This window comes from Streptomyces sp. IBSNAI002, from assembly GCF_052244475.1.
Lineage (GTDB): Bacteria > Actinomycetota > Actinomycetes > Streptomycetales > Streptomycetaceae > Streptomyces.
The window spans coordinates 4,383,910-4,497,721 of sequence record NZ_JBQPXG010000002.1 but is presented as its reverse complement, the minus strand read 5'-3'; the positions used below and the strand labels follow the sequence as shown (position 1 = coordinate 4,497,721).

Below are 113,812 nucleotides of genomic sequence, written 5' to 3'. Positions count from 1 at the left end.
TGGCCGTCCGTGCGGAACGCGTCGTGGGCACGCTGCAGCTGACGATCGTGCCGGGGCTGTCCCGCAAGGGCTCCACGCGCTCCATCATCGAGGGCGTCCGCGTCCACGCCGACGAGCGCGGAAGCGGCCTGGGCACCCGCTTCGTCGAATGGGCGATCGATAAGTCCCGTGCCGAGAACTGCGACATCGTCCAGCTCACCTCGGACGCCACCCGCACCGACGCCCACCGCTTCTACGAGCGGCTCGGCTTCGCCGCCTCCCACGTGGGGTTCAAACTCCAGCTCTGACGGCCGTGACCGCAGGCCGGGCCGCCGTGTCAGCGGCCCGGCCTACGATCGGGAGGATGAGCCCCAGCCTGCCCCTCGTCACCACCGCCGAGCGCCGCCACCGGCTCGGCCGACGCCACCGCCTGGCTCCCTCGACCCGTGCCGCCACTGTTCCCGAGGCCGCCGACGCGGTCGTCGCCCTGCACGCCACCGACGCCGCGACCGTCTTCCTCTCCACCCGAGCCCGGCTCACCACGGGCGGCTCGGACACCATCGAGCGGGGGCTCTACGAGGACGTGAGCCTCGTCCGCCTGCTGAGCATGCGCAACACGCTCTTCGCCGTCTCGACCGGCCTCGCCCCGCACGTAGACTCCTCCACCGCCCGCGCCATCGCCGCCAAGGAGCGCCGCAGCCTCCTCAAGCACCTCGACGAGGACGGGCAGGGGCTGGACGCCGCCTGGCTGGCCCTGGCCGAGGCCGCGGCCCTCGACGTCCTCGACAGCCACGGGCCCTGCACCGGCAGCCAGTTGTCCGCGGCCGTGCCGGCCCTGCGCCAAAAGATCACCATCAGCAGGGGCAAGAAGTACGAGACGGAGACGGGCGTCGCGACCCGGGTCATCCGTCTGCTGGCCGCCGACGGGCGGATCCGCCGCGACCGCCCGCGCGGCTCGTGGACCTCCAGCCAGTTCCGCTGGGTCCACACCGAACCCTGACCCCCCGTGCCCGCGGCCGAGGCCCGCGCCGAGATCGCCCGCCGCTGGCTGCACGCGTACGGGCCGGCCACCGAGGCCGACCTCAAGTGGTGGACCGGCTGGACCCTCGGCGACGTCCGCAAGGCCCTCGCGGCCGTGGGCCCCGACCAGGTGCGCCTGGAGGACGGGACCACCGCCCTCGTCAGACCCGGGGACACCGCGCCCGAACCCGCCCCGGAGCCCTGGGCCGCCCTGCTCCCCGGCCTCGACCCCAGCGGCATGGGCTGGGCCGACCGCGGCTTCCACCTCGACCCGGCCCACCGGCCCGCCCTCTTCGACTACGCCGGCAACATCGGCCCCACGGTGTGGTGGAACGGCGAGATCGTGGGCGGCTGGGCCCAGCGCGGCGACGGTGAGATCGTCTGGAGGCTGCTGACGGAGCCGGGCCGAGCGGCCGAGAAGGCGATCACCGCCGAGGCCGCCCGCCTCACCGCCTGGCTGGGCGAGGCTCGCGTCACCCCGCGCTTCCGCACCCCGCTGGAGCGCGAACTCACCGCCTGAGCCGGGCCGTCAGCCGATGCCCCGCCAGCCCTGCGGGTCCACCCCGCCGGGTACCGGGGCCCCGGCGTCGTACGGCTCGCGCGTGAACACGAAGGACGCCAGGTCGAGGTGGCTCACCGAGCCGTCGGCGCGACGCACCGCCCGCAGCGTCTCCCCCGCGTAGTACCCGGACAGGCCCGTCCACGTACCGTCCGGCTCCGCCCGGAAACGCGCGGAACGCCCCGTCGCGCCCACCGGTCCCAGCTCCAGCGATCCGTCCGCCTTCAATCGCACCACTTGGGCCGAAGTCCCCCAGTACCAGGGCCCGCACACCTCCAGAGGCACCTGGTCGGCCTCCGTGAACGGCCGCCACGGCCGAGGGAAGCGCGGCTCGGCGTCCGCGACGACCGCCACCAGATCCGCGGCCACCGACGCGGCCGGCAGCCCCGAGGTGCAGTTCGCCAGCACCACCGCCGCCACGTCGTCCGCCTCGCTCAGCCACAACCCCGCGACGAACCCCGGCAGCGATCCGCTGTGCCCCGCGAGCCGGCGCCCGCCCTGGGCCATCAGCTGCATCCCCAGCCCGTAGCCGGAGTCGGCGAGGCCCGGCTCGGGCGGCGCGGCCGACGTGCGCATCTCCCGTACGGAATCGGCGGCCAGCACCCGCTCGTCACCACGCAGCAGGAAGTCCGCGAACCTCGCCAAGTCCCTTGTCGTGGACCACAGCTGACCGGCCGGAGCCATCAGCCCCAGGTCTTCCAGCGGCTCGGGCATCATCAGGTCCGCCCACGGGTGCACCGCCCAGCCGCCCGCGTGCGGGGCCTGCGGCGACCCGCTCGTCCGGTCCAGCCCCAGCGGCTCCAGCACCTCGTCCCGCAGGACCTCTTCCCACGGCTTTCCGCGCAGCGCCTCGACCAGCGAACCCAGCAGCGTGTAACCGGGGTTGGAGTAGTGGTGCCGGATTCCGGGCTCATGTCGGCGCGGCTCCTCGCCCAGCACGTCGGCCAGCTCGGGCCGCAGCGCACCGGGAGTACGCTCCCACCACTCGCCGGGCGTCTCCGCCGCCAGGCCCCCGGTGTGGGCCAGCAGTTGGGCGATGGTCACCTCGCCCACGCCGGTACCGGGCAGATGCGTCTCCAGGGGGTCCGTGAGCCCCAGCAGGCCTTCGTCCCTCAGCCGCATCACCAGAACGGCGGTGAAGGTCTTGGTGATCGACCCGATCCGGTACTGGACGTCCCCGTCCGGTCCGTGGCCCTCCACCGAGGTCCGGGAGCCCTCCCAGACCACCTCCCCGCCCCGCAGGACGGCCGCCACGACGGACGGCGCGCGGCCCTCGCTCTGCGCGACGGCGATCCGGTGGCGCAGCGCACGCCGGGTGGCGGGAAGAAGTTCCAGGTCCTCAGAGAGCTCATCCATGATCGGATGCTACGTGTTGGCCATGTCCACGAACCGCGAATAGTGGCCCTGGAAGGCGACGGTGATCGTCGCCGTGGGGCCGTTACGGTGCTTCGCCACGATCAGGTCGGCCTCACCGGCGCGGGGGGACTCCTTCTCGTAGGCGTCCTCGCGGTGCAGCAGGATCACCATGTCCGCGTCCTGCTCGATGGAGCCCGACTCACGCAGGTCGGAGACCATGGGCTTCTTGTCGGTGCGCTGCTCGGGACCACGGTTCAGCTGGGACAGCGCGATCACGGGGACCTCGAGCTCCTTCGCCAGCAGCTTGAGGTTTCGGGACATGTCCGAGACCTCCTGCTGACGGCTCTCGGGACGGCGCGAGCCACCCGACTGCATCAGCTGGAGGTAGTCGATGACCACGAGCGAGAGGTCGTTGCGCTGCTTGAGCCGACGGCACTTGGCCCGGATCTCCATCATCGACAGGTTCGGAGAGTCGTCGATGTAGAGCGGGGCGGCGGACACGTCCGGCATCCGCCGGGCGAGCCGGGTCCAGTCGTCGTCCGTCATCGTGCCCGAGCGCATGTGGTGCAGGGCCACCCGGGCCTCCGCCGAGAGCAGGCGCATCGCGATCTCGTTGCGCCCCATTTCGAGGGAGAAGATCACGCTCGGCAGGTTGCTCTTGATGGAGCAGGCGCGTGCGAAGTCCAGTGCGAGCGTGGACTTTCCCATGGCGGGGCGGGCGGCGATGACGATCATCTGGCCGGGGTGCAGGCCGTTGGTCAGCGAGTCGAGGTCGGTGAAGCCGGTCGGCACACCGGACATCTGGCCGCTGCGCGAGCCGATCGCCTCGATCTCGTCGAGGGCACCCTCCATGATGTCGCCGAGCGGCAGGTAGTCCTCGGAGGTCCGCTGCTCGGTGACCGCGTAGATCTCGGCCTGAGCGCTGTTGACGATCTCGTCGACGTCCCCGTCGGCCGCGTAGCCCATCTGCGTGATCTTCGTACCGGCCGCGACCAGGCGGCGCAGGACGGCTCGCTCGTGGACGATCTCCGCGTAGTACTCGGCGTTCGCCGCCGTCGGGACCGACTGAACGAGGGTGTGCAGGTACGAGGCCCCGCCGACCTTGCTGATCTCCCCGCGCCGGGTCAGCTCGGCGCCGACGGTGATCGGGTCGGCCGGCTCTCCCTTGGCGTACAGGTCGAGGATGGCCTGGTAGATCGTCTCGTGCGAGGGCCGGTAGAAGTCGTGGCCCTTGAGGACCTCGACGACATCGGCGATCGCGTCCTTGGACAGCAGCATGCCGCCGAGCACCGACTGCTCGGCGTCGAGGTCCTGCGGGGGGACGCGCTCGAAGCCGCCGCCGGCGCCGCCACCGTCCCAGGAGCCGCCCTCGCGGCCCCGGTCCTGCTGGTCGTCACCACGGCCGCGGCCCTCGCCGCCCCGGCGGGGACGGGGCGGCAGACGGTCACCTGGACCGCTGTCGGCCCAGGGGTCGTCCATGGGCTCGGGCATGCTCACCGGGCCGCCTCCTCCCGTCCGCAACGCGGACCTCGCCGTGCCACTCTTTTTCTACGACACGGCTCTGACATTTGGGGCACCCGAACCGGCTGTCGGCGAGTCGGGCAACGCACCACGGTAGGGCCGACGGCGGCGTCAGCCAATCTTGTTATCCACAGGCTGTGTGGATGAGGTGTGGACGACGGCGTCAATGCTGTGGGTAAGTCCCCGGAAGCTGTGCACGGACCGGGGGACGACGCTGTGGACAAAATCACCCGCCCCACCCTCCCACCCCATCTGACCTGGGATTTCCTCGCCGGATCAGACCTGTGCGGAAAAATCTTGGCCACTGTCTCAAGATCGCCTCCAACGGGTGGGGAGGAACCTGCAAGTCAGCGCGTTGGTAAGGATCCCAAGGGGCTTGTATCCATTACCTGTGGAAGATTAGATTGAGCACATGACACAGGCCCCCGCAGCACCGAAGGCTGCGCCGAGACGGCACGACCGGGAGATCTTCGCACTCGCCGTCCCCGCCTTCGGCGCCCTCGTCGCCGAGCCCCTCTTCGTGATGGCCGACAGCGCCATCGTCGGGCACCTCGGGACGCCCCAGCTGGCGGGCCTCGGTATCGCCGCGGCTCTGCTCACCACCGCCGTGAGCGTCTTCGTCTTCCTCGCCTACGCCACCACCGCGGCCGTCTCCCGCAGGGTCGGAGCGGGCGACCTGCAGGCAGCCATCCGGCAGGGCATGGACGGCATCTGGCTCGCCCTCCTGCTCGGCGCGGCAGTCATCGCCGTGGTCCTGCCCACCGCCCCCTGGCTGGTCTCCGTCTTCGGGGCCTCCGACACGGTCGCCCCGTACGCGATCACCTACCTGAGGATCTCCGCACTCGGCATCCCGGCCATGCTCGTGGTCCTGGCCGCCACCGGCGTCCTGCGCGGCCTCCAGGACACCCGTACGCCGCTCTACGTCGCCGTCGGGGGCTTCGCCCTCAACGGGGGCCTGAACGTCCTGCTCGTCTACGGTGCGGACCTCGGCATCGCCGGCTCCGCCTGGGGCACGGTGATCGCCCAGTGCGCCATGGCTGCCGCCTACCTCGTCGTGGTCGTACGCGGAGCCCGGCGGCACGAGGCCTCCCTGCGGCCCGACCTCGCGGGGATCCGGGCCTGCGCCCAGGCCGGCGCCCCCCTACTGGTCCGCACCCTGTCCCTGCGCGCCGTCCTGATGATCGCGACCGCCGTGGCCGCCCGTCTCGGCGACGCCGACATCGCCGCCCACCAGATCCTGCTGTCCCTGTGGAGCCTGCTCGCCTTCGCCCTGGACGCCATCGCGATCGCCGGTCAGGCGATCATCGGCCGCTACCTGGGCGCGGGGGACACCGACGGAGCCAAGGCCGTGTGCCGGCGCATGGTGCAGTGGGGGATCGTGTCGGGGACCGTGCTCGGACTGCTGGTCGTCCTGGCGCGCCCCGTGTTCATCCCGCTCTTCACCAGCGACCCGGCGGTCGAGGACGCCCTGCTGCCCGCGCTGCTGGTCGTCGCGCTCTCCCAGCCCGTCTCCGGCATCGTCTTCGTCCTCGACGGGGTGCTGATGGGCGCGGGCGACGGGCGCTACCTGGCCCGGGCGATGCTCGTGACGCTGGCCGTGTTCACCCCGGCGGCGCTCCTGGTACCGGCGGTGGGAGGCGGCCTGACGACGCTCTGGTGGGCCATGACGCTGATGATGCTGGTCCGGATGGTCACCCTCCAGCTGCGCGCCCGCTCGGGCCGGTGGCTGGTGGCGGGGGCGACCCGCTAGACGGTTGTTTCACGTGAAACACACCGCGGACGCCGCGCATGTTTCACGTGAAACATCGCCCGACGACGAAGGGCCGCACCCCAGCGGGGTGCGGCCCTTCGTGTACGCGGCCCTTAGGCGGCGACGACCTCGATGCCCACGTTCGCGGCCACGTCGGCGTGCAGACGCACGGAGACCTGGTACGAACCGAGGGTCTTGATCGGGGAGCCCAGCTCCACGCGGCGCTTGTCGACCTTCGGGCCGCCCGAGGACTCGATCGCCGTGGCGATGTCGGCCGGGGTAACGGAACCGAAGAGACGACCGGCGTCACCCGCGCGGGTGGCCAGACGGACCTTCACGCCCTCGAGCTTGGCCTTGACCTCATTGGCCTGCTCGATGGTCGCGATCTCGTGGATCTTGCGGGCGCGGCGGATCTGCGCCACGTCCTTCTCGCCACCCTTGGTCCAGCGGATCGCGAAACCACGCGGGACCAGGTAGTTGCGAGCGTAACCGTCCTTGACGTCGACGACATCGCCGGCGGCACCGAGGCCAGAAACCTCGTGGGTCAGGATGATCTTCATTAGTCGGTCACCCTTTCCTTATCGCGCGGTGGACGTGTAGGGCAGCAGTGCCATCTCACGGCTGTTCTTCACGGCCGTGGCGACGTCACGCTGGTGCTGCGTGCAGTTGCCGGTAACGCGGCGGGCACGGATCTTGCCGCGGTCGGAAATGAACTTCCGCAGCATGTTCGTGTCCTTGTAGTCCACGTACGCGGTCTTGTCCTTGCAGAACGCGCAGACCTTCTTCTTAGGCTTGCGCACAGGCGGCTTCGCCATTGTGTCTCTCCTGTGTGATCAAGAAGTTTGGATGCGAGCTGCCCTAGAAGGGCGGCTCGTCCGAGTAGCCACCGCCGGAGCCGCCGGAGCTTCCGCCCCAGCCGCCACCGCCGCCGCCCTGCTGCTGCTGGCCGCCGGCAGGCGCGCTGGACGCCCACGGGTCGTCGGAGGGAGCTCCGCCGCCCTGCGGGGCGCCGCCGCTGGGGGCTCCGCCCCAGCCACCGCCGCCGCCCTGCTGCTGCTGACCGCCACCGCCGCCGTATCCACCCTGGCCACCGCGACCGGTGGTCTTGGCGACCTTGGCCGTGGCGTTCTTCAGGCTGGGGCCGACTTCCTCGACGTCCAGCTCGTAGACCGTGCGCTTGACACCCTCACGGTCCTCGTACGACCGCTGCCTCAGCCGGCCCTGCACGATGACGCGCATGCCCCGCTGAAGGGACTCGGCGACGTTCTCCGCCGCCTGCCGCCACACCGAGCAGGTCAGGAACAGGCTCTCGCCGTCCTTCCACTCATTGGTCTGGCGGTCGAAGGTGCGGGGGGTGGACGCGACACGGAACTTCGCGACCGCCGCACCCGAGGGGGTGAAGCGCAGCTCGGGGTCGTCGACGAGATTGCCGACGACCGTGATGACGGTCTCGCCTGCCATGGATGAACCTCTCGGCGGGGATTGCTGCTGGGCTGCTGTGCTACTCGATCCCGATTACCGCTGAACCGAAGTTCAGTGGGTCTCGGGGCGAAGGACCTTGGTCCGGAGAACCGACTCGTTCAGGTTCATCTGTCGGTCAAGCTCCTTGACGACCGCAGGCTCGGCCTGAAGGTCGATGACCGAGTAGATGCCCTCGGGCTTCTTCTTGATCTCGTAAGCGAGACGACGACGGCCCCAGGTGTCGACCTTCTCGACCTTTCCGTTGCCCTCACGGACGACGGAGAGGAAGTTCTCGATCAGCGGGGAGACAGCGCGCTCCTCGAGATCGGGGTCGAGGATGACCATCACTTCGTAGTGACGCATGTGGAACCCACCTCCTTTGGACTCAGCGGCCACGGTCGTTCCGTGGCAGGAGGGTCGTGATGCGTGCGCACGGTGTCCGAGATCAGACACCGCGCAGCTGTACAGACTACCTCCTCGACTCCTTCCGGTTGAAATCCGGCGGGAGGGGGACACAATCTGTATCCATCGGGTGTGCTCGGTGCTATGCCCCCGGCCCCTGCCGGAGGCGGCCCCGCAGCGCCGCTCTGCTCAGCCAGGAGGTGCCTTCCGATGGCACAGGCCATGCGACCCCAGTCCTCACCCCCGCCGATCTCGCTCTTCTCGACCGACGGCAAGCCCCATCCGCTGCAGGACACCCTGATGGCGGCCACCGTGATCCTCGGCGCCGTGGCGTTCGTCACGGCGTTCTTCCACAACCTGCACCTGCTCAGCTCGTGGGCCGGGCTGATCGGGATCCTCACCGGCGCGTACGGACAGTTCATCTCCGTCACGACACGCGAGCGCTTCGCGCTGATCATCGGCCTTGGCGCATCGGCCTTCGGCTTCTTCCTCGGGATGGCGCACGGCGGCCTCTTCGGCGGCTGGCTGGGCTGACCGGGGTACCTCCGCGACAGGAGCGCCGCTCACTCCGGGCCCGGGCCCACGGCCCGTCCCCCAGATGGGTGGCGCCCCTGTCGCAGTAGGCTTCGCGCCATAGCCAGCGAAGCCGCCGGAGGAGACACCCCGCATGAGCCTGTCCCTGAGCACCATCAGCCGAGAGCAGCATCTGGCCTACCTCCAGAGCCTGCCTTCGGCTAGCCACTGCCAGGTCCCGGCATGGGCCGACGTCAAGAACGAGTGGCGTTCGGAGAACCTCGGCTGGTTCGACAAGTCCGGCGAACTCGTCGGTGTGGCTCTGGTGTTGTACCGCCAGCTGCCCAAGGTGAAGCGGTACCTCGCATACCTCCCCGAGGGCCCGGTCATCAACTGGTACGCCCCGAACCTGGAGGAGTGGATCCAGCCGATGCTGGCGCACCTCAAGAACCAGGGCGCCTTCACCGTGAAGATGGGTCCGCCCGTCGTCATCCGCCGCTGGAACTCCGCCGCCATCAAGGCCGGAATCCAGGACCCCGACGTCAAGCGCCTGCGCGACGTGGAGGCCTCGGTCATCGAGCCGCGCGCCTTCGAAGTGTCCGACAAGCTGCGCCGCATGGGCTGGCAGCAGGCCGAGGACGGCGGCGCCGGGTTCGGCGACGTCCAGCCCCGGTACGTCTTCCAGGTGCCGCTGGCCAACCGCTCGCTGGACGACGTCCTCAAGGGCTTCAACCAGCTGTGGCGCCGCAACATCAAGAAGGCCGAGAAGGCCGGCGTCGAGGTCGTCCAGGGCGGCTACGAGGACCTGCCGACCTGGCAGCACCTGTACGAGATCACGGCCGAGCGCGACAAGTTCCGCCCGCGCCCGCTCAGCTACTTCCAGCGGCAGTGGACGGCCCTCAACTCCGAGGACCCCAACCGGATGCGGCTGTACATCGCCAAGCACGAGGGGGAGCCGCTGGCCGCCGCCACGATGCTCACCGTCGGCCAGCACGTCTGGTACTCGTACGGCGCCTCCGCCAACCACAAGCGCGAGGTGCGCCCGTCCAACGCGATGCAGTGGCGCATGCTGCGCGACTCGTACGCACTGGGCGCGAGCGTCTACGACCTGCGCGGCATCTCTGACACGCTGGACGAGAACGACCACCTGTTCGGACTGATCCAGTTCAAGGTCGGCACGGGCGGCGAGGCCGTCGAGTACGTCGGCGAGTGGGACTTCCCGCTCAACAAGGTGCTGCACAAGGCGCTCGACATCTACATGTCGCGTCGCTGACCCCACCCCACCACCCACGCACCGCTGCACCCGCAGCTTTTCAGGAGAGGTTCCGGACGGGCATGGCGCTCACGCTCTACGTCGACACCGCGCGCTGGCGTGCGCACCAGAAGCAGATCCAGGACCAGTTCCCCGGGATGATCCCGGTCTGCAAGGGCAACGGGTACGGCTTCGGCCACGAGCGCCTGTGCGAGGAGGCGACCCGGATGGGCGCCGACGTACTGGCCGTCGGCACGACGTACGAGGCCGCCAGCATCAAGGACTGGTTCGGCGGCGACCTGCTCGTCCTCACCCCCTTCCGGCGGGGTGAGGACCCGGTGCCGCTGCCCGACCGGGTCATCCGCTCGGTGGCCTCGCTGGACGGGGTCCGCGGTCTGGTCGGTGCCCGGGTGGTCATCGAGTGCATGAGCTCGATGCGCCGCCACGGAATCTCCGAGCAGGACCTGGGCCAGCTGCACGCGGCGATCGAGGACGTGCGGCTGGAGGGCTTCGCCCTGCACCTGCCGCTGGACCGCCCGGACGGCTCGGACGCCGTCGAGGAGGTCATCGGCTGGATGGACCGGCTCCGCGCGGCCCGGCTGCCGCTGCACACCATGTTCGTCAGCCACCTGCGGGCGGAGGAACTGGCCCGCCTCCAGCAGCAGTTCCCGCAGACCCGCTTCCGTGCGCGGATCGGCACCCGGCTGTGGCTGGGCGACCACGACGCGACGGAGTACCGCGGCGCGGTCCTCGACGTCACGCGCGTGGCCAAGGGCGACCGCTTCGGCTACCGCCAGCAGAAGGCCGCCTCCGACGGCTGGCTGGTCGTCGTGGCCGGCGGTACGTCGCACGGAGTGGGGCTGGAGGCCCCCAAGGCCCTGCACGGCGTGATGCCGCGGGCCAAGGGTGTCGCCCGGGCGGGCCTGGCGACGGTCAACCGCAACCTGTCGCCCTTCGTGTGGGCGGGCAAGCAGCGCTGGTTCGCGGAACCGCCGCACATGCAGGTGTCGATCCTGTTCGTGCCGTCGGACTCCCCCGAGCCCAAGGTCGGCGACGAGCTCGTGGCACACCTGCGGCACACCACCACGCAGTTCGACCGGGTGCTCGACGCCTGACCCCGTCCGCCGGCCGGTCCCCGGCCGGCCGGCGCGGCCCGGTCAGACCTTGGAGTCCGTGGAGTCCGTACCCCAGTCGACCCGCTGTCCGTCCGAGGGCGTCGCGTACCGCGGCGCCCTCGCCGCGTCCGACAGTACGAACACGTCCTCGGCCTCGTCCAGGACCCCGCCCGAGGGGTCGTCCGAACCGTCCCGGCGCACGACGTCCCGCTCGGGCATCAGGATGTCGCGGACGATGACCGCGCACAGGTAGAGGGTCCCCAGCAGGTGGGCGGCGATCGCCAGCTGGTAGCCCTCCGTCGGCAGCCCCTGGTGCTTGTCCCCGCTGCTCGTGTAGGCCAGGTAGAACCAGATCCCGAAGAAGTACGCCACCTCGGTGGCCTGCCAGATCAGGAAGTCGCGCCAGCGCGGCCGGGCCAGCGCCGCGAGCGGGATGAGCCACAGGACGTACTGCGGCGAGTAGACCTTGTTGGCCAGGATGAAGGCGGCGACGACCAGGAAGGCCAGCTGGGCGAAGCGGGGCCGGCGCGGGGCGGTCAGGGTGAGCAGGCCGATGGCCCCGCAGAGCAGGAGCGTCAGGCCCGTCGCGTACGTGTTGGCGCCGTCCAGGGGGTTGCCCGAGCGCTGGGAGATCAGCAGCCACACGGAGCCGAAGTCGATGGGCCGTTCCTGGCTGAAGGTGTAGAACTTCGTCCAGCCCTGCCAGGCCCCGGCCATGACGGGCAGGTTCACCAGTAGCCAGGACCCGGCCGCGCCGAGGACCGCCGCACCGAAGGCCCGCCACTTCCCGGCCCGCCAGCAGAGCACGAACAGCACGCCGAGCAGCAGCACCGGGTAGAGCTTCGCCGCGGTGGCCAGGCCGATGAGGATGCCGAAGAGCACCGTCCGGCCCCGGGACCACATGAGCATTCCGGCTGCGGTCAGGGCGATGGCCAGCAGGTCCCAGTTGATCGTCGCGGTCAGCGCGAAGGCCGGCGCGAGGGCGAAGAGCAGGGCGTCCCAGGGGCGGCGGCGGTGGGTCCGGGCGACGCACACGGCGATGACGGCCGCGCAGGCCATCAGCATGCCCGCGTTGACCATCCAGTACATCTGTTCGCGGTGCTGCATGGAGCCGCTGCCGGGGGTCAGCCAGGAGGCGATCTCCATGAAGAGCCCGGTGAGCACCGGGTACTCCAGGTACTCCATGTCGCCGGGCAGCCGGTCGAAGTACGGGGTCAGGTTGTCGGCGAAGCCGCGTACGGCATAGAGGTGCGGGATGTCGGAATAGCAGGCGTGGGTGTACTGGGAAGTCGCTCCGCGGAACCACGCCCAGTCGTAGCAGGGCAGTTTCTGCACCATGCCCAGCGCGAACACCCCGATGGCGAGCAGGGCCACCACGCGGACGGGCCCCAGCCAGTGGCCGCCGAGCCGGGCGTGGCGGCCGATGGGGCCGCCGAGGAACTCACTGCCCGCTGCGGAGACCTCGTCCTGCTGGGTGGGCAGTACGGGGCTGTCCTCGTGCACCTTCGTCATGGGGCTCATCCTGCCGTACCGGGCCGGGCATGGGGGAAGGCCGCCGCACGGGGTGCGACGGCCTTCCCCCGATCCGCTTCGCGGGCCCGGTCAGTCCTCCCTGGTGGGCCAGCCCGTGCTGCCGCCCGGGCGGCCCGGCCTGCCGGTGGTCGTCGGCGACGGCGAACCGCTGGGACCTCCGATGATCCCGCCGTCGTTCCCGCCGTCCGTTCCTCCGTTGGTTCCGCCGTTCGTCCCGCCGTTGGTGTTCCCGCCGTTGGTGGCCGGGTCGCAGTACAGCTCCCACGGCTTGCAGGACGGCTTGCCGCCCTTCGTCGGGGTCGGGGACACCGGCGGCGGGCTGCTCGACGGCGAGGCCGAGGGCGACGTGGACGGCGACACGGGGGCCGTGGGAGTCGGGGAGGGCGCCCCCGCCGAGTCGGCCACCACACCGAGCTCCTCGGCCTCCGGGAACTTCGTGACCGGGGCGCCCTTGAGTGCCTCGCGCATGTACTCGGTCCAGATGGCGGCCGGGATGTCACCACCGTGGATGGAGTCGGTGCCGCCCACGCCCTTCATGGACTGCAGCTCCTTGTCCTTCGAATTCGGGTTGGAGCGGAAGAGGACCACCGAGGTGGACAGCTCCGGGGTGTAGCCGACGAACCAGGCCGACTTGTTCTCGTCGGTGGTACCGGTCTTGCCCGCGGCGGGCCGGCCCAGCTTCTTGGCCTTGGTGCCGGTGCCGTTCTGGACGACGTTCTCCAGGACCTTGGTGACGTTGTCGGCGACGGCGTTGTCCATGGCCCGCTGGGCCGTGGGGGCCTCGAACCCGGCCACCTTGTCGCCGTTCTTCTTGACCTCGGTCACGGAGAACGGCTCGCGGTGCATGCCGGAGGCGGCGAAGGTGGCGTACGAGTCGGCCATCCGGATGGCGCTGGGGGTCGAGGTGCCCAGTGCGAAGGAGGCGTCGTTGTTCGGGTTCATCGACTCTTCGAGGATGCCCGTGGACTTGGCCACGTTGCGCACCTTCTCGTGGCCGACGTCGAAGACGAGCTGGGCGAACGGGACGTTGATGGACTTCTCCATCGCCTCGGTGAGGGTCACGTAGCCGTAGGGGGTGGGGCTCTCGTTCTTCTGCTTGAACGGGTTGCCGGAGGCGTCGCGCAGCGGCTTGCCCTCACGGTTGTTGATCACGCTGAGGTCGTTGGCCTGGTACTTGCTGTCGACCGAGATGCCCTGGCCCTTGGAGTTCTGGGTGCCGTACTCCATCGCCGCCGCCAGCACGTACGGCTTCCAGGTCGAGCCGACCGGGACACCGCCGGTGTTGGCGTTGTTGCTGAAGTACTTCTGGTCCCAGCCCGGCCCGCCGTAGATCGCGACGATCTTCCCGGTCTTCACGTCCACGGAGGAGGCGCCGAACTGCACGAACGTGTCGAACTCCGGTCGCTTCTTCTCGTCGAGGAACTCGTTGCGGGTGTCCTCGACGGCCTTGGCCAGGGCGTCGACCCTCGGCTTCTCGAAGGTGGTCCTGATCGTGTAGCCGCCCAGGGCCATCTGGTCGGCGGTGATGCGCGCGGTCTTCATCACGTACGCCTTGGCCGTGTCGACCAGGTAGCCGATCTGGCCGGTCATGCCGCGGGCCTGCTCCGACTCGATGCGCGCGGGGAACTCGGCGTCCGTGTACTTCGCGCGCTCGGTCTTGTCCATCCGGCCGACCTCGACCTCGCGGTCGAGCACCCAGGCCCAGCGCTTCCTGGCCCGCTGCTCGTTGAGGGCGGGGGTGGCGGCCGCGCCGATGCCGCCGTCCGGGTTGTACAGGTTGGGACCCTTGAGCACGGAGGCCAGGAAGGCGCTCTCGGCGGGGTTGAGGTCCTTGCAGTCCTTGCCGAAGTAGGCCCGCGCCGCGGCCTGGATGCCGTAGGCGTCGCGGCCGTAGTAGGCGGTGTTGAGGTAGCCCGCGAGGACCGTGTCCTTCTCCTCGGAGACACCCAGCCTTATGGCGATGAAGAGCTCGGTGACCTTCCGCTTGAGCGTCTGGTCCGAGTCCAGGTAGGTGTTCTTCACGTACTGCTGGGTGATCGTCGAGCCGCCCTGGGTGGAGCCGCCGGTGGCCATGTTCCACACGGCGCGGCCGATGCCCATCGGGTCGACGCCCTTGTCGGTCTCGAAGGACTCGTTCTCCGCGGCGATCACGGCGTCCCTCATGGACCGGGGGATGTCGGAGATGGGGACGATCTGGCGGTTCATCGAACCGCCGGTCGCCACCATCTGGCTGCCGTCCGCCCATTCGAAGACGTTGTTCTGCGCCTGGGCCGCCTTGTGCGGGTCGGGCGTGCTCACCATGGCGATGCCGATGCCCGTTCCGGCGGTGATGACCGCGAAGAAGCCCAGTGCCGTGCCGGACACCAGCTTCCAGGAGGGCACGAAGCGCTTCCAGCCGTCCCGGTCGGACCGCGGGTAGTTGACGAGGCGCTTGTCCGGGCGCCCCGATCCGCCGCGCGCGGCGCGGCCTGAGCCTCTGCCGCGGCCGGCGGTCCCTCTCTGGGCGGCGCGGCGGGCCTCGGCGCGGCTGCCGTGCGCGGAGGGGTCCGCGTACGGGCCGCTGGGCGAGGCGGTGGGAACGTCACGTCCGGATCCGGCGCCCCGGCCGGGGCGCTGCTGGGCAGCCCGGCGAGCCGCGGCTCGCCCACCACCTTGGGGCTGCGACGGTTTGCGGCGGTGCTCGCTCATCGAACGACTACTCCTCGGGCAGGCGAGTGGCCTGGAAGCGGCAGGTGAATTCCGGTTCCCCCGGTGTCCTGGCGCACAGACTACGCACGCTCAAAACCCGACCAGTGCCGAAGTTCACCCCAAATCAGGCAACTTGCATCGTACGAATTGGTGATGTGACGCCGGTCACCACGTCATCGCTTGTCGCCGGACGCGCACCGTTCTATCGTCTGGATGTATCGAGTCGATACATCAGCTCGGTATAAAGACTCAGGGCCCCGAGCTCGGAGTCGGAGTCGGAGGAGAGGCAGGCGGATGAGCAGACGCTCAGGCATCCTCGAATTCGCCGTCCTTGGCCTGCTTCGCGAATCCCCCATGCACGGGTACGAGCTGCGCAAGCGGCTCAACACCTCGCTCGGGGTGTTCAGGGCCTTCAGCTACGGCACTCTCTATCCCTGCCTCAAGACGCTCGTCGCCAACGGCTGGTTGATCGAGGAACCGGGCAACGCCCCGGAAGACGCGCTCGCCGCTTCACTCGCAGGGCGGCGCGCCAAGATCGTCTACCGGTTGACGGCCGCGGGCAAGGAGCACTTCGAGGAGCTCCTCTCCCACACGGGACCCGACACCTGGGAGGACGAGTCCTTCGCCGCCCGCTTCGCCTTCTTCGGCCAGACCGAACGAGACGTACGCATGCGGGTACTGGAGGGCCGCCGCAGCCGGCTGGAGGAGCGTCTGGAGAAGATGCGCGCCTCACTGGCCCGCACGCGGGAACGCCTCGACGACTACACGCTCGAGCTGCAGCGGCACGGCATGGAGTCCGTGGAGCGCGAAGTGCGCTGGCTGAACGAGCTCATCGAGAGCGAGCGGGCGGGACGGGATCGGAGACGACCCGGTCCGTCCGACGAAACTGAAAAATGAGGCCTGCATCTCGCAGACCTCGTCCGAGAACAAACAGGGAGCAACCGGAATGGGTTCGGTTCGCGTAGCCATCGTCGGCGTGGGCAACTGCGCCGCCTCGCTGGTGCAGGGCGTCGAGTACTACAAGGACGCCGACCCGGCGGCCAAGGTCCCCGGTCTGATGCACGTCCAGTTCGGCGACTACCACGTGCGTGACATCGAGTTCGTCGCCGCGTTCGACGTCGACGCGAAGAAGGTCGGCCTCGACCTTTCGGACGCCATCGGCGCCAGCGAGAACAACACCATCAAGATCTGCGACGTCCCGAACGCCGGTGTGACGGTCCAGCGCGGCCACACCCTGGACGGTCTGGGCAAGTACTACCGCCTGACGATCGAGGAGTCCGCCGAGGCTCCGGTCGACGTGGTCCAGATCCTCAAGGACCGCCAGGTCGACGTCCTGATCTGCTACCTGCCCGTCGGCTCCGAGGACGCGGCGAAGTTCTACGCCCAGTGCGCCATCGACGCCAAGGTCGCCTTCGTCAACGCCCTCCCGGTCTTCATCGCCGGCACCAAGGAGTGGGCCGACAAGTTCACCGAGGCCGGTGTCCCGATCGTCGGCGACGACATCAAGTCGCAGGTCGGCGCCACCATCACGCACCGCGTGATGGCGAAGCTGTTCGAGGACCGCGGTGTCCGTCTCGAGCGCACCATGCAGCTCAACGTCGGCGGCAACATGGACTTCAAGAACATGCTCGAGCGCGACCGCCTCGAGTCGAAGAAGATCTCCAAGACGCAGGCCGTCACCTCGCAGATCCCCGACCGTGAGCTCGGCGAGAAGAACGTCCACATCGGCCCGTCCGACTACGTCGCGTGGCTCGACGACCGCAAGTGGGCCTACGTCCGCCTCGAAGGCCGCGCGTTCGGCGACGTCCCGCTCAACCTCGAGTACAAGCTCGAGGTGTGGGACTCCCCGAACTCCGCCGGTGTCATCATCGACGCCCTGCGCGCCGCGAAGATCGCCAAGGACCGCGGTGTCGGCGGCCCGATCCTGTCGGCGTCCAGCTACTTCATGAAGTCCCCGCCGGTGCAGTACTTCGACGACGAGGCCTACGCGAACGTCGAGAAGTTCATCAAGGGCGAGGTCGAGCGCTAGTCGAGCCCCCTGGGGTCCGTGAGGACACCTGGACTTCGGCTGTTCTTCCGCGGAGGGTCCCCGGGCAATATGCCCGGGGACCCTCCGCGTATGTGACCCTTGCCCTCATGCCTGTCGTACGTGATCTGCGCGTACTCCTGCGCCTCAGGGACTTCCGCAACCTGCTCGCCGTACGGCTGCTCTCCCAGGCGGCGGACGGTGTCTACCAGGTCGCGCTCGCCGCCTATGTCGTGTTCTCCCCGGAGAAACAGACCTCGCCGGCGGCCATCGCCTCGGCCATGGCGGTCCTCCTGCTGCCGTACTCCGCGATCGGCCCCTTCGCCGGGGTGCTGCTCGACCGCTGGCGGCGCCGTCAGGTCTTCCTCTACGGCAACCTGCTGCGGGCCTTCCTCGCCTGCGTCACCGGCATGCTGATCGTCGCCCAGGTCCCCGACTGGCTGTTCTACGCCTCGGCGCTGTCCGTGACCGCCGTCAACCGCTTCGTCCTGGCCGGGCTGTCCGCGTCCCTGCCCCGCGTCGTCGGTCCCGGCCAGCTGGTCACCGCGAACGCCCTTTCCCCGACCGCGGGCACCCTCGCGGCCACGGCGGGCGGGGGACTGGCCTTCCTCGTCCGGCTGCTCGCCGACGACGCCGACGCCCTCGTCGTCCTGCTCGGGGCCGGCCTCTACCTGACCGCGGCCCTCGCCTCCCTGCGCCTGGCCATCGGCCTCCTCGGGCCGGACCACCCCCCTGGGCTGCGCCACCCGTCGGTCGCCGAGGGCGCCGCCCTCACCGTCCGGGGCATGGCCGAGGGACTGCGCCATCTCGCCTCGCGCCGGGAAGCGGCCCGGGCGCTCACCGCGATGACCATGATGCGGTTCTGCTACGGGGCGCTGTTCGTCATGCTGCTCATGCTCTGCCGCTACTCGTGGTCGGAGAACGAGGCCGACGGACTGGCCCTCCTGGGAATCGCGGTCGGCGTCTCGGGGGCCGGGTTCTTCACCGCCGCCGTCGTCACTCCCTGGCTGGTGGGCCGGCTGGGGCCACTGGGCTGGATCACCGCCTGTTCGGCGGGCGCCGCGGTGCTGGTGCCGGCCCTGGGCCTGTTCTTCACCCCCGGGCCGATGCTGGCCGCCGCGTTCGTCCTCGGTCTCGCCACCCAGGGCGCCAAGATCTCCACCGACACGGTGGTGCAGTCCCGGGTGGACGACGACTACCGCGGCCGCGTCTTCTCCCTCTACGACGTGCTCTTCAACATCGCCTTCGTCGGCGCCGCGGCGGTGGCCTCCCTCATGCTCCCCACCGACGGGCAGTCCGTGCCGCTGATCCTCAGCGTGGCCGCGCTCTACGCCGTCACCGCGGCCCTGCTGGGCCGGCAGCGGCGATGTTTCACGTGAAACATCGCCCGCGGGAACAGCGGGAACGAGACGGGGGCCGATGTTTCACGTGAAACATCGGCCCCCGCGCTCCCCGGTCACGCCTGGGCGGCCCACCACTCCTTGAGGGCGGCGACGGCCTCGTCGTGCCCCATCGGCCCGTTCTCCAGGCGCAGCTCCAGCAGGAACGCGTACGCCTTGCCGATCACCGGACCGGGGCCGACGTCCAGCACGCGCATGATCGCGTTGCCGTCCAGGTCGGGCCGGATCGCGTCCAGCTCCTCCTGCTCCTGGAGCTGCGCGATGCGCTCCTCCAGCCCGTCATAGGTCCGGGAGAGCGCGTTGGCCTTGCGCTTGTTGCGCGTGGTGCAGTCCGAGCGGGTCAGCTTGTGCAGGCGCCCCAGCAGCGGGCCGGCGTCGCGGACGTAGCGGCGCACCGCGGAGTCGGTCCACTCGCCGTCGCCGTAGCCGTGGAAGCGCAGGTGCAGCTCCACCAGCCGGGACACGTCCTTGACGATGTCGTTGGAGTACTTCAGAGCCGTCAGACGCTTCTTGGTCATCTTCGCGCCCACCACCTCGTGGTGGTGGAAGGACACCCTGCCGTCGCTCTCGAAACGCCGGGTGCGGGGCTTGCCGATGTCGTGCAGCAGGGCGGCGAGCCGCAGCACCAGGTCCGGGCCGTCCTCCTCCAACGCGATCGCCTGCTCCAGCACGATCAGCGAGTGGTCGTAGACGTCCTTGTGGCGGTGGTGTTCGTCACTCTCCAGCCGCAGCGCGGGCAGCTCGGGCAGGACCCGGTCGGCCAGCCCGGTGTCCACGAGCAGCCCCAGGCCCGCCCGCGGGCCCGCGGACAGGATCAGCTTGTTCAGCTCGCCCTGCACCCGCTCCGCCGAGACGATCTCGATCCGGTCGGACATGGCCTTCATCGCCGCGACGACCTCGGGAGCGACCTCGAAGTCCAACTGCGCGGCGAACCGCGCCGCCCGCAGCATGCGCAGCGGGTCGTCGGAGAACGAGTCCTCAGGGGTGCCCGGGGTACGCAGCACACCCGCGGCCAGATCCTCCAGACCGCCGTGCGGGTCGATGAACTCCTGCTCCGGCAGGGCCAGCGCCATGGCGTTGACCGTGAAGTCGCGCCGGACCAGGTCTTCATCGATGGAGTCGCCGTAGGACACCTCGGGCTTGCGCGAGGTCCGGTCGTAGGCCTCCGAGCGGTACGTCGTCACCTCGATCTGGAAGTTCCGCACGGCGCCCTCGACGCGGGCGCTCTTCTGGGCCCCGACGGTGCCGAAGGCGATGCCGACGTCCCACACCGAGTCCGCCCACGGCCGGACGATCTTCAGGACGTCCTCGGGCCGGGCATCGGTGGTGAAGTCGAGATCGTTGCCGAGACGCCCGAGCAGCGCGTCGCGGACGGACCCGCCGACCAGGGCGAGCCCGAAGCCCGCCTCCTGGAAACGGCGGCCGAGCTCGTCGGCGACAGGAGCGACCCGCAGCAGTTCACTCACCGCGCGGCGCTGCACCTGACTCAGGGCACTGGGGTTGTCTTCGTTGGCGTTCGGCACAACAGAAAAGGGTACGTGTCCCGCCCGGCGTGGGCTTCCTCCTTTATCGCGACCCCGGCACTCGGCTGCACCGGGGCTGAGCCGATCATGTGGAGCAAGGGGCGGCACTCGCGCACAGCGGGTCTCGTTACCATGCGTGGACGCACAAACGACGACCACTGACACTTCGAGGGACGGGCTAGCGCGTGGCCGAGGCGGCAGACATCCTGGGGGCGTCCCCCACTCCTGTCCGGCGCCGCTGGCTGCGGCGCGCGGTGGTCCTGCTTGCCGGGACGCCCGTCCTCGCCGCTCTCGTCTACTCTCCCGCCCCCAAGGCCCAGGCCGCCCCGGCGTCCGGCGTCGACGTCCAGCTGACCTCGATGAGCCCCGCCGCCCCGGTCAAGGGCGACACCCTGACCATCACGGGCACCGTGGTCAACAACGGCTCCGAGACGATCAACGACGCACACGTGGGCCTGCGGGTCGGACCCCTGCTCGCGGACCGGGCCTCCATCGACGAGGCGGCCGAGCGCACCGGCTTCCGGGCAGGCGTCGACCCCGGGGAGATCGACCCGGCCCACGCCGTGAAGATCGCCTCGCTGCCGTCGAAGGTGAACCAGGACTTCACGCTCACGATCCCCGTGAACAAGCTGGAGCTGGACAAGGACGGCGTCTACCAGCTCGGCGTCTCCCTGTCCGGGGTGACCGAGAGCCGCCCGTCCGAGCAGGTGCTCGGCATCAAGCGCACCTTCCTGCCCTGGCAGCCGGAGGCCGCCGCCAAACGGTCCCAGCTCACGTACGTGTGGCCACTGATCTCGACCACCCACGTGACGGCGGAGACCGGCTCGGACGAGACCCAGACCCCCGTCTTCCTCGACGACTCCCTCGCGGAGGAGCTCAGGTCCGGCGGCCGGCTGGAGCGGATGGTCTCGCTCGGCAAGGACCTGCCCATCACCTGGGTCATCGATCCCGACCTGCTCTACACGGTCGACGCGATGACCAAGGGCTACCGGGTCCGCGTCCCGGGTGGAAAGCCCGTCCAGGGCAAGAACAAGGCCGTCGCGGAACAGTGGCTGAACTCCCTGGAGGCGGCCGTCCAGGGCAAGAAGGTGGTGGCCCTGCCCTTCGCGGACCCCGACCTCGCCTCCCTCGCCCATCGCGGCAAGGACGTCTCGGGGACCCTGGGCCAGCTGCGTCCCGCCACCGACAAGGCCAAGGACGCCATCGACACGGTGCTGCACGTCCCCGCGTCCACCGACTTCTCCTGGCCCGTGGACGGTGCCATCGACCCCTCGATCGTCAACGTCGCCACCTCGGCCGGCGCCCACAACATCCTGACCCGCAGCGACAGCCTCTCGGAGAGCGGGGCGCTGGGGTACACCCCCTCGGCCGCCCGCCCCATCGGCGCGGGTGCCACGGCCGTCGTCGCCGACGCGGAGCTCTCCACCGCCTTCGAGGGCGACATGCTGAACGCCGGGAACGCCACCCTCGCCGTGCAGCGGTTCCTCGCCCACTCCCTCTCCCTGAACCTGCAGAAGACCGACGAGCAGCGCAGCTTCGTCGTCGCCCCGCAGCGGATGCCCAGCGTCAGCCAGGTGGAGACGATGGCCGATGCCGTCCGCGCCCTCCAGGGCGGCCGCTGGACCCAGCCCGGCGACCTCGAGACCGCGGCCGCGGCCAAGCCCGACCCCTCGGCCGCCACCCAGGTGCCGGGCGCCGGGCAGTACCCGGAGGAGCTGCGGAAGCAAGAGCTCCCGGTGTCCGCCTTCGAGAAGATCCGGACCACCCAGAACACCCTCGACCACTTCAAGGTCATCCTCGCCGCCCCCGACCGCGTCGAGATCCCCTTCGGCAACACCACCAACCGGGAGATGTCCACCTCCTGGCGCAGCCGCCCCGCGGAGGCCGCGCTCTACCGGGACCAGGTCCAGGACTACCTGCTCGGCCTCACCGAGAAGGTCAAGGTCGTCCCGAAGTCCGACGCCACCTTGTCCGGCCACAGCGCCACCATCCCGGTGAGCGTCCAGAACAGCCTCGTCCAGGACGTCCACGACCTGGTCCTGCGGGTGAAGTCCGCCAACCCCACGCGCCTGATGTTCGGCGACAAGGGGCAGGCCGAACAGCAGGTCACCGTCCAGGGCGACCACACCCAGACGATCAAGTTCACCGCGAACGCCACCGCGAGCGGCCCCGTCGAGGTCACCGCGCAGCTCTTCACCAAGGACGGCGTCCCCTACGGCAAGGAACGAAAGTTCACCGTCGACGCCACCGAGATCACCCCCACCGTCATGCTCGTCATCGCCGGCGGTGTGCTCCTCCTCGTCCTGGCGGGCATCAAGATGTACGCCAGCCGCAAGCGCGTGGCGGCGCGCGCGGCCGCCGAGGAGAACACGCAGCAGAGTGACGAGTCCCCGGACACCGGACCGCAAAGCGCGGACGGGTCCGGCACGAGTGAGACAGTGGACCGTTGAGCGATGCCGTGGCCGGTCGGCCTGGGGACGATGAGGTGGGGTTTCGATGAACGCGCCGTACGACGGTGACCGCGCGCAGGGCACTGGTGGGCCCACGCCCTCCCAGGGCACTGCCCCGGGCACCCCGGTGCCCGGGCAGGTTCCCGCACCTGCGCCCGCGCCGGACCGCGACCCGTATGTCCAGGACGCCTACGACTACGACCCGTACCGGTCTCAGGACCTGTCCGCACAGGACCCCGTGGCCGAGGTCCTCTATGACCGGGCCGCACACCCCCCGCCACCCCCCGGCACCTACCAGGAGGCGGGCCCGCTCTACGCGGCGCCCACGGCCCCCTCCTACGCCCCGGATCCGCGCGTCTGGGCGCAGACCCCGCCGCCCGAGCCCGACGGCCCCTCCCGCCACCTGCCGTACGGCGACCACGCGAGCACGACCGAGTTCGTCGGCGTGGACTCCCTCGTCACCAAGGCGGCGGACGACCAGCCCGAACCCGATGCCTTCGCCCACCTGTACCGGGACCAGGAGGCGGCTCCCCGCACCCCCGCCGAGGAAACCCCCGTCGCCGCGCCGGCCCCTGCCAAGCCCGCCGGACGCACGTCCAGCCTGCTGAAGTCCAGCGCGCTCATGGCCGCCGGCACGATCGTCTCCCGCATCACCGGCTTCCTGCGGACCCTGGTCATCGCCGGTGCCATCGGCGTCGGCACGTTCAACGACACGTACCAGATCGCCAACACCCTGCCCACGATGATCTACGTGCTGGTCGGCGGCGGCGCCCTCAACGCCGTCTTCATCCCGCAGCTGGTCCGGGCGATGAAGAACGACAGTGACGGCGGCCAGGCGTACGCCAACCGGCTGCTGACCCTCGTCGTCGTGTTGCTGGCCGCCATCACCACCGTCTGTGTGCTGGCCGCGCCCGTGTTCATCACGATGATGTCGCCGAAGATCGCCTCCGACCCCCAGCAGATGGACGTCGCGGTCGCCTTCGCCCGCTACTGCCTGCCGACCATGTTCTTCATGGGCGTCCACGTGGTCCTCGGTCAGATCCTCAACGCCCGTGGCCGGTTCGGCGCGATGATGTGGACCCCGGTCCTCAACAACATCGTCGTCATCGCCACCTTCGGCGCCTTCATCTGGGCCTTCGGCGGCTTCACCACCTCCGGCGTCAACGCCTCCACCGTCACCGCCGACGGCGTCCGGCTGCTGGGCCTCGGCACCCTGCTGGGCCTCACCGTCCAGGCCCTCGCGATGCTGCCGTACCTGCGCGACGCCGGCTTCAAGCCGCGCCTGCGCTTCGACTGGAAGGGCCACGGCCTCGGCAAGGCCGCCCGCCTGGCCAAATGGACGTTCTTCTTCGTCCTCGCGAACCAGATCGGGCTCGTCGTCGTCACCCAGCTCGCCACCTGGGCCGGATCGGTCGCCGAGAAGCAGGGCCACGCCGGTACGGGCATCACCGCCTACAACTACGCACTGCTGCTGTGGCAGATGCCGCAGGCCATCATCACCGTCTCCGTCATGACGGCCGTCCTGCCGCGCATCTCCCGGTCCGCGCACGACGGGGACGCCGCCGCCGTGCGCGACGACATCTCCTACGGGCTGCGCACCTCCGCCGTCGCGATCGTGCCCTGCGCCTTCGCGTTCCTCGCGCTCGGCGTCCCCATGGCCACGCTGCTCTACGCCGGTTCCGGCTCCGGCGCCCAGAACATCGGCTACGTCCTGATGGCCTTCGGCCTCGGGCTCATCCCGTACTCGGTCCAGTACGTGGTCCTGCGCGGCTTCTACGCCTATGAGGACACCCGGACGCCCTTCTACAACACCGTCATCGTCGCCGCGGTCAACGCGGCCGGCTCGGCGGCCTCCTTCTTCCTCCTCCCGGCCCGGTGGGCCGTCGTCGGCATGGCCGCCTCCTACGGCCTCGGCTACGCCGTCGGTGTGGGCGTGGCCTGGCGCCGCCTCAAGACCCGCCTCGGCGGCGACCTCGACGGCGCCCACGTGATGCGCACCTACGCCCGCCTCACCGGCGCGTGCGTCCCGGCGGCCGCGGTGGCCGGCGCCGCCGCCTACGGAGTCACCCGGTGGCTGGGCAGCGGAGTCGCCGGCTCCGCCACCTCCCTCGTGGCCGGCGGCATCGCACTGGCCGCCGTGTTCCTCATCGCCGCCAAGCGGATGCGGATCGAAGAGCTCAACTCGATGGTCGGAATGGTCCGCGGACGACTGGGGCGCTGATGCGCACAACCGTCGCCCCCGTTCGTGTGTCGTGCATAGCGTCGGACTGTGGGCACAATTGGCATGGCTTCGCAGACTGGCCGACAGCGCGCAACGGATGGGGAGGCGGGAACGACGGTGGCGGAACGTAGCACGGCTGCCGTCGACGTGGCCGACAACAGTGGCGACAAGCCGCTGGCCGCGAAAGCGGACAAGGCCACGGCCGACGGGGTGGACACCCAGAACGGACGAGCCGCGGACGGACCCATGACCGAAAAGGACGGCGAACGCACGACCGCGGCCCCTGCGGCCGCACCCGAACTCCACAGCGGCCACAAGCTCGCCAGACGCTACCGGCTCGAGGAGTGCGTCACCCGTCTGGACGGATTCAGCAGCTGGCGTGCGATGGACGAGAAACTGCGCCGGGCCGTGGGCGTCCACCTGCTGCCCGCCGACCACCCGCGGGCCCGGTCCGTCCTCGCCGCCGCCCGGTCCTCCGCACTGCTCGGCGACCCCCGGTTCGTCCAGGTCCTCGACGCCGTGGAGGAGAACGACCTCGTCTACGTCGTCCACGAGTGGCTGCCCGACGCCACCGAGCTCACCGCGCTCCTCGCCGCGGGCCCCCTGGAACCCCACGAGGCCTACCAGCTCGTCAGCCAGATCTCCCAGGCCATGACCACGGCCCACCGCGAAGGCCTCGCCCACCTGCGCCTGACACCCAGCGCGATACTGCGCACCTCCACCGGCCAGTACCGCATCCGCGGCCTCGCCGTGAACGCCGCCCTGCGCGGCATCACCAGCGAGACGCCGCAGCGTGCCGACACCGAGGCCATCGGCGCACTCCTGTACGCCGCGCTCACCCAGCGCTGGCCGTACGAGAACGACGCCTACGGCCTCACCGGCCTGCCCAAGGGCGTCGGGCTGATCGCCCCCGACCAGGTCCGCGCCGGGGTGCACCGGGGCCTGGGCGAGCTCGCCATGCGCGCCCTCGCCAACGACGGGGCCACCGCCTCCCGTCAGGAGCCCGCCTGCACCAGCCCCGAGGAGCTGGCCAAGGCCGTCGCCGCGATGCCCCGCATCCGGCCCCCGGAGCCCGCCTTCACGGCCCCGCCGGAGTACCAGCACACCACCTACCAGCAGGGCAGCTACGGCCGTCCCACGCCTCCCGGGGCCAACACGGCCCAGGTACGGCCCATCGCGCCCCCGCCGCCCCCGCTGCAGAGCCGGACGGGCCGGGCCCTCAAGTGGGGTGTCGCCGCCCTGCTCATCGCCGCCCTGGGACTGGGCAGCTGGCAGCTGGCCGACACCCTGCTCGAGCGAAACAACGGCGGCACCAACGGCCCGAACCAGACGCAGACCGAGTCCGACGACGCCCCCAAGACGGTCACTCCCGGCAAGCAGCTCGGCATCGCCGATGCCTCCGTGTTCGCGCCCGACCCGGACCCGCTGAACGCCAAGGACAGCCACAAGGCCATCGACGGCAACCCGGAGACCGGCTGGTCCACCCCCCGGTACGACGGCTACGCCAACTTCGGCAACCTGCCGACCCGCAGGGGCGGCAGCGGCATCATCGTCGACCTCGGCAGCGTGCAGGACGTGGCCGGCATCGATCTGGACCTCTACGCGAGCGGCCAGAAGCTCCAGGTCCGGGCCGCCGCGCCGGAGGCCTCCTCGCCGTCGGAGCTCTCCCAGTTCTCCCAGCCGATCACCGAGCTGAAGGACGTGGAGAAGAAGCTGAAGGCCACCCTCGACAAGCCGGTCCGCACCCGCTACGTGCTGATCCACATCACCTCCCTGCCCTCCGAGGGAGCGGACAGCTACCGGGGCGGCATCAACGAGATCAAGATCCTCGGCACGACCCCTTAGAGGTCCCGACCGTCATCGAGGGCCCGCTGCGCCACCGGCACGGCGGGCCCTCGTCAATTCCCCCGACCAGGACGTAATCTCCCCCCGGGAGGCGAGGTGTGATGCACGACGCGACGACCGGCGACGCGAGCGACGCGGACCTGCTGGCCCGGCACACCGCCGGGGACCCCGAGGCCTTCGGTGAGCTCGTACGGCGCCACCGTGACCGGCTCTGGGCCGTGGCGCTTCGGACGCTCGGCGACCGCGAGGAGGCCGCCGACGCGGTGCAGGACGCCCTCGTCTCCGCCTACCGGGCCGCCCACACCTTCCGCGGGGAATCCGCCGTCACCACCTGGCTGCACCGCATCACCGTCAACGCCTGCCTCGACCGGGCCCGCAAGGCCGCCTCCCGCAAGACCTCGCCCCTCGACGACACGGAACGCCTTGAGCGCCTCCTGGAGCCCCACGAATCCGCCGAGGCCCCGGCGGAGCGCCAGGACCTCCACCGCCAGCTCCTGGCCGCCCTCAGCACCCTCCCCGCCGAACAGCGGGCGGCGCTCGTCCTCGTCGACATGCAGGGATATCCCGTCGCCGAGGCCGCCGACATCCTCGACGTCCCCACCGGCACCGTGAAGAGCCGGTGCGCGCGGGGCCGGGCGAAACTCCTCCCGATGCTCACTCATCTGCGCACGAATGCCGGGGATAACACCGCCACCGAGCGGGGAAGGAACCGGACGCCGGGTACAGCCGTCCCACCAGCGGCAGAACCCAGGCATCCCGATCCAGACGCAGTGAAGGGCGGAGGTGGACGACCGTGAGCCCCACCACCGGCACGACCGGCACGATCCGGCACCCGGACGTCTCGGAGATCTCCGACCTGACCGAAGGGCTCCTCTCCCCGGCCCGCAGCGCCGAGGTCCGCCTCCACCTCGGCGGCTGCGCGCTGTGCGCCGATGTACTCGCCTCCCTGGAGGAGATCCGGGCCGTGCTGGGCACCCTCCCGGGCCCGGCCCGGATGCCCGCCGACATCGCGGGCCGCATCGACGCGGCCCTGGCCGCCGAGGCCCTCCTCGACGCCACCACGCCCCGGGCTCCCCAGCAGAGCGGCCGGCCCGCCCAGGCCGCCCGTCCGCGCACCTCCGATCGCGATGTTTCACGTGAAACACCGGCGAGGGGTGCCCAGCCCGCCGGTCACCCGACCGGCCCAACCGGCCCTGGCCGGCGCCGCGCCCGCCGCCGGATCGCCGTACTCGCGGGACTGACCGGGGCCGCCGCCTGCGCCCTCGGGATCTTCCTGTTCGCCGACCCCTCCGGTCCGCCGCCGCTGACGGCCCGTGACGCGACGAGCTCGGCCGCCCAGCCCCGGGCCGCGGACGGCTCCTACACCGCACAAGGCCTCCAGAGCACGGTCCGGCGGCTCCTCTCCTCCGAGAAGACCTCCGGCACCGCCCCGCAGGGGGAGAACAACACGTACGGGATGGACGACACCTCTCCGGCGCCCGGAATCGCCCCCAACAGCCGCGGGGCGGCCTCCGTACCGGCGTGCGTCCAGAAGGCGACGGGCCGCCCGGACCTTCCGGTCGCCACCGAACGCGGCAGCTACCAGGGCACTCCGGTCTTCCTGCTCGTCCTGCCGCACCCGGGCGACGCCTCCCGCGTGGACGCCTACCTCGTCGACAGCGGCTGCGAGAGCGCCCCGGACACCACCGGAAAGGTGCTGCTCACGAACAGCTTTGCCCGAAGCTGACACATCGGGTCCCGCACCGGGCGGGCTGGGGAATGCATGCGCCGTAGGATCCGTTGGGTGGGGTGAGAGTCCGCACCGGCCCCCGGTAGGCAGTACGCAGTCCGCAGAGACGAGGAAGAAACCCGTGAGCGACGTCCGAAACGTGATCATCATCGGATCCGGACCGGCCGGCTACACCGCCGCCCTGTACACCGCACGTGCCTCGCTCAAGCCTCTGGTATTCGAAGGCGCCGTCACCGCCGGTGGCGCGCTGATGAACACCACCGAGGTGGAGAACTTCCCCGGTTTCCAGGACGGGATCATGGGCCCGGACCTCATGGACAACATGCGCGGCCAGGCCGAGCGCTTCGGCGCCGAGCTGGTGCCGGACGACATCGTGTCCGTGGACCTCACCGGTGACATCAAGACCGTCACCGACACCGCCGGCACCGTGCACCGCGCCAAGGCCGTCATCGTCACCACCGGCTCCCAGCACCGCAAGCTCGGCCTGCCGAACGAGGACGCCCTCTCCGGCCGCGGCGTCTCCTGGTGCGCCACCTGTGACGGGTTCTTCTTCAAGGACCACGACATCGCCGTCGTCGGCGGCGGCGACACCGCGATCGAGGAAGCGACCTTCCTCTCGCGGTTCGCCAAGTCCGTCACGATCGTCCACCGCCGCGACAGCCTGCGCGCCTCGAAGGCCATGCAGGACCGCGCCTTCGCCGACCCGAAGATCAAGTTCGCCTGGGACAGCGAGGTCGCCGAGATCCACGGCGAGCAGAAGCTCTCCGGCCTCACCCTGCGCAACACCAAGACCGGTGAGACCTCCGCGCTGCCCGTGACCGGCCTCTTCATCGCCGTCGGCCACGACCCCCGCACCGAGCTGTTCAAGGACCAGCTGGAGCTCGACGACGAGGGCTACCTCAAGGTCGACGCCCCCTCCACCCGGACCAGCGTGACCGGCGTCTTCGGCGCCGGCGACGTCGTGGACCACACCTACCGTCAGGCCATCACCGCCGCGGGCACCGGCTGCTCCGCCGCACTGGACGCCGAGCGCTTCCTCGCCGCCCTCGCGGACGCCGAGAAGGCCCACGCGACCGTCTGACCCCCGTACCAGCCCCACCCACACCCCGCAGGAAGAAGGAGGCCGCTGTGGCCGGCACCCTCAAGAACGTGACCGACGCAGACTTCGACGCCGAGGTCCTCAGGAGCGACAAGCCCGTACTGGTGGACTTCTGGGCCGCCTGGTGCGGACCGTGCCGCCAGATCGCGCCGTCCCTCGAGGCCATCGCCGCCGAGTACGGCGACCAGATCGAGATCGTCAAGCTGAACATCGACGAGAACCCGGCCACGGCCGCCAAGTACGGCGTCATGTCCATCCCGACCCTGAACGTGTACCAGGGCGGCGAGGTCGCCAAGACCATCGTGGGCGCCAAGCCGAAGGCCGCCATCCTGCGCGACCTCGCGGAATTCGTCCAGGACGCGAAGACCGTCTGACGATCCACCCGTTCCGCCGGGGGCGAACCCGGCGGCGGCCGCCGGAGAAACGGGGCCGTCCCTCACGGGGCGGCCCCGTTCCCGTGTCCGCTCACAGCGGGCGCAGCGCCGGCTCCTTGCGTGCCGCACCCAGCAGCCGGTCCAGCGCCAGCTCCACGTCTTCCTTCCACGACAGCGTGGAGCGCAGCTCCAGCCGCAGCCGCGGATGCGCCGGATGGGGCCGTACGGTCTTGAAGCCCACCGCGAGCAGGTGGTCCGCCGGGAGCAGGCACGCCGGGCCCTCCCACCGGGCGTCCCCGAACGCCTCGATGGCCCGGAACCCCCGCCGCAGCAGATCCTTCGCCACCGTCTGGACCATCACCCGGCCGAGCCCCTGGCCCTGGTATCCCGGCATGATCCACGCCGTGATCAGCTGCACGGCGTCCGGGGAGACCGGGCTCGTCGGGAACGCGGTGGACCGCGGTACGTACGCCGGCGGCGCGTACAGCACGAACCCGACCGGGACCTCGTCCACGTAGACGACCCGGCCGCACGATCCCCACTCCAGGAGGACGGCGGAGATCCAGGCTTCCTTCTCCAGTGCCGCTGTACCCGCCTTCACGGCGGCGTCACCGCTGACCGGATCGAGCTCCCAGAACACACAGGACCGGCAACGACGAGGCAGATCCTGGAGGTTGTCCAGCGTGAGCGGTACCAGCCGACGACCCATGAACGCATGGTAACCACTGGTCCCCCCTCCCGACAGGCGCGGCTCGGCAGCACGGCGAAGGGGCGGACCGCGCGGCTCTCACCGGCACGATCCGCCCCTCGGCGGCCCCGGGGTCACTCCTCGGACAGACCCTGCTCCAGCACCCGGCCCTCGCCCGGCGCCAGCGTCCCCAGAATCCGCTCCAGATCCTCCATCGACGCGAACTCGACGGTGATCTTGCCCTTCTTCTGGCCCAGGTCGACCTTCACCCGCGTCTCGAACCGGTCCGACAGCCGCGTCGCCAGCTCGCTGAGGGCCGGAGCCACCCGGGCACCCGCACGCGGGCCCTTCGGCTTCACCGCACTGGAGGGCTCCGACGCCATCAGCGTCACGATCTCCTCCACCGCACGCACCGACAGCCCCTCGGCCACGATCCGGTGCGCCAGGCGGTCCTGCTCCTCGGAATCCTCCACCGACAGCAGCGCCCGCGCGTGACCCGCCGACAGCACACCCGCGGCCACCCGGCGCTGTACCGACGGCGACAGCTTCAGCAGCCGGAGCGTGTTCGACACCTGCGGGCGCGACCGCCCGATCCGGTCCGCCAGCTGGTCGTGCGTGCAGTTGAAGTCCTGGAGCAGCTGGTCGTACGCCGCGGCCTCTTCCAGCGGGTTCAGCTGAGCCCGGTGCAGGTTCTCCAGCAGCGCGTCCAGGAGCAGCTTCTCGTCGTCCGTCGCCCGGATGATCGCCGGAATGCTCTCCAGACCGGCCTCCCGGCAGGCCCGCCAGCGCCGCTCGCCCATGATCAGCTCATAGCGGCCGGGAGCCGACTGCCGTACCACCACCGGCTGGAGCAGGCCCACCTCCTGGATGGAGGTCACCAGCTCGGACAGCGCGTCCTCGTCGAAGACCTCGCGCGGCTGGCGCGGGTTCGGCGTGATCGCGTCCATCGGAAGCTCCGCGAACGACGCCCCGGCCACCACATTGGCCTCCGGAGCCGCCGGCACCGGCTCGCTCACCGTCGGGGCCTCGAACGATGTTTCACGTGAAACATCGGCCTGCGCGAGCGAAGCGAGCTTCGCCGCCGCGACCCCGCGCTCCGAGGTCAGCACCGGCACCGCCGACGGAGACATCGACCCGCCGCCGACCACCGGCGGCGTCTTCTCCTGCGGAGCCGCCGGAATCAGCGCACCGAGCCCCCGCCCCAGACCTCTACGTCGCTCGCTCACTGGATCCCCTCCGCCACACTCTGCGTGCTGTTCACACCCGCGCCCAGATGGGCCTGCCGGGCGTCGTATTGCATTCCAACCCCACGAAACGCGATTTCCCGCGCCGCCTCCAGGTAGGAGAGCGAGCCGCTGGAACCCGGGTCATAGGTGAGCACCGTCTGCCCATAGCTCGGCGCCTCGGAGATGCGCACCGACCGCGGGATGCTCGTCCGCAGCACCTCCTTGCCGAAGTGACTGCGCACCTCGTCCGCCACCTGCGAGGCCAGTCGGGTCCGGCCGTCGTACATCGTCAGCAGGATCGTCGACACGTGCAGGGCCGGGTTCAGGTGGGCCCGCACCAGGTCGACATTGCGCAGCAGCTGGCCCAGACCCTCCAGGGCGTAGTACTCGCACTGGATCGGGATCAGCACCTCCGCACCCGCCACCAGAGCGTTGACCGTCAGCAGCCCCAGCGACGGCGGGCAGTCGATCAGGATGTAGTCGAGCGGCTGCTCGTACGCCTGGATCGCCCGCTGGAGCCGGCTCTCACGGGCCACCAGCGACACCAGCTCGATCTCCGCACCCGCGAGGTCGATCGTGGCCGGAGCACAGAAGAGCCCCTCCACGTCCACCACGGGCTGGACCACCTCCAGCAGCGGCCGGCTGTCCACCAGTACGTCGTAGATCGACGGCACATCCGCGTGGTGGTCGATGCCCAAGGCCGTGGAGGCATTGCCCTGCGGGTCGAGGTCGACCACCAGGACCCGCGCCCCGTGCAGTGCCAGCGAGGCCGCCAGATTCACGGTCGTCGTGGTCTTGCCCACGCCGCCCTTCTGGTTGGCCACCACGATGACCCGGGTCTGCTCGGGACGGGGCAAACCCTCACCGGCGCGCCCCAGCGCCTCGACCGCCAGCTGGGCGGCTCGGCCGATGGGGGTGTCGTTGTCTACAAGGGGAGGAGGCGATGTTTCACGTGAAACATCGTCCCCCGCCGATTCAGAGCGGGGACCGGGGACCGGATCGGCCATCGGCCCCGCGAGGTTGGCGTCGGACCGCACGGTGTCACTCTCCTCGACATCAGGCTCGCGATGAACAGAGCCTGCCATGTCACCGGGGTCGCGAACCAGCGGGGCCCGTACTCCTGTGGATGAATCCACCGATGTGGACAACTCCGTCCCCCTCGCGTCCTTGCGGGAGCGGGGGGACGCAGCCGCACGACCGCGGCTGATGATTCCGTGCAGCAGAGAGCGACGTTTCACGTGAAACACGATGCCCGGGCCGAGACTTCCGGCCGCTACGACACTCCGAAATCCATACCTATAGGGCCCAACGCAGGCGAAATCTGCCGCCGAACCCCGAGAACCAGACGTTCAGCGACGCCGCCGCGTGCGTCCCACCCGGGCCGCCTTAGCCCGCTTGGCCGCGAACCTCACCCCGCCGGGGCTCTCGCCGACCTCGACGCGCACCACCGTCGACAGGGGGTCCACCACGCCCTCACCGACGTGCAGCACCGAGGTCTTCACCACCCCGAGCTTCGCCAGCGCGGTCTTCGCCGACACCAGCTCCTCCTCGGCGGTGTCGCCCTTGAGCGCCAGCATCTCCCCGTACGGACGCAGCAGGGGCACGCCCCAGCCGGCCAGCCGGTCCAGCGGAGCCACCGCGCGGGCCGTCACCACGTGCACCGGCTGGACCTTCCCGAGGACTTCCTCGGCCCGTCCGCGCACCACCGTCACGTGGTCCAGGCCCAGCAGCTCCACGGCCTCCTGGAGGAAGGTCGTACGCCGCAGCAGCGGCTCGAGCAGCGTGATCTTCAGATCGCGCCGCACCAGAGCCAGCGGGATGCCGGGCAGACCCGCACCCGAGCCCACGTCGCACACGGTGACTCCCTGGGGAACCACCTCCGACAGCACAGCGCAGTTCAGCAGATGCCGCTCCCACAACCGCGGCACCTCACGCGGCCCGATCAGGCCCCGCTTCACTCCCGCATCGGCCAGCAGCTCCGCGTAGCGCACAGCTTCCGGGAAAAACTCACCGAACACCGCGCGCGCCTCTTCAGGCGCCGGGGGAAGCTCAGCTGCCTCCGTCACGGGGACCGTCCCTTCCGTACCGCATGGTTCTGAGGAACCACGTCTTCAAGATGGCGCGTCGTTCACATGCCAGGCTGACAAACTTCGGCCCCGTCTGCGACACAGACGGGGCCGAACACTCTCGCTGCCGGTCAGGCCGGGAGCACAACGACGAAGCGCTGCGGCTCCTCGCCCTCGGACTCGCTCCGCAGACCGGCCGCCGCCACCGCGTCGTGGACGACCTTGCGCTCGAACGGGGTCATCGGGGCCAGCTTCATGGGCTCGCCGGACGACTTCACGTCCGCCGCAGCCTGAGCACCCAGCGCCGCCAGCTCTTCGCGCTTCTTCGCGCGGAACCCGGCGATGTCCAGCATCAGCCGGCTGCGGTCGCCGGTCTCACGGTGCACGGCGAGGCGGGTCAGCTCCTGCAGAGCCTCCAGAACCTCACCGTCGCGGCCCACGAGCTTCTGCAGGTCGCGGCCGGCCGAGTCACTGACGATCGACACCGCGGCCCGGTCGGCCTCGACGTCCATGTCGATGTCGCCGTCCAGGTCGGCGATGTCCAGCAGACCCTCAAGGTAGTCGGCCGCGATCTCACCCTCCTGCTCGAGGCGGGTCAGGGTGTCGCCACTCTCAGCGGCGGCGGTGGTGGTGCCTTCCGTCACGGGAGGGACTCCTTCTTACTTCTTGGAGGGCTTGCTGGGGGGCGTCTGACGCTTCGACTTCGTCTGCCGCTTGGGCTGCTGCCGCTTCGTGGCGACACCACCGCTCGCCGCGTCCGAGTCGACGGTGGCTTCAGCACTCTTGGTGACCGAGCCGTCCGCCTGAGCGGCCAGGCCCTGCTTGGTCAGCGCGGAGATGAACTTGCGTTCGTTGTCGTTGCGGTCCGGGCCCTTGGCCACGATCGCGGCGACGACCTTCTTCTTGCTCCGGCCCTTGACGTCACCGTGCGAGCTGACGTGCTTCAGCAGGCGGTTCAGGTACTGGTCCTGGGCCATGCTGCCCGGCGTCGGGTTCTGGTTGATCACGTACATCTGCTGGCCCATGGTCCACACGTTCGTGGTCAGCCAGTAGACGAGGACACCGACGGGGAAGTTGATGCCCATGACCGCGAAGATCACGGGGAAGATGTACATCAGCATCTTCTGCTGCTGCATGAACGGCGTCTTGACCGAGAGGTCGACGTTCTTCTGCATCAGCTGACGCTGGGTGTAGAACTGCGACAGCGACATCAGGATGATCATGACGGCGGTGACGATGCGCACATCGGTGATCGAGGCGTCCAGGCTCGCGACCTTCGCGGCGCTGTCCGTGAACTTCGCCGCGAGCGGAGCACCGAAGATGTGGGCCTGACGTGCGCTGGCCAGCAGCGGACCGTCGATGTAGCCGATCTCTTTGCCGCTGGCGATGCTGGAGAGCACGTGGTAGAGCGCGAAGAAGAACGGGGACTGCGCCAGGATGGGAAGGCACGAGGAGAGCGGGTTGGTACCCGTCTCCTTGTACAGCTTCATCATCTCTTCGGACTGACGCTGCTTGTCGTTCTTGTAGCGCTCCTGGATCGCCTTCATCTTCGGCTGGAGCGCCTGCATGCCACGCGTCGCCTTGATCTGCTTCACGAAGAGCGGGATCAGGCAGATACGGATCAAGACCACCAGGGACACGATGGACAGGCCCCAGGCCCACCCACTGTCCGCACCGAAGACCGCCCCGTACAGCTTGTGGAACTGGACGATGATCCACGAAACGGGTGTGGTGATAAAGCTGAACAGACTGGCAATCGTGTCCACTAATCAGGCTCCTTGAGCATTGCGAGATCTACGCAACGCACTGCGCAGCTGCTCGTGCCAACGCGGGCGTTTACGAGGTGGGACATGGTCCACACCGCCCGGGGACCACGGATTGCACCGCAGGATCCGCCAGCCGGTCAGGACCGTCCCCTTCACCGCACCATGCCGGTCGATGGCCGTGTACCCGTAGTGCGAACACGAGGGGTAGTAGCGGCACACCGGGCCGAGCAGCGGACTGATCGTCCACTGGTACAGCTTGATCAAAGCGAGCAGCGGGTACTTCATCGAGCCACGCCTCCCAGGAGCCGCACCAGAGCGGCATCCAGGTCCCGGGCCAGATCGTCGGGGCCGGCATCACCCGCTCCGGGCAACGCACGTACCACCACCAGGCTACCGGCGGGCAGCTGGGACAGCCGCTCCCGGACCAGATGGCGCAGACGGCGCTTCACCCGGTTACGTATGACGGCGTTGCCGACAGCCTTGCTGACGACGAAACCCGCACGCGTCGAGGGATCGATCTCCCCCGGCTCGTGCGGGTCCGTTGCACCGCTTGTACGTAGGTGGACGACGAGGAGCGGGCGACCAGCCCGACGACCTCGACGTACCGCGCTCGCGAAGTCCTCGCGCCGCCTCAGCCGATTCTCGGGAGACAGCACGACGTCACGACCTGCGTGTTGTTACGCGGAAAGGGCGGCGCGGCCCTTGCCACGACGGTTCGCGAGGATCGCGCGACCGGCACGGGTACGCATCCGCAGGCGGAAGCCGTGGGTCTTGGCACGACGGCGGTTGTTCGGCTGGAAGGTGCGCTTGCTCACTCGGGGGCTCCAGAGAATGAAATCGTTGTGGCGGGACATCGCCTGGCTGTCACCGTGCGCCCACGAGGAAACTCGCGTGTTCGCCCGAGTGGCACCGCTAAACGATCACTATCAGTGATCTTCGCCCATCGGTAGGCAGGCGGCAGCAGCCATCGACAACTCGACCTCGTTACGGTACGCGCGGCTACGCCATCCGGTCAAACCGAGCCGATGCTGCCCCCACACTGTGCACAGGCTGTGGACAACGACTTGAACCGTACCCGCTGGCCTGACTACCGTTGCCTGATCCCGGATTTTTTGTCCCGACCGTCCCAAAGAACCACACATTCGTGGGACCCCTGTGAGAGAGCGTGCTCTGTGGCTGACGTACCTGCCGATCTTGCCGCAGTGTGGCCAAGGGTGCTCGAAAAGCTCCTCGGGGAGGGACAGCCGGGGATCGAACCCAAGGACAAGCAGTGGGTCGAGCGATGCCAGCCCCTGGCCCTCGTCGCCGACACCGCACTGCTCGCCGTCCCCAACGAGTGGGGCAAGCGCGTCCTCGAGGGCCGGCTCGCCCCGCTGATCAGCGACGCCCTGAGCCGCGAGTGCGGCCGTCCCATCCGGATCGCCATCACCGTGGACGATTCCGCCGGCGAGCCCGCGCCCTCCGCCCCGGGCGGACAGCAGCAGGGCGCGTACGAGCCGTACCCCGGCCAGCGCCCCGGCGGCCCGGGCGGCCCCTCCGACGACCAGCTCCCCACCGCCCGCCCCGCCTACCCGGACTACCAGCAGCAGCGCCCGGAGCCCGGCGCCTGGCCCCGGGGCGGCCAGCAGGACGACTACGGCTGGCAGCAGCCCCGCCTCGGCGGCTTCCCCGAGCGCGACCCGTACGCCTCGCCGCAGCCGGGCTACCTCCAGCAGCCCGAGCCCCCGGCCTACGACCAGGGCTCCTACGAGCAGCAGCAGTACGAGCAGTCCTCGTACGAGTCCCAGCAGCAGCACCAGTCCCACCCGTCGCATCAGTACGAACAGCAGCAGTACGAGCAGCCCCCGCCCCGGCAGGCCCCCGGCAGGCCCTCGGCCGCGCCGGCGCCGTCCGGCGGCTCCACGTCCGGACCGCTCGAGCCGACCGCCCGGCTGAACCCCAAGTACCTGTTCGACACCTTCGTCATCGGCGCCTCCAACCGCTTCGCGCACGCGGCCGCGGTGGCCGTCGCCGAGGCACCCGCGAAGGCGTACAACCCGCTCTTCATCTACGGGGAGTCGGGACTCGGCAAGACGCACCTGCTGCACGCCATCGGGCACTACGCGCGGAGCTTGTACCCCGGCACCCGCGTGCGGTACGTGAGCTCCGAGGAGTTCACCAACGAGTTCATCAACTCCATCCGCGACGGCAAGGGCGACGCGTTCCGCAAGCGCTACCGCGAGATGGACATCCTGCTCGTCGACGACATCCAGTTCCTCGCGAGCAAGGAGTCGACGCAGGAGGAGTTCTTCCACACCTTCAACACGCTCCACAACGCCAACAAGCAGATCGTGCTCTCCTCCGACCGGCCGCCCAAGCAGCTCGTCACCCTGGAGGACCGGCTCCGCAACCGCTTCGAGTGGGGCCTGATCACCGACGTCCAGCCGCCCGAGCTGGAGACCCGCATCGCGATCCTGCGCAAGAAGGCGGTCCAGGAGCAGCTCAACGCCCCGCCGGAGGTACTGGAGTTCATCGCCTCCCGCATCTCGCGCAACATCCGCGAGCTGGAGGGGGCGCTGATCCGGGTCACGGCCTTCGCGAGCCTGAACCGCCAGCCGGTCGACCTGGGCCTGACCGAGGACGTCCTCAAGAACCTGATCCCCGGCGGCGAGGACAGTGCGCCGGAGATCACGGCGACCGACATCATGGCGGCCACCGCCGACTACTTCGGGCTCACCGTGGACGACCTGTGCGGCTCCTCGCGCAGCCGGGTCCTGGTGACCGCGCGGCAGATCGCCATGTACCTGTGCCGGGAGCTCACCGACCTGTCCCTGCCCAAGATCGGGGCGCAGTTCGGCGGGCGGGACCACACCACGGTCATGCACGCCGACCGCAAGATCCGCGCCCTGATGGCGGAACGCCGCTCCATCTACAACCAGGTCACGGAGCTCACCAACCGCATCAAGAACGGCTGAGGCGGCCCCGAGCAGACCTCTTCCAAACGCTTCCAGAGGGCGCTCCCGGACCACACCGGGGGCGCCCTTCTTCGTCCGCGCGCCCCTGACCTGTTCGAATACGCCCCCTCGGGAGCAACTCATCCACAGATTCACGGACTTTCTGCCGTCCACACCCTGGGGACGGCTCCCTTCGCCCACAATCTGTCCACAGGGATACCGGGTGAGGATCCATCAGGCCAGGTCAGCAGCCTGTGGAATTGTGCGCAAGCGTCATCCACAGGCTGTGGACAAACTATTCGTCCACAGCCCTGTCCACGACGTTGTCCACCGCCAACCCACAGGTTCGCGGATCCTGTGCACAGGATCCGACGTCTTCTCCACACCGTTGTCCACTGTTCGGCAACATTCCACCCCCGCTCACCGCCCCGAGTGAAAGCCGTCACACGGAGGTGGACGTTTGGGTTGTGGAGTACTGGGGGAAAGCTGGGGACACACCTGTGGAGTAGTCGAGGTCGTCTGGGGACGGCCTGTGCAGAACTTTTCGTTCTCCACAGAGACACCGTGTTGTCCACCGGTGCCACCCACAGGGTGTGGGGATAAAAAACGCGGGTTGACCTGCGAAAACGAGGTTATCCACCGTTTCCACAGGCCCTACTACTACCCCCATAGAGAGTTAGCCCGGTTTCGGTTTTCAAGCAGGTCCTGTGCACAACTCGGTGGACGGGCTCGCCGACGCCTCGCTCCCGACTTGACCGCCAGCCGCACCGAGTGTCGGCGCCGTACGTCAGACTGGTCCCCGGCACTCGAGCCATCGACAAGCCGACGACGAAGGCCGGCAGACGAGCGAGCAACAGCAGGAGGCGGTTCCGGTGAAGATCCGGGTGGAGCGCGACGTACTCGCGGAGGCGGTGGCCTGGGCTGCCCGTAGCCTCCCGGCCCGGCCGCCGGTGCCCGTTCTCGCGGGCCTGCTGCTGAAGGCCGAAGAGGGCACCCTCAGCCTCTCCGGCTTCGACTACGAGGTCTCGGCCCGCGTCTCCGTCGAGGCGGACGTCGAGGAGGACGGCACGGTCCTGGTCTCCGGCCGGCTGCTGGCCGACATCTGCCGCGCCCTCCCCAACCGCCCGGTGGAGATTTCCACAGACGGTGTACGGGCGACCGTGGTCTGCGGCTCCTCGCGGTTCACACTCCACACCCTGCCTGTGGAGGAATACCCGGCGCTGCCGACGATGCCGACCGCCACCGGCACCGTGCCCGGCGAGGTCTTCGCCTCCGCCGCCGCCCAGGTCGCCATCGCCGCCGGCCGCGACGACACGCTGCCTGTGCTGACCGGTGTGCGCATCGAGATCGAGGGCGACCGCGTCACCCTCGCCTCCACCGACCGCTACCGCTTCGCGGTCCGCGAGTTCCTGTGGAAGCCGGAGAACCCGGACGCCTCCGCCGTGGCCCTGGTGCCGGCGAAGACGCTCCTGGACACCGCCAAGTCGCTCACGAGCGGTGACACCGTCACACTGGCGCTGTCCGGCTCCGGTGCCGGTGAGGGCCTGATCGGCTTCGAGGGTGCCGGCCGCCGCACCACCACCCGCCTCCTCGAGGGCGACCTGCCGAAGTACCGCACGCTGTTCCCGACGGAGTTCAACTCCATCGCCGTGATCGAGACCGCCCCGTTCGTCGAGGCCGTCAAGCGCGTCGCGCTGGTCGCCGAGCGCAACACCCCGGTCCGCCTGAGCTTCGAGCAGGGCGTGCTGATCCTCGAGGCCGGTTCCTCCGACGATGCACAGGCTGTGGAGCGCGTCGACGCCAAGCTCGACGGCGACGACATCTCGATCGCCTTCAATCCGACCTTCCTGCTCGACGGCCTGAGCGCGATCGACTCGCCCGCCGCGCAGCTCAGCTTCACCACGTCCACCAAGCCGGCGCTGCTCAGCGGCCGCCCGGCGGTCGACGCCGAAGCCGATGAGGCGTACAAGTACCTGATCATGCCGGTGCGCCTCTCCGGCTGATTCTTCGCAGGTCAGGCCCGGTCTCGCGCGCTGCGAGACCGGGCCTGACCGCGTTTTACCGTACTCCCGGGCCAGGCGCGCCCCGTGGCGCCCGGCGAGCCCGCCGGGCGTAGGCTCGGGGCCTGGGATGTCCTCCGGGTAGCAGGAGGCCCCGGCAAAGACGGCCACAACGCTTAAGGAACCACTTGATGGAGCTTGGTCTCGTCGGTCTCGGCAAGATGGGCGGCAACATGCGCGAGCGCATCCGCCGCGCAGGCCACACCGTCATCGGATACGACCGCAACCCGGACCTCGCCGATGTCCACAGCCTGCAGGAGCTTGTGGACAGTCTGCAGGCCCCCCGCGTGGTGTGGGTCATGGTCCCGGCCGGAGCGGCCACCCAGTCCACGGTCGACGAGCTCGCCGAGCTGCTGTCGCCGGGCGACATCGTGGTCGACGGCGGCAACTCGCGCTGGACGGACGACGAGAAGCACGCCGAGGAGCTGAAGGCCAAGGGCATCGGCTTCGTCGACTGCGGCGTCTCCGGCGGCGTGTGGGGCCTCGAGAACGGCTACGCCCTCATGTACGGCGGCGACAAGGAGCACGTCGCGACCGTGCAGCCGGTCTTCGACGCCCTCAAGCCCGAGGGCGAGTTCGGCGCCGTGCACGCCGGCAAGGTGGGCGCGGGCCACTTCGCGAAGATGGTCCACAACGGCATCGAGTACGCCATGATGCAGGCCTACGCCGAGGGCTGGGAGCTGCTGGAGAAGGTGGACTCGGTCACCGACGTCCGCGAGGTCTTCCGCTCCTGGCAGGAGGGCACGGTCATCCGGTCCTGGCTGCTGGACCTGGCCGTGAACGCCCTCGACGAGGACGAGCACCTCGACCAGCTGCGCGGCTTCGCCCAGGACTCGGGCGAGGGCCGCTGGACGGTGGAGGCGGCGATCGACAACGCCGTTCCGCTGCCCGCGATCACCGCCTCGCTGTTCGCGCGGTTCGCGTCGCGCCAGGACGACTCCCCGCAGATGAAGATGATCGCCGCGCTGCGCAACCAGTTCGGCGGCCACGCGGTCGAGAAGAAGTAGCCGGGAAGAAGCAGCGCAAGAGACACCGTGCGGCGCCCCGGGGCCGCACACAGCACCACACAGCACCACACAGAGCAGCAGGAAGCCGGGGGAGGTCGGCGCCGTATGCACGTTTCGCATCTCTCGCTGGCCGACTTCCGCTCGTACGCCCGGGCCGAGGTTCCCCTCGACCCGGGCGTCACCGCTTTCGTGGGCCCCAACGGCCAGGGGAAGACCAACCTCGTCGAGGCGATCGGCTACCTGTCGACGCTCGGCAGCCACCGGGTCTCCTCGGACGCGCCGCTCGTCCGGATGGGCGCGGAGCGGGCGGTCATCCGGGCGTCCGTCACCCAGGGCGAGCGCCGGCAGCTGGTCGAGCTGGAGCTGAACCCGGGCCGGGCGAACCGGGCCCGGATCAACCGGTCCTCGCAGGTGAAGCCGCGGGACGTGCTGGGGATCGTGCGGACGGTGCTGTTCGCGCCGGAGGACCTGGCGCTCGTGAAGGGCGACCCGGGCGAGCGGCGCCGGTTCCTGGACGAGATCGTCACGGCGCGCTCGCCGCGGATGGCGGCGGTCCGCTCGGACTACGAGCGGGTGCTGAAGCAGCGCAACACCCTGCTGAAGTCGGCGGCGATGGCCCGCCGGCACGGCGGCCGGTCCATGGACCTGTCGACCCTGGACGTGTGGGACCAGCACCTGGCGCGGGCGGGCGCGGAGCTGTTGGCGCAGCGCCTGGACCTGATCGCGACGCTGCTGCCGCTGGCGGACAAGGCGCACGAGCAGCTCGCGCCCGGCGGCGGCCCGCTGGGGCTCGCGTACCGGTCCTCGGCGGGCGAGCCGGTGGACAGCGGGTCGGCGCGCAGCCGCGAGGCGATCTACGAGGTGCTGCTGGCGGCCCTGGCCCAGGTGCGCAAGCAGGAGATCGAGCGGGGCGTGACGCTGGTCGGCCCGCACCGCGACGACCTGCTGCTGAGGCTCGGGGAGCTGCCGGCGAAGGGGTACGCGAGCCACGGGGAGTCGTGGTCGTACGCGCTGGCCCTGCGGCTGGCCTCGTACGAGCTGCTGCGCTCGGAGGGCGCCGAGCCGGTGCTGATCCTCGACGACGTGTTCGCGGAGCTGGACGCGCGGCGGCGGGAGCGGCTGGCCGAGCTGGTCGCGCCGGGCGAGCAGGTGCTCGTGACGGCGGCGGTGGACGATGACGTTCCGGGTGTGCTGACGGGGACGCGGTTCGGGGTGTCCGGCGGTGAGGTGACCCGGCTGTGAGCGATCAGGACAAGGAGCCGCGCAAGGAGGCCCGCAGGGCGCCGGAGCCCTCCGGGGTGGACCTGGCGCGGCAGGCGCTGGCCGCGGCGCGGGAGCAGGCGCGGGCGCGGGGGAGCGCGGCGGGCGGGAAGAAGCGGCAGCAGGGTCCGGGGCTGAGGTCGGGGGCGCGGGCGGACGGCCGGGACCCGATGCCGTTGATGGCGGCGCTGGACCGGCTGCGCACCGAGCGCGGCTGGGAGATGCCGATGGCGGTGGCGGGCGTGATGGAGCGCTGGCCGGAGATCGTCGGCCCCGACATCGCCGCGCACTGTGAACCGGAGCACTACGAGGACCGTGAACTGGTCGTCCGGTGCGATTCCTCGGCGTGGGCGGCCCAGCTGAAGCTGCTGGCCCCGCAGCTGGTGGCCCGGCTGAACGCGGACCTGGGGCAGGGAACGGTCCGGCTGATCAAGGTCCGGGGCCCCGGGGGCGGGCGTCCGAAGGGATACGGGCCGTGGCGGGCGCCGGGCAGTACGGGCCCGGGGGACACGTACGGCTAGACCGTCTCCCGAAGGGACGGTGCAGACCCCGCCGAGGGTGCCGGCGGGGCCCCCGGGCACGGCGTCGTCGGCCGCCCGGGGCCGGGGCGGCAGGTGGTGTCCCTCACGGTAGCGGGAGGTTGACAGGCCGAAGCGCTGGATGCCCGTGTGAGCCTCTTTGAGCCCCTTCCCGGATATGGGGAGTCGGAAGGTGGAGGTTCAGGGCGGCACATGCGGACTCAGGTACCGGCAAACCCCCATTCATGTCAGTGGTACCGGTAGACTGAAGGGAATCCCGCCCGATCGCGGGATCACGCAGACAACGCAGATCGACGCGGCCGCTCCTCCGGCGCACACGCTGGTCCGGAGTACGGGCTGCGCTGTGCCAGAAAGGGCGCTTCGTGGCCGATTCCGGCGACTCCAACGAGAAGAATTACGACGCCAGTGCCATCCAGGTCCTCGAGGGCCTGGATGCGGTCCGCAAGCGGCCGGGTATGTACATCGGCTCGACCGGTGAGCGTGGCCTGCACCACCTCGTGCAGGAGGTCGTGGACAACTCCGTCGACGAGGCCATGGCCGGGCATGCCGACACGATCGACGTGACGATCCTCGCCGACGGCGGTGTGCGCGTGGTGGACAACGGCCGGGGCATCCCGGTCGGCATCGTGCCGTCCGAGGGCAAGCCGGCCGTCGAGGTCGTCCTGACCGTGCTCCACGCGGGCGGCAAGTTCGGCGGCGGCGGCTACGCCGTCTCCGGCGGTCTGCACGGCGTCGGCGTGTCCGTCGTGAACGCCCTGTCGACGAAGGTCGCGGTCGAGGTCAAGACGGACGGCCACCGCTGGACCCAGGACTACAAGCTCGGCGTGCCGACGGCCCCGCTGGCCAAGAACGAGGAGACCGACGAGCACGGCACGTCGGTGACGTTCTGGGCCGACCCGGACGTCTTCGAGACGACCGACTACTCCTTCGAGACGCTCTCGCGGCGCTTCCAGGAGATGGCCTTCCTGAACAAGGGCCTGACCCTGACGCTGACGGACGAGCGCGAGTCGGCGAAGGCGACCGTGGGGGCGGACTCCGTCGAGGAGGCCGACGACGCCCAGGCGCGCACGGTGAAGTACCACTACGAGGGCGGCATCGTCGACTTCGTGAAGTACCTCAACTCGCGCAAGGGCGAGCTGATCCACCCGACCGTCATCGACGTCGAGGCCGAGGACAAGGAGCGGATGCTCTCGGTCGAGATCGCGATGCAGTGGAACTCGCAGTACACGGAGGGTGTCTACTCCTTCGCGAACACGATCCACACGCACGAGGGCGGTACGCACGAGGAGGGCTTCCGTGCGGCGCTGACGGGTCTGGTCAACCGGTACGCGCGGGACAAGAAGCTGCTGCGCGAAAAGGACGACAACCTCGCCGGCGAGGACATCCGCGAGGGTCTGACGGCGATCATCTCGGTGAAGCTGGGCGAGCCGCAGTTCGAGGGCCAGACGAAGACCAAGCTGGGCAACACGGAGGCGAAGACCTTCGTGCAGAAGGTCGTCCACGAGCACCTGAACGACTGGTTCGACCGGAACCCGGTCGAGGCCGCGGACATCATCCGCAAGTCGATCCAGGCCGCCACGGCCCGCGTCGCGGCCCGCAAGGCCCGTGACCTGACCCGGCGCAAGGGTCTGCTGGAGAGCGCCTCGCTGCCGGGCAAGCTGTCCGACTGCCAGTCGAACGACCCGACGAAGTGCGAGATCTTCATCGTCGAGGGTGACTCCGCCGGCGGCTCGGCGAAGTCCGGCCGCAACCCGATGTACCAGGCCATCCTGCCGATCCGCGGCAAGATCCTGAACGTCGAGAAGGCCCGGATCGACAAGATCCTCCAGAACACCGAGGTCCAGGCGCTGATCAGCGCGTTCGGCACGGGTGTGCACGAGGACTTCGACATCGAGAAGCTCCGTTATCACAAGATCATCCTGATGGCGGACGCCGACGTCGACGGCCAGCACATCAACACCCTGCTGCTGACCTTCCTGTTCCGCTTCATGCGGCCGCTGGTCGAGGCGGGTCACGTGTACCTGTCCCGCCCGCCGCTGTACAAGATCAAGTGGGGCCGCGACGACTTCGAGTACGCGTACTCGGACCGTGAGCGCGACGCCCTGGTCGAGCTCGGCAAGCAGAACGGCAAGCGGATCAGGGAAGACTCGATCCAGCGCTTCAAGGGTCTGGGCGAGATGAACGCCGAGGAGCTGCGCGTCACCACCATGGACGTGGACCACCGCGTGCTCGGCCAGGTCACCCTGGACGACGCGGCGCAGGCCGACGACCTGTTCTCGGTGCTGATGGGTGAGGACGTCGAGGCCCGGCGCTCCTTCATCCAGCGCAACGCCAAGGACGTTCGCTTCCTCGACATCTGAGTCGGCTCAGCTGACCGCCTGAAAGGACTTCTGACCAGCAATGGCCGACGAAACCACCCCCACTGCCGAGAACACCGGGGAAGAGCAGCCGATCCTGCGCATCGAGCCCGTCGGGCTCGAGACGGAGATGCAGCGCTCCTACCTCGACTACGCGATGTCCGTCATCGTCTCGCGCGCCCTGCCGGACGTGCGCGACGGCCTCAAGCCGGTCCACCGCCGTGTGCTGTACGCGATGTACGACGGCGGCTACCGGCCCGAGAAGGGCTTCTACAAGTGCGCCCGCGTCGTCGGCGACGTCATGGGTACGTACCACCCGCACGGTGACTCCTCGATCTACGACGCCCTGGTCCGCCTGGCCCAGCCGTGGTCGATGCGGATGCCGCTGGTGGACAGCAACGGCAACTTCGGCTCGCCGGGCAACGACCCGGCGGCCGCGATGCGCTACACCGAGTGCAAGCTGATGCCGCTGGCCATGGAGATGCTCCGGGACATCGACGAGGAGACCGTCGACTTCACGGACAACTACGACGGCCGCAACCAGGAGCCGACGGTCCTGCCGGCGCGCTTCCCGAACCTGCTGGTCAACGGCAGCGCCGGTATCGCGGTCGGCATGGCGACGAACATCCCGCCGCACAACCTGCGCGAGGTCGCGGCGGGCGCGCAGTGGGCGCTGGAACACCCGGAGGCAACGCACGAGGAGCTGCTCGAGGCGCTCCTGGAGCGGATCAAGGGACCTGACTTCCCGTCGGGCGCCCTGGTCGTGGGCCGCAAGGGCATCGAGGAGGCGTACCGGACCGGTCGCGGCTCCATCACGATGCGCGCGGTGGTCGAGGTCGAGGAGATCCAGAACCGCCAGTGCCTGGTGGTCACGGAGCTTCCGTACCAGACCAACCCCGACAACCTCGCGCAGAAGATCGCCGACCTGGTCAAGGACGGGAAGATCGGCGGCATCGCCGACGTCCGCGACGAGACCTCGTCGCGGACCGGGCAGCGCCTGGTGATCGTCCTGAAGCGCGACGCCGTCGCCAAGGTCGTGCTGAACAACCTGTACAAGCACACCGACCTCCAGACGAACTTCGGCGCGAACATGCTGGCGCTGGTGGACGGCGTGCCGCGCACGCTGTCGGTCGACGCCTTCATCCGCCACTGGGTGCAGCACCAGATCGAGGTCATCGTCCGGCGCACGCGCTTCCGCCTGCGCAAGGCGGAGGAGCGCGCCCACATCCTGCGCGGCCTGCTCAAGGCGCTGGACGCGATCGACGAGGTCATCGCGCTGATCCGGCGCAGCAACACCGTCGAGATCGCGCGCGAGGGCCTGATGGGCCTCCTGGAGATCGACGAGATCCAGGCGAACGCGATCCTCGAGATGCAGCTGCGCCGCCTGGCGGCCCTGGAGCGGCAGAAGATCGTCGCCGAGCACGACGAGCTCCAGGCCAAGATCAACGAGTACAACGCGATCCTGGCCTCGCCGGAGAAGCAGCGCTCGATCGTCAGCGAGGAACTGGCGGCGATCGTCGAGAAGTACGGCGACGACCGGCGTTCCAAGCTGGTGCCCTTCGACGGTGACATGTCCATCGAGGACCTGATCGCCGAAGAGGACATCGTCGTCACGATCACGCACGGCGGCTACGTCAAGCGCACCAAGACCGAGGACTACCGCTCGCAGAAGCGCGGCGGCAAGGGCGTGCGCGGCACGAAGCTGAAGCAGGACGACCTGGTCGACCACTTCTTCGTCTCCACCACGCACCACTGGCTGCTGTTCTTCACGAACAAGGGCCGGGTCTACCGGTCCAAGGCGTACGAGCTTCCGGACGCCGGCCGGGACGCGCGCGGGCAGCACGTGGCGAACCTGATGGCCTTCCAGCCGGACGAGAAGATCGCCCAGGTGCTGGCCATCCGCGACTACGAGGCGGCGCCCTACCTGATCCTGGCCACCAAGGGTGGCCTGGTGAAGAAGACGGCGCTGAAGGACTACGACTCGCCCCGTTCGGGTGGCGTGATCGCGATCAACCTCAGGGAGACGGGCGCCGACGGCGGCGACGGCACCGCCGACGAGCTGATCGGCGCCGAGCTGGTGTCCGCCGAGGACGACCTGCTGCTGATCAGCAAGAAGGCGCAGTCGATCCGTTTCACGGCGACCGACGACGCGCTGCGCCCGATGGGCCGCGCCACCTCGGGCGTGAAGGGCATGAGTTTCCGTGAAGGTGACGAACTGCTGTCGATGAGCGTGGTGAGGCCGGGTACGTTCGTCTTCACCGCGACCGACGGCGGCTACGCCAAGCGGACGCCGGTCGACGAGTACCGCGTCCAGGGTCGTGGTGGTCTGGGCATCAAGGCCGCGAAGATCGTGGAGGACCGCGGGTCGCTCGTCGGGGCGCTCGTGGTGGACGAAACGGACGAGATTCTCGCCATCACGCTCGGCGGTGGTGTGATTCGTACGCGCGTCAACGAAGTCAGGGAGACCGGCCGTGACACCATGGGCGTCCAGCTGATCAACCTGGGCAAGCGCGATGCCGTGGTGGGCATCGCCCGCAACGCCGAGGCCGGTCAGGAAGCTGACGAGGTCGACGGTGACGAGACCGAGACCGAGACCGAGGCGGCCGACGGACAGGCCGCCGAGGCCGCCGAGGGCACGCAGCCCTCGGCCGGGGAGCACGAGGAGTAAGTCGTGAGTGGAGCCACGGGCGCCGGACCGGCCAAGACTGGAGAGAACGGTGCCCGTGGCCCTGCCGCGGACTCCCAGGGGGGGACTGTGACGGATACCCGAGAACCGCAGCCGCAGGCGCAGGCCGGCGCGGCCCCCGCGCAGCCGCACCAGCCGCCGCAGGCCTACTCGGCGCCCTCGGGCCCGGGTGCGCCGCGGGGCGGCGGCACCGGCACCGCGCAGCGCAAGCCGCGTACGGGGGCCCGTATGGCGCCCAGGACGCGCAAGGCGCGACTGCGGGTGGCCAAGGCCGACCCGTGGTCGGTGATGAAGGTCAGCTTCCTGCTGTCGATCGCGCTGGGCATCTGCACGATCGTGGCGGCGGCGGTGCTGTGGATGGTCATGGACGCGATGGGCGTCTTCTCGACCGTCGGCGGCACGATCAGCGAGGCGACCGGGTCGAACGAGAGCAACGGTTTCGACCTCCAGTCGTTCCTGTCGCTGCCGCGCGTTCTGATCTTCACGTCGGTCATCGCCGTGATCGACGTGGTGCTGGCGACGGCTCTGGCGACGCTGGGCGCGTTCATCTACAACCTGTCGGCGGGCTTCGTCGGCGGTGTGGAGCTCACGCTCGCCGAAGACGAGTGACCTGCGCAGACGCCTCTCGGGAACCGATTTTGGAGCTCCCGGGTCTGTGCGCTAACCTTCAGGAGTCAGCGCGCAGCGCGGATGGGGCTATAGCTCAGTTGGTTAGAGCGCATCCCTGATAAGGATGAGGCCACAGGTTCAAATCCTGTTAGCCCCACAGTGTCGAAGACCCCCAGGCCCAAGGCCTGGGGGTCTTCGTCGTAAGGGCAGTTGGCCGGATCCCAGATAACCGATCGGTATCGGTCGGTGTGTATTGTTGGCTGCCAGAAGTCCCCTACGTCAACGAAAGACGAGGTCGCGCGGTGAAGAAGCTGCTCCTGGTCGCACTGGCCGCCATCGGCGGGCTCCTCGTGTACCGCCAGATCCAGGCGGACCGCGCCGAGCAGGACCTGTGGACGGAGGCAACCGACTCCGTGCCCTCTGGTTCCGGTGTGTGAGACCCAAGGCTGATCTCATGAAGCCCCGGCTGCCGCTGCGGCCGGGGCTTTGTGCTGTTCTGTGACGATAAGTTACATTATGCAAAGATTTGGCTTGCGCTAGCAAACTCGGGGTGGGCGTGATGGGTCGGGTACGGACGAGAGTGCGCACGGGGGCCGTGGCGGGGGCGGCGGCCCTGGCCGTGGCGGGGGGCCTGTCCGGGACCGGCCATGCGGCGGGGACCGCTCCGCAGCCGGTACCGGCCTACCGTGCGGCGGAGGGCGCGAAGGCGGTGGCGGGCACTCCCTCCACGGCGGACGCCCCGCTCCTGGAGGCGGGCAGCGTCTACAAGGACGAGATCTCCCCCGGAGAGCGCGTGTACCGGCTGGTCCTGGAGAAGGACCAGTCGAACGTCTACGTCTCCGCCGTCGTCCGCCCCGGCCCGGGCGCCAAGGTCACGGGCAGCGACGGCATCGAGGTGGAGATCATGACCACCGCCGGCCGCTCCTGCCCGGGCAGCACCGGCCGGGCGAGCTTCGGCTACGACCCGGTGCCCATCAGCGCCGTGGGCGTCCGCTGGGGCGCCGAGGACGCGGACTGCGCGCCGGGCGGCGTCTACTACGCCAAGGTCACCCGGACCTCCGCCAAGGGCTCCGACCAGAGCCCCTGGCCGGTGGAGCTCAAGGTGCAGCGCGAACCCGGCCGGGGTGCGGGGGTGCCGACCACGGCCCCCAGCAGCTGGGCCTCGGGCGCCCCGACGCTGCCGGGCACCGAGGCGGTGGCCCGCACCGGCGGGACCGGCTTCAACGACGCCCGCGCCCTGGGCGCCGGGGTGTGGCGCGACGAACTGCGGCCCGGACAGACCCGCTTCTACCGGGTGCCGCTGGACTGGGGGCAGCAGCTGGGCTTCAGCGCCGAACTGGCCGCCGCCAAGCTGACCAAGCAGTACGGCGGCTCGGTCTCCAACGGGCTGGCCGTCTCGCTCTACAGCCCCTACCGGGGCCAGGTCTCGGAGGAGAACACCTCCTACGACGGCAAGCAGGCCGCGGTCACGCTGGAGAAGACCCCGCCGGTCGCCTACGAGAACCGCTTCTCGAGCGACAAGGACGTCCAGTCCGCGGGGATCGCCGGCTGGTACTACATCGCCGTGACCATGGGCGGGAAGGTCGCCGACTTCACCGAGGACGCGACCCCCGTACCGCTGACCCTGCGCACGGACGTGAGCGGCACCCCGGCCAAGGCGCCGGCCTACGCGCAGGGCCTGGCCGCGGGCGGGTTCGGGATCGGCCCCGAGGACCGGGCCGCCGCCGCGGACGGGCTGACGGCGCCCGAGGCCGCCGAGGCCGCCAGGAACGGCTCGGTGATGCGCGTGGTGGCCGGAGCCGGGTTCGGCACCGGCACCCTGCTGCTGCTCGTCCTGGGCGGCTGGATCCTGCTCGCCCGGCGGGGCCGGGGAGCCGCTACAGCCGGGTGAGGGCCCACACCCCGACGGCGAAGCAGAGCAGCGCGGCCGCGAGGAGCCCGGCCTTCACCCCGGCCGCGGGCGGGGTGATCCCGCCACCGGTCCGCGCGGGCGGCTCGGGCAGTGCCCGGGGCGCCGGCGGCGCGAGGTGGAAGCTCCCGGTCTCCGCGGGCCCGTACGCGGCCGTCGGGGCGGCGGCCGGCGCGGTCATCGGGGAGGTCTGGCCGGTGCCGCGCGGATCGGGACGGGCGGCCTCCGCCACCGTCGCCGCCGGGGACGCGTACGAGGGGGACGCGTACGGGGAGGTCTGCGGGGGCCCGTACGGGGACGGCGTCGGAGACGGGGGCGTGTCCAGGGGCGGGTGCGGGGCCGTGTGCGGCGTCGCGGTTCCGGCCGGGGCGGTGGAACCGGCCGGGGCCGTGGCGGCCGTGGGAGGCTCCGCGCCCGTCGGCCCCTGAGCACCGAAACCGGCCGGGAGGGGGCCGAGTTGGTCGAAGACCTCGACCCCGGCCGAATCGGCCTGGTCCGGCGTGGGCGGGGCGAGCAGCTCGACGGCCTCGGCAAGGGCCTTGCGCGCCCCCGTGGCGGTCTTGAACCGGCTGTGCGGGTCCGGTTGCAGCAGGCCGGCGATGACGTCCCACAGCGGCGCGGGAACGCCTTCCGGCGCGCCGGGGGTGCCGTGCGCCAGGAAGTGCTCCACCAGGGCCTGGGAGTCGGGCTTGCGCCCCTGGAGCAGGTACAGGGCGACCAGCCCGACGGCGAAGAGGTCGGCGGGGAAGTCCGGCTCGGCACCCAGCAGTTGCTCGGGGGCGAAATAACCCGGTGTGCCGACCACGTAGTTGGTCTCGGTCAGCCGGGGCTCGCCCTTGCGCATGGAGATGCCGAAGTCGGACAGCCGCAGGTGCGGCCGCCCGGTTCCGGTGGCCTCCATCAGGATGTTGGCCGGTTTGATGTCGCGGTGGACGACGCCTTCCGCGTGCACCGCGGCCAGCCCCGACAGGAGCTGGTCGAGCAGCGTGCACACGAACCGGGGCGGGAGGGGACCGTAGTCCCCGATCACGTGGGCGAGGGAGCCGCCGCCGACCAGGTCCATGGTGAACAGGACCTTGTCGTCGTCGGCCGCCCAGCTGGCGGGGGCCAGTACGTGCGGGTGATCGATGCGAAGGGCCTGCTCCCGCACGAACCTCAGGAGCGTGTGGGCATCGCTCTGGAGGAGCACCTTCGCCGCGACGTACCGGCGGCGCCGGTGGTCCCAGGCGCGCCACACGGCGCCGGCGCCACCGCGCCCGATCGGATCGATCAACTCGTACCGACCGGCGAAGACCTCACCCATCGCTGTGCCCGTCCCCCGTCACCCGTAGTCGTCCTGGCCCGCCTTCGTGCGCGTCAGTTCTGGTGGGCCTCGTAATGGGCCACCGCGTCCGCGGTCCGGCCCGCGCCGTACACCCGGAGGAACTCTGCCAGTTCCGGGTGGCTGGCGGCGAGCGTGTCCGCCGCGTCGATGATGTCCCCCGCCGCGGAGACCGAGCGCAGCAGCGACTGGATCTCGCGGACGACGCGCTTGACGGTGGGCGCGCCCGAACTGATCTGGGTCTGCCCGCTGTTGCTGAGGACGGAGCCTCCCTGGGTCTTCTTGATCTCGTCCATCCGGTCGGTGGCCTCCGCCGCGCTGACGCTCCCGTCCGCCACCTGGCCGGCGAGGTCCTGGAGGGCCTGGACGCGCTGCACCACGGCAGGGTTACCGATCTTGGCGCGCTGGCCGCTCATCAGCTGGGACAGCATGGGCGCCGACAGTCCGAGGACGGCAGCGAGGCGAGCCTGGTTGAGGCCGAGGTCATCTATGAGCCGGCGGAAGAGCGCTCCCAGGGGCTCCCCGTACCAACTGCGCTGAAGCTCTCTGGCTCTGGCCGTGGCCTCTTGCTGTACTGCGTCCACTCTTCCTACTCCCCTTCGCTGGTGCGAACCTCGCGAGCATCTTACGGAGCGTGGTCGCAGGGCGGGAGTCCCTATCATTTTGCGGGATGAGGGGGTACACCCGGTACTCTGTTCTGCGGAACACCCGCTCCCCGCAAGGGGACAGGCACGTCCGTACGTATGGGGCCTTAGCTCAGTTGGTAGAGCGCTGCCTTTGCAAGGCAGATGTCAGGAGTTCGAATCTCCTAGGCTCCACCTGTGAGACCCCTCTTGACCAGCGGAAACGCGGGTCAAGAGGGGTCTTTTTCGCGTTCCGGGGGCGTTCCGGGGCGGCCCGGGGCGGCGGGCCGGCGGCTTGCGGAGGGGTCGGTCAGAGGTCGATCCAGTAGCGGCGCTTGGGGCCGATGAGGGTCTCGCGGACGTCTTCGAGGACACCGCCGCCCCGCTCGATCGTGCGCAGCGAGGCGGTGTTGCCCGGGTCGCAGGTCAGCAGGACCCGGTCCATGCCCATCACCCGCGCCTCGTGGAGCACCGATTCCAGTGCCCGTCCGGCCAGCCCGCGCCCCCGCGCCGAGGGTCGCACGCTGTAGCCGATGTGGCCGCCGGCGTCGAGGAGGAACGCGTTCAGGTGGTGGCGCAGGTCTATCGCGCCCAGGTACGTGTCGCCGTCGGCGATCCACCAGTGCGTCGCGTGCACCCGGCCCTGTTCGACCGGCAGCGTACGGTCCGCGCGGCGGTGCAGCCCGTCCACCCACGCGGCGAAGCCCTCGGGGCTGTCCACGTCGTCGTCCGAGTCGAGGCCGGCCCCGTCCATATGGGCCTCGTCGCCCCACTCCTCGCGGGCGGCGAGCCAGGAGGAGTGCAGTCGGGGGGTGGGCGGGATCAGCTCGGACATGCTCGGACGCTATCAGCCGGGCCTGGGCCGGCCGGCGGGCCGGAGATCACCGGGCGGACGGTGTTTCACGTGAAACACCGGTCCGCAGGGCCATGCCGATCTGCGCGGTGACTCCCTCCGACGGCCCCCGCCCGGCCCGCCGTGCCCGCCGGGGGCGGTGTCCCCCGGATGGCCCAGTCACAGGGCCGCCCGGGACACCGTGTCCGACAGTGGGGGGAAGGAGGGGCGCTCCGAGGCGCCGCCCAGGGGGAAACACCACGCCGGAGGCGTACGCACATGGGACTCTTCGATTTCCTGAAGTCCGACAAGCAGAAGGCACACGAGGCCGCCGAGAAGGCGAAGGAGCAGGTCCAGCAGCAGGCCTCGGCCGCGACGCCCGCGACGAGCCAGGCCGCCGACGCCGCCTCGGCCACCCGGGCCGCCGCCGAGCGGATGGCGGCGGCCGCGCCGCCCAAGGCCAAGCCCGCCCCCGCGACCCCCGCGACCCCCGCCCCCGCGACCCCCACTCCCGCCTCGGCCGCCCACAAGGCCGTGCCCGCGCCCCCCAAGCCCGCCCCGATGCCCAAGCCCGGAGCGGCGGCCCCGCCGGCGCGCGGCGCCGCGCACACCCCGACGCCGGGCTCCGCCGCGCACAAGGCCGTCCCGGCCGCGCCCAAGCCGGCGCCCGCCGCCAAGAAGCGCACCTACACGGTCAGGCCCGGCGACTCGCTCTCCGCGATCGCCCGCCGCGAGCTCGGCAACGAGGCCCGCTGGCGCGAGCTCTACGCCATGAACCGCGGTGTCGTCGGCTCCAACCCCGACCTCATCCGCCCGGGCATGGTGCTCATGCTCCCCAACTGACCCGGACGAACCGCGAGGGCCCGGATCCATCAGGATCCGGGCCCTCGCGGCACTCTCACGCCCTGCCGGTCAGAGCTGCTTGTCGTCGGCCGCCGAGCCCGCCTCGCGCTCCTTGGCCGCCAGCTCGTCGTCGAAGCTCGCCGGCTCCGCGTCGCGCGCCGGCACCTCCGTGGCCGCCGGCGGCTCGACCAGCCAGTCCGGGTTCGACTGCTGGTCCCACCACTTCCAGGCGGCGAAGGCGGCGCCGGCCAGGACACCGACCACGGCCACCCCGCGCAGCGCCCGGCCGCAGCGCGCCCGCCGCTCGTGGCGCCGGGTGAGCCGCTGGATCTCCTGCGGGGTCACCTGGCCGCGCAGCGCCGCGAAGGCCGCCACCGACCGCGAGGCGGCCTCCTCGGCCACCGGCGTGGCGGCCGCGATCGCGCTCTCGATCCGGGGCTGCGTGTAGTCGGCCGCCTGCCGGGCGGCCTTGCGCGTCTGCTTCACCGCCTGCGTCGCGGCCCGGTCCACATTCGGCGGCACGTGAGCACGCGCCGCCCGCATCCGCGGATGCAGGTGGGTGTCGTACGTGGTCCGTGCCTGCCGCGCGGCCTCGTTGGCCGCGTGCGAAACCATCGGTGCGAGGATCTGATTGGCCTCATGGGCGTAGTGCGCCATGGTGTCTTTGGCGGTCCCTGCGTACGGTGCCACCACTTCCGACGCGTGCCGCACGGTCTCCCTGGCGCTTTCCGCTGCCGCGAGCACGCTGTCCTTGCGGGTCACAGGATTCCTCCTTCTCGGTGGCGGACACAGTTCACCTTTCCACCCTTTGTCGGATCATGCCTGGCATGACACCGCCGGGCATGCGTGACAGGGCATACGGGTGGAGCATTTCCGTCCCCTGCTTCCCTCCGTGGGAGGATCTCAACCGACAGTGATGACTAAGGAAGGCAGATCTGTGGCCGAGAAGCCCTACGCCACCCTGAAGACCAGCCACGGCGACATCAAGATCGAGCTGCTGCCGAACTTCGCTCCGAAGACCGTCCGGAACTTCACGGAGCTCGCCACCGGCGCCCGTGAGTGGACCCGTCCCACCGACGGCCAGAAGACCACGGACCCGCTGTACGACGGCACCGTCTTCCACCGCGTCATCAGCGGCTTCATGATCCAGGGCGGCGACCCGCTGGGCAACGGCACCGGCGGCCCGGGCTACCAGTTCGCCGACGAGTTCCACCCCGACCTGGCCTTCACCAAGCCCTACCTGCTCGCCATGGCCAACGCCGGCCCGGGCACCAACGGCTCGCAGTTCTTCATCACCGTCGCGCCCACCGCCTGGCTGACCCGCAAGCACACGATCTTCGGCGAGGTCACCGACAAGGCCAGCCAGACGGTTGTGGACACGATCGCCTCGCTCCCCACCAACGCGCGCACCGAGCGGCCGCTGGACGACGTGATCATCAAGTCCGTCGTCATCGAGAAGCACTGACGCCGCGTCCCGGCGCCGCGCGCCGGGAACCTTTCCGCCCCGCCCGTCCGTCCTGGATACATACCGGACCGGCGGGGCGTTCCCCTGCCCCGCCGCCGATCGAGGGGACCGATGGACACCGAACGTCTGCCGGGCTGCTACCGCCACCCGGACCGCGACACGGGGATCACCTGCACCCGTTGTGAGCGCCCCATCTGCCCCGAGTGCATGGTCAGTGCCTCGGTCGGCTTCCAGTGCCCCGAATGCGTCCGCGCGGGCTCCGGCACCGGCCACCGGCCGGCCGCGAACGCGCCGCGCACCGTCGCGGGCGGGGTGGTCGCCGCCGACCCCCAGCTGGTCACCAAGATCCTGATCGGCATCAACGCCGCCGTGTTCCTCGTGACGCTGGCGGCACCGGCGGTCGTGGTGCGCCTCGAGCTGCTCGGCCAGTACGTGGAATACCTCGGCGGCCCCGTCGAGGGAGTCTCCACCGGCGAGTACTACCGCCTGCTGACCTCGGTGTTCCTGCACGTCGAGTGGTGGCACATCATCGGCAACATGATCGGCCTGTGGGTGATCGGCGGCCCGCTGGAAGTGGCGCTGGGCCGCGCCCGCTATCTCGCCGTCTACCTGCTCTCGGGGCTCGGCGGCAGCGCCCTCGTCTATCTGCTGACCGCGCCGAACACCCCGACCCTCGGCGCGTCCGGCGCCGTCTTCGGCCTGCTCGGCGCCACCGTCGTCCTCGCACGCCGGCTGCGCTACGAGATGCGGCCGGTGATCGTGATGGTCGTGCTGATGCTGTTCCTGACCTTCGTGCCGCTCGGCGGCAGCCTCAACGTGTCCTGGCAGGCACACGTGGGCGGTCTGGTGACCGGCGCGCTGGTGGGCATGGGCATGCTCCAGCCCGCCGCCGGCAGGAACCGCACACTCGTCCAAGCGGGTACCTGTGTGGTGGTGTTCCTGCTGGTGGCGGCGGTGATCCTGGTCCGCACCGCGGAACTCACCTGATCACACCGGCGTCAACTCTCCACAGAGTTATCCACAGATCTTCTGTCTTTTCCTCAGGTGTGGATGACGCTGTGGATAACTCATGGGGAGAGCTTTTATCGCGGGAGGTTTAGTGCTACTTCCACTGCGTCGAGACGCCGAATCCCGCCGCGATGAAGCCGAAACCGACCACGATGTTCCAATTGCCCAGTGCTTCGATCGGCAGCTGGGTCTCGGTCACGTAGAAGACGACGATCCACGCGAGTCCGATCAGGAAGAGTGCCAGCATGACCGGGGCGACCCAGCTGCGGTTGGTCAGCCTGATCGACTGCGGCTGCCGGGTGGACGGCGGCGTGTAGTCGTCCTTCTTGCGGATACGTGACTTCGGCACGAGGGGCTCTCCTGTCGATGCGCTGGGGACCTTGCCTGCCCCGGGCGTCCGTTAGCGTAGTGGACCTGTGGCGTTGAAGGAGAAGGGTACGTTGAGCGATTCCGACGACTCCTCCGCGGGTCCCCGTCGCCGGGCCAGGCCGGTCCGGCTGCTGACCGCCGCCGTCTTCGCCCTGGCCGGGCTTCTCTTCGTCACCAGTTTCAACACCTCCAAGGGTACGAACATCCGGACCGACGCGTCGCTCCTGAAACTGTCCGACCTCATCGAGGAACGCAGTCAGAGCAACGCGGAGCTCGAGGAGAGCCTCGGACCGGTGCGCCGCCGGGTCGACGCGCTCGCCGACCGCGACGACGGCAGCACCAAGGCCGAGGACGCCAGGCTGGCCGCCCTGCGCGCGGCCTCGGGCACCGAGGAGCTGTCCGGCAAGGGCCTGACCGTCACCCTCAACGACGCCCCGCCCAACGCCACCGCCCGCATCCCCAACGTCCCCGAGCCGCAGCCCAACGACCTGGTGATCCACCAGCAGGACCTCCAGGCCGTGGTGAACGCCCTCTGGCAGGGCGGGGCCCAGGGCATCCAGGTCATGGACCAGCGGCTGATCTCCACCAGCGCGGTCCGCTGCGTCGGCAACACCCTGATCCTCCAGGGCCGGGTCTACTCGCCGCCGTACAAGATCTCGGCGGTCGGCGACCCGGGCGCGTTGCGCAAGTCCCTCGCGGCCTCCCCCGCCCTACAGAACTACCAGCTGTACGTGAACGCCTACGGGCTGGGCTGGAAAGTGGACGAGCACAAGGCGCTGACACTTCCCGGCTACTCCGGCACAGTGGACCTCCACTATGCGAAGCCGGTGGAGGCCTCGTCCTGAGGCATTGCGGCCCGACGTCGTACTGCGCCTGGTGGTACGGACGTTCAGCGAGGTGTGCCTGACGGCGGGCACCCTCATCGTGCTCTTCGTCGTCTACGTCCTACTGTGGACCGGGGTCAAGGCCGACCGGGCCATGGACGGCGAGATGGCCCGGCTGCGCGACGACTGGGCGGCGGCCGGCGCGCCCGCGGCGGAGCCCGCCCCGGATCCGGCAGCGGCCCCCGGGCCCGCCGAGCCGGCCCGCTACCCCGCCGGCCAGGCCTTCGCCGAGATGTACATCCCGCGCTTCGGGAAGGACTGGAACAAGCCCGTCCTGGAGGGCACCGGCACCGAGCTGCTGAAGAAGGGCCTGGGCCACTACCGCGGCACCGCCGCGCTCGGCGCCACCGGGAACTTCTCGGTGGCGGGCCACCGGCGCACGTACGGGGACCCCTTCAAGGACTTCCCCGAGCTGCGCACCGGCGACGCCGTGATCCTCAAGGACGCGACCACCTGGTACACGTACACGGTGCGCGGCGGGCCGCTGCGCACCGTGCCCACCGACATCGGGGTGGTGGAGGCGGTGCCCCGGAAGTCGCCGTTCACCGTCCCGGGCCGGTACCTGACGCTGACGACCTGCGATCCCGAGTGGGGCCACAGCCACCGGCTGGTCGTCTGGGCGGAGCTGACCGGCACGCGCGTCGTGGGGCAGGGCAGGCCGGAGGGATTGCCGAGCTGACCCACCCGGCAGGGCCGCTGCCTTTAGTCTGTTGGCGTACCGCCTCCCGCGGTGCGTGGAACGAATGTGGACGAAAAGGAAACAGGCGGCATGTACGGCTGGATCTGGCGGCATCTGCCGGGCAACGCGTGGGTACGCGCGCTGATCTCACTCGTGCTGGTCCTCGCGGTGGTCTTCGTGCTGTTCCAGTACGTGTTCCCGTGGGCCGAGCCGCTCCTGCCGTTCAACGATGTGACCGTGGACGAGGGATCGGGAGCCACTCCGTGAGCGCGCGCATTCTGGTTGTGGACAACTACGACAGCTTTGTCTTCAACCTGGTCCAGTACCTCTACCAGCTCGGCGCCGAATGCGAGGTGCTGCGCAACGACGAGGTCGAGCTCTCGCACGCGCAGGACGGCTTCGACGGCGTGCTGCTCTCCCCCGGGCCCGGCACGCCGGAGGAGGCGGGGGTCTGCGTCGACATGGTCCGGCACTGCGCCGCGACGGGCGTCCCCGTCTTCGGGGTGTGCCTGGGCATGCAGTCGATGGCGGTCGCGTACGGCGGGGTCGTGGGCCGGGCGCCCGAGCTGCTGCACGGCAAGACCTCGCCCGTGGTCCACACGGGGCTGGGCGTCTTCGACGGCCTGCCCTCCCCCTTCACCGCGACCCGGTACCACTCCCTGGCCGCCGAGCCCCGGACCCTGCCCGGGGTGCTGGAGGTCACGGCGCGCACGGAGGACGGGATCATCATGGGCCTGCGCCACCGGGAGCACGACGTCGAGGGTGTGCAGTTCCACCCCGAGTCGGTGCTGACCGAATGGGGCCACCGGATGCTCGCGAACTGGCTGGTGCGCTGCGGCGACGCGGGTGCCGTGGAGCGCTCGGTGGGGCTGGCCCCGGTGGTGGGCAAGGCCGTCGCGTGACCGCGCTCGCGCCGTCCGCGCCCACGGGGGGCCGGGCCGCGCGGCGCAGGGCGGCACAGGAGGCCGCGAAGCGGGCCGCAAGGGCGTCCCGGAGGCGGGGCGGGCGGCGGCGCAGGCGGCCGGCGTCGGGCGGACCTCTGGTCGTGGCGAGCCGGCTGGGCGGGGAACTGTTCATCACGGCGGGTCTGGTGATGCTGCTGTTCGTCGCCTACCAGCTCTGGTACACGAACATCGTCGCGGAACGGGCGGCGAACGGTGCCGCGGGCACGCTCGAGCAGACGTGGCAGCGGGACGCGGGCACGGATCCTGGCGGAGCGGCGGCGGCGCCGCCCGTGACGGCGTTCGAGCCCGGCCAGGGCTTCGCCATCCTGCACATCCCCAAGCTGGACGTGAAGGTTCCGGTGGCCGAGGGGATCAGCAAGCCGAAGGTGCTGGACCGGGGGATGGTCGGGCACTACGGCGAGGGCGCGCTGAAGACGGCGATGCCGGCGGACAAGCAGGGCAACTTCGCGGTGGCGGGCCACCGCAACACCCACGGGGAGCCGTTCCGCTACATCAACCGGCTGGTGCCCGGGGATCCCGTCGTGGTCGAGACCCGGGACGCGTACTACACGTACGAGATGACCTCGGCGCTGGCGCAGACGCCGCCCACCAACGTGTCGGTGATCAAACCGGTGCCCGAGGGCTCGGGCTTCACCGAACCCGGCCGGTACATCACGCTGACGACCTGCACCCCGGAGTTCACCAGCACCTACCGGATGATCGTATGGGGCAGGATGACCGATGAACGCCCCCGCAGCGAGGGCCCTCCGCCTGCGCTGACCAGCTAAGGACGAATCAGCAGTGTCTCGTGCCCGCCGCCGCGCCGCGGCATCGCCCGCCCCCGCCGGCAGCCGCAGTGTGCTCGCCGGGTTCCTGAGCCTGCTGGGCGAGCTCCTGATCACGGTGGGGCTGGTGCTCGGCCTGTTCGTGGCGTACTCGCTGTGGTGGACGAACGTGCTCGCGGACCGGCAGGCGTCGGCGCGCGGCGACCAGGTCCGCCAGCAGTGGCTGACGCCGGGCGCGGAGGCGAAGCCCGCGGAGCCGGGTGCGCTGGACACCAAGGACGGCGTCGGCTTCCTGCACGTGCCGGCGATGAAGAACGGCGAGGTGCTGGTCAAGCGGGGCACGGACCCCGAGACCCTGAACGACGGGGTCGCGGGCTACTACACGGAGCCGGTGAAGTCGGCGCTGCCGTGGGACGAGAAGGGCAACTTCTCGCTGGCCGCGCACCGGGACGGCCACGGCGCGAAGTTCCACAACATCGACAAGCTGAACAACGGCGACGCGATCGTGTTCGAGACCAAGGACACCTGGTACGTGTACAAGGTCTTCGCCGAGCTGCGCCAGACGTCGAAGTACAACGTGGACGTGATCAGCCCGGTCCCGAAGGAGTCGGGCAAGACCGCCCCGGGCCGCTACATCACGCTGACCACGTGCACGCCGGTGTACACCTCGAAGTACCGCTACATCGTGTGGGGCGAGCTGGTCCGTACGGAGAAGGTGGACGCGCAGCGGACGCCGCCGGCCGAGCTGCGCTGACCCCCGAGCCGCCCTCCCCCGCTCCGGGCCCCCAGAAGGCCCTGTGGGCGGCGCCGGCGCCGCATCGAGCCGGTGGGCCAAGGCTTCACGGCCAAGGGCGCAGGCGGCCGCACACGGCCTGAAGGGAAAACGGGTCCGGCCCCCCTCCCGCGGGAGGGGGGCCGGACCCGTATTCCAGCGTGCGTGCCGGTGGGCGTCAGCCGCCGAGGCCTCCGATGAAGCCGCCGCCGTTGTTCCCGCCGTTGTTGTTGCCGCCGTTCTGCTGGCCGCCGCCCATGGTCACCACGTTGACCACCGTGCCGGTCTGGACCGGGCGGCCGGCCGCCGGGTCCGAGGTCCAGACGCGGGCGTTCTCGTCCGTCGGGCCCGAGAGCACGGCGCCGAAGGTCAGGCCCTTGGAGGCCAGTTCCACCCTGGCCTCGGCGACCGTCTTGCCCATCAGGTTCGGTACCTGGACCTGCTGCGCGGCCTTGGCGATCGTGATGTTGACCGTCTTGCCGACCTCGAGCTGCGATCCCGCCTGCGGGCTCTGGCCGGTGACCGTCTTCGGCGCGGCCCCGGGGACGTCCGTCTCGGTCACGCTGCCGAGCTTGAGGTTGACGGCCTTGAGGGCCTTCTCGGCGTCTTCCTTGGTCTTGCCCTTGAGGTCCGGGACGTCGATCTTGGACTGCTCCTTGGCGACCGTCAGCGTGACGACGGAGTTCTTCTCCGCCTCGCTGCCCGCCGCCGGGGTCTGCTCCAGGACGGTGCCGGCCGGCCGGTCGGACTCCTGGGGCTTGCGGTCGACCTGGAAGCCCTTGTCCTTCAGGGCCTTCTCGGCGTCCTCGTACGTGAGGTTGCGGACGCTGGGGACCGGGACCTTGGCCGCGCCCGTGGAGATGGTCACCGTGACGGTGGAGTCCTTCGCGACCTTGGTGTCGGGCGCCGGGTCCTGCTTGCAGACGTTGCCCTTGGGCTGGTCCTCGCAGGGCTCCTCGGTTCCCTTGACCACGTTGAGGCCGACGTTCGCACCGCTCTTCTGCGCCGCCTCGAGGGTGGAGCCGATGAGCTTGGGCACGCTGGGGCGGTTGTCGGCCCCGCCGCTGGTGAGGGCGCGGCCGATGAGGATCGCGCCGACCAGGACGAGGACGCCGGCGGCCACGAGCAGGATCGTGGACGCCTTGCTCTTCTTCTGGCGGCGGTGCGGTCCCTGGTCGTAGCCGCCGTGACCCTGGTCGCCGTACCCGTAGCCGCCGTCGCCCGGGGGCATCGGCGGCATCATCGAGGTCTGGCCGGCGTCGGCGGTGCGCAGGGCGGTGGTGGGCTGGTCGTAGCCCTGGTGCCCGTAGCCGTGGCCCTGGTCGTGCGGGTAGCCGTAGCCGGCCGCGCCCATGGCGGCGGTCGCGGCGACGGGCTGGCCGTCGAGGCAGGCCTCGATGTCGGCGCGCATCTCGTCCGCGGACTGGTAGCGGTAGTCGGGGTCCTTGACCAGCGCCTTGAGGACGATCGCGTCCATCTCGGGCGTGATCTCGGGGTCGAAGTTCGACGGCGGCTGCGGCTCTTCCCGTACGTGCTGGTAGGCGACGGCCACCGGGGAGTCGCCGACGAACGGGGGCCGCACGCTGAGGAGCTCGTAGAGCAGGCAGCCCGCGGAGTAGAGGTCGGAGCGCGCGTCGACCTGCTCGCCCTTGGCCTGCTCCGGGGAGAGGTACTGGGCGGTGCCGATGACGGCGGCCGTCTGTGTCATGGTCATGCCGGAGTCGCCCATGGCGCGGGCGATGCCGAAGTCCATGACCTTGACCTGGCCGGTGCGGGTCAGCATCACGTTGGCGGGCTTGATGTCGCGGTGCACGATGCCGGCGCGGTGCGAGTACTCGAGGGCCTGGAGGATGCCGATGGTCATTTCCAGGGTGCGCTCGGGCAGCAGCTTGCGCCCGGAGTGCAGCAGCTCGCGCAGGGTGGATCCGTCGACGTACTCCATCACGATGTACGGGATGGAGATGTTGTCGACGTAGTCCTCGCCGGTGTCGTAGACGGCGACGATCGCCGGGTGGTTCAGCGACGCGGCCGACTGGGCCTCGCGCCGGAACCGGGCCTGGAAGGACGGGTCGCGGGCGAGATCGGCGCGCAGGGTCTTGACGGCGACGGTACGGCCGAGCCGGGTGTCGTGGGCGAGGTAGACCTCGGCCATGCCACCGCGGCCGAGCACGTGGCTCAGCTCGTACCGGCCGCCGAGGCGACGCGGCTCTTCCATAACGTTGCAGCCCTCTCCGTCAGTCCCGACCGCACCTGTGTGTGGTCCGGCGGTGTGCTGTTCGCGCAAAGGCTACCGGCCGATCGTCTGTGATCGGTTCGCGGCCACAGGCTGATACAGGACCGGTACCGTACGCTCCGACGCGGCCGGAATCAGTGACGTGGGTCACGGAGTTCCGGCCGGCCGTCATCCCTGGCCCTTCAGTACGGCTTCCATGACGGCCTTCGCGACCGGGGCGGCGAGGCCGCCGCCGCTGATGTCCTCGCGGTCCGCCTCGCTGTCCTCGATGACGACGGCGACGGCGACCGGGGAGCTGCCGTCCTTGCCCTCGGCGTAGGAGATGAACCAGGCGTACGGACGCTTCTTGTTGCCCTCGCCGTGCTGGGCGGTGCCGGTCTTGCCGCCGACCTTGACGTCCTTGATCTTGGCCTTGCCGCCGGTGCCGTTGTCGACGACGTTGACCATCATCTCCTGGACCTTCTGCGCGTTGGCGGCGGTCAGCGGCCGGCTCATCTCCTGCGGCGAGTGCTTCTCGACGATGTCGAGGTTCGGCGCGGCGACGTGGTCGACCATGTACGGCTTCATCAGCTTGCCGTCGTTGGCGATGGCGGCGGTGACCATGGCCATCTGCAGCGGGGTGGCCGCGGTGTTGAACTGGCCGATGGCGCTCTGGGCGTTGCCGTCCTTGCCCATCTTCTTGTCGTAGACGCTGGCGAAGGCGCGGACCGGGATGTCGATCTTGTCGTTGTTGAAGCCGAACTTCTCGGAGGTCTCCACCATCTTGTCGCGGGTGACCTTGTCGCCCAGGTTCGCGAAGACGGAGTTGCAGGAGACTTCGAGCGCCTTGTTGAGGCTCGCTTCCTTGCAGCCCTTGGCGTGGTTGATCATCTCGGTCTTGGTGCCGGGCAGGAAGTACGGATCCGGGGTGTCCGTCGGATCGTTGATCTCCTTGACCACACCGTGCTCGAGGGCGGCGGCGGCCGTGACGACCTTGAAGGTGGAGCCCGGCGGGTAGGTCTCGCGCAGGGCGCGGTTGACGAGGTTCTTGTCCTCGCTGTCCTTCAGTTCGACCCAGGCCTTCTCGTCGTCCTTGGAGTTGCCGGCGAAGCGGCTGGGGTCGTACGAGGGGGTGGAGACCAGGGCCAGGATGGCGCCGGTGCGCGGGTCGATGGCGGCGGCCGCGCCCTTCTTGGTGCCGAGGGCCTCGAAGGCGGCCTTCTGGGCGTCCGGGTTGAGCGTGGTGACGACGTTGCCGCCCTGCTTCTTCTCCCCGGTGAACATGCCGATGGTGCGGTCGAAGAACAGCCGGTCGTCGTTGCCGGTGAGGATGCCGTCCTCGAGGAATTCGAGCTGCGTGGAGCCGAAGGCCTGCGAGGCGTACCCGGTGACGGGGGCCCAGAGCTCGCCGGCGGTGTAGGTCCGCTTGAACTTGTAGTCGCTGCCGTTGGTGACCTTGGAGCCGGTGATGGGCTGGCCCGCCACGATGATGTTGCCGCGTTCGGTGGCGTACTGGGCGATCTGGACCCGGCGGTTCTCCTTGCGGGTGCTGAGTTCCTCGGCCTGGACGTACTGCAGCCAGTTGGTCCGGATCAGCAGGGCGAGGACGAGCAGCCCGCAGAACAGCGAGATGCGGCGCAGGGGCTTGTTCATGACGGGCGGACCACCTGGGTCATCTCGGAGTCGGGGGACGGGGCGGGTGCCGGGGCAGGTCGGCGTGCGGTGTCGCTGATCCGGATGAGCACGGCGATGAGGATCCAGTTCGCGAGGACGGAGGAGCCGCCGGACGCGAGGAAGGGCATCGTCATGCCGGTGAGGGGGATGAGGCCCATGACTCCGCCGGCGACGACGAAGATCTGGAGGGCGAAGGCGCCGGAGAGGCCGATGGCGAAGAGCTTGCCGAACGGGTCGCGGGCGGCGAGGGCGGTGCGGACGCCCCGCTCGATGATGAGGCCGTAGAGCAGGAGGAAGGCCATCACACCGGTGAGGCCGAGTTCCTCGCCGACGGTGGAGAAGATGAAGTCGGAGTTGGCGGCGAAGCCGATGAGGTCGGAGTTGCCCTGGCCCCATCCGGCGCCGAGCACGCCGCCCGAGCCGAAGCTCATGATCGACTGGCCGACCTGCTCGCAGGCACCGGAGGTGGTGTAGCAGGCGAAGGGGTCGAGCCAGGCGGTGACGCGGGCCTTGACGTGGCTGGCGAAGCTGGCGACGACCACGGCGCCGCCGACCGACATGAGCAGGCCGATGACGATCCAGCTGGTCCGCTCGGTGGCCACGTACAGCATGATCACGAACATGCCGAAGAAGAGCAGCGAGGTGCCGAGGTCGTTCTCGAAGACGAGGACGAGCAGGCTCATCGCCCAGATCATCAGGATCGGGCCGAGGTCGCGGCCGCGCGGCAGGTAGAGGCCCATGAAGCGGCGGCTGGCCAGGGCCAGGGCGTCACGTTTCACCATGAGGTAGCCGGCGAAGAAGATGGCGATGACGATCTTCGCGAACTCGCCCGGCTGGATGGAGAAGCCGCCGACGCTGATCCAGATCTTGGCGCCGAAGACGTCGGCGCCGAGGCCCGGGATCACGGGCAGGATCAGCAGGACCAGGGCTCCGGCCATGGAGATGTAGGTGAAGCGCTGCAGGACGCGGTGGTCCTTGAGGATCAGCAGGACCGCGGCGAACAGGGCGATGGCCAGCGCGGTGTACATCATCTGGCGGGGTGCGGAGGGGGTGAACGCACCGAAGGAGCGCTTGGCGAGGTTCTGCAGCCGCTCGGACTGGTCGAGCCGCCAGATCAGTACGAGGCCGAGTCCGTTGAGGAGGGTGGCCAGCGGCAGCAGCAGCGGGTCGGCGTACTTGGCGTACCGGCGTACGACGAGGTGCGCGACCCCGGCGAGGGCGCCGAGGCCCAGGCCGTAGAGGAGCATGCCGGGGGGCAGGCTGCCGTTGATCGCGAGGCCCACGTTGGCGTAGGCGAAGATCGGGATGACCACGGCGAACGCGAGCAGCATCAGCTCGGTGTTCCGCCGGCTCGGCAGCTCGATGGCGCCGATGGTGGTCGTGTTGGTGACAACGCTCATGGTGTGGCAGGCCCCCTGCGCCCGCGGGTGTCTACTGCTTTCCGCACAGGCTGACCACTTGCTGCTCCGCGGGAGTCAGAGTGGAGCCGGGTGTCTGGTTCTGCGCCTCGGCGTTGCGGCGCTCCTCGTCCTTCTTGCAGGCCGAGACCTGGACGCCGAGGTCGTCGAGCTTCTCGCGGGCGCCGTCGAGGCTGCCTTCGCTGATGGTGGCCTCGACCTGCTTGCGCTTGAAGGGCGGGAGGTACTTCAGTTCGATGTCGGGGCGGTCGGTCTCCACCTTGGAGAGCTCCAGCGGTCCGAGCTTCTGGCTGATGCCGCGGAAGAGCGCGACGTGCTCGCCCTTGACGCCCACGTAGTACTGGGTCTGCGTCCAGCGCCAGCCCGCGTAGAGGCCGCCGCCGACGACGCCGACGACCAGGAGCAGGGTCAGCGTGCGGGTGGCCCACTTGCGCCCTTTGCCGCGGCGCCGGCGGGGGTGGTCGTACGTGTCCTCGAACTCCGCGTCCCCGTCATAGGCCTCGGCTTCGCCGAAGCTGCCGTACGCGCCGCCGCCGCCCTGGCCCTGCTCGGAGTACCCGTAGCCGTTCGCCTCGCCGCTGCCGGGGGGCCCGAAGGCGCCGGCGGGCGGGGCGGCCTGGCGGCCGAGGCCGGAGGCGCGGCCGGCGGGGGTCTGCATGGCGTTGCCGCCGTCGAAGAGCTGGTGCTGGTTCTCGGCGACCGCGCCGACGACGACGGGGGTGTCGTTGACCTGGGCGGCGAGGGTGTCGCCGCTGTCGGTGTCGAGGACGTCGGCGACGATGCAGGTGATGTTGTCGGGTCCGCCGCCGCGCAGGGCGAGCTGGATGAGCGACTGCACGGTCTCGCGGGGGCCGTGGTAGTCGGCGAGGGTCTCTTCGAGGGTCTGGTGGGAGACCACGCCGGAGAGCCCGTCGGAGCAGATCAGGTAGCGGTCGCCGGCGCGGACCTCGCGGATGGAGAGGTCGGGCTCGACGATGTCGCCGCTGCCCAGCGCGCGCATCAGCAGGGAGCGCTGCGGGTGGGTGGTGGCTTCCTCTTCGGTGATGCGGCCCTCGTCGACGAGGCGCTGCACCCAGGTGTGGTCCTGGGTGATCTGCGTGAGGACGCCGTCGCGGAGCAGGTAGGCCCGGGAGTCGCCGACGTGGACCAGGCCGAGGCGCTGACCGGTCCACAGGAGGGCGGTCAGGGTGGTGCCCATGCCCTCGAGCTGGGGGTCCTCCTCGACCATCACGCGCAGCTGGTCGTTGGCGCGCTGCACGGCCGTGGCGAGGGAGGTGAGGATGTCGGAGCCCGGGACATCGTCGTCGAGCTGCACGAGCGTCGAGATCACCTCGGAGCTCGCGACCTCGCCGGCGGCCTGGCCTCCCATGCCGTCGGCGATCGCGAGGAGCCGGGGACCGGCGTAGCCGGAGTCCTCGTTGCCCTCGCGGATCATGCCCTTGTGAGATCCGGCGGCGAACCGCAGGGACAGACTCATGCGCACCTCGCCGGTCGGCTCCGGGTACAACCGGTCTCGAGCCACACTGCCCACCCTCCGGTCGGGAGCGCGCGCGTGTCCGTGTCCTCGGTGGGACGGATCGCCGCCGCGTGCTCGCTCCGCTCGCTCATTCTCGTACTACTTCCGCAGCTCGATGACGGTCTTGCCGATGCGGATCGGGGCGCCCGGCGGAATGGGCGTCGGGGTGGTCAGGCGGGTCCGGTCGAGATACGTGCCGTTGGTGGACCCGAGATCCTCGACGATCCACTGGCCGTCACGGTCGGGATAGATCCTGGCATGGCGGCTGGACGCGTAGTCGTCGTCCAGCACGATGGTGGAGTCGTGCGCGCGTCCCAGGGTGATCGTCTGGCCGGCGAGGGCCACCGTGGTTCCCGTGAGGGTGCCCTCGGAGACGACGAGCTTGGTGGGCGCACCGCGGCGCTGGCGCTGCTGCGGAGGCGCGGCCTGCCGGCCGGCCTGCTGCTGCGGCGCGCTGGTCGCGCCGCCACGGCGGGAGCCGCGCTGCGTGACTCTCGTTCCGAAGAGGTCGCTGCGGATGACCTGGACGGCCACGATGACGAACAGCCACAGAACGGCTAGGAAACCCAGCCGCATGACCGTCAGGGTCAGCTCTGACATTGCCCCCGCTTCACCCTTCGGCTTGCCGGTAAATGATGGTCGTGCTGCCCACGACGATCCGCGAGCCGTCGCGGAGCGTAGCGCGGGTGGTGTGCTGCCCGTCCACCACGATGCCGTTGGTGGACCCGAGATCCTGGATCGTCGAGGGCGTTCCGGTCCGGATCTCACAGTGCCGGCGCGATACGCCGGGGTCGTCGATCCGCACGTCGGCTTCGGTGCTTCGGCCGAGTACGAGCGTGGGGCGCGAGATCTGGTGGCGGGTGCCGTTGATCTCGATCCAGTGGCGCCGGGAGGCGCCGGAGGCCGGTACGGGTGCGGCCGGCCCTGCTCCGCCGGCCGGCCGCCGGGCGCCGGGTCCGCCGGGCGGCGGGGCGCTGGGCATGGGCGGGGCGGCGACCGGCGGGTAGCCGTAGCCGCCCTGGGCCTGGCCCTGGCCCGCCGGACCGCCCTGCGGGCGGCCCTGGGCCGACTGCGGCTGGGAGGTGCTGGAGGCGAGGGTGCGGCTGCGGACCCGGTAGAGCCCGGTGTCGAGGTCGTCGGCCTTCTCCAGGTGGACCTTGATGGGGCCCATGAAGCTGTAGCGCTGCTGCTTGGCGTAGTCGCGGACGAGGCCCGCGAGCTCGTCGCCGAGCTGCCCGGAGTAGGGGCTGAGGCGCTCGTAGTCGCCGGTGCTGAGCTCGACGATGAAGTCGTTGGGGACGACCGTCCGCTCGCGGTTCCAGATGGTGGCGTTGTTGTCGCACTCCCGCTGGAGGGCTCCGGCGATCTCGACCGGCTGGACCTCGGACTTGAACACCTTGGCGAAGGTGCCGTTCACCAGACCTTCGAGTCGCTGCTCGAACCGCTTCAGAACTCCCATGGGGCACCTCCTCCGTCGTTGTCGCCCTGTACTGCTTACTGATCGTATCCACGCGTGGCGGATTCGGGTGGTTCCCCATCGGTCCCGTGAGGACGAGTGTTGGTCCTCACAGGGGATCGTAGGGGGGCCTCAGGGACAGTGTCCCGCACCGGGAGCGGAGTGCGGGAGGGGCCGTCCCCGGCGGGGCGCGGGGGTGCGGGGAAAGCGATGTGATTCCACCCCGTCCGACGTGCTAATGTTTCGACGTCGCCAGGGGAACGGCCCGAAAGGGAAGAACCACTGGGACGCTGCTCGGGCGAGTGGCGGAACGGCAGACGCGCTGGCTTCAGGTGCCAGTGTCCTTCGGGACGTGGGGGTTCAAATCCCCCCTCGCCCACATCGACGAAACGGTCGTCATCGCGAAAGCGGTGGCGGCCGTTTCGTGTTGTGCGCTTCCGTGCGGCTCCGGAGATCAACTGACGTGCCCGGTGCGGGCGGTCCGGCCGCCGCAGGCCAAGGAGTGATCCAGGACACGTTGTTCACGGACACGTGGTTCGCGGACACGTCGTTCACGTCGGCCGTCCGACTTTCGTCGAGCGGGGCGCGACGAAAGAGGACGGCCGGTGGTGCACCGGGGTGTCTAGGGTCGGGCGGGTGGATGCCAAGGCGATGACGCGAGCGGGCTGGGACTGGCTGAAGGGGCCGGAGCCCTGGACCCGGCGGGTCATCGTGGGCGACCTCGCGATCGCCGGGATGCTGGCGCTGCTGGGCCTGGGCATCGAGGAGCTCGACAACGGTTCCGGGTGGCGGATGACCGCGAGCGCCGGCGCGGTGGCGTTGCTCACCCTGCTGAGGCGCAGGCTGCCCGCGGCGACGCTGGTCGTCGGTTCGGCGGTGAGCGTGTTCCTGCCCGGCTCGTTCCTGGTCACGGCGGTGCTGGGCTGGTCGGCGGGGCGGCGGATCGTCGGGGTGGGCCGGGCGGGGGCCGCCTTCACGCTGGCGTTCCTCGCCGCGGTCGGCCTGAGCGTGCTGCACGAGTGGGAGCAGATGCGGCCCCTGCTGGTGATCGTGTTCTCCACCCTGATGTTCCTGGCGATGACCGTGATGCCCGGTCTGGCCAGCCGCTACTGGTCGCAGCGCCGCACGCTGCTGAGCGCGCTCCAGGAGCGCAACGGGCAGCTGATGCGGGAGCGGGCGATGATCGCCGGGCAGGCGAGGCTGCGCGAACGGCAGCGGATCGCGCAGGACATGCACGACAGCCTCGGCCACCAGCTGGCGCTGATCTCGGTGCACACCGGTGCGCTGGAGGTGGATCCGAAGCTGACCGACCGGCAGCGCGAGGCGGTGGGGGTGCTGCGGCAGGCCTCGGTGGCGGCGATGCACGAGCTGCGCGAGGTCGTCGGGATCCTGCGGGACGGGGTCGAGGCGCCGGTCCCGGTGGAGGAGGCGGCTCATCCCGCGGCGCGCGGGGTGGCCGGGATCGCCGGGGTGGTGGAGGCGGCGCGGGGGGCGGGGACCGACGTGCGGATGTCCGCCTCGGGCCGGCCGCGGCCGCTGGTCGCGGCCTGCGACCACGCGGCGTACCGGATCGTGCAGGAGGCCCTGACGAACGCGTACAAGCACGCGCCGGGGGCGCCGATCACGGTGGAACTGCGGTACGAGGACGACTCGCTGGTGGTGGAGATCGCCAACGGGCCGGCGGCCGGCCCGGGGGCCGGCGAGGTGGTGTCCGGCGGGCAGGGGCTGACGGGGCTGCGCGAGCGGGCGCGGCTGGTCGGCGGGATGGTGCACGCGGGCGCGACGGAGGACGGCGGCTTCCGGCTGGCGGGGGTGCTGCCGTACGGGGCGGAGCCGGCCGGGGCGGAGGCCGTGGCCGACGACTTCGGGCAGCAGGCCCAGGCCCAGGCGCGGGGGCTGCGGGGTGCGCCGCCGATGGACTGGAGCGTGGTGGACCGGGAGCTGGCCGTGCCGCGGCGCGGCCCGGTCGGCGGGCTGGCGCTGGGCTGCGGCATCGCCTTCGCGGCGGTGGTGCTGCTGGTGATCGTGCTGGGAGCGGGGATGCTGGTGGTGGTGGGCTCGCTGGGCGACTCGATGGTGGACCGGGCCGACTACGACGCGGTGCGGGTGGGGGAGCCGGAGCGGGCCGTACGGGACCGGTTGCCGAGCGGCGACAATTTCCTGACGGCCGGCGCGGACCGGAAGGGCCCGCCGCGGCCGGAGGGTTCGGACTGCCTGGCGCTGATGGCGACGGAGCAGCCGGACTCCCTGGGGGTGGACCTGATCTACCGGTTCTGCTTCAAGGACGGAACGCTCGTGGACAAGCAGGCTTACGAGGTCAAGCAGTAGGAGCACGGGTGACAGCCGAAGTGATCCGCGTGGTGATCGCCGACGACGAGCCGCTGATCCGGGCGGGGATCAGGATGATCCTGACCTCGGCGCCGGACATCGAGGTCGTGGCGGAGGCGGCGAACGGCCGGGAGGCGGTGGACCTGGCCCGCGCGCACGTGCCGGACGTGATGCTGCTGGACATCCAGATGCCGGTGATGGACGGGCTGACCGCCCTGGGGGAGCTGGGGCGGGCCGCGCCGGAGGTGCGGGCGCTGATCCTGACCACCTTCGGGGAGAAGGAGAACGTGCTGCGGGCGCTGGGCGGGGGCAGTGCGGGGTTCCTGCTGAAGGACTCGGCGCCGGGCGAGCTGATCGGCGCCGTACGGGCGGCCGCGGCGGGTGACGCGTACCTCTCCCCGGCGGCGACCCGGCACGTCGTCGACCAGCTGGCGTCGGGGACGGCCGTGGTGCGCGGAGAGCAGGCCCGGCGGCGGGTGGCGGAGCTGAGTGAACGCGAGCGCGGCGTGCTCGCGCTGCTCGGGGAGGGGCTGTCGAACGCGGACGCCGGGCGGCGGCTGCACATGAGCGAGGCGACCGTGAAGACGTACGTGAGCCGGATCCTCGCGAAGCTGGGCTGCGAGAACCGGGTACAGGCCGCTTTGCTGGCCAGGGACGCCGGGCTGTAGATACGGTCAGCCCGTTCGAACGCGATCAACGTACGGGTGGGGGCGGCGCACATGGCGGCGGTAGTGGGACAGCGGATCCCGGAGGTGGCGGGGTTCGCGCCGCGGGTGGCGGACGGTTCGCCCAAGCAGGACGGCCGGGCGCTGCGGCAGCGGGTGCCGCGGTCGGCGCACGCCGCCTTCGAGGCGCCGTCCGGGCGGCCGGACGCGGTGCGGGCGGTGGAGGAGTCCAACGCCGGGCGGGTCGTCGAGCTGGCGCCGATACGCGTGGGGCGGATGGCGGCGAACCCCTTCGCGTTCCTGCGGGGGGCGGCCGGGCTGATGGCCCACGACCTGTCCGGCGGGCCGGTGACCGGGGTCGGGGCGCAGATCTGCGGTGACGCGCACGCGGCGAATTTCGGCCTGTACGGGGACGTCCGCAACCGGCTGGTCATCGACCTGAACGACTTCGACGAGACCGTCTTCGGCCCGTGGGAGTGGGACGTGAAGCGGCTGGCGACCTCGCTGGTGCTGGCCGGGCGGGTGTCGGGCGCCGGCGAGGACGCGTCACGGGCGGCCGCCCTGGACGCGGTGGGCGCCTACCGGCGGACGATGCGGCTGCTGGCCCGGCTGTCCGCCAGTGACGCGTGGAACGCCATCGCCGACGAGGAGCTGGTCTCGCACACCGATGCCCGGGACCTGCTGGGGACCCTGGAGCGGGTGTCGGAGAAGGCCCGCAACAACACCTCCGCGCGGTTCGCCGCGAAGTCGACCGAGGCCGGGCCCGACGGCAGCAGGCGCTTCGTGGACGCGCTGCCGGTGCTGCGCCGGGTCGGGGACGGGGAGGCCGCGGCCGTGGCGGCCTCGCTGGGGCCCTATCTGCAGACCCTCCAGGCCGACCGGCTGCCGCTGATGGCCCGGTACGCGATCCACGACGTGGCCTTCCGGGTGGTGGGGACGGGCAGCGTCGGCACCCGGTCGTACGTGGTGCTGCTGCTGGACCACCGGGGCGAGCCGCTGGTGCTCCAGGTGAAGGAGGCACGGCCCTCGGTGCTGCTGCCGCACCTGCCCGCGCTGGGCTTCGTCTCGCCGCCCGAGGAGCACGAGGGGCGCCGGGTGGTGGCCGGGCAGAAGCGGATGCAGGTGGTGTCGGACATCATGCTCGGCTGGACCACGGTGGAGGGGCGGCCCTTCCAGGTGCGCCAGTTCCGCAACCGCAAGGGCAGTGTGGATCCGGCGGCGCTGAGCGCCGACCAGCTCGACGACTACGGGCGGATGACCGGGGCCCTGCTGGCCCGGGCGCACGCGCACAGCGTCGACCCGCGGCTGCTGGCCGGGTACTGCGGGAAGAACGAGGAGCTCGACGAGGCGATGGCCGCCTTCGCCGTGGCCTACGCGGACCGCACCGAGGCCGACCACGCCGATCTGGTGGCGGCGGTGCGGGCCGGGCGGATCGCGGCGGAGTCCGGGGTCTGAGCGGTCCGGCCGGCGAGGGGCGTCCGGGGGCCGGGGGCCGGGCGGCCCGCGCGGGGGTGCCCGGGGCGGCGGGCCGTAGGCTGGCCGGGTGAGCGAGCAGACCGGACACACAGTTTCCGACGACGAACGCCCCGAGGCACGCCTCGAGCGGGCCGTGCGGGCCGCCGAGCAGGCGCTGATCGAGTTCGAGATCGCGGTGGAGACCTTCCGGGTCGAGGTGGAGAACTTCTCCCGCCTGCACCACCAGAAGCTCGGCCCGATGTACACGCGGCTCGACGAGCTCGAGGCGCTGATCGCCGAGGCGAAGGCGGCGCGCACCGGGGATCCGGAGGACCTGCGGCGGGCGCGGGAGGCGCGTGCGCTGGTCATGCCGATGCCCGGGGTGGACGAGCTGTTCCACGACTGGCTGGACTCGGACGGGATCTCCGACGACGCGGGCGCGATGCTCACCGAGCGGCCCGTGCGGCCGCCGGAGCGGGTGCGTCCCTCGGAGGAGGTGCGCCGCCTCTACCGCGAGCTGGTCCGCCAGGCCCACCCGGACCTCGCCCAGGACGAGACGGAGCGGGCCCGCCGCGACGCCTTCATCGTGCGGGTCAACGCCGCGTACGGGCGGGGCGAGGAGCAGCTGCTGCGCGAGCTGGCCGAGGAGTGGGCGGCCGGCCCGGAGCCGGAGCGGGCGGAGCCGGAGGAGAGCGGCGAGCTGTACGCCCGGCTGGAGTGGCTGGCGCGCCGCAAGGAGTTGCTGTCGCTGGTGGCCAAGGAGCTGGAGGACAGCGCCATCGGGTCGATGCTGCGGATGGCGCCCGACGACCCGGACCGGCTGCTGGAGGAGATCGCGGAGCAGCTGCTGGCGCAGGTCTCCGAGCGCGAGGCGGAACTGGCCGAGGCGCTCGCCGAGGGCTGAGCGGCGCCGGATGGCCGCCCGTCGGGGCGGGGGCGTCGGATAGGTTGGGATTCGGATCTGTGATGAGAGAAGGCGACGCATGAACTTCGGACCGCTTCCCTCGGTGGACGCCGCCGCGGTGCCCTCCGGAGGCTTTGTCCTGGACGTCCGTGAGGACGACGAATGGGCGGCCGGTCACGTCGAGGGTGCTCTGCACATCCCGATGAGCGATTTCGTGGCCCGCTTCGGCGATCTGACCGAATCGGTGGAGGACGGCCGCCGGGTGCACGTGATGTGCCGCGTCGGCGGGCGCTCCGCGCAGGTGACCCAGTACCTGGTGCGCCAGGGCATCGACGCCGTGAACGTCGACGGCGGCATGCAGGCGTGGGACGGGGCCGGGCGCCCGATGGTGACGGACAACGGGAACCCGGCCTTCGTGCTGTAGCCCTTGCCCGTCAGGCGAGCGGATGGGCGGCCAGCAGGTCGCCCAGGGCCTCCTCGTGCGCTGCGGCGGGGCCGAGCTGGAGCTCCAGCTGCTTGGCCCAGGCGTGGTACCGGTGCAGGGGGTAGTCGGTGTCGGCGCCGAAGCCGCCGTGCAGGTGCTGGGCGGTCTGCACGACCCGGCGTACGCCTTCCGAGGCCCAGATCTTTGCGACTGCGACGTCTCCGGAGCTCGGCAGCGGGCCGCCCGCGCCGCCGGTCGCGGCGTCCAGGCGCCAGGCGGCCTGCCAGAGGGTGACCTCCATGGCGCGCAGGTCGATGTAGCGGTCGGCGGCCTGGACGGCGACGGCCTGGAAGGTGGCCACCGGGAAGCCGAACTGTTCGCGCTTGCTCGTGTACTGGCTGGTCATGGTGAGGACGCCCTCGCCGAGGCCGAGGGCCAGGGCGCAGGTTCCGGTGGCCAGGACCTGGCGCAGCCGCTCCCAGGCCTCGGGGGCGTCGATGAGGTGCGCCGGGGCCACCCGTACGCCGTCCAGGGCGAGTTCGGCGAGCCGCTCCCCGTTGGTGGAGACCTGCTCGGCGAGGGCGAGGCCCTCTGCCGCGCGCGGGACCAGGGCGAGGACGGCTTCCCCCTCGCCGGTGTGGGCCGGTACGGCGATCCAGTCGGCGCCGTGCGCCCAGGGGACGGCCGTCTGTGTGCCGTCCAGGATCCAGCCGTCGCCGTCGCGGCGGGCGGTGACGGCGAGTTCGGCCGGGTCGTGGCCGGAGCGGCCGTGGGCGGCGGCGGTCAGCACGATGCTGCCGCGTCCGGCGCCGGGCAGCAGGGCGGCGGCCAGTTCGGGGCTGCCGTGGGCCTGTACGGCCATGGCGGTGGCGCAGTGCTCCAGCAGCGGCACCCGGGCCAGCACCTTCGCGGCCTCGCGCAGCACCAGGCACAGGGCGATGGTGTCGAGGCCGGCTCCGCCGTGCTCCTCGGCGAGGACCAGGCTCAGCAGGTCCGATCCGGCGAGCCTGTCCCACAGCGGGCGGTCGAAGTCGTCCGCGACGGCCCCGGGGGTGAGCGCGGGGCTGGGCACCCCGTCGGGCGCGACGTCCGCGAAGACGGCCCTGGCCGCCTCGACGGCCGCCTGCTGCTCCTCGGTGAAGGTGAAGTCCACTGCCGGTCCTCCCGTTCTGGTCTGACGGTGCGTCAAGATAGAACAGGTTCTGGAAAATGGACAGGGCGGCCGGGGCTACCGGTCGAAGTCGATCTCCACTTCCTCCGTCACCGGGTGCGACTGGCAGGCCAGGACGAATCCGGCGTCCGTCTCCTCGGCCTCCAGGGCGAAGTTCCGGTCCATCCGGACCTCGCCCGCCACCACGAACGCCCGGCAGGTGCCGCACACTCCGCCCTTGCAGGCGTACGGGGCGTCCGCGCGGTTGCGGAGCACCGCGTCCAGCAGGGATTCCCCGTCGCGGACCGGCCAGGTGCCGGAACGGCCGTCGAGGCGTGCGGTGACCCGGCTGTCGGAGGGGGCCGGGGCGGCCGCGGCGCGGGCCGGCGCGGTGGTGTCCTCGACGTGGAAGATCTCCTCGTGCACCCGGGTCCGGGCGACGCCGAGCGCGCCCAGGGTCCGCTCCGCTCCCTGCACCAGGCCGTACGGTCCGCACAGGAACCAGCCCGTCACCTCGGCCACCGGCAGCAGCGCGGGCAGCAGGTCGGCCAGCCGCTCCTCGTCCAGCCGCCCGGAGGGCAGTCCGGCCTCCTGCTCCTCCCGCGAGAGGACCGTGACCAGCTGGAAGCGGGCCGGATAGCGGTCCTTGAGGTCGGCGACCTCCTCCAGGAACATCGTCGAGGCCGCCGTACGGTCGCTGCGCACGAGGCAGAAGCGGGCGTCGGGGCGGGCGGCCAGCAGGCTCGCGGCGATCGAGAGCACGGGGGTGATCCCGCTGCCGCCGACGATCGCCGCGTAGTGCCCGGCGGCCGGGGCGGCGGCCGGATCCAGGACGAAGCGTCCGGCCGGGACCATCACGTCCAGCACGTCTCCGGCGGCGATCTCCTTGTGCGCGAAGGTGGAGAACTCCCCGCCCTCCACCAGCCGCACGCCGACCCGCAGTTGCGCCGGGCCCGGGCCGTCGGCCGACGGGGCGGGGGAACAGATCGAGTAGGTGCGCCGGACCTCCTCGCCCTCGGCGGCCGTGCGGCGCAGGGTGAGGTGCTGGCCGGGGGCGTGCCGGTACTCCTCGCGCAGCTCCTGCGGGACCCGGAGGGTCAGAGCCACCGAGTCGTCGGTGAGCCGGTCGACCGCAGCCACCGTCAGCGGGTGGAACGCGCCGTGGCGGGGTGCGGCCATCTACAGCTCCTTGAAGTGGTCGAACGGTTCGCGGCAGGCGGTGCAGCGGCGCAGCGCCTTGCAGGCGGTGGAGGAGAACCGGCTGAGCAGCTCGGTTTCGGTGGACCCGCAGTTCGGGCAGCGCACCGACAGGGTCAGCGGGACCGGCCCGCCGGCCGCGTGCGGGCGCGGCGGGGCGATGCCGAACTCGGCCAGCTTGCGGCGGCCTTCGGCGCTGATGTCGTCGGTGGACCAGGCGGGGGCCAGCACCGTGGTCACCCGGACCTCCGGTATGCCGTGGCCGGTCAGGACCCGCTCGATGTCGGCGGACATGGCCTCGATGGCCGGGCAGCCGGTGTAGGTGGGGGTGAGGGTGACCTCGGCGCGGCCCTCCTCGTCCACCCGCACCCCGCGCACCACGCCGAGCTCGCCCAGGGTGAGCACGGGCAGTTCGGGGTCGGGGACGGAGCCGGCCAGCTCGGCCAGTTCCGCCTCCAGGCGGGTCGTCCCGGCGTGGGCGGTCACCATGACGCCCCCGGGTGGCTGCGGTGCAGGTGCTGCATCTCGGCGAGCATCCGGCCGAAGGGCTCGGTGTGCAGGCCCTGGCGTCCGGCTCCGGCCACCCAGGCGCCGGTGCGCGGCCCCTCGGGCAGCGCGAGCCCGGCCCGCTCCAGGACGGCGGTCACTGCGGCCAGCCAACGCCCTTCGAGCGCGGCCCAGTCCAGGCCGCCGAGGCCGTCCACCGGCTGGAACATCTCGCCGGTGTACTTCCACAGGGCGTCCAGGCCTGCGCGCATGCGGGCCCGGCTCTCCTCGGTGCCGTCGCCGAGCCGCAGGGTCCACTGCTCGGCGTGGTCGCGGTGGTACGCGGTCTCCTTGACGGCCTTGGCCGCCAGCGGGGCGAACGGGCCGTCCCCGAGCGCGAGTTCCCCGTACAGCTCGTGCTGGTAGAAGGAGAAGAAGAGCTGGCGGGCGATGGTGTGGGCGAAGTCGCCGTTGGGCTGCTCGACCAGCTGGAGGTTGCGGAAGGCGCGCTCCTCGCGCAGGAACGCCAGCTCGTCCTCGTCGCCTGCCATGGTCAGCAGGAGGCGGGCCTGGCCGAGCAGGTCGAGGGCGATGTTGGCGAGCGCGACCTCCTCCTCCAGGACGGGGGCGTGGCCCGCCCATTCGCCGAGGCGGTGGGAGAGGATCAGGGCGTCGTCGCCGAGGGCGAGGGCCGCCGCCGTGGTGGCTGTGATGTCGATGGGCTCGGTGCCGGTCACAGGTGGCTCACTCCCTCCGGGATGTCGTAGAACGTCGGGTGCCGGTAGGGCTTGTCGGCGGACGGGGCGAAGAAGGGGTCGCGCTCGTCCGGCGAGGAGGCGGTGATCTCGGTGGAGGGCACCACCCAGATCGAGATGCCCTCACCGCGCCGGGTGTAGAGGTCGCGGGCGTTGCGCAGGGCCATCTCCGCGTCGGGGGCGTGCAGGCTTCCCGCGTGCGTGTGCGAGAGGCCGCGCCGCGATCGCACGAACACCTCCCACAGGGGCCAGTTCTGCGTCATACCCGCGCCTCCTCGTTCTTCGCGGCGTGTGCCGCCTGCTTCTCCGCGTACGCCGCGGCCGCGTCGCGCACCCAGGCGCCGTCCTCGTGGGCCTTGCGCCGCTGGCTCAGGCGTTGTTCGTTGCACGGGCCGTTGCCCTTGAGCACGTTCCAGAACTCGGTCCAGTCGATGGCGCCGAAGTCGTGGTGCCCGCGCTCCTCGTTCCACTTCAGGTCCGGGTCGGGCAGGGTCAGGCCGAGGGACTCGGCCTGCGGGACGGCGATGTCCACGAACCGCTGGCGCAGCTCGTCGTTCGAGTGGCGCTTGATCCGCCAGGCCATCGACTGCGCCGAGTGCGCCGACTCGGCGTCCGGCGGGCCGAACATCATCAGGGAGGGCCACCACCAGCGGTCCACCGCGTCCTGCGCCATCGCGTGCTGGGCCTCGGTGCCCTTCGAGAGGGCGAGGAGCAGCTCGTACCCCTGGCGCTGGTGGAAGGACTCCTCCTTGCAGATCCGGACCATGGCGCGGGCGTAGGGCCCGTACGAGCAGCGGCAGATCGGCACCTGGTTGGTGATCGCGGCGCCGTCCACGAGCCAGCCGATGGCGCCGACGTCCGCCCAGGTCAGGGTGGGGTAGTTGAAGATCGAGGAGTACTTCTGCTTCCCCGAGTGCAGCTTGTCGAGGAGCTCGTCGCGGCTGGTGCCGAGGGTCTCGGCGGCGCTGTACAGGTACAGCCCGTGGCCGGCCTCGTCCTGCACCTTGGCCATCAGGATCGCCTTGCGGCGCAGCGAGGGCGCCCGGGTGATCCAGTTGGCCTCGGGCTGCATACCGATGATCTCGGAGTGGGCGTGCTGGGCCATCTGGCGCACGAGCGAGGCGCGGTACTCCTCGGGCATCCAGTCGCGCGGCTCCACGCGCTCCTCCGCCGCGACCGCCGCGTCGAAGGCCGCCGCGAGCTGTGCCTCCAGGTCGCCCGCCATGCCCGTGCCGTCCGTGCCGTCCGTCCCGAGGGCCGTCTCCGGCCCCGTCTCCGGCCCCGTCTCCGGGGTCACTGCCACCATCCCGGTCCCCTGTCCGTGTGTGCCGGCCGTCCGTCCATCACCCGACCGACCGATCGTTCGGTTCATCCTCTTCAATGGTGGGTCGGCGGCCCGTAGGGTGTCAACCTCTGAGGTCAACCCTGTGGATGCCGGACGATCGGGGCGGGATGGATTCGAACGAGCGGGAGCCCGCCGCGGCGGCCGCCCCGCCCTCCCCGCGCGCGCCCGGAATAGCCGGTCTGTCCACCCCGTACCGGGTGCTCGTCGCGCTCGCCCTCGGGGCCGTGGGCGTGGCCGCCTGCACGCATCTCGCGTTCGTGTTCCTGCACGTCGCCCCGTCCAACACGGTGAGCAAGCAGCACGCGCGGACGGTCGACGCCTGGATCTATCCCGAGTTCGAACAGAACTGGAAGCTCTTCGCCCCCAACCCGCTCCAGCAGAACATCGCGGTGGAGGTGCGCGCGCAGGTGCGGACGGCCGCCGGCGAGCTGGTCACCACGGACTGGCGCGACCTGAGCGCCGAGGACGGCGAGGCCATCCGGCACAGCCTGCTGCCGAGCCACACCGAGCAGAACGAGCTCCGCCGGGCCTGGGACTTCTTCACCGGCTCCCACGACGAGGAGAACAAGCCGAACGGCGAGCGCGGCGAACTGTCCGAGCAGTACCTGCTGCGGATCGCGGTGAACAGGGTCACCCCGGCCCACCCCGGCGGGAACGTCCTGCGGGTCCAGCTGCGCTCGGCGACGACCGCCGTGGCCGCTCCGAAGTGGAGCGACGAGACCACCGACACCGAGACGTACTACCGGGAGCTGCCGTGGTGGACGGTGTGAGAACCGGCCTGGCGGCCGCCCTGGCGAAGGTCACCGGCCGGGCCATGGGCCCGTACCAGAGCGCCGTGGTGCGCATCGGCTTCGCCGGGACCTGGCTCTTCTTCCTGCTGCGCGAGTTCCCGCACCGCCACGAGCTGTACGGGCCGGACGGGCCGTGGAGCTTCGCGCTGGCGGAACGGCTGATCGCCTCGAACGGGGCCTTCTCGGTCCTGATGTGGTCGGACTCGACGGTGTGGTTCGAGATCCTCTACGCGGTCGCCGTGCTGGCGAGCGTGGGGCTGCTGCTGGGCTGGCGGACCCGGGCCACGTCGGTGCTGTTCATGGTCGGGGTGCTGTCGCTGCAGAACCGCAGCGTGTTCATGGGCGACGGCGGGGACAACGTCATCCACCTGATGGCCGTGTACCTGGTGCTGACCCGGTGCGCGCAGGTGTGGTCCCTGGACGCGCGGCGGGCCCGGCTGCGGGGGACGGCCTCCGCGGGGGCCGCCGGGCCGGCGCTGTGGGCCGTGCTGGGCGCGGTGCTCGCGTACGGGGCGGTGACCGGGCGGTTCAGCACCGGCTGGCTGCTGGCCTTCGCGGCGGTGTGGGTGGTCTGCGGGCTGTGGTGGCTGGTGGACCGGCACGATCCGGAGGGCGAGGGCCGGGCGACGCTGGACGTGCTGGCCAACCTGCTGCACAACGCCGGGATGCTGGTGATCATGGCGGAGGTGTGCCTGATCTACGCGACGGCGGGCTGGTACAAGGTCCAGGGATCGCGGTGGCAGGACGGGACGGCGCTGTACTACCCGCTGGGGCTGGACTACTTCACCCCGTGGCCGGGGCTGTCCGCGCTGCTGGCGGGCAGCGGGACGCTGGTGATGCTGCTGTCGTACGGGACGGTGGCGGTGCAGGTGGCGTTTCCGTTCACGGTGTTCAACCGGCGGATCAAGAACGCGCTGCTGGCCGTGATGATGCTGGAGCACGCGGGGATCGCGGTGCTGCTGGGGCTGCCGTTCTTCTCGCTGGCGATGATCGCCGCCGATGCGGTGTTCCTGCCGACGGGGTTCCTGGTGTGGCTCGGTGCGCGGGTCGCCTGGCGGCGGGCGGTGACGGTCCCGGTGCCGGGGCCTGGGGCGGCGGCCGGGCTGAAGGGTGCCGGTGCCGGTGCCGGTGCCGGTGTCGGCGCCTCCGCCGTCGTCGAGTGACGGGTCACAGATCGGGGCTCCGCCCCGGACCCCGCGCCTCAAACGCCGGCGGGGCTGGATTGGGCCCCGCGCCTCGAATGCAGGCGGGGCTGGAGTGGGCGGGGCTGGAGTGGGCCGGGCTGGAGTGGGCGGGTCGTAGGGTCGGGGGTATGAGTGTGGAGTGGGAGAGCGGGCGGGAGTGGCGGGAGGGTGTCGGGCGGGGGGATCTCGTGTTGTTGGACGGGTTCCACGCGCTGAAGCACGCTCTGCGCTTCGGGGCCGAGGTGCGTACGGTCGTCGCCGACGATCCCGGGGCCGTCCGGGCGCTCGCCGCCGAGCTGGCGCCGGACGTCGAGGCCGAGGTGGCCCGGCTGGTGCGGCCGGCGGAGCTCAAGGCGCTGCTGCCCCGGGTGCACCCGACCGGCGTCGCGGCCCTGGCCGTACGCCCCGACCGGGCGGCCGGCCTCGCGGCCCTGGGGCGCCTCCCGCGCCCCGCACCCGTGGTCGTGCTCGACAACCCCCGCAACCTCGGCAACGTCGGAGCCGTCGTCCGCCTCGCCGCCGGCTTCGGCGCCACCGGCGTGGTCACCCGCGGCGACCTCGACCCCTGGCATCCGAACGTGGTCCGGGCCGGCGCCGGGCTGCACTACGCCACCACCGTCGAGCGGGTCACGCTCGACGGCCTGCCCCCGGGGCCGCTCTACGCGCTCGACCCGGAGGGCGAGGACATCCGTGCCCTCACCCTTCCGGACGACGCGCTGCTCGCCTTCGGCTCCGAGCGCCACGGCATCTCACCGGAGCTGCGGGCCCGGGCCGACCACCTCGTCTCCCTCCCGATGCGTCCCCAGGTCTCCAGCTACAACCTCGCCACCAGCGTGGCCATGGCCCTCTTCCACTGGGGCGGGCCCGCGGTTCACGAAGAGGGCGGCGAGCACTCCTAGGACGCCCCCGGCCAGGACGGCCGCAGCCGCGGCGAGCGTGGTCCCGCCCGGGTGGACGAGCGGTTCGCCGCGCAGGGCCTGCCAGGTCACCAGCGCGAACGTGGCCGCGTAGACCGTGGACGCGACCAGGGTCAGGTGCAGCCGTACGCGTTCTCGGCGCAGCAGGGCGTAGCGGCCGGCGAGGGCGGCCAGGAGGAGGACGAACAGGGGGAGCAGCTGCAGCGCGTGCATGCCGAAGAAGTGCGGGACGCGCAGGTCGCCGCCGGTCGTCGACCAGCCGGTGAGCGGCATCGAGGGCCCGCCGTCCGGTACTCCCACGCTGTGGGCCCCCGCCACGGGTGAGTCCTCGGCCGCCAGCTGCGCCTCCGTGGGGGTGGCCATCAGGAAGCCGAGTCCGGCGCCGGTGAGGGCGAGGACGGTCGCGATGCGGATCGACCAGGTGGTGGCCCGGTCGGCCACGCGGGTGCGGAAGAGCAGGACGGCGATGACCAGCGTCGCCGTCCACAGGACGACGACGGTGTTCGCCATGGCGCTGTAGATCTGCTCGTCGAGGGGCGTTTGCTGGTTGAAGTGGCTCTGCCGGCCCCGGACCACCTGAACCGTCATCAGCAGCATTTCCAGCAGGCTCGTCACGGCGACGACCGTCCCGGCCCACCAGGCGGGCCTGCGCAGGCGCGGGCGGGCCGCGACGGCCAGCGAGATCATCCAGGCCAGGCTGAGGGAGTAGCCGACGAAGGAGACGGCGAACTTGAAGGGCTTGGCCCAGATGGGCGCGCCCACCAGCATCCGGTCGTCGACGGCGAGGCCGACGGCCGAGCCGACGGCCCACACCGCCATCACTCCGGCGAAGAGGGTCAGTGGGCGGTGCCAGGTACGTAACGCGGACGGTGACGCGGACATGGGTCCCCCTGGGAAATGGATAGCGACGCTCGCCGCTATCTGATAGTTGCACTATCTATGATGGGCGGGGAACGGGGCAAGAAGAGACGAGTGAACAGACCATGCGCATCGGAGAGTTGAGCCGCCGTACCGGGGTCCCGGTACCGACGATCAAGTACTACGTCCGGGAGGGCCTGCTCCCGCCGGGCGAGCTGAGCAGCCCCAACCAGGCGAGCTACGGCGACGGGCACGAGCGGCGGCTGCGCCTGGTCCGGGCCCTGCTGGAGGTCGGCGGGCTGTCGGTGGCGGCGATCGGGGACGTCCTCGCGGCCATCGACGACAAGGAGCGGCCGGTGCACAAGCTGCTCGGCACCGCGGCCCACCGGCTGGTGCCCGGGTACGGCGACGGCGGCGCGCCGGACGACGCCGAGCGGGTGCTCGCCCGCGAGCGGGTGGTGCGGCTGATCGAGGAGCGCGGTTGGCGCGTGCCCGCCGATCACCCGGCCGCCGAGGCGCTGGTGGCGGCCCTGGCCTCGCTCGGGCGGGTGGGCCACGGCGCCTTCGCCGGACTGCTCGACGAGTACGCCGAGGCGGCGGAGCGGGTGGGGCGGGCGGATCTGGACTACACGGCCGCACGCGGGCTGGACCGAGAGGACCTGATCGAGGCGGTGGTCGTGGGCACGGTGGTGGGCGACGCGATGTTCGCCGCCCTGCGCAGGATGGCCCAGACGGACGCCTCCTCCCGCATCTTCGCCCAGGAGCAGCAGGAGTAGCGGGAGGAGGCGCGAGGGGGCGGGAGGAGAGGTCCGTCCGGGCCGGGGTGCCGCGGCGGGTGGTTACGCCTGGCGGCGGACCTCCACCACGCGGAAGCGGTTGGAGACGAACGCGCCGTCGCACAGCGCCGCGTTGGCCGCCGGGTTGCCGCCCGAGCCGTGGAAGTCCGAGAACGCCGCCGTCTGGTTGACGTAGACCCCGCCGGTCAGGTTCAGGGAGAGCTGCGCGGACTCCTCCAGGCAGACCTCCTCGATCGCCCGCTCGGTGTCGGCGGACGTCGTGTACGCGCCCACCGTCATCGCACCCTTGTCGCGGACCGTGCGGCGCAGCAGCTCCAGGGCGTCCGCCGTGGAGTCCACGGCCACCGCGAAGGAGACCGGGCCGAAGCACTCCGAGAGGTACGCCGCCTCCGGGTCGGGCTTGGAGGCGTCCAGCTTGACCATCACCGGGGTGCGGATCACCGCGTCCGGGAACTCGGGGTTGGCGACCTCGCGGGAGGCCAGCGCGACCTCGCCCAGGGCGGCCGCCGCCTCCAGCCTCGCCTTGACGTCCGGGTTGACCAGGGCGCCGAGCAGGGCGTTGGCCCGCGCGTCGTCGCCCAGCAGGCCGCCGACCGAGGCGGCGAGGTCGGCGACGACCTCGTCGTACGTCTTGTGCCCGGCGTCCGTCGCGATGCCGTCGCGCGGGATCAGCAGGTTCTGCGGGGTGGTGCACATCTGGCCGCTGTACAGGGAGAGGGAGAACGCGAGGTTCGCCAGCATGCCCTTGTAGTCGTCGGTGGAGTCCACGACCACCGTGTTGACGCCGGCCTTCTCCGTGTAGACCTGGGCCTGGCGGGCGTTGGCCTCGAGCCAGTCGCCGAACTCCGTGGACCCCGTGTAGTCGATCAGCTTGATCTCGGGGCGCAGCGCCAGGGTCTTGGCGATGCCCTCGCCGGGCCGCTCCACCGCGAGGGCCACCAGGTTCGGGTCGAACCCGGCCTCGGCGAGGACCTCGCGGGCCACCTGGACCGTGAGCGCCAGGGGGAGGACGGCCCGCGGGTGCGGCTTGACCAGTACCGCGTTACCGGTGGCCAGGGAGGCGAACAGGCCCGGGTAGCCGTTCCAGGTGGGGAAGGTGTTGCAGCCGATCATCAGGGAGATGCCGCGCGGGACCGGCGTGAAGGTCTTGCCGAGGTCCAGCGGGTCGCGCTTGCCCTGCGGCTTCGACCAGTCGGCCTGCCCCGGGACCCGGGTCTGCTCCTCGTACGCGTAGGCCACCGCCTCCAGGCCGCGGTCCTGCGCGTGCGGTCCGCCCGCCTGGAACGCCATCATGAACGCCTGGCCGCTGGTGTGCATGACCGCGTGCGCGAACTCGTGCGTCCGGGCGCCGATCCGGGCCAGGACCTCGATGCAGACCAGGGCGCGCGCCTCGGGGCCCGCGTCGCGCCAGGCGGCCATGCCCGCCTTCATCGCGGGCAGCAGCACGTCCGGGTCCACGTGCGGGTACTCGACTCCCAGCTCCGGGCCGTACGGGGAGACCTCGCCGCCGGCCCAGCCGTCGGTGCCGGGCTGCCCCAGGTCCAGCCGGGTGCCGCGGACGGCCTCGAAGGCGGCCAGTCCGTCGGCCGGGGCGGTTTCGCCGTAGGCCTTGGGGTGCTCGGGATGCGGGGACCAGTAGGCGCGGCTGCGGATAGCCGACAGGGCCTGGTCCAGGGTGGGCCGGTGCTTGGCGGACAGCTGGGGGACGGTGAGCTCGGCGGCCATCAGGGACCAACTCCTCGTTGAGCCGGGCGAAGGAGAGCAGACTGGAGTTAGAGTAACCGAACGATCGGTCGGGACAAGAGGGCCCGGCGGACCTGTGGACAAGCCGGTGCGGGAGGATCAGGACATGACAGCAATCGAGCGGTCCCGCACTGTGGCGGTCGTCGGCGCGGGCACCATGGGCCAGGGCATCGCCCAGGTCGCCCTTCTCGCAGGTCACCGCGTGCTGATCTACGACATCGACGCCGCCCTCGCCGCCGACGGCGTCGGCATGGTGCAGGACCGCCTCGAGCGGATGGCCGCCAAGGGCCGCCTGGATCGCGCCGAGGCCGAGGACGCGATCGGCCGGATCGCTCCGGCGGGCGCCCTCGCGGACCTCGCCGGGGCCGCCCTCGTCATCGAGGCGGTGGTCGAGAACGTCACCGTCAAGCAGACGCTCTTCGCCGCACTCGAAGAGGTGGTTTCGCCGGACACGCTGCTGGCGACCAACACCTCCTCCCTCTCCGTCACCGAGCTCGCGGCCGGCCTCGCGCACCCCGGCCGCTTCCTCGGCCTGCACTTTTTCAACCCGGCCCCGCTGCTCCCCCTCGTCGAGGTGATCAGCGGTTTCGCGACCGACCCGGCCGCCGCCGAGCGCGCGTACGGCACCGTCCTGGGCTGGGGGAAGACGCCGGTCCGCTGCGCCGACACCCCCGGCTTCATCGTCAACCGGATCGCCCGCCCCTTCTACGCCGAGGCCTTCGCGGTGTACGAGGAGCAGGGCGCCGACCCGGCCACCGTCGACGCCGTGCTCCGCGAGAGCGGCGGTTTCAAGATGGGCCCGTTCCAGCTGACCGACCTGATCGGCCAGGACGTCAACGAGGCCGTCACCCGTTCGGTGTGGGAGTCCTTCTTCCGCAGCCCCAAGTTCACCCCCTCCCTCGCGCAGCGCCGGCTGGTCCAGTCGGGCCGCCTCGGCCGCAAATCGGGGCACGGATGGTTCCCGTACGGCCCGGACGCCACCGTGCCGGAGCCGCACACGGCCGCCCCCGAGGAGGCCCCGGCCAAGGTCACCGTGGTCGGCGACCTCGGACCCGCGGCCGCGCTGGCCGACCTGCTCGAGGAGGCCGGGATCGCGGTCACCGCCACCGAGCACGGCGGCCCGTACATCCAGCTGCCCGGCGAGGGCCAGCTGGTGCTCGCGGACGGGAAGACCTCCGTCGAGTTCGCCGACGTCGTCTACTTCGACCTCGCGCTCGACTACCGGGGGGCCACCCGGATCGCGCTCTCCGCCAGCGAGGACACGAGCGAGCGGACCCTCGCCGAGGCCGTCGGCCTGTTCCAGAAGCTGGGCAAGAAGGTCTCCGTCATCGGCGACGTCCCCGGCATGATCGTCGCCCGGACGGTCGCGATGCTGATCGACCTGACGGCCGACGCCGTCGCCCGCGGCGTGGCCACCGCCGAGGACATCGACACGGCCATGCGCCTGGGCGTCAACTACCCGCTGGGTCCCTCCGAATGGCACGAGCGGCTGGGTCGCGACTGGGCCTACGACCTGCTGCACCACCTCGACGAGCGCTGTCCCGGCGGCCGGTACGCGCCCTCGCTGGCGCTGTTCCGGCTGGGCTACGCCGCAGAGGACGAGGAATACGGCGCGGAGGAGTACGCCGCGGACGAAGGCGACGCGACGGGGGAGAGCGCATGACGACGGCGAAGCGGGACACCTACACACCCGAGACACTGCTGTCGGTCGCCGTGCAGGTCTTCAACGAGCGGGGCTACGACGGCACCTCGATGGAGCACCTGTCGAAGGCCGCGGGCATCTCGAAGTCCTCGATCTACCACCACGTGGCGGGCAAGGAGGAACTGCTGCGCCGGGCCGTGAGCCGCGCCCTCGACGGGCTGTTCGCCGTCCTGGAGGAGCCCGGCGCGGTACGGGGGCGGGCGGTCGAGCGCGTCGAGTACGTCACGCGCCGCACGGTGGAGGTGCTCGTCGGCGAGCTGCCGTACGTGACCCTGCTGCTGCGGGTGCGCGGCAACACCCGGACCGAGCGCTGGGCGCTGGAGCGCCGCCGCGAGTTCGACCACCAGGTCGCGGACCTCCTCAAGGCGGCCGCGGCCGACGGGGACCTGCGGGCGGACGTGGACATCCGGCTCGCGACCCGCCTCCTCTTCGGCATGGTGAACTCCCTGGTCGAGTGGTACCGCCCGCACCCGGGGACGGGCCCCGACCAACTCGCCGACGCGGTGGTGCACATGGCCCTCGACGGGCTGCGGACGGTGCGCTGACCGCCATGGGGGACCCCTCTGACCGGCCACCAGGAGCCTCTGTAATCTGAGCGGGATTCGATCTTGAGCGCGTTCAAGCCAACGCGTTCAGGACAGTTGTGTTCAGAAACGAATAAACGGGGGAGGGCCGGTGCACAGTCGCCGTCTCATAGTTTCAGCTGCCGCCATCGCCGCAGCAGCAGGCATCGCGTTCCTGCCGGGGGTGGCCCAGGCCGCGGATCCGTCCGCGCCCGCCGTCCACCGGGCGGCGAAGGGCCCGGACCTGAAGAAGGCCGTGGCGCCGAACGCCAAGACGTTCAAGAGCGCCGCCGACCAGACCGTCCGGAAGGGGGCCTCCGCCACCGCCCCGGCGGAGGGTGCCGTCACCGGCAATCCGGACCTGAGGATCGGCCTGACCGCCACCAACACCACCGCGCGCGGCATCCACCTGGAAACCGTCATCACCAGCGTCGACTCCAAGCTGAGCGTCGTCATCGACTGGGGCGACGGCGTCCTCGAGAACATCCCCGCGGGCGGCTCCGTCACGCTGGAGAACCACCACGTCTACGAGAAGCCCGGCGCGTACGAGGTCACCGTCGGCGTGGACGACCCGGCGAACAAGGTCTACCGCGAGAACGCGGTCACGATCACGACCCTGGGCTCCGAGTTCACCCCGCACGACCCCACGCGCCTGCTGGACACCCGGGACGGGTTCCGCGCGCCGAAGGCCAAGGTCGCCCCGCGCAGCAGCGCCCGGGTGCAGGTCAGCGGATACGGCTGGATCCCGGAGAAGGTCACCGCCGTCGCCCTCAACGTGACCGTCACCAACACCACGAGCGGCGGGCACATCACCGCCCACCCCTCGGGCATCAAGCGGCCGGACGCCTCGAACGTGAACTTCGAGGCCGGGCAGACCGTCCCGAACCTGGTCATCGTGCCGGTCGGCGAGGACGGCTACGTGGAGCTGTTCAACGGCGGCTGGGAGTCGGTCGACCTGATCGCCGACATCACCGGCTACTTCACGCAGACCGCGGCCAACGGCTACACGCCGATGGCCCCCTCCCGCTTCGTCGACACCCGTTCGGGCCTCGGCACCGCCAAGGGCCAGGTCCCCGGCCAGACCGGCTTCGCCACGCAGATCACCGGCCTGCGCGGGGTGCCCCAGAACGCCAAGGCCGTGGCGCTCAACGTGACGGTGACCAACCCGAAGGAAGCCGGCCACCTGGTCGTCTACCCGAGCGGCGGCCGGATCCCGCTCGCGTCCAGCGTGAACTTCACCGCCGGCCAGACGGTCGCCAACTCGGTCATCGTGCCGGTGGGCCCTGACGGGACCATCAGCATCCGCAACAGCGCCTGGGCCGGGACCGACGTCGTGGTGGACGTCGTCGGCCACTACAGCCCCGACGGCAAGGGCGCCCTCATGTCCTCCCTGCCGGTGCGCTGGCTGGACACGCGTGACGCCGAAGGCGCCTTCGGGCGGATGGACGCCCGCAGCTACCTGGCCTCGCAGCTGACCGGCTGGGAACCGGGTGACACCGGCGTGTCCGGATTCGTGCTGAACACCACCGTCACCAACACGGCCGGCGACGGGTTCCTGTCGGTGGCTCCGGACCCGAACTCGCCGGAGCAGTACGAGAACGGCACCCAGGTCCAGCCCGAGCGGCCCACGTCCTCCGCCCTGAACTGGACGAAGGGCAAGACGGTCGCGAACCTGGTCCAAGCCACGTCGGGCCCGCACGGCATCGTCGACTTCTGGAACCAGGGCTGGGAGGAGACCGACCTCGTCGTCGACCTCTTCGGCTACTACGACACCCAGTGATCCGCGGCTAGCCGCCCTCACGCGCAGCGCCCCGGGACGGGCCTTTTCCAGGCCCGTCCCGGGGCGCTGTCACGCGTACGGCCTACTCCTCGGTGAGCGCCGGGGGTCCGGAGGGGCCCGGGCCCGGATCCAGCAGGTCCGTTTCCTCGAACACCAGCAGGGTGCGCGTCGAGAGCACCTCCGGTATGGACTGGAGGCGGGTCAGGACCAGCTCGCGCAGGGTCCGGTTGTCCGGTGTGTGGACCAGCAGAAGGACGTCGAAGTCCCCGCTGACCAGGGCGATGTGCGCGGCGCCCGGCAGTTCGCGGAGCTTCTCGCGGACCGTCCGCCAGGAGTTCTGGACGATCTTCAGGGTGATGTAGGCGGAGGCGCCCTGACCGGCCCGCTCGTGGTTGACCCGGGCCGTGAACCCGCGGATCACCCCGTCGTCGATGAGCCGGTTGATACGGGCGTAGGCGTTGGCGCGGGACACGTGGACCTGTTCGGCGACCGACCGTATCGACGCGCGGCCGTCCGCCTGGAGCAGTCGCATGATCGACCGGTCGATCGGGTCCAGGGGGCGGGGCGGAACGGAAGGTACCGGTGGGACTCCGGGGGTGCCCCCCGGCGGGACCGCCGCGGAACCCGCTCCGGCCATTTGTTCATCCGGCATTGCCCGATGCCTCCCTCTCCTGGACGTCCTGCATCCATCCCAGGGCCCCGGCGCCAGTTTGTCCACAGCCTGGAGCCGCCTGTAGCCAAATTGCGCGGACAACCGAACAATCGGTAGGTGAGGCGCCTCACACCCGGGGCTCCCTCCCCCAGCTACCGCTGGGAGGTGCCCCCGCCCGCTTCCCACGAGGAGGTGTACGCCGCCATGACGGTTCAAGAGCTGCCCGGTGCCGGTGCGTCCCACCGACCCACCCCGCCGCCCGCCTGGAGGCCCCGTACGGACGCCGCTCCGCTGCTCCCGGACGCCGAGCCCTACCGGGTCCTCGGCACGCCGGCTGCGGACCGGCTCGACGCCGCGCTGATGCGCCGCTGCTACGCCGAGCTGGTGCGCGGCCGCCGCTACAACGCGCAGGCCACCGCGCTGACCAAGCAGGGGCGGCTCGCCGTCTACCCGTCCACCGTCGGCCAGGAGGCCTGCGAGATCGCGGCCGCGCTCGTCCTCGAGGACCAGGACTGGCTCTTCCCGAGCTACCGCGACACCCTCGCGGCGGTGGCCCGCGGACTGGACCCCGTCCAGGCCCTGACCCTGTTGCGCGGCGACTGGCACACCGGCTACGACCCGCGCGAGCACCGGATCGCCCCGCTGTGCACCCCGCTCGCCACCCAGCTGCCGCACGCGGTGGGACTGGCGCACGCGGCCCGGCTGCGCGGCGACGACGTCGTGGCCCTGGCCATGGTCGGCGACGGCGGCACCAGCGAGGGCGACTTCCACGAGGCCCTGAACTTCGCCGCCGTCTGGCAGGCGCCGGTGGTCTTCCTCGTGCAGAACAACGGCTTCGCGATATCCGTCCCGCTCGCCAAGCAGACCGCCGCCCCGACGCTGGCCCACAAGGCCGTGGGCTACGGGATGCCCGGCCGGCTGGTCGACGGCAACGACGTGGCCGCCATGCACGAGGTGCTCACCGAGGCCGTCCGGCGGGCGCGGGCCGGCGGCGGTCCGACGCTGATCGAGGCCGTCACCTACCGGATGGAGGCCCACACGAACGCCGACGACGCCACCCGCTACCGCGGTGACGCCGAGGTCGAGGCGTGGAAGGCGCACGACCCGGTCGAGCTGCTGGAGCGCGAGCTGACCGCGCGCGGGATCCTCGACGAGGCGGGCATCCAGGAGGCGCGCGACGCGGCCGAGACGATGGCCGCCTCGCTGCGCGAGGGGATGAACGCGGACCCGGTGCTGGACCCGACGGACCTCTTCGCGCACGTCTACGCGGAGCAGACCGGCAGGCTGCGCGAACAGGCCGCCCTGCTGCGCGCCGAGCTGGACGCGGAGGGAGACGCATGACCACGGTGGCGGCGAAGGCGGCGAAGCCGGGGGCCAAGCCCGCGACGATGGCGCAGGCCCTGACGCGCGCGATGCGCGACGCGATGGCCGAGGACCCGACGGTCCACGTCATGGGCGAGGACGTCGGCACGCTCGGCGGGGTCTTCCGGATCACGGACGGGCTCGCGAAGGAGTTCGGCGAGGACCGCTGCACGGACACCCCGCTCGCGGAGGCCGGGATCCTGGGCGCGGCGGTCGGCATGGCCATGTACGGGCTGCGGCCCGTCGTGGAGATGCAGTTCGACGCGTTCGCCTACCCGGCCTTCGAGCAGCTGATCTCGCACGTGGCCAAGATGCGCAACCGCACGCGGGGTGCGATGCCGCTGCCGATCACCATCCGCGTGCCGTACGGCGGCGGGATCGGCGGGGTGGAGCACCACTGCGACTCCTCCGAGGCGTACTACGTGGCCACGCCCGGCCTGCACGTGGTGACCCCGGCGACGGTCGAGGACGCCTACGGGCTGCTGCGCGCGTCCATCGCGAGCGACGACCCGGTCGTCTTCCTGGAGCCCAAGCGGCTCTACTGGTCGAAGGCCGACTGGTCGCCGCAGGCCCCGGCCGCGGTGCCGGGGATCGGCAAGGCCCTGGTCCGGCGGACGGGCACGAGCGCGACGCTGATCACGTACGGGCCTTCGCTGCCCGTGTGCCTGGAGGCGGCCGAGGCGGCCCGCGAGGAGGGCTGGGACCTGGAGGTCGTGGACCTGCGCTCGCTGGTCCCCTTCGACGAGGACACGGTCGTGGCGTCCGTACGCCGGACCGGGCGCGCCGTGGTCGTCCACGAGGCCGCGGGCTTCGGCGGACCGGGCGCGGAGATCGCCGCCCGGGTGACGGAGCGCTGCTTCCACCACCTGGAGGCGCCGGTGCTGCGGGTGACGGGCTTCGACATCCCGTACCCGCCGCCGATGCTGGAGAAGCACCACCTGCCGGGAGTGGACCGGATCCTGGACGCGGTCGGCCGCCTGCAGTGGGAGAACTGATGCCGCAGGTCATGGAATTCAAGCTGCCGGATCTCGGCGAGGGCCTGACGGAGGCCGAGATCGTGCGCTGGCTGGTGGCGGTGGGCGACGTCGTCGCCGTCGACCAGCCGGTCGTCGAGGTCGAGACGGCCAAGGCGATGGTGGAGGTGCCCTGCCCGTACGGGGGCGTGGTGACGGCCCGCTTCGGCGAGGAGGGGCAGGAGCTTCCGGTCGGAGCCCCGCTGATCACCGTGGCGGTGGGCGCGCAGTCGGTGCCCGCCGGGGCCGTGGAGGCCGCGGAGCCCGGAGCCGAGGGCTCCGGCAACGTGCCGCGGCCCCTGATCGGGTACGGCGCGGACGACTCGCGTCCGGCGCGTCGGCGACGGGTGCGACCCGTCACCGCCGCGGTCTCGGCGCCCGTCGCGGCCCCCGTGCCCGTGCCCGTGGTCGCGGCTCCGGCGGCTCCGGCCGCCCCTCCGGCTGCGGCGGTTCCCGCCGGGCCGGTCGCCGTCATCTCGCCGCTGGTGCGCAAGCTGGCCAAGGACCACGGGGTCGACCTGCGCGCGCTGCACGGATCGGGCCCCGAGGGCCTGATCCTGCGGGCGGACGTCGAGGCGGCGCTGGCCGCTCCGCGGACGTCCGAGCCGGTCCCCGCCCCCGCGGCGGTGGCGGCGCAGGGCGAGCGGATCCCGCTCAAGGGGGTCCGCGGGGCGGTGGCCGAGAAGCTGTCGCGCAGCCGGCGGGAGATCCCGGACGCGACCTGCTGGGTCGACGCGGACGCCACCGAGCTGATGGCGGCCCGGGCGGCGATGAACGCCGTCGGCGGACCCAAGATCTCGGTGCTCGCCCTGCTGGCCCGGATCTGCACGGCCGCACTGGCCCGCTATCCGGAGCTCAACTCCACGGTGGACCTGGCGGCGGGCGAGATCGTCCGGCTGCCGGCCGTCCACCTGGGCTTCGCCGCGCAGACGGAGCGCGGCCTGATGGTCCCGGTGGTCCGGGACGCGCAGGGCCGGAGCCCCGAGTCGCTGTCGGCGGAGTTCGCCCGGCTGACGGAGCTGGCGCGGGCCGGGAAGCTGGCTCCGGCCGACCTGACCGGCGGGACGTTCACCCTGAACAACTACGGGGTGTTCGGGGTCGACGGCTCCACGCCGATCATCAACCACCCGGAGGCGGCGATGCTCGGGGTCGGCCGGATCATCGCCAAGCCGTGGGTGCACGGCGGGGAGCTGGCCGTCCGTCAGGTCGTGCAGCTTTCCCTGACGTTCGACCACCGGGTCTGCGACGGGGGCACGGCGGGCGGGTTCCTGCGCTACGTGGCCGACTGCGTCGAGTCCCCGGCGGTCCTGCTGCGCAGCCTGTAGCCGTCCGGCGGGGGAGCGGGGCGGGGCGGAGCCGCCTCGCGGCCCTCCCCCGCCCCGCTCCCCCGGCCACCGCCGGGAGGCGCCCCGGCCACCGGGCTCAGACGGTGAGCAGGAGCTTGCCCACGTGGCTGCCCGACTCCAGGACCCGGTGGGCCTCGGCGGCCTGCGCCATCGGGAACGTCGCGTGCACCACCGGACGTACGCGGCCCGCCGCCACCAGCGGCCACACGTGCTCGCGGACCGCCGCGATGATCGCCGCCTTCTCCTCCAGCGGACGCGCCCGCAGCGAGGTGGCGGTGACCGCCGCCCGCTTCGACAGCAGCGCGCCCAGGTTCAGTTCGGCCTTCACCCCGCCCTGGAGGCCGATGACCGCCAGCCGGCCGTTCACCGCGAGGGCGTCCACGTTCCGCGACAGGTACTTGGCGCCCATGATGTCCAGGATGACGTCCGCGCCGGCTCCGCCCGTCGCCGCCCGCACCTCGGCCACGAAGTCCTGCTCGCGGTAGTCGATCAGGATGTCGGCGCCGAGCTCCTTGCAGCGGGCCAGCTTCTCCGGGCCGCCGGCCGTCACCGCGACCGTCGCGCCCACCGCCTTCGCCAGCTGGACCGCCATCGTGCCGATCCCGCTGGCCCCGCCGTGCACCAGCAGGGTCTCGCCGGGCCGCAGGCCCGCCACCATGAACACGTTCGACCACACGGTCGCGACGACCTCGGGCAGCGCCGCCGCCGTCACCAGGTCCACGCCCGCCGGTACGGGCAGCAGCTGGCCCACCGGCACGGCGACCTGCTGTGCGTACCCGCCGCCCGCCAGCAGGGCGCACACCTCGTCTCCCACCGACCAGCCCGACACCCCTTGCCCCACCGCCGAGATCCGGCCGGAGCACTCCAGGCCGGGATGGCGCGAGGCGCCGGGCGGCGGATCGTAGAACCCCTGGCGCTGGAGGACGTCGGCACGGTTCACGGCGCTCGCCGCGACCTCGACGAGGACCTCGCCCTCGCCCGCCACCGGATCGGGAACATCGGTCCACACGAGGGCCTCGGGACCGCCCGGCTGCTCGATCGTGATCGCATGCATGGCCCGGAGGCTACGCGATCCGGGCCGTCCGGTGCTGAGACCCCAGTGACCCTAGTCGGGAGACGGCAGCGTCACCGGCGGTGAAGTCGGCGGAGCCGCGCGGACGATGGTGATGAGACGGTCCGTCAGCTGGATCGGGCTCGCGTGCGGATCGTGGTACGGCAGCAGCCGGTGCCCGCGCAGCACGCTCACGACCAGGTCGTCCGTCTCGCGCACCGACTTGCCGACCTCGGACCGGTTGGCGGGCCGCTCGATGATGTCGAGGCCGCTGCCCTGCTGGATCAGGTCCTCCATCACGGTGCCCGCGCTCGGGCTGAGGACCGACAGGCCCAGCAGCCGGCCCGCCGCGCTCGCGCTCGTGATGACCGCGTCCGCGCCCGACTGGCGCAGCAGCGGCGAGTTCTCCTCCTCCCGCACCGCCGCGACGATCTTCGCGCCGCGGTTGAGCTGCCGCGCCGTCAGCGTGACCAGGACCGCCGTGTCGTCGCGCTGGGTGGCGATGATGATCCGCCGGGCCTTCTGCACCTCGGCCCGCAGCAGGACGTCGGAGCGGGTGGCGTCGCCGACCACGCCGGTGAAGCCCTCCGCGTTGGCCGTGTCGATCACCTTGGCGCTCGGGTCGACGATGACGACCTGGTCCCTGGAGAGGCCGGTGGCCAGCAGGGTCTGCAGGGCCGAACGGCCCTTGGTGCCGAAGCCGACGACCACCGTGTGCTCGCGCAAGTTCTTCCTCCAGCGGCTCAGCCGCCACTCTTCCCTCGTGCGCTCCGTGAGCACTTCCAGGGTGGTGCCGACCAGGATGATCAGGAACAGGACGCGCAGCGGGGTGATCAGCAGGACGTTCACCAGCCGCGCGCTGTCGCTGTACGGGACGATGTCGCCGTAACCGGTCGTCGACAGCGTCACGGTCGCGTAGTAGAGGCAGTCGAGCAAATCGACCGTCCCGTTGGCGTTGTCGTGGTACCCCTTGCGGTCCAGCCACACGATGAGGACCGTCAGGAACAGCACGAACAGCGCCATCAGCAGGCGTTTGGCGACCTGTTGCAGCGGTTTCTCGACGATCCGCCGGGGAAGCTTGATGCGCCGGGAGACGAGCTTCTCGTCGGCGCCCCGGGCCATGGCGTCGCGGGCGTGGAGTTTCACGTGAAACATCCCCCCGAGGCCCACGGCAGATCGAGGATCTCCAGCTCCTGTCCGGACCGGGCGCCGTGCGGCGGTACGACGGCCAGCGCGTCGGCGGCGGCCACGCCGCGCAGCATCGCGGGACCGTTGTAGCGCAGCGGCTGCGCGTGCTCGCCGCTCAGCAGGACCGGGACCAGCCGGGTGTCGTGCGGGTGGCCCGGTACGTCGCCCTGCACCGCGGCCGTGTAGCGGGGGCGCGGGCGGCGGCCGGCGAGGGCGCGCAGCAGCGGTTCGGCCAGCGTCAGCAGCCCGGAGACGGCGGCGAGCGGGTTTCCGGGCAGCCCGACCAGGTGCCGGCCCTCGTCCGGGGCCCCGATCCTGGCGAGCAGCATCGGGTGGCCGGGGCGCACCGCGACGCCGTCGACCAGGAGTTCGGCTTCGGCGCGGTGCAGTACCGGGTGCACGTGGTCGACGGGACCGGAGGCGGTGCCACCGGTGGTGACGACGACATCGGCGGCGGAGGTGGTGACGGCCTTGAACAGGGCTTCGGCCCCGGCGGGGTCGTCGCCGAGCCGCCGCGTGCCGATGACCTCGGCTCCCAGGCGGGTGAGCCACGGGCCGAGCATCGGGCTCAGCGCGTCCCGGATCAGCCCGTCCTGCGGGAGGCCCCCGGTCAGCAGTTCGTCGCCGAGCACCAGGATCTCCACGCGCGGCCGGGGCCGGGTGGTCAGCTCGTCGTACCCGGCGGCCGCGGCCAGGCCCAGCACGGCGGGCGTGACCAGCGATCCCGCGGGCAGCAGCAGGTCACCGGAGCGGCACTCCTGGCCGCGCGGACGGATGTCCTGGCCGGTGAGGACGCGCCGGTCCGCGAAGAGCTGGCTGCCGCTCTCGCGGCAGTGCTCGCTGCGCACGACGGCGGTGGTGTCGGCGGGGATCCGGGCTCCGGTGGCGATCCGTACGGCCTCGCCGTCCGCGAGCGGCCCGGGCCGGTCGGAGCCGGCGAGCACCCCGGCACCGGCGCGGACGCTCCAGGGGCCGGGACCGGCGACGGCCCAGCCGTCCATGGCGGAGGTGTCGAAGGACGGCAGGTCGGTCAGGGCGTCCAGGGGGGCGGCCAGCACCTCGCCGAGGGCGTTCGCCAGGGGGACCCGGTGGGTGCGGTCCCCCGTGCGCCTGGCACCGCCCGCGCGGGCGGCCGTGTCCCGGGCCCGCGGCCAGGGGCAGGCGCGCTGCCCGCCGCCCGGGCCGCCGCCCGCCGGGGTACGGCTGACCAGGGCCAGGGCCTCGTCGAGGGCCTGTTCGGCGGGGGTCGCCGGGGTCGCGGGGGTCATCCGGAGCCGTTCTCTCGGGTGGCGTCGGGGGAGTCGGCGGCCTGCGCCTCGGCGGCCCAGCGCAGCGCCAGGTCGGCCGCCTTGCGGGAGGCTTCGGCGACGGCCCGGGCGGGGTCTGCCCCGGCGGCCTCGGCCCGCGCCGCCGCGTAGCCGACCAGGAAGGTGGTCAGCGGTGCGGCGGGACGGTCGACGCCGTGGGCGGCGTCACGGGCGAGGTCGAGCAGGGCCTTGACGTCGACGGGGAGGTCGATGCCGAGCTCGGTCTTGACGGCGGTGATCCATTGGTCCAGCACGGTTCCATGCTCCCTGATCCGGGCGCGGGCGGCGGCGAGATCGTCCCAGGTGTCGCAGTCGAACGAGGCGAACGGCGGCGCCGCGACACGGGTGAGGTCCAGTTCGGCGGTGAGGGCGCGCAGCGGGAGCCCGGTGAGGCCGCCGTGTTCGGCGGCGAGGAGGGCCAGCTCGCGGCGGAGCGGCTCGCCGCGGTAGGCGGCGATGAGCGGCTGGTCCCGGCCGTCCGCGTCGCGCAGCAGGGCGCCCTCGTGCCCGCCGGGCGCGGTCAGCAGGTCCCGTACGGTCTGCCGGTCCAGGAAGGGCAGGTCCGCGGAGAGTACGAGGACCAGCTCGGCGGTGGTCTGCCGCAGTCCGGCGTCCAGCGCGGCCACGGGGCCGCCGCCGGGCGGGTCCTCCCTGGTCCAGCGGACAGGGCGGGCGGTGGGCCGGCGGCCGCCGACCACGATCGTGGCGGCGGCGCCGTCGCACGCGTCGAGGACGCGGTCGAGGAGCGGGCGGCCGCCGACGCTCAGGGCGGGCTTGTCCGCCCCGCCGAGGCGCTGCGCCGCACCGCCGGCCAGGACGATGGCGTCGTAGCTCATGCCCTTGAGTATGCGGCGGGTGCGGCCCGGGCGGGGATCGCCGCTTACCCGCGGCTTATCCGCCCGCCGGCGTTCGGGACCCGGGACTCGCGCCCCGAACGCCGGCGGGGCCGGAACTACAGGTACGGGCCCGAGCGGATCGCTCCGTGGTGGCCGTCATCGTCGTCGTCGGCGGGGGCGCCTGGCGGGAGGGCGCGGCGCATCTGCTCGAGCTGGGCCCGCGCCGCCATCTGCTGCGCGAACAGGGCCGTCTGGATGCCGTGGAACAGGCCTTCCAGCCAGCCCACCAACTGCGCCTGGGCGATGCGCAGTTCTGCCTCCGAGGGGATGGCCTCCTCGGTGAACGGGAGGGACAGGCGCTCCAGTTCCTCCACGAGCTCGGGGGCCAGGCCGTCCTCCAGCTCCTTGACCGAGGCGGCATGGATGTCCTTGAGCCGGACCCGGCTCGCCTCGTCGAGAGGCGCGGCGCGTACCTCTTCCAGGAGTTGCTTGATCATGCTGCCGATGCGCATGACCTTGGCGGGCTGTTCGACCATCTCCGTCACCGGGACCTCGCGCGACTCGTCATCGGCGCCGCCGACCGCCATCCCGTCCTGTCCCACGATCAGGACGTGCGGGGGACTGTCCTGCGACCGTTCACTCCTCGGCATCTCCATGCCGTCATTCTCTCGCACACCTCCGTACTCACACGGTGTGCCCCCGTACAGGCGTGATCCAACCTGTACGGAGGCACGGGGTTACCGCGTGTGTCCGGCTGTCCGGCTATCCGGCGGCGCGCCGGGCCAGTGCCCCGCTGGAACGGGTGACCAGGGCCGCCAGCAGTGCGGCGCCCAGCGGGACCGCGACCAGCAGCAGGCCGAGGGTCTCCCACGGCACGGCGATCGGCACGTAGACCTCCTTGGTCGTGGAGCCCAGCACGAGCGAGTACCCCTCCTCCAGGCGCTTGCGCATCTCGTGGGCTTCGGTGAGCCGGAGGCCGACCGCGGGCAGGAGACCCGCCACCGACCCAAGGACCACGCCCATCAGGGCGACCACGCCGCACTGGAAGCCGCTCAGGGTGCGCCGCACGCGCGGGGCGGCGCCGACGGCGGCCAGCGTCTTCAGGTCGGCCTCGGCGTCGGCCTGGGCCAGCCCGGTGGCGATACCGGCGGCGCCGATGGTGACCAGGCCCGCGAAGATGGCCAGCGCGAGCATCACGATGGAGTTGTCGCCCTGGTAGCCCTGCTCGACCTTGACCTCGGCGTCCACGCCCATCGTGTCGAAGAACCCGTCCAGCGCCTGGCGCTGCTCGCTGGTCGGCAGCCCGTCCAGTGCGAAGTACGAGCCGAAGGGGGCGGTGGTCAGACCGGCGGTCTTGGCCGCGGCCGGCGGCAGCACGAGCTCGACGCCCCAGCCTTCGACGCCCTCGGGAGCCTGGTGCACGGCCAGCACCTTGTCCTCGCCCGGCGCCTCCTGGCCCTTGCTGCGGGCGGCGTCGGCCGCGTCGGTGTCGGTGATGATCCGCAGGGTGACCTTGTCGTCCTTCACGTTCTGCTTCGTGAAGGAGACGGGCTTGCCCGACTTCAGCGCGGCGACGGTGCCGGGGTCGGTGACGGCCAGCGCGGTCAGCAGCTTCTCGTCGGCGACGACCACCGAGTTCGGCGTGTAGTGGCCGGAGAACGTGCAGCGCCAGTCCTTGCGCAGCTCCTTGCGCTGCGCGTCGGTGAACTCGGCGGTCCGGTTCGACGGGTCGAACAGCGGGCAGCGGAGTTCCTTGGGCTGGATGAGCTCGGCGCGCCCGCAGCCCGCTTCGGACGAGAACGAGTCGCAGCCGGGCCGGCCGACCACGACGCGGTCCACGTCGGCCCGTACGGACAGCGAGAACTCCTTGGACAATGCCTCGCGCACGGCGGGCACTTCCTTGTGGGCGCTGTTGTCGGAGACGCTGACCATGCCGTGCCGGCCGGGCAGTTCGGCGACGTACTCGTGCCGGTTCTGCAGGTCCTGGCTGTTCTGGTAGGTGGCCACCGCCACGGTGCCGGCCACGGCGGCGAGGACGGCCGCGACGGCGGGCGCCGTACGGCCCCGGTTGCGCACCGAGTCGCGCAGCGCGAGCCGCGGCGACAGCGGCAGCCAGCGGCCGATCCGCCCGAAGAGGCCGACCAGGACCGGGGTGAGGGCGACGACGCCGAGCTCGGCGAGGGCGCTGCCGCCCGCGACGACCAGGCTGCCCATGTCGGACACGGCCCCGTACAGGGCGATGGAGGCGCCGGCCGCGACGGCGATGAGGCCGATGACGGGCAGCACGCGGTTGGCGCGGCGCACGCCGCGGCGCCCGGTGAGCGAGGCCAGCACGGTCTGCCGGGAGGCCGTGACGGCGGGGGCGATGGCGGCCAGCAGGCCGGTCACGACCGCCAGCAGGGCGATGCCCAGCAGTTCCAGCGGCCGGACCTCGAACCCGCCCCAGCGCACGCCCATGTAGCTCTCGAGGAGCGGCCGGAGGGCGAGGGTCAGGGCGATGCCGATGACGGTGCCGATGACGGCGGCCGCGGCGCCGATGACCAGGCCGCCGGAGAGCACGATGGCCCGGATGTGGCGGCGGTCGCCGCCGTTGGCGCCGACCAGTCCGAGCTGGCGGCGCGAGCGCCGGGCGCCGACCGCGAAGGCGGGTCCGGCGAGCAGGCAGATCTCGAGCATGGCCAGGCCCACGACGGTGGCCAGGACGGCCATCTCGGCGGTGTTCCCGTCGTTGATGCCGAACGGGTCCTTGCCCTCCTGCGCGTACAGCGGCACGTCGGAGTCGGCGGGCGGGTTCAGGGCTGCCGCCCGGGAGACGACCAGCAGGCCCTTGGCGTTGGCCTCCTTGACCATGTTCCACGTGAAACCTTCGCCGCCGACCTTGACGAGGTACTTGCCGTCGGCCCGCACCCCGGGCACGTCGGCGGCGCGCAGGGCCTTGTCGACGGGGGTGAGCAGGGTGTCCGGCTTGGCGATGACCTCGACCGACTCCAGCATGTCGGGCAGTTCGTAGGCGCCCACGATCCGGTACGAGAGGTCCGTGCCGCGCGGGGTGACGGTGGAGCCGACGAAGAAGCCGGACTGCTCCAGGAAGGCGGTGGTGGCGATGATCTCGCCGGCCTCGCGGGGCAGCCGTCCCCGGTCGAGGGTGATCCGGTCCTTCACCATCGGGTCGTCGGTGTCGACCTCCCGCAGGTCCGTGCTGAGGAGCCCGTGGGTGGTGCGGATCTTGGCCTGGCCGACGGTGTCCTTGACGACCTTGGCGCCGGCCGGGAGGGCCTTCAGCGGGTCGGCCTCGTCGCCCTTCTCGCCCGGGACGTACTTGTCGTAGCCGCCGACCGGCGCGTAGCGGTCGCCCTTCGGGCTCTGGTAGATCGGCGCGTTGACCGGGGAGGACCCGATCTCCGCGTCGGCGCCGCCCAGCCGTCGGTCGAGTTTCTGCGCGACGGAGAGCTGGGAGCTGCGCACGGTGAGGTCGACGGCGCTCACCCCGACGATCGGCAGGGCGATCATCGCGAGGACGAGGATGCTGCGGCCCTTGGCGCGCCAGGCGTCGCGGCGGGCTATGCGGATGGCCGCGATCCAGGAGTGGTACCAGGAGATCACTGTGCGGCCTGCCCCGAGAGCAGGGAGTCGGCGTGGCTGCGCAGGGTCTCGTCGACGACGCTGCCGTCGCGGAGGAAGACGACGCGGTCGGCCCAGGCGGCGAAGCGTGGTTCGTGGGTGACCAGGACGCCGGCGGCGCCGGCGTCGCAGCGGGTGCGGAGCAGGGCGAGTACGGATTCGCCGGTCTCGGAGTCGAGGGCGCCGGTGGGTTCGTCGGCGAGGACGAGGCGGCGGTCGCCGACGAGGGCGCGGGCGATGGCCACGCGTTGCTGCTGGCCGCCGGACATTTCGTCGGGGAAGCGGTCGGCGAGTTGTCCCAGGCCCATTTCCTCGAGTGCGGCGAGGGCGGAGACGCGGGCCTTGCGGGCGGAGACGCCGTCGAGTTCGCGGGGCAGGGCCACGTTCTCGGCGGCGGTGAGGGCGGGTATGAGGTTGTAGTCCTGGAAGACGTAGCCGATGCTGCGGCGGCGCAGGGCTGCCAGCTGCTTGCGGTTGGCGGTGGTGATGTCGGTGCCTTCGACGACGACCCGGCCGCTGGTGGGGGTGTCGAGGCCGCCGGCCAGGGTGAGCAGCGTGGACTTGCCGGAGCCGGAGGGGCCCATGACGGCGACGAGTTCACCGGGGTATACCGAGAGGTTGATCCCGCGCAGGGCGTGCACCTCGGTGGCGCCGCTGCCGTGGGTGCGTACGAGTCGGTCCAGCTGGAGCACGGGCTGATTCTGACGCTGGTCAGGCATGAGAGGTCTCCGGACGGTGGTTCAGCCCCGCCGCGAGCGGGCGGTGCGGGGCCGGTTGATGGTGGTCGGGGCGGGAGACTCGGCTCCTGCGGCGGCCTGGGGTGGCTGGGGCTCGGTGGCTCCCCCGTCGGCCGGCCGGGAGAGCCGGACGAGCCGGGCTTCGCAGTGGTCGAGCCAGCGGGCCTCGGCCTCGGTCTGGAAGATCAGCTGTTCCAGCACCAGCAGCCAGGCCACGTCGTCGCGTTCGTGGGACTGTCCGCCCTCGATCGCGGCGAGCGCGGTGGCCTTGAGCCGGGTGTAGTCCTGCATCGCCTTGATCGTGGCGTGCCGCTGGGACTGGATGACGGCGCGGATGTCCACGCCGGGTGCGCCCACGGCCATGGCGAGCTTGATCGACAGCTCGTCGCGGGGCGGGTTGGTGCGGTCGACGGGCCGTTCGTACCACTGGCGCAGCTCGGCCCGTCCGTCATCGGTGATGGCGTACAGCGTGTGCCCGGCGGCGTCCTCGCCGCCGGGGGCGACCAGTCCGTCGCGCTCCAGCCGGGCGAGGGTGGTGTACACCTGCCCGACGTTGAGCGGCCAGGTGGAACCGGTCCGGGATTCGAACTCGGTGCGCAGCTGCGAGCCGTACCGAGGACCCCGTTCGAGCAGGGCCAGTAGCCCGTGGCGGATCGACATACCGAGTATGTATACCCAGTAGGTTCACCCTCGGCAACCACCGCGGGGCGTACGCCGGAAGGGGGAGGCCGCTGCCGGTGCCGTACTCGCGGTGGGGTTACAGGCCCTTGCGCAGCCGCATGCCGAGGTAGCCCAGACCGACCCCCATCAGGGCGAATCCGGTGCCCAGCGGCAGTATGTGGGCGGCCAGGTCGGCGGCCCGGCCGTTCGTTTCGGTGCCGAGGGCGCCGATCACCGCGGGCGGGGTCGGCGCGATCCGCGGCGGCTCGGGCCGTTCGGGGCGCTCGGGCCGTTCGGGGAGCGGCCGTGCGGGCAGCGGGCGGGAGGCCACCAGCATCTCCGGGTCGGCGGACTCGGTGACGGGCCTGCCCGGCCGCGGCCGGCCGGCTCCGGCGGCGCTGCCGGCGAGTCCGTCGCGGGGCCTCTCCGGTGCGGCGTCGGGCCCCTCGGGGTGCGGTCCCCGGGCGGGCGTCGCGGCGGCGGGTGCGGCGGCGGGTGCGGCGGCGTGCGGGGCCGGTGCGAGGGCCAGGGCGTGTGCGGGTGCGAGGGCCAGGGCGTGTGCGGGGGCGAGGGAGGCGAGCGCGGCGGCGGCCAGCACGGCGCAGGCCGGCCAGCGCCGCGGACGGAAGCCTTGGATCACGGGGTGCCCCTCCCGTCCCGCGGGGGGTCCCCCCGGACGGGATCCGGGGAGGCCAGGATGTCTCGCTCAGATTTACATAGTGGGGCAAAAGCGGCATCCCGGGCTCCTCATCGAGGTGCCCGGGATACCGGTGTGTTGCGCGGGAGGGGGCCGGGAGGGGTGCCGGGAGCGGGACGGCCCGGACGGGGGATCAGCCCGGGTTGCCGCTGGACACGGTCAGCGTGTACTCCGTGCCCTCCTTCTCGATCTTGTCGTCGGGCTGCGGGCTCTGCTCCAGCACCATGTCCTGGCCGTACACGGCCTCGTCCTTGTAGACGATCTTGTACTTGCCGCCCGAGGCCTGGATGCACTCCTTCACGGAGAGCAGGTTCTTGTAGCGCAGGTCCGGCGCCTGGTACTTGCCCGCCTCGCTGTAGTGCTTCGTCGGCTCCTTGCACTTCTTCGGGTCGATCGTGCGCGTGGGGTCCGGCCCCTTGAACCCGGGCTTGGCGGATCCGGACGCGGACGTCGAGGAGCCCGGGCTCGCCTCGTCGCCGCCCTTGTCCTTTTCGTTGCCGTTCAGGGCGATCGCGGTGATCAGGCCGCCGACCGCCAGCAGGGCCACCGCGACCGCGCCCACGACCACCGGCATGTTCCGCTTGCCGCCGTTCCCGGCCTGGGCCGGGGCGCTCGTCGGGGAGATCGTGTACGGCGGCGGGGTCGAGGGCGCGTACTGCTGCTGCGGCGGGGGCGTGTGCGGGTACGCGTATCCGCCCTGGGCGTGCGCCTGCGGCTGCGGGGCGGGCGTCGGGGCGTACGGGGAGGGCGCGGGCGTGTGGGGCGCCTGGTACGGGTGCTGCAGCGACTGCGGCGGTGCCTGGAAGCCGGAGTCCACCGGCGGGAACACGGCCGAGGCCACGCCCGCGCCGCTGCCGCCGGTCGTGGCACCCGGGACGATGGCCGGAGCCCCGGTCTGGCCCGCCCCCAGGATGCGCGCGATCTCGTCACCCATGGCCGCGGCCGTGGGGAAGCGCTCGTTCGGGTTCTTCTTCAGGGCCCGCGCCACCAGCGCGTCCATCGCCGGGGTCACCGACCGGTTGACGGAGGACGGGGCGACCGGCTCCTCCTGTACGTGGGCGTACGCGATGGCCAGCGGCGAGTCCGCGTCGAAGGGGATCCGGCCGGTCAGCAGCTGGAAGAGCATGATGCCGACCGAGTACAGGTCGGAGCGGGCGTCGACCGCGCGCCCCAGCGCCTGCTCGGGCGACAGGTACTGCGGGGTGCCGACGACCATGCCGGTCTGCGTCATCGAGGTGACCCCCGACTGCATGGCCCGGGCGATGCCGAAGTCCATCACCTTGACCACGCCGCGCTTGGTCATCATCACGTTGCCGGGCTTGATGTCGCGGTGGACCAGGCCCATCTCGTGGCTGGTCTCCAGCGCGGCCAGCACGTCGGCCGTCACCTTCAGCGCCTTGTCCGCGGGCATCGCCCCGTACTGCCGGATGTCCGCCTCGAGCACCGAGCCGAGCGGCTGCCCCTCCACGTACTCCATGACGATGTACGGCATCACGGCGGCGTCCGCCGCGCCCGAGCCGGCGAACGTTACCTCGCCCTCGCCGGTGTCGAAGACCGAGACGATGTTCGTGTGCGACAGTTTGGCAACAGCCTGGGCCTCGCGGCGGAATCGCTCGCGGAAGGACTGCTCGCGGCCGAGATCGCTGTGCAGCGTCTTGATGGCGACCTGCCGGTCGAGCGCCGAGTCGTACGCCAGGTACACCGAGGCCATGCCTCCCGCACCCAGCAAGTCCCTTAGCTGGTAACGGCCACCGGCCAGAGAGCCGCCCGCGTACTGGCCCTGAGTGCCGTCCTGGCTCATGACTGTTGCTTCCCCTCGGGATGTGTCCCTACGCCTCTGGCTGAGCGCATGTCGCGCCCAGTCTGCCGGAGGGCAAGCACACGTCAAGCCAGGTGCCCGTTCCGTGACCACGCGACCACGGTCGCCCTTGTCCGAACGGTGACCGGTTCCGAGGCTGTAGCGTTCATCGGAACACCAGGGCAGAGGACACCGCTGAGCGGCGGCCGAGAGAGACGACGGCGAGGACTGATGGCACCCGAACCCGAGGGAAACGGCGCCGGGATGGCCGATGGTCCTGAGCACTGGGGCGCCGGCGGCCTGGTGGGAGACGGCCGGTACCGGTTGACGCACCGGCTCGGACGCGGCGGTATGGCCGAGGTGTTCGCCGCGGAGGACGTGCGCCTGGGGCGCACCGTGGCGGTGAAGCTGCTCCGCGCCGACCTGGCCGAAGACCCGGTGTCCAAGGCCCGTTTCACGCGCGAGGCGCAGTCCGTCGCCGGGCTCAACCACCACGCCGTCGTCGCCGTGTACGACTCGGGCGAGGACCGGGTCGGCCCGAACACCGTCCCGTACATCGTGATGGAGCTCGTCGAGGGCCGCACCATCCGCGACCTGCTGATCAGCGCCGAGGCCCCGGGCCCCGAGCAGGCGCTCATCATCACCTCGGGCGTGCTCGAGGCGCTCGCGTACTCGCACCAGCACGGAATCGTGCACCGCGACATCAAACCGGCGAACGTCATCATCACGGACACCGGCGCGGTCAAGGTGATGGACTTCGGCATCGCCCGCGCCCTGCACGGCGTGCAGTCGACGATGACCCAGACCGGCATGGTCATGGGCACCCCGCAGTACCTGTCGCCCGAGCAGGCCCTCGGCAAGGCCGTGGACCACCGCTCCGACCTGTACGCGACCGGCTGCCTGCTGTACGAACTGCTCGCGCTGCGGCCCCCGTTCACCGGCGAGACCCCGCTGTCGGTGGTCTACCAGCACGTGCAGGACGCGCCCGTGCCCCCCTCGCAGCTGCCGGAGGGGCGTCACCTCCCGCAGGAGCTCGACGGCCTGGTCATGCGGTCGCTGGCCAAGGACCCGGACGACCGGTTCCAGAGCGCCGAGGAGATGCGCGGGCTGGTCCAGTACGCGCTCCAGATGCTCCACGACCAGGGTCCGAACACCGGCACCTGGAACACCGGCCCGGTCACCATGGCGCTGCCGCACGGGCGGGGCGGGGCGGCGGCCACCACGGCCATGCCCGTGGGCGGCGGGAACGGCGGGCAGCCGAACTACTCCACGCACGCCTCGACGTCGCAGTTCCAGCAGCCGATGGTGCCGCCGCTGAACCCCGACGACGGTTCCGCCTTCCCGGGCGGCGGCGGCAACGGCCAGGGCGGCCACGGCGGCGGCTACGACGGTTACGAGGACCGCGGCGGGAGCCGCTGGAAGATGTGGCTGTTCGCGGTGCTGGCGATCATCGCAGTGGCCGGCGGTGTGGCGTACGCCGTCAACAGCGTGGGCTCCAAGGGCGGCGGCGACACTCCCACGACGCCCGTCACGAGCCCCTCCGGCCAGTCCAGTACGCAGACCACGCCGTCGACCACGCCGTCGCAGCCGAGCCAGGACAGCTCGCCCTCGCACAGCGAGCCCACGTACACCCCGAGCCGCCGCCCGTCGCAGTCCTACAGCCAGTCCCCCACGCCCTCGACGTCCCCGTCGACCTCTCCGTCGACCTCCCCGTCGCAGTCGAAGTCGCCGTCGTCCTCGCCGTCGAAGTCCCCGTCGTCCTCGCCGTCCAAGCCGGTAGAGACGGGCGGCGGACTCCTGGAGGAATGACCCGGGGGACGACCCGCGTACGCGGACGGGCCCGGCGGAATCAATTCCGCCGGGCCCGTTCCCGTTCCCGTTCCCGTGCCGGTGCCGGTGTCAGAGCGCGTGCTGGTACTGCCGGTCCGGATTTCCGGCAAGGGCGTGCACGGTGACGAACTGCGGTTCGATCCGCATGTAGACCGGGTCGAAGACCGCTCCGTCGACGAAATGCGGACCCGGACCGAAAAGCTCCAGTTCCGCGTTGGTCGGTTCGACGATCTGTGCGGTCCCGGTGAACTGGACGGACCACAGCCGCGGGTCTCCGGAATTGAAGTTGTCCGCCCCGTAGGCGACCACGCTCCCGTTGCACGCCTGGTGGTAGCCGAAGCCGGAGTGCATTCTCAGGACCACCTTGCCGTCCACCACGATGTGGCGGGCGAGGGCGAGGAAGGGCAGCGCGCGCATGCTGGTGGCGACCCTGCCGTACGGCACGCGGCGCAGCAGTTCGATGGCGTGGAGCTCCTCTGGGGACATGCAGTCCACTCTCCGACACCGGCAATCGGCCGGAAAGAGGAGGCCGCCCCGATGATCGGGGACGTTGGTCCCGAATGAAACCATGTGCCCCGTGGAATCATGCGACCACGGGGCGTCACCGTGTGTCACCGGTCACCCGGCGCCGGCTACCGTCAGTTGCGCTTCTCGGCCTGCAGGCGGGCCACGTAGGCGGCGGCCTGCGAGCGGCGCTCCATGCCCAGCTTGGAGAGCAGGCTCGACACGTAGTTCTTGATCGTCTTCTCGGCGAGGTGCAGCCGTTCGCCGATGACGCGGTTGGTCAGGCCCTCGCCGATCAGGTCGAGGATCTTCCGCTCCTGCTCGGTGAGGTTCGAGAGGCGGTCGTCCCCCTTTCCGTTCTTGCCGTCGCGCAGCCGCTCCAGCACCCGCGCGGTGGCCACGGGGTCCAGCAGCGACTTGCCCGCCGCCACGTCCCGTACGGCGCTGAGCAGCTCATTGCCGCGGATCGCCTTGAGGACGTAGCCCGAGGCGCCGGCCATGATCGCGTCGAACAGTGCCTCGTCGTCGGCGAACGAGGTCAGCATCAGGCACTTGATGTCCTCGTTCTGGGAGCGCACCTCGCGGCACACCTCTACGCCGCTGCCGTCGGGCAGGCGGACGTCGAGGACGGCGACGTCGGGGCGAGTGGCCGGAATGCGGACCAGGGCGTCGGCGGCCGTACCGGCCTCGCCGACGATCTCGATGTCCTCTTCGACCGACAACAGCTCATGGACACCCCGACGTACCACTTCGTGGTCGTCCAGGAGGAATACCTTGATTTTTCCGTCTTCGCGCACGAAGTCAGTTTCACACACTCACCCCTTCCCTGCCGGAGTTACCCGGGATAACGTGCCGTTGTTCCCGGCCCCTGCAAGGCTGTGACCAGTGGTTGTTCCCGCGCCGGCGGATTTACTTGGAAATCCAAGCAAAATCCCAGGTCAAACGGGGTTTCGCAGATATGCGGCGCACTGGGTAACGTGCATTGCGCAGGGCACTCGCCGGGGCACCTGTCACGCCTGAATCCCGTACACAGCGCGCACCCACCCCGTGCGCGGGTACAGGTTCAGGTGAGCCGCACTGGACCCCGGAGAACCCGGGTGCCGGACCGACGGAGGAGCACACGTGACCGTGGAGAGCACTGCCGCGCGCAAGCCGCGACGCAGCAGCGGCACCAAGCGGGCGGCAGGCGCGGCAAACGCCGCCAAGCCCACCGCTGCCACCGCGCAGACGCAGAACGCCGAACCTCAGCTCGTACAGCTGCTGACGCCAGAAGGGGTCCGGGTCGACGACGCGGACAACGCGGAATTCGCCCCCTTCGTCGCCGACATCACCACCGAGGACCTGCGCGGGTTGTACCGCGACATGGTCATGACCCGCCGCTTCGACGGCGAGGCCACCGCCCTGCAGCGCCAGGGCGAGCTGGGCCTGTGGGCCTCGCTGCTCGGGCAGGAGGCCGCCCAGATCGGCTCCGGCCGCGCCCTGAACGACGAGGACTACGTCTTCCCGACCTACCGCGAGCACGGAGTGGCCTGGTGCCGCGGGGTCGACCCGACCAACCTGCTCGGCATGTTCCGCGGTGTGAACCACGGTGGATGGGACCCCACCACCAACAACTTCCACCTCTACACGATCGTCATCGGCTCGCAGACGCTCCACGCGACCGGCTACGCGATGGGTGTGGCCAAGGACGGCGCGGACTCCGCGGTCATCGCCTACTTCGGCGACGGCGCGTCCAGCCAGGGCGACGTGATGGAGGCCTTCAACTTCTCCGCCGTCTACAACTCGCCCGTGGTGTTCTTCTGCCAGAACAACCAGTGGGCGATCTCCGAGCCGACCGAGCGCCAGATGCGCGTGCCGCTCTACCAGCGCGCGCAGGGCTTCGGCTTCCCGGGCGTCCGTGTCGACGGCAACGACGTCCTCGCCTGCCTCGCGGTCACCCGCTGGGCCCTGGACCGGGCCCGTCGGGGAGAGGGCCCGACCCTGGTCGAGGCGTTCACGTACCGGATGGGCGCGCACACCACCTCCGACGACCCGACCAAGTACCGCCGGGACGAGGAGACCGTGGCCTGGGAGGCCAAGGACCCGATCCTGCGCCTGAAGGCCCACCTGCTGGCCACCGGCGGCGCCGACGAGGCCTTCTTCGAGGGCCTGGAGGCGGAGAGCGAGGCGCTGGGCAAGCGCGTGCGCGAGGTCGTGCGCGCCATGCCCGACCCGGACACCATGGCGATCTTCGAGAACGTCTACGCGGACGGGCACGCGCTCGTCGACGAGGAGCGCGCGCAGTTCGCCGCGTACCTGTCGTCCTTCGAGGGTGGGGAGTGACCACCATGGCCATCGAGAAGATGTCGATCGCGAAGGCGCTCAACGAGTCGCTGCGCAAGGCCCTGGACACGGACCCCAAGGTCCTGATCATGGGTGAGGACGTCGGCAAGCTGGGCGGCGTCTTCCGCATCACCGACGGACTGCAGAAGGACTTCGGCGAAGAGCGGGTCATCGACACCCCGCTCGCCGAGTCGGGCATCGTCGGCACGGCCATCGGCCTCGCGCTGCGCGGCTACCGGCCGGTCGTCGAGATCCAGTTCGACGGGTTCGTCTTCCCGGCCTACGACCAGATCGTCACGCAGCTCGCCAAGATGCACGCGCGCGCCCTGGGCAAGATCAAGATGCCGGTCGTCATCCGTATCCCTTACGCGGGCGGCATCGGCGCGGTCGAGCACCACAGCGAGTCCCCGGAGGCGCTCTTCGCGCACGTGCCGGGCCTCAAGGTGGTCTCGCCGTCGAACGCGAGCGACGCGTACTGGATGCTCCAGCAGGCGATCCTCAGCGACGACCCGGTGATCTTCTTCGAGCCGAAGCGCCGCTACTGGGACAAGGGCGAGGTCGACACCGAGGCCATTCCGTACGAGCTGCACAAGGCGCGCGTGGCCCGCGAGGGCTCCGACCTCACCCTGGCCGCCTACGGTCCGATGGTGAAGGTCTGCCTGGAGGCGGCGGCCGCGGCCGCCGAGGAGGGCAAGTCGGTGGAGGTCGTCGACCTGCGGTCGATGTCCCCGGTCGACTTCGACGGGATCCAGGCCTCGGTGGAGAAGACCCGCCGGCTCGTGGTCGTCCACGAGGCGCCGGTGTTCCTGGGTGTGGGCGCGGAGATCGCGGCCCGCATCACGGAGCGGTGCTTCTACCACCTGGAGGCGCCGGTCCTGCGCGTGGGCGGCTTCCACGCCCCTTATCCGCCGGCCCGCCTGGAGGACGAGTACCTGCCGGGCCTGGACAGGGTGCTCGACGCCGTCGACCGCTCGCTGGCGTTCTGAGGAGCCACGTTCATGACCATCCGCGAATTCAAGATGCCCGATGTGGGCGAGGGCCTCACCGAGGCCGAGATCCTCAAGTGGTACGTCCAGCCCGGTGACACGGTCACCGACGGCCAGGTCGTCTGCGAGGTGGAGACCGCCAAGGCCGCCGTGGAACTGCCGATCCCGTTCGACGGCGTCGTGCACGCCCTCCTCTTCGAGGAGGGCACCACGGTCGACGTCGGCCAGGTGATCATCTCGGTGCAGACCGGCCCGGCCGAGGCCGCCGGGGCCCCGGCCCAGGAGGCGGCCCCGGCCGCCGCCGAGCCGGAGCAGGCGGCCCCCGAGGCGCGCCAGCCCGTCCTGGTCGGCTACGGGGTCTCCACCGCCTCCACCAAGCGCCGCCCGCGCAAGGCTCCGGCGGGCGCGCCCGCGCAGAACGGCACCGCTCCGGCGGCTGCCGCGGCTCCGGTGATCCCCGCCCCGGCGGCCCCGGCGGCTCCGGCCGCCCCGGCCGTGAACGGCAACGGGCACGCGGCCGCTGAGCGCCCGCTGGCCAAGCCGCCGGTGCGCAAGCTCGCCAAGGACCTCGGCATCGACCTGGCCGTCGTCGTCCCCACCGGCGACGGCGGGGTCGTGACCCGGGAGGACGTCCACGCGGCGGCCGCCGCGGCGATCGCCCCGCAGGCCGCGCCGGTCCCGGTGGCGGCGCAGGCCACGGCTCCGGCCGTGACCGCCGCGGTCCCGGCCCCGGCCGTCCAGGCTTCGTCCCGGGAGACCCGTATCCCGGTCAAGGGCGTCCGCAAGGTCACCGCCCAGGCGATGGTCGGCTCCGCCTTCACCGCGCCGCACGTCACCGAGTTCATCACGCTCGACGTGACCCGCACGATGAAGCTGGTCCAGGAGCTCAAGGACGACCCGGACCTGGCGGGACTGCGGATCAACCCGCTGCTCCTCATCGCCAAGGCGGTGCTGATCGCCATCCGCCGCAACCCGGACGTCAACGCGTCCTGGGACGAGGCGGCCCAGGAGATCGTGCTCAAGCACTACGTCAACCTGGGCATCGCGGCGGCCACCCCCCGCGGGCTGATCGTCCCGAACATCAAGGACGCCCACGCCAAGTCGCTCGGCGAGCTGTCGACGTCCCTGTCCGAGC

101 protein-coding genes, 3 tRNA genes and 3 pseudogenes (2 of these 107 running past the window's edge) are annotated in these 113,812 nt (G+C 71.2%); 57 read left to right on the top strand and 50 right to left on the bottom strand.

Features of this window, described 5'->3' with window-relative positions:
- Nucleotides 1-287: the 3' portion of a GNAT family N-acetyltransferase gene (locus ACTVZO_RS21685; protein WP_443299961.1), read on the top strand. 175 nt of this gene lie to the left of the window's left edge; the window shows 287 of its 462 coding nt (coding positions 176-462); its start codon lies off the left edge, out of view; the stop codon is at nt 285-287.
- Between the two features lie 56 nt (nt 288-343).
- Nucleotides 344-1,519, top strand: a pseudogene (locus tag ACTVZO_RS21680) (winged helix DNA-binding domain-containing protein).
- Between the two features lie 9 nt (nt 1,520-1,528).
- Here ACTVZO_RS21680 and ACTVZO_RS21675 read toward each other — a convergent pair.
- Nucleotides 1,529-2,914, bottom strand: coding sequence for a serine hydrolase domain-containing protein (locus ACTVZO_RS21675; protein WP_443299960.1), 1,386 nt, complete (start codon nt 2,912-2,914; stop codon nt 1,529-1,531).
- Between the two features lie 9 nt (nt 2,915-2,923).
- Nucleotides 2,924-4,405 (bottom strand): replicative DNA helicase, encoded by a 1,482-nt coding sequence (dnaB, locus tag ACTVZO_RS21670; RefSeq protein ID WP_443303238.1) that lies wholly within the window; start codon nt 4,403-4,405, stop codon nt 2,924-2,926.
- Between the two features lie 442 nt (nt 4,406-4,847).
- Here dnaB and ACTVZO_RS21665 point away from each other — a divergent pair, with 442 nt between their 5' ends.
- Entirely contained in the window at nt 4,848-6,185 is a 1,338-nt protein-coding gene (locus ACTVZO_RS21665; protein ID WP_443299959.1) for an MATE family efflux transporter, read from the top strand.
- A 113-nt stretch (nt 6,186-6,298) separates the two neighbouring features.
- Here the strand turns inward: ACTVZO_RS21665 and rplI are convergent, their stop codons facing one another.
- The 4 genes from rplI to rpsF all read right to left on the bottom strand — a co-directional run bounded on the left by rplI (nt 6,299) and on the right by rpsF (nt 8,009).
- Nucleotides 6,299-6,745 (bottom strand): 50S ribosomal protein L9, encoded by a 447-nt coding sequence (gene rplI, locus ACTVZO_RS21660; RefSeq protein ID WP_030008386.1) that lies wholly within the window; start codon nt 6,743-6,745, stop codon nt 6,299-6,301.
- A gap of 18 nt (nt 6,746-6,763) precedes the next feature.
- A complete protein-coding gene (gene rpsR / locus ACTVZO_RS21655; RefSeq protein ID WP_005315025.1) occupies nt 6,764-7,000 on the bottom strand; it encodes a 30S ribosomal protein S18 in 237 nt (78 codons plus the stop codon).
- A 43-nt stretch (nt 7,001-7,043) separates the two neighbouring features.
- Nucleotides 7,044-7,646: a single-stranded DNA-binding protein gene (locus tag ACTVZO_RS21650; RefSeq protein WP_384226758.1), complete on the bottom strand. Its 603-nt coding sequence runs from the start codon at nt 7,644-7,646 to the stop codon at nt 7,044-7,046.
- A 72-nt stretch (nt 7,647-7,718) separates the two neighbouring features.
- Entirely contained in the window at nt 7,719-8,009 is a 291-nt protein-coding gene (gene rpsF, locus ACTVZO_RS21645; protein WP_004950685.1) for a 30S ribosomal protein S6, read from the bottom strand.
- A gap of 249 nt (nt 8,010-8,258) precedes the next feature.
- Between rpsF and ACTVZO_RS21640 the strand changes: the two genes are divergently transcribed.
- The 3 genes from ACTVZO_RS21640 (at nt 8,259) to ACTVZO_RS21630 (ending at nt 10,928) form a co-directional block, all read left to right on the top strand.
- The gene (locus tag ACTVZO_RS21640) at nt 8,259-8,582 is read left to right on the top strand and encodes a hypothetical protein (protein WP_443299958.1); all 324 of its coding nucleotides are present in this window, start codon (nt 8,259-8,261) and stop codon (nt 8,580-8,582) included.
- A 133-nt stretch (nt 8,583-8,715) separates the two neighbouring features.
- Nucleotides 8,716-9,834: a lipid II:glycine glycyltransferase FemX gene (locus tag ACTVZO_RS21635; protein WP_361750171.1), complete on the top strand. Its 1,119-nt coding sequence runs from the start codon at nt 8,716-8,718 to the stop codon at nt 9,832-9,834.
- A 62-nt stretch (nt 9,835-9,896) separates the two neighbouring features.
- Nucleotides 9,897-10,928 (top strand): alanine racemase, encoded by a 1,032-nt coding sequence (locus tag ACTVZO_RS21630; RefSeq protein WP_443299957.1) that lies wholly within the window; start codon nt 9,897-9,899, stop codon nt 10,926-10,928.
- Between the two features lie 42 nt (nt 10,929-10,970).
- Here ACTVZO_RS21630 and ACTVZO_RS21625 read toward each other — a convergent pair whose 3' ends face one another.
- Both ACTVZO_RS21625 and ACTVZO_RS21620 read right to left on the bottom strand, forming a co-directional pair.
- Nucleotides 10,971-12,440 (bottom strand): glycosyltransferase family 87 protein, encoded by a 1,470-nt coding sequence (locus tag ACTVZO_RS21625; RefSeq protein WP_443299956.1) that lies wholly within the window; start codon nt 12,438-12,440, stop codon nt 10,971-10,973.
- 90 nt (nt 12,441-12,530) lie between these two features.
- Complete coding sequence (locus ACTVZO_RS21620) at nt 12,531-15,149, bottom strand: transglycosylase domain-containing protein (RefSeq protein ID WP_443299955.1); 2,619 nt, start codon at nt 15,147-15,149, stop codon at nt 12,531-12,533.
- 294 nt (nt 15,150-15,443) lie between these two features.
- On the opposite strand from ACTVZO_RS21620, the gene ACTVZO_RS21615 reads away from it, so the two are divergent.
- The 3 genes from ACTVZO_RS21615 (at nt 15,444) to ACTVZO_RS21605 (ending at nt 18,554) form a co-directional block, all read left to right on the top strand.
- Nucleotides 15,444-16,046, top strand: a complete 603-nt coding sequence (locus ACTVZO_RS21615) for a PadR family transcriptional regulator (protein WP_069921079.1) — start codon at nt 15,444-15,446, stop codon at nt 16,044-16,046.
- A gap of 49 nt (nt 16,047-16,095) precedes the next feature.
- Nucleotides 16,096-17,178 (top strand): inositol-3-phosphate synthase, encoded by a 1,083-nt coding sequence (locus tag ACTVZO_RS21610; protein ID WP_266840337.1) that lies wholly within the window; start codon nt 16,096-16,098, stop codon nt 17,176-17,178.
- A gap of 107 nt (nt 17,179-17,285) precedes the next feature.
- A complete protein-coding gene (locus ACTVZO_RS21605; protein WP_443299954.1) occupies nt 17,286-18,554 on the top strand; it encodes an MFS transporter in 1,269 nt (422 codons plus the stop codon).
- Nucleotides 18,555-18,631: 77 nt separating this feature from the next.
- On the opposite strand, the gene ACTVZO_RS21600 is transcribed toward ACTVZO_RS21605, so the two are convergent.
- Nucleotides 18,632-20,098: a CCA tRNA nucleotidyltransferase gene (locus tag ACTVZO_RS21600; RefSeq protein WP_443299953.1), complete on the bottom strand. Its 1,467-nt coding sequence runs from the start codon at nt 20,096-20,098 to the stop codon at nt 18,632-18,634.
- A 185-nt stretch (nt 20,099-20,283) separates the two neighbouring features.
- On the opposite strand from ACTVZO_RS21600, the gene ACTVZO_RS21595 reads away from it, so the two are divergent.
- From ACTVZO_RS21595 to trxA, 7 genes are all read left to right on the top strand, one after another.
- Nucleotides 20,284-22,548, top strand: a complete 2,265-nt coding sequence (locus ACTVZO_RS21595; protein WP_443299952.1) for a DUF6049 family protein — start codon at nt 20,284-20,286, stop codon at nt 22,546-22,548.
- A 46-nt stretch (nt 22,549-22,594) separates the two neighbouring features.
- Nucleotides 22,595-24,769, top strand: a complete 2,175-nt coding sequence (gene murJ / locus ACTVZO_RS21590) for a murein biosynthesis integral membrane protein MurJ (RefSeq protein WP_443299951.1) — start codon at nt 22,595-22,597, stop codon at nt 24,767-24,769.
- Between the two features lie 117 nt (nt 24,770-24,886).
- Nucleotides 24,887-26,614, top strand: a complete 1,728-nt coding sequence (locus ACTVZO_RS21585) for a protein kinase family protein (RefSeq protein ID WP_443299950.1) — start codon at nt 24,887-24,889, stop codon at nt 26,612-26,614.
- Between the two features lie 101 nt (nt 26,615-26,715).
- A complete protein-coding gene (gene sigM, locus ACTVZO_RS21580) occupies nt 26,716-27,411 on the top strand; it encodes an RNA polymerase sigma factor SigM (protein ID WP_443299949.1) in 696 nt (231 codons plus the stop codon).
- Nucleotides 27,408-28,340, top strand: a complete 933-nt coding sequence (locus tag ACTVZO_RS21575) for an anti-sigma factor family protein (protein WP_443299948.1) — start codon at nt 27,408-27,410, stop codon at nt 28,338-28,340. The genes sigM and ACTVZO_RS21575 overlap by 4 nt, the downstream gene beginning before the upstream one ends.
- A 124-nt stretch (nt 28,341-28,464) precedes the next feature.
- Nucleotides 28,465-29,424, top strand: coding sequence for a thioredoxin-disulfide reductase (trxB, locus tag ACTVZO_RS21570; protein ID WP_443299947.1), 960 nt, complete (start codon nt 28,465-28,467; stop codon nt 29,422-29,424).
- A gap of 47 nt (nt 29,425-29,471) precedes the next feature.
- Nucleotides 29,472-29,816 carry a thioredoxin gene (gene trxA / locus ACTVZO_RS21565; protein ID WP_443299946.1) on the top strand — a complete coding sequence of 115 codons (345 nt, stop codon included), beginning with the start codon at nt 29,472-29,474 and terminating at the stop codon, nt 29,814-29,816.
- A 91-nt stretch (nt 29,817-29,907) separates the two neighbouring features.
- Here the strand turns inward: trxA and ACTVZO_RS21560 are convergent, their stop codons facing one another.
- From ACTVZO_RS21560 to rpmH, 9 genes are all read right to left on the bottom strand, one after another.
- Nucleotides 29,908-30,525, bottom strand: coding sequence for a GNAT family N-acetyltransferase (locus ACTVZO_RS21560; protein WP_443299945.1), 618 nt, complete (start codon nt 30,523-30,525; stop codon nt 29,908-29,910).
- Between the two features lie 113 nt (nt 30,526-30,638).
- Complete coding sequence (locus tag ACTVZO_RS21555) at nt 30,639-31,730, bottom strand: ParB/RepB/Spo0J family partition protein (RefSeq protein ID WP_443299944.1); 1,092 nt, start codon at nt 31,728-31,730, stop codon at nt 30,639-30,641.
- Nucleotides 31,727-32,815, bottom strand: coding sequence for a ParA family protein (locus ACTVZO_RS21550; RefSeq protein WP_362582459.1), 1,089 nt, complete (start codon nt 32,813-32,815; stop codon nt 31,727-31,729). The genes ACTVZO_RS21555 and ACTVZO_RS21550 overlap by 4 nt, the downstream gene beginning before the upstream one ends.
- A 264-nt stretch (nt 32,816-33,079) precedes the next feature.
- Nucleotides 33,080-33,796, bottom strand: a complete 717-nt coding sequence (rsmG, locus tag ACTVZO_RS21545; RefSeq protein ID WP_443299943.1) for a 16S rRNA (guanine(527)-N(7))-methyltransferase RsmG — start codon at nt 33,794-33,796, stop codon at nt 33,080-33,082.
- Nucleotides 33,797-33,927: 131 nt separating this feature from the next.
- Entirely contained in the window at nt 33,928-34,440 is a 513-nt protein-coding gene (locus ACTVZO_RS21540) for a Jag family protein (RefSeq protein ID WP_443299942.1), read from the bottom strand.
- Between the two features lie 15 nt (nt 34,441-34,455).
- The gene (yidC, locus tag ACTVZO_RS21535) at nt 34,456-35,562 is read right to left on the bottom strand and encodes a membrane protein insertase YidC (RefSeq protein ID WP_443299941.1); all 1,107 of its coding nucleotides are present in this window, start codon (nt 35,560-35,562) and stop codon (nt 34,456-34,458) included.
- A gap of 3 nt (nt 35,563-35,565) precedes the next feature.
- Nucleotides 35,566-35,847 carry a membrane protein insertion efficiency factor YidD gene (yidD, locus tag ACTVZO_RS21530; protein ID WP_215021225.1) on the bottom strand — a complete coding sequence of 94 codons (282 nt, stop codon included), beginning with the start codon at nt 35,845-35,847 and terminating at the stop codon, nt 35,566-35,568.
- Complete coding sequence (rnpA, locus tag ACTVZO_RS21525) at nt 35,844-36,218, bottom strand: ribonuclease P protein component (RefSeq protein WP_443299940.1); 375 nt, start codon at nt 36,216-36,218, stop codon at nt 35,844-35,846. The genes yidD and rnpA overlap by 4 nt, the downstream gene beginning before the upstream one ends.
- A 21-nt stretch (nt 36,219-36,239) precedes the next feature.
- Nucleotides 36,240-36,377, bottom strand: a complete 138-nt coding sequence (gene rpmH / locus ACTVZO_RS21520; RefSeq protein WP_008741645.1) for a 50S ribosomal protein L34 — start codon at nt 36,375-36,377, stop codon at nt 36,240-36,242.
- A gap of 357 nt (nt 36,378-36,734) precedes the next feature.
- On the opposite strand from rpmH, the gene dnaA reads away from it, so the two are divergent.
- The 11 genes from dnaA to ACTVZO_RS21465 all read left to right on the top strand — a co-directional run bounded on the left by dnaA (nt 36,735) and on the right by ACTVZO_RS21465 (nt 50,904).
- Entirely contained in the window at nt 36,735-38,516 is a 1,782-nt protein-coding gene (gene dnaA, locus ACTVZO_RS21515) for a chromosomal replication initiator protein DnaA (RefSeq protein ID WP_443299939.1), read from the top strand.
- Nucleotides 38,517-39,367: 851 nt separating this feature from the next.
- Nucleotides 39,368-40,498, top strand: a complete 1,131-nt coding sequence (gene dnaN / locus ACTVZO_RS21510; protein ID WP_443299938.1) for a DNA polymerase III subunit beta — start codon at nt 39,368-39,370, stop codon at nt 40,496-40,498.
- A gap of 188 nt (nt 40,499-40,686) precedes the next feature.
- Nucleotides 40,687-41,562 carry a phosphogluconate dehydrogenase (NAD(+)-dependent, decarboxylating) gene (gnd, locus tag ACTVZO_RS21505; RefSeq protein WP_384215127.1) on the top strand — a complete coding sequence of 292 codons (876 nt, stop codon included), beginning with the start codon at nt 40,687-40,689 and terminating at the stop codon, nt 41,560-41,562.
- A gap of 105 nt (nt 41,563-41,667) precedes the next feature.
- Nucleotides 41,668-42,804, top strand: coding sequence for a DNA replication/repair protein RecF (recF, locus tag ACTVZO_RS21500; RefSeq protein WP_443299937.1), 1,137 nt, complete (start codon nt 41,668-41,670; stop codon nt 42,802-42,804).
- Entirely contained in the window at nt 42,801-43,343 is a 543-nt protein-coding gene (locus ACTVZO_RS21495) for a DUF721 domain-containing protein (RefSeq protein WP_443299936.1), read from the top strand. The genes recF and ACTVZO_RS21495 overlap by 4 nt, the downstream gene beginning before the upstream one ends.
- Nucleotides 43,344-43,702: 359 nt before the next feature.
- Entirely contained in the window at nt 43,703-45,721 is a 2,019-nt protein-coding gene (gene gyrB, locus ACTVZO_RS21490; RefSeq protein ID WP_443303237.1) for a DNA topoisomerase (ATP-hydrolyzing) subunit B, read from the top strand.
- Nucleotides 45,722-45,761: 40 nt separating this feature from the next.
- Nucleotides 45,762-48,386, top strand: a complete 2,625-nt coding sequence (gene gyrA / locus ACTVZO_RS21485; RefSeq protein WP_443299935.1) for a DNA gyrase subunit A — start codon at nt 45,762-45,764, stop codon at nt 48,384-48,386.
- 87 nt (nt 48,387-48,473) lie between these two features.
- Nucleotides 48,474-49,013 (top strand): DUF3566 domain-containing protein, encoded by a 540-nt coding sequence (locus tag ACTVZO_RS21480; RefSeq protein ID WP_443299934.1) that lies wholly within the window; start codon nt 48,474-48,476, stop codon nt 49,011-49,013.
- Between the two features lie 83 nt (nt 49,014-49,096).
- Nucleotides 49,097-49,170, top strand: a tRNA-Ile gene (locus ACTVZO_RS21475).
- A 145-nt stretch (nt 49,171-49,315) separates the two neighbouring features.
- Nucleotides 49,316-49,450, top strand: a complete 135-nt coding sequence (locus ACTVZO_RS21470) for a DLW-39 family protein (RefSeq protein WP_208809277.1) — start codon at nt 49,316-49,318, stop codon at nt 49,448-49,450.
- A gap of 143 nt (nt 49,451-49,593) precedes the next feature.
- A complete protein-coding gene (locus ACTVZO_RS21465; RefSeq protein ID WP_443299933.1) occupies nt 49,594-50,904 on the top strand; it encodes a hypothetical protein in 1,311 nt (436 codons plus the stop codon).
- On the opposite strand, the gene ACTVZO_RS21460 is transcribed toward ACTVZO_RS21465, so the two are convergent.
- A complete protein-coding gene (locus tag ACTVZO_RS21460; RefSeq protein ID WP_443299932.1) occupies nt 50,891-52,225 on the bottom strand; it encodes a protein kinase domain-containing protein in 1,335 nt (444 codons plus the stop codon). The two genes, ACTVZO_RS21465 and ACTVZO_RS21460, sit on opposite strands and share 14 nt — an antisense overlap.
- 53 nt (nt 52,226-52,278) lie before the next feature.
- Nucleotides 52,279-52,827, bottom strand: a complete 549-nt coding sequence (locus ACTVZO_RS21455; protein ID WP_443299931.1) for a helix-turn-helix domain-containing protein — start codon at nt 52,825-52,827, stop codon at nt 52,279-52,281.
- Between the two features lie 161 nt (nt 52,828-52,988).
- Here ACTVZO_RS21455 and ACTVZO_RS21450 point away from each other — a divergent pair.
- A tRNA-Ala gene (locus tag ACTVZO_RS21450) sits at nt 52,989-53,061 on the top strand.
- 115 nt (nt 53,062-53,176) lie between these two features.
- Here the strand turns inward: ACTVZO_RS21450 and ACTVZO_RS21445 are convergent.
- The gene (locus ACTVZO_RS21445; protein ID WP_443299930.1) at nt 53,177-53,701 is read right to left on the bottom strand and encodes a GNAT family N-acetyltransferase; all 525 of its coding nucleotides are present in this window, start codon (nt 53,699-53,701) and stop codon (nt 53,177-53,179) included.
- Between the two features lie 276 nt (nt 53,702-53,977).
- On the opposite strand from ACTVZO_RS21445, the gene ACTVZO_RS21440 reads away from it, so the two are divergent.
- Nucleotides 53,978-54,541 (top strand): LysM peptidoglycan-binding domain-containing protein, encoded by a 564-nt coding sequence (locus ACTVZO_RS21440; protein ID WP_443299929.1) that lies wholly within the window; start codon nt 53,978-53,980, stop codon nt 54,539-54,541.
- 69 nt (nt 54,542-54,610) lie between these two features.
- Here the strand turns inward: ACTVZO_RS21440 and ACTVZO_RS21435 are convergent, their stop codons facing one another.
- Complete coding sequence (locus tag ACTVZO_RS21435) at nt 54,611-55,303, bottom strand: DUF5324 family protein (protein WP_443299928.1); 693 nt, start codon at nt 55,301-55,303, stop codon at nt 54,611-54,613.
- Between the two features lie 175 nt (nt 55,304-55,478).
- Here ACTVZO_RS21435 and ACTVZO_RS21430 point away from each other — a divergent pair, with 175 nt between their 5' ends.
- Both ACTVZO_RS21430 and ACTVZO_RS21425 read left to right on the top strand, forming a co-directional pair.
- Nucleotides 55,479-56,006 carry a peptidylprolyl isomerase gene (locus tag ACTVZO_RS21430; RefSeq protein WP_443299927.1) on the top strand — a complete coding sequence of 176 codons (528 nt, stop codon included), beginning with the start codon at nt 55,479-55,481 and terminating at the stop codon, nt 56,004-56,006.
- Between the two features lie 111 nt (nt 56,007-56,117).
- Nucleotides 56,118-56,993, top strand: a complete 876-nt coding sequence (locus tag ACTVZO_RS21425; RefSeq protein ID WP_443299926.1) for a rhomboid family intramembrane serine protease — start codon at nt 56,118-56,120, stop codon at nt 56,991-56,993.
- A gap of 115 nt (nt 56,994-57,108) precedes the next feature.
- Here the strand turns inward: ACTVZO_RS21425 and crgA are convergent, their stop codons facing one another.
- Nucleotides 57,109-57,363, bottom strand: coding sequence for a cell division protein CrgA (crgA, locus tag ACTVZO_RS21420; RefSeq protein ID WP_384215142.1), 255 nt, complete (start codon nt 57,361-57,363; stop codon nt 57,109-57,111).
- A 91-nt stretch (nt 57,364-57,454) separates the two neighbouring features.
- Here crgA and ACTVZO_RS21415 point away from each other — a divergent pair, with 91 nt between their 5' ends.
- From ACTVZO_RS21415 to ACTVZO_RS21390, 6 genes and pseudogenes are all read left to right on the top strand, one after another.
- Nucleotides 57,455-58,228, top strand: a complete 774-nt coding sequence (locus tag ACTVZO_RS21415) for a DUF881 domain-containing protein (protein WP_443299925.1) — start codon at nt 57,455-57,457, stop codon at nt 58,226-58,228.
- A 4-nt stretch (nt 58,229-58,232) separates the two neighbouring features.
- Nucleotides 58,233-58,946: a class E sortase gene (locus tag ACTVZO_RS21410; RefSeq protein WP_443299924.1), complete on the top strand. Its 714-nt coding sequence runs from the start codon at nt 58,233-58,235 to the stop codon at nt 58,944-58,946.
- Nucleotides 58,947-59,036: 90 nt separating this feature from the next.
- Nucleotides 59,037-59,213 carry a hypothetical protein gene (locus ACTVZO_RS21405; protein WP_030011120.1) on the top strand — a complete coding sequence of 59 codons (177 nt, stop codon included), beginning with the start codon at nt 59,037-59,039 and terminating at the stop codon, nt 59,211-59,213.
- Nucleotides 59,210-59,848 (top strand): aminodeoxychorismate/anthranilate synthase component II, encoded by a 639-nt coding sequence (locus tag ACTVZO_RS21400; protein ID WP_443299923.1) that lies wholly within the window; start codon nt 59,210-59,212, stop codon nt 59,846-59,848. Before ACTVZO_RS21405 ends, ACTVZO_RS21400 begins: the two co-directional genes overlap by 4 nt.
- Nucleotides 59,842-60,678, top strand: a pseudogene (locus ACTVZO_RS21395) (class E sortase); the annotation flags it as partial. The gene ACTVZO_RS21400 and the pseudogene ACTVZO_RS21395, both read left to right, overlap by 7 nt.
- Before the next feature lie 13 nt (nt 60,679-60,691).
- Nucleotides 60,692-61,429 (top strand): class E sortase, encoded by a 738-nt coding sequence (locus ACTVZO_RS21390; protein WP_443299922.1) that lies wholly within the window; start codon nt 60,692-60,694, stop codon nt 61,427-61,429.
- Between the two features lie 196 nt (nt 61,430-61,625).
- Here the strand turns inward: ACTVZO_RS21390 and pknB are convergent, their stop codons facing one another.
- From pknB to ACTVZO_RS21360, 6 genes are all read right to left on the bottom strand, one after another.
- Nucleotides 61,626-63,662 carry a Stk1 family PASTA domain-containing Ser/Thr kinase gene (gene pknB / locus ACTVZO_RS21385; RefSeq protein WP_443299921.1) on the bottom strand — a complete coding sequence of 679 codons (2,037 nt, stop codon included), beginning with the start codon at nt 63,660-63,662 and terminating at the stop codon, nt 61,626-61,628.
- 186 nt (nt 63,663-63,848) lie between these two features.
- A complete protein-coding gene (locus ACTVZO_RS21380) occupies nt 63,849-65,312 on the bottom strand; it encodes a peptidoglycan D,D-transpeptidase FtsI family protein (RefSeq protein ID WP_443299920.1) in 1,464 nt (487 codons plus the stop codon).
- The gene (locus tag ACTVZO_RS21375; RefSeq protein ID WP_443299919.1) at nt 65,309-66,733 is read right to left on the bottom strand and encodes an FtsW/RodA/SpoVE family cell cycle protein; all 1,425 of its coding nucleotides are present in this window, start codon (nt 66,731-66,733) and stop codon (nt 65,309-65,311) included. The genes ACTVZO_RS21380 and ACTVZO_RS21375 overlap by 4 nt, the downstream gene beginning before the upstream one ends.
- Before the next feature lie 31 nt (nt 66,734-66,764).
- Nucleotides 66,765-68,228, bottom strand: coding sequence for a PP2C family protein-serine/threonine phosphatase (locus ACTVZO_RS21370; protein WP_443299918.1), 1,464 nt, complete (start codon nt 68,226-68,228; stop codon nt 66,765-66,767).
- A gap of 138 nt (nt 68,229-68,366) precedes the next feature.
- Nucleotides 68,367-68,867 carry an FHA domain-containing protein FhaB/FipA gene (locus ACTVZO_RS21365; protein ID WP_443299917.1) on the bottom strand — a complete coding sequence of 167 codons (501 nt, stop codon included), beginning with the start codon at nt 68,865-68,867 and terminating at the stop codon, nt 68,367-68,369.
- Between the two features lie 10 nt (nt 68,868-68,877).
- Nucleotides 68,878-69,726, bottom strand: coding sequence for an FhaA domain-containing protein (locus ACTVZO_RS21360; RefSeq protein ID WP_384215153.1), 849 nt, complete (start codon nt 69,724-69,726; stop codon nt 68,878-68,880).
- A gap of 293 nt (nt 69,727-70,019) precedes the next feature.
- Here ACTVZO_RS21360 and ACTVZO_RS21355 point away from each other — a divergent pair.
- The 6 genes from ACTVZO_RS21355 to ACTVZO_RS21330 all read left to right on the top strand — a co-directional run bounded on the left by ACTVZO_RS21355 (nt 70,020) and on the right by ACTVZO_RS21330 (nt 75,499).
- A tRNA-Leu gene (locus ACTVZO_RS21355) sits at nt 70,020-70,102 on the top strand.
- Nucleotides 70,103-70,374: 272 nt separating this feature from the next.
- Nucleotides 70,375-72,051, top strand: a complete 1,677-nt coding sequence (locus tag ACTVZO_RS21350; RefSeq protein WP_443303236.1) for a sensor histidine kinase — start codon at nt 70,375-70,377, stop codon at nt 72,049-72,051.
- 8 nt (nt 72,052-72,059) lie between these two features.
- A complete protein-coding gene (locus ACTVZO_RS21345) occupies nt 72,060-72,719 on the top strand; it encodes a response regulator (RefSeq protein ID WP_443299916.1) in 660 nt (219 codons plus the stop codon).
- Nucleotides 72,720-72,770: 51 nt separating this feature from the next.
- A complete protein-coding gene (locus tag ACTVZO_RS21340) occupies nt 72,771-74,171 on the top strand; it encodes a DUF2252 domain-containing protein (RefSeq protein WP_443299915.1) in 1,401 nt (466 codons plus the stop codon).
- Nucleotides 74,172-74,259: 88 nt separating this feature from the next.
- Nucleotides 74,260-75,075 (top strand): hypothetical protein, encoded by an 816-nt coding sequence (locus ACTVZO_RS21335; protein ID WP_443299914.1) that lies wholly within the window; start codon nt 74,260-74,262, stop codon nt 75,073-75,075.
- Nucleotides 75,076-75,154: 79 nt separating this feature from the next.
- A complete protein-coding gene (locus ACTVZO_RS21330; protein ID WP_443299913.1) occupies nt 75,155-75,499 on the top strand; it encodes a rhodanese-like domain-containing protein in 345 nt (114 codons plus the stop codon).
- Between the two features lie 10 nt (nt 75,500-75,509).
- On the opposite strand, the gene ACTVZO_RS21325 is transcribed toward ACTVZO_RS21330, so the two are convergent.
- The 6 genes from ACTVZO_RS21325 to paaA all read right to left on the bottom strand — a co-directional run bounded on the left by ACTVZO_RS21325 (nt 75,510) and on the right by paaA (nt 80,393).
- Nucleotides 75,510-76,652 (bottom strand): acyl-CoA dehydrogenase family protein, encoded by a 1,143-nt coding sequence (locus ACTVZO_RS21325; RefSeq protein ID WP_443299912.1) that lies wholly within the window; start codon nt 76,650-76,652, stop codon nt 75,510-75,512.
- A gap of 75 nt (nt 76,653-76,727) precedes the next feature.
- A complete protein-coding gene (paaE, locus tag ACTVZO_RS21320; RefSeq protein WP_443299911.1) occupies nt 76,728-77,828 on the bottom strand; it encodes a 1,2-phenylacetyl-CoA epoxidase subunit PaaE in 1,101 nt (366 codons plus the stop codon).
- On the bottom strand, nt 77,829-78,335 hold the full coding sequence (paaD, locus tag ACTVZO_RS21315) for a 1,2-phenylacetyl-CoA epoxidase subunit PaaD (protein ID WP_443299910.1): 507 nt from the start codon (nt 78,333-78,335) through the stop codon (nt 77,829-77,831).
- The gene (gene paaC, locus ACTVZO_RS21310; RefSeq protein ID WP_443299909.1) at nt 78,329-79,069 is read right to left on the bottom strand and encodes a 1,2-phenylacetyl-CoA epoxidase subunit PaaC; all 741 of its coding nucleotides are present in this window, start codon (nt 79,067-79,069) and stop codon (nt 78,329-78,331) included. The genes paaD and paaC overlap by 7 nt, the downstream gene beginning before the upstream one ends.
- The gene (gene paaB, locus ACTVZO_RS21305) at nt 79,066-79,350 is read right to left on the bottom strand and encodes a 1,2-phenylacetyl-CoA epoxidase subunit PaaB (RefSeq protein ID WP_030009045.1); all 285 of its coding nucleotides are present in this window, start codon (nt 79,348-79,350) and stop codon (nt 79,066-79,068) included. Before paaB ends, paaC begins: the two co-directional genes overlap by 4 nt.
- Nucleotides 79,347-80,393: a 1,2-phenylacetyl-CoA epoxidase subunit PaaA gene (gene paaA, locus ACTVZO_RS21300; RefSeq protein ID WP_443299908.1), complete on the bottom strand. Its 1,047-nt coding sequence runs from the start codon at nt 80,391-80,393 to the stop codon at nt 79,347-79,349. Before paaA ends, paaB begins: the two co-directional genes overlap by 4 nt.
- Nucleotides 80,394-80,539: 146 nt before the next feature.
- Between paaA and ACTVZO_RS21295 the strand changes: the two genes are divergently transcribed.
- From ACTVZO_RS21295 to ACTVZO_RS21285, 3 genes are all read left to right on the top strand, one after another.
- Nucleotides 80,540-81,202, top strand: a complete 663-nt coding sequence (locus tag ACTVZO_RS21295; RefSeq protein WP_443299907.1) for a DUF5819 family protein — start codon at nt 80,540-80,542, stop codon at nt 81,200-81,202.
- Between the two features lie 44 nt (nt 81,203-81,246).
- Complete coding sequence (locus tag ACTVZO_RS21290; protein ID WP_443303235.1) at nt 81,247-82,386, top strand: HTTM domain-containing protein; 1,140 nt, start codon at nt 81,247-81,249, stop codon at nt 82,384-82,386.
- 149 nt (nt 82,387-82,535) lie between these two features.
- Nucleotides 82,536-83,306 carry a TrmH family RNA methyltransferase gene (locus tag ACTVZO_RS21285; protein ID WP_443299906.1) on the top strand — a complete coding sequence of 257 codons (771 nt, stop codon included), beginning with the start codon at nt 82,536-82,538 and terminating at the stop codon, nt 83,304-83,306.
- On the opposite strand, the pseudogene ACTVZO_RS21280 reads toward ACTVZO_RS21285, so the two are convergent.
- Nucleotides 83,286-84,143: pseudogene (locus ACTVZO_RS21280) on the bottom strand (hypothetical protein); the annotation flags it as partial. The gene ACTVZO_RS21285 and the pseudogene ACTVZO_RS21280 overlap by 21 nt on opposite strands.
- Nucleotides 84,144-84,307: 164 nt before the next feature.
- On the opposite strand from ACTVZO_RS21280, the gene ACTVZO_RS21275 reads away from it, so the two are divergent.
- On the top strand, nt 84,308-84,958 hold the full coding sequence (locus tag ACTVZO_RS21275) for a MerR family transcriptional regulator (protein ID WP_443299905.1): 651 nt from the start codon (nt 84,308-84,310) through the stop codon (nt 84,956-84,958).
- Between the two features lie 63 nt (nt 84,959-85,021).
- On the opposite strand, the gene paaN is transcribed toward ACTVZO_RS21275, so the two are convergent.
- Entirely contained in the window at nt 85,022-86,704 is a 1,683-nt protein-coding gene (gene paaN, locus ACTVZO_RS21270) for a phenylacetic acid degradation protein PaaN (RefSeq protein ID WP_443299904.1), read from the bottom strand.
- Between the two features lie 124 nt (nt 86,705-86,828).
- On the opposite strand from paaN, the gene ACTVZO_RS21265 reads away from it, so the two are divergent.
- From ACTVZO_RS21265 to ACTVZO_RS21255, 3 genes are all read left to right on the top strand, one after another.
- Nucleotides 86,829-88,385 (top strand): 3-hydroxyacyl-CoA dehydrogenase, encoded by a 1,557-nt coding sequence (locus ACTVZO_RS21265; RefSeq protein WP_443299903.1) that lies wholly within the window; start codon nt 86,829-86,831, stop codon nt 88,383-88,385.
- Nucleotides 88,382-88,969 carry a TetR/AcrR family transcriptional regulator gene (locus tag ACTVZO_RS21260; protein WP_069921026.1) on the top strand — a complete coding sequence of 196 codons (588 nt, stop codon included), beginning with the start codon at nt 88,382-88,384 and terminating at the stop codon, nt 88,967-88,969. Before ACTVZO_RS21265 ends, ACTVZO_RS21260 begins: the two co-directional genes overlap by 4 nt.
- Before the next feature lie 130 nt (nt 88,970-89,099).
- Complete coding sequence (locus tag ACTVZO_RS21255; protein WP_443299902.1) at nt 89,100-90,767, top strand: hypothetical protein; 1,668 nt, start codon at nt 89,100-89,102, stop codon at nt 90,765-90,767.
- Between the two features lie 82 nt (nt 90,768-90,849).
- Here the strand turns inward: ACTVZO_RS21255 and ACTVZO_RS21250 are convergent, their stop codons facing one another.
- Entirely contained in the window at nt 90,850-91,419 is a 570-nt protein-coding gene (locus ACTVZO_RS21250; RefSeq protein ID WP_443299901.1) for an Lrp/AsnC family transcriptional regulator, read from the bottom strand.
- Between the two features lie 204 nt (nt 91,420-91,623).
- On the opposite strand from ACTVZO_RS21250, the gene pdhA (ACTVZO_RS21245) reads away from it, so the two are divergent.
- Genes pdhA (ACTVZO_RS21245) through ACTVZO_RS21235 form a run of 3 tightly spaced genes read left to right on the top strand, consistent with a single transcriptional unit; the run spans nt 91,624 to nt 95,119 of the window.
- Nucleotides 91,624-92,760: a pyruvate dehydrogenase (acetyl-transferring) E1 component subunit alpha gene (pdhA, locus tag ACTVZO_RS21245; RefSeq protein WP_443303234.1), complete on the top strand. Its 1,137-nt coding sequence runs from the start codon at nt 91,624-91,626 to the stop codon at nt 92,758-92,760.
- The gene (locus ACTVZO_RS21240; protein ID WP_443299900.1) at nt 92,757-93,776 is read left to right on the top strand and encodes an alpha-ketoacid dehydrogenase subunit beta; all 1,020 of its coding nucleotides are present in this window, start codon (nt 92,757-92,759) and stop codon (nt 93,774-93,776) included. The genes pdhA (ACTVZO_RS21245) and ACTVZO_RS21240 overlap by 4 nt, the downstream gene beginning before the upstream one ends.
- Complete coding sequence (locus ACTVZO_RS21235) at nt 93,776-95,119, top strand: dihydrolipoamide acetyltransferase family protein (RefSeq protein WP_443299899.1); 1,344 nt, start codon at nt 93,776-93,778, stop codon at nt 95,117-95,119. Before ACTVZO_RS21240 ends, ACTVZO_RS21235 begins: the two co-directional genes overlap by 1 nt.
- Before the next feature lie 97 nt (nt 95,120-95,216).
- Here the strand turns inward: ACTVZO_RS21235 and ACTVZO_RS21230 are convergent, their stop codons facing one another.
- From ACTVZO_RS21230 to ACTVZO_RS21185, 10 genes are all read right to left on the bottom strand, one after another.
- Nucleotides 95,217-96,194 carry an NAD(P)H-quinone oxidoreductase gene (locus tag ACTVZO_RS21230; RefSeq protein ID WP_443299898.1) on the bottom strand — a complete coding sequence of 326 codons (978 nt, stop codon included), beginning with the start codon at nt 96,192-96,194 and terminating at the stop codon, nt 95,217-95,219.
- A gap of 51 nt (nt 96,195-96,245) precedes the next feature.
- Nucleotides 96,246-97,346, bottom strand: coding sequence for a potassium channel family protein (locus ACTVZO_RS21225; protein WP_443299897.1), 1,101 nt, complete (start codon nt 97,344-97,346; stop codon nt 96,246-96,248).
- Nucleotides 97,334-98,647, bottom strand: a complete 1,314-nt coding sequence (locus ACTVZO_RS21220) for a molybdopterin molybdotransferase MoeA (RefSeq protein ID WP_443299896.1) — start codon at nt 98,645-98,647, stop codon at nt 97,334-97,336. Before ACTVZO_RS21220 ends, ACTVZO_RS21225 begins: the two co-directional genes overlap by 13 nt.
- A complete protein-coding gene (locus ACTVZO_RS21215) occupies nt 98,644-99,522 on the bottom strand; it encodes an NTP transferase domain-containing protein (protein WP_443299895.1) in 879 nt (292 codons plus the stop codon). The genes ACTVZO_RS21220 and ACTVZO_RS21215 overlap by 4 nt, the downstream gene beginning before the upstream one ends.
- A 116-nt stretch (nt 99,523-99,638) precedes the next feature.
- Complete coding sequence (locus tag ACTVZO_RS21210) at nt 99,639-100,178, bottom strand: bacterial proteasome activator family protein (protein ID WP_443299894.1); 540 nt, start codon at nt 100,176-100,178, stop codon at nt 99,639-99,641.
- A 106-nt stretch (nt 100,179-100,284) separates the two neighbouring features.
- Complete coding sequence (locus ACTVZO_RS21205; RefSeq protein ID WP_443299893.1) at nt 100,285-103,125, bottom strand: FtsX-like permease family protein; 2,841 nt, start codon at nt 103,123-103,125, stop codon at nt 100,285-100,287.
- Nucleotides 103,122-103,862 (bottom strand): ABC transporter ATP-binding protein, encoded by a 741-nt coding sequence (locus ACTVZO_RS21200; RefSeq protein WP_443299892.1) that lies wholly within the window; start codon nt 103,860-103,862, stop codon nt 103,122-103,124. The genes ACTVZO_RS21205 and ACTVZO_RS21200 overlap by 4 nt, the downstream gene beginning before the upstream one ends.
- Before the next feature lie 21 nt (nt 103,863-103,883).
- Nucleotides 103,884-104,540: a PadR family transcriptional regulator gene (locus ACTVZO_RS21195; RefSeq protein WP_443299891.1), complete on the bottom strand. Its 657-nt coding sequence runs from the start codon at nt 104,538-104,540 to the stop codon at nt 103,884-103,886.
- 97 nt (nt 104,541-104,637) lie between these two features.
- A complete protein-coding gene (locus ACTVZO_RS21190) occupies nt 104,638-105,180 on the bottom strand; it encodes a hypothetical protein (RefSeq protein ID WP_443299890.1) in 543 nt (180 codons plus the stop codon).
- 190 nt (nt 105,181-105,370) lie between these two features.
- A complete protein-coding gene (locus tag ACTVZO_RS21185; protein WP_443299889.1) occupies nt 105,371-107,038 on the bottom strand; it encodes a protein kinase domain-containing protein in 1,668 nt (555 codons plus the stop codon).
- A 261-nt stretch (nt 107,039-107,299) separates the two neighbouring features.
- On the opposite strand from ACTVZO_RS21185, the gene ACTVZO_RS21180 reads away from it, so the two are divergent.
- Nucleotides 107,300-108,844, top strand: coding sequence for a protein kinase domain-containing protein (locus ACTVZO_RS21180; RefSeq protein ID WP_443299888.1), 1,545 nt, complete (start codon nt 107,300-107,302; stop codon nt 108,842-108,844).
- Between the two features lie 90 nt (nt 108,845-108,934).
- On the opposite strand, the gene ACTVZO_RS21175 is transcribed toward ACTVZO_RS21180, so the two are convergent.
- A complete protein-coding gene (locus tag ACTVZO_RS21175; protein ID WP_443299887.1) occupies nt 108,935-109,351 on the bottom strand; it encodes a pyridoxamine 5'-phosphate oxidase family protein in 417 nt (138 codons plus the stop codon).
- 152 nt (nt 109,352-109,503) lie between these two features.
- Nucleotides 109,504-110,166 (bottom strand): response regulator, encoded by a 663-nt coding sequence (locus ACTVZO_RS21170; protein WP_384215185.1) that lies wholly within the window; start codon nt 110,164-110,166, stop codon nt 109,504-109,506.
- Nucleotides 110,167-110,491: 325 nt separating this feature from the next.
- Here ACTVZO_RS21170 and pdhA (ACTVZO_RS21165) point away from each other — a divergent pair, with 325 nt between their 5' ends.
- The 3 genes in view from pdhA (ACTVZO_RS21165) to ACTVZO_RS21155 are tightly spaced (at most 12 nt apart) and all read left to right on the top strand, a layout consistent with a single transcriptional unit that may run on beyond the window.
- Entirely contained in the window at nt 110,492-111,691 is a 1,200-nt protein-coding gene (gene pdhA, locus ACTVZO_RS21165) for a pyruvate dehydrogenase (acetyl-transferring) E1 component subunit alpha (RefSeq protein WP_443299886.1), read from the top strand.
- A 5-nt stretch (nt 111,692-111,696) separates the two neighbouring features.
- Nucleotides 111,697-112,677, top strand: a complete 981-nt coding sequence (locus ACTVZO_RS21160; protein ID WP_443299885.1) for an alpha-ketoacid dehydrogenase subunit beta — start codon at nt 111,697-111,699, stop codon at nt 112,675-112,677.
- Nucleotides 112,678-112,689: 12 nt separating this feature from the next.
- Nucleotides 112,690-113,812: the 5' portion of a dihydrolipoamide acetyltransferase family protein gene (locus ACTVZO_RS21155; RefSeq protein WP_443299884.1), read on the top strand. Its footprint extends 314 nt past the window's final position; 1,123 of the gene's 1,437 nt are visible here — the first part of the coding sequence; its start codon is at nt 112,690-112,692; its stop codon lies beyond the right edge, outside the window.

What these genes read in the sequence shown, in the direction of transcription:
- ACTVZO_RS21180 (WP_443299888.1), top strand. Translation starts at nt 107,300, where the DNA reads ATGGCCGATGGTCCTGAGCACTGGGGCGCCGGCGGCCTGGTGGGAGAC.
- ACTVZO_RS21330 (WP_443299913.1), top strand. Translation starts at nt 75,155, where the DNA reads ATGAACTTCGGACCGCTTCCCTCGGTGGACGCCGCCGCGGTGCCCTCC.
- gyrA (WP_443299935.1), top strand. Translation starts at nt 45,762, where the DNA reads ATGGCCGACGAAACCACCCCCACTGCCGAGAACACCGGGGAAGAGCAG.
- ACTVZO_RS21285 (WP_443299906.1), top strand. Translation starts at nt 82,536, where the DNA reads ATGAGTGTGGAGTGGGAGAGCGGGCGGGAGTGGCGGGAGGGTGTCGGG.
- pknB (WP_443299921.1), bottom strand. Translation starts at nt 63,662, where the DNA reads ATGGAAGAGCCGCGTCGCCTCGGCGGCCGGTACGAGCTGAGCCACGTG.
- paaN (WP_443299904.1), bottom strand. Translation starts at nt 86,704, where the DNA reads ATGGCCGCCGAGCTCACCGTCCCCCAGCTGTCCGCCAAGCACCGGCCC.
- ACTVZO_RS21440 (WP_443299929.1), top strand. Translation starts at nt 53,978, where the DNA reads ATGGGACTCTTCGATTTCCTGAAGTCCGACAAGCAGAAGGCACACGAG.
- ACTVZO_RS21220 (WP_443299896.1), bottom strand. Translation starts at nt 98,647, where the DNA reads ATGACCCCCGCGACCCCGGCGACCCCCGCCGAACAGGCCCTCGACGAG.
- ACTVZO_RS21675 (WP_443299960.1), bottom strand. Translation starts at nt 2,914, where the DNA reads ATGGATGAGCTCTCTGAGGACCTGGAACTTCTTCCCGCCACCCGGCGT.
- dnaB (WP_443303238.1), bottom strand. Translation starts at nt 4,405, where the DNA reads ATGCCCGAGCCCATGGACGACCCCTGGGCCGACAGCGGTCCAGGTGAC.
- ACTVZO_RS21375 (WP_443299919.1), bottom strand. Translation starts at nt 66,733, where the DNA reads ATGAGCGTTGTCACCAACACGACCACCATCGGCGCCATCGAGCTGCCG.
- recF (WP_443299937.1), top strand. Translation starts at nt 41,668, where the DNA reads ATGCACGTTTCGCATCTCTCGCTGGCCGACTTCCGCTCGTACGCCCGG.
- ACTVZO_RS21365 (WP_443299917.1), bottom strand. Translation starts at nt 68,867, where the DNA reads ATGTCAGAGCTGACCCTGACGGTCATGCGGCTGGGTTTCCTAGCCGTT.
- ACTVZO_RS21625 (WP_443299956.1), bottom strand. Translation starts at nt 12,440, where the DNA reads ATGACGAAGGTGCACGAGGACAGCCCCGTACTGCCCACCCAGCAGGAC.
- ACTVZO_RS21445 (WP_443299930.1), bottom strand. Translation starts at nt 53,701, where the DNA reads ATGTCCGAGCTGATCCCGCCCACCCCCCGACTGCACTCCTCCTGGCTC.
- ACTVZO_RS21230 (WP_443299898.1), bottom strand. Translation starts at nt 96,194, where the DNA reads ATGCATGCGATCACGATCGAGCAGCCGGGCGGTCCCGAGGCCCTCGTG.
- ACTVZO_RS21370 (WP_443299918.1), bottom strand. Translation starts at nt 68,228, where the DNA reads ATGAGTCTGTCCCTGCGGTTCGCCGCCGGATCTCACAAGGGCATGATC.
- gnd (WP_384215127.1), top strand. Translation starts at nt 40,687, where the DNA reads ATGGAGCTTGGTCTCGTCGGTCTCGGCAAGATGGGCGGCAACATGCGC.
- ACTVZO_RS21360 (WP_384215153.1), bottom strand. Translation starts at nt 69,726, where the DNA reads ATGGGAGTTCTGAAGCGGTTCGAGCAGCGACTCGAAGGTCTGGTGAAC.
- ACTVZO_RS21340 (WP_443299915.1), top strand. Translation starts at nt 72,771, where the DNA reads ATGGCGGCGGTAGTGGGACAGCGGATCCCGGAGGTGGCGGGGTTCGCG.
- ACTVZO_RS21620 (WP_443299955.1), bottom strand. Translation starts at nt 15,149, where the DNA reads ATGAGCGAGCACCGCCGCAAACCGTCGCAGCCCCAAGGTGGTGGGCGA.
- ACTVZO_RS21405 (WP_030011120.1), top strand. Translation starts at nt 59,037, where the DNA reads ATGTACGGCTGGATCTGGCGGCATCTGCCGGGCAACGCGTGGGTACGC.
- rpsR (WP_005315025.1), bottom strand. Translation starts at nt 7,000, where the DNA reads ATGGCGAAGCCGCCTGTGCGCAAGCCTAAGAAGAAGGTCTGCGCGTTC.
- pdhA (WP_443303234.1), top strand. Translation starts at nt 91,624, where the DNA reads ATGACGGTTCAAGAGCTGCCCGGTGCCGGTGCGTCCCACCGACCCACC.
- ACTVZO_RS21195 (WP_443299891.1), bottom strand. Translation starts at nt 104,540, where the DNA reads ATGTCGATCCGCCACGGGCTACTGGCCCTGCTCGAACGGGGTCCTCGG.
- ACTVZO_RS21460 (WP_443299932.1), bottom strand. Translation starts at nt 52,225, where the DNA reads ATGGGTGAGGTCTTCGCCGGTCGGTACGAGTTGATCGATCCGATCGGG.
- ACTVZO_RS21260 (WP_069921026.1), top strand. Translation starts at nt 88,382, where the DNA reads ATGACGACGGCGAAGCGGGACACCTACACACCCGAGACACTGCTGTCG.
- paaA (WP_443299908.1), bottom strand. Translation starts at nt 80,393, where the DNA reads ATGGTGGCAGTGACCCCGGAGACGGGGCCGGAGACGGGGCCGGAGACG.
- ACTVZO_RS21240 (WP_443299900.1), top strand. Translation starts at nt 92,757, where the DNA reads ATGACCACGGTGGCGGCGAAGGCGGCGAAGCCGGGGGCCAAGCCCGCG.
- paaD (WP_443299910.1), bottom strand. Translation starts at nt 78,335, where the DNA reads ATGGTGACCGCCCACGCCGGGACGACCCGCCTGGAGGCGGAACTGGCC.
- ACTVZO_RS21160 (WP_443299885.1), top strand. Translation starts at nt 111,697, where the DNA reads ATGGCCATCGAGAAGATGTCGATCGCGAAGGCGCTCAACGAGTCGCTG.
- paaE (WP_443299911.1), bottom strand. Translation starts at nt 77,828, where the DNA reads ATGGCCGCACCCCGCCACGGCGCGTTCCACCCGCTGACGGTGGCTGCG.
- paaB (WP_030009045.1), bottom strand. Translation starts at nt 79,350, where the DNA reads ATGACGCAGAACTGGCCCCTGTGGGAGGTGTTCGTGCGATCGCGGCGC.
- ACTVZO_RS21210 (WP_443299894.1), bottom strand. Translation starts at nt 100,178, where the DNA reads ATGGAGATGCCGAGGAGTGAACGGTCGCAGGACAGTCCCCCGCACGTC.
- ACTVZO_RS21200 (WP_443299892.1), bottom strand. Translation starts at nt 103,862, where the DNA reads ATGCCTGACCAGCGTCAGAATCAGCCCGTGCTCCAGCTGGACCGACTC.
- ACTVZO_RS21665 (WP_443299959.1), top strand. Translation starts at nt 4,848, where the DNA reads ATGACACAGGCCCCCGCAGCACCGAAGGCTGCGCCGAGACGGCACGAC.
- ACTVZO_RS21265 (WP_443299903.1), top strand. Translation starts at nt 86,829, where the DNA reads ATGACAGCAATCGAGCGGTCCCGCACTGTGGCGGTCGTCGGCGCGGGC.
- ACTVZO_RS21615 (WP_069921079.1), top strand. Translation starts at nt 15,444, where the DNA reads ATGAGCAGACGCTCAGGCATCCTCGAATTCGCCGTCCTTGGCCTGCTT.
- ACTVZO_RS21175 (WP_443299887.1), bottom strand. Translation starts at nt 109,351, where the DNA reads ATGTCCCCAGAGGAGCTCCACGCCATCGAACTGCTGCGCCGCGTGCCG.
- ACTVZO_RS21425 (WP_443299926.1), top strand. Translation starts at nt 56,118, where the DNA reads ATGGACACCGAACGTCTGCCGGGCTGCTACCGCCACCCGGACCGCGAC.
- ACTVZO_RS21635 (WP_361750171.1), top strand. Translation starts at nt 8,716, where the DNA reads ATGAGCCTGTCCCTGAGCACCATCAGCCGAGAGCAGCATCTGGCCTAC.
- ACTVZO_RS21380 (WP_443299920.1), bottom strand. Translation starts at nt 65,312, where the DNA reads ATGAACAAGCCCCTGCGCCGCATCTCGCTGTTCTGCGGGCTGCTCGTC.
- rplI (WP_030008386.1), bottom strand. Translation starts at nt 6,745, where the DNA reads ATGAAGATCATCCTGACCCACGAGGTTTCTGGCCTCGGTGCCGCCGGC.
- ACTVZO_RS21605 (WP_443299954.1), top strand. Translation starts at nt 17,286, where the DNA reads ATGCCTGTCGTACGTGATCTGCGCGTACTCCTGCGCCTCAGGGACTTC.
- ACTVZO_RS21290 (WP_443303235.1), top strand. Translation starts at nt 81,247, where the DNA reads ATGGGCCCGTACCAGAGCGCCGTGGTGCGCATCGGCTTCGCCGGGACC.
- ACTVZO_RS21275 (WP_443299905.1), top strand. Translation starts at nt 84,308, where the DNA reads ATGCGCATCGGAGAGTTGAGCCGCCGTACCGGGGTCCCGGTACCGACG.
- ACTVZO_RS21295 (WP_443299907.1), top strand. Translation starts at nt 80,540, where the DNA reads ATGGATTCGAACGAGCGGGAGCCCGCCGCGGCGGCCGCCCCGCCCTCC.
- ACTVZO_RS21235 (WP_443299899.1), top strand. Translation starts at nt 93,776, where the DNA reads ATGCCGCAGGTCATGGAATTCAAGCTGCCGGATCTCGGCGAGGGCCTG.
- ACTVZO_RS21650 (WP_384226758.1), bottom strand. Translation starts at nt 7,646, where the DNA reads ATGGCAGGCGAGACCGTCATCACGGTCGTCGGCAATCTCGTCGACGAC.
- ACTVZO_RS21215 (WP_443299895.1), bottom strand. Translation starts at nt 99,522, where the DNA reads ATGAGCTACGACGCCATCGTCCTGGCCGGCGGTGCGGCGCAGCGCCTC.
- yidD (WP_215021225.1), bottom strand. Translation starts at nt 35,847, where the DNA reads ATGAAGTACCCGCTGCTCGCTTTGATCAAGCTGTACCAGTGGACGATC.
- ACTVZO_RS21225 (WP_443299897.1), bottom strand. Translation starts at nt 97,346, where the DNA reads ATGTTTCACGTGAAACTCCACGCCCGCGACGCCATGGCCCGGGGCGCC.
- ACTVZO_RS21550 (WP_362582459.1), bottom strand. Translation starts at nt 32,815, where the DNA reads ATGGCAGGCTCTGTTCATCGCGAGCCTGATGTCGAGGAGAGTGACACC.
- ACTVZO_RS21560 (WP_443299945.1), bottom strand. Translation starts at nt 30,525, where the DNA reads ATGGGTCGTCGGCTGGTACCGCTCACGCTGGACAACCTCCAGGATCTG.
- sigM (WP_443299949.1), top strand. Translation starts at nt 26,716, where the DNA reads ATGCACGACGCGACGACCGGCGACGCGAGCGACGCGGACCTGCTGGCC.
- ACTVZO_RS21610 (WP_266840337.1), top strand. Translation starts at nt 16,096, where the DNA reads ATGGGTTCGGTTCGCGTAGCCATCGTCGGCGTGGGCAACTGCGCCGCC.
- ACTVZO_RS21630 (WP_443299957.1), top strand. Translation starts at nt 9,897, where the DNA reads ATGGCGCTCACGCTCTACGTCGACACCGCGCGCTGGCGTGCGCACCAG.
- ACTVZO_RS21250 (WP_443299901.1), bottom strand. Translation starts at nt 91,419, where the DNA reads ATGCCGGATGAACAAATGGCCGGAGCGGGTTCCGCGGCGGTCCCGCCG.
- murJ (WP_443299951.1), top strand. Translation starts at nt 22,595, where the DNA reads ATGAACGCGCCGTACGACGGTGACCGCGCGCAGGGCACTGGTGGGCCC.
- ACTVZO_RS21350 (WP_443303236.1), top strand. Translation starts at nt 70,375, where the DNA reads ATGACGCGAGCGGGCTGGGACTGGCTGAAGGGGCCGGAGCCCTGGACC.
- ACTVZO_RS21185 (WP_443299889.1), bottom strand. Translation starts at nt 107,038, where the DNA reads ATGAGCCAGGACGGCACTCAGGGCCAGTACGCGGGCGGCTCTCTGGCC.
- ACTVZO_RS21640 (WP_443299958.1), top strand. Translation starts at nt 8,259, where the DNA reads ATGGCACAGGCCATGCGACCCCAGTCCTCACCCCCGCCGATCTCGCTC.
- rpsF (WP_004950685.1), bottom strand. Translation starts at nt 8,009, where the DNA reads ATGCGTCACTACGAAGTGATGGTCATCCTCGACCCCGATCTCGAGGAG.